This window comes from Pantoea sp. (assembly GCF_028283705.1).
GTDB lineage: Bacteria > Pseudomonadota > Gammaproteobacteria > Enterobacterales > Enterobacteriaceae > Pantoea.
In genome coordinates this window covers 1-115,343 of the sequence record NZ_JAPWKD010000008.1, presented here as the reverse complement: position 1 = coordinate 115,343, position 115,343 = coordinate 1, and the positions used below count along the sequence as shown (strand labels likewise).

At 52.3% G+C, this 115,343-nt stretch carries 103 protein-coding genes, 2 tRNA genes, 3 pseudogenes and 1 other annotated feature (1 of these 109 running past the window's edge); of the genes and pseudogenes, 36 read left to right on the top strand and 72 right to left on the bottom strand.

Annotated elements, in window-relative coordinates:
- From PW844_RS05990 to PW844_RS05960, 7 genes and pseudogenes are all read right to left on the bottom strand, one after another.
- A protein-coding gene (locus PW844_RS05990; RefSeq protein WP_299449487.1) for an aldehyde dehydrogenase family protein crosses the window boundary here: on the bottom strand, positions 1-1,429 show its 5' portion. It extends 41 nt beyond the left edge of the window; only the first 1,429 of its 1,470 coding nucleotides appear in the window; the start codon lies at positions 1,427-1,429; its stop codon lies beyond the left edge, outside the window.
- A gap of 357 nt (positions 1,430-1,786) precedes the next feature.
- The gene (locus PW844_RS05985; RefSeq protein WP_299449486.1) at positions 1,787-3,244 is read right to left on the bottom strand and encodes an NAD-dependent succinate-semialdehyde dehydrogenase; all 1,458 of its coding nucleotides are present in this window, start codon (positions 3,242-3,244) and stop codon (positions 1,787-1,789) included.
- Positions 3,245-3,393: 149 nt separating this feature from the next.
- Positions 3,394-4,353: an HTH-type transcriptional regulator Cbl gene (gene cbl, locus PW844_RS05980; RefSeq protein ID WP_299449485.1), complete on the bottom strand. Its 960-nt coding sequence runs from the start codon at positions 4,351-4,353 to the stop codon at positions 3,394-3,396.
- A 550-nt stretch (positions 4,354-4,903) separates the two neighbouring features.
- The gene (gene nac / locus PW844_RS05975; RefSeq protein WP_084875810.1) at positions 4,904-5,821 is read right to left on the bottom strand and encodes a nitrogen assimilation transcriptional regulator NAC; all 918 of its coding nucleotides are present in this window, start codon (positions 5,819-5,821) and stop codon (positions 4,904-4,906) included.
- Positions 5,822-6,341: 520 nt separating this feature from the next.
- Entirely contained in the window at positions 6,342-7,367 is a 1,026-nt protein-coding gene (locus PW844_RS05970; RefSeq protein WP_299449483.1) for an ABC transporter permease, read from the bottom strand.
- Between the two features lie 23 nt (positions 7,368-7,390).
- Positions 7,391-8,877 (bottom strand): annotated as a pseudogene (locus PW844_RS05965) (sugar ABC transporter ATP-binding protein).
- 33 nt (positions 8,878-8,910) lie between these two features.
- The gene (locus PW844_RS05960) at positions 8,911-9,834 is read right to left on the bottom strand and encodes a sugar ABC transporter substrate-binding protein (RefSeq protein ID WP_299449482.1); all 924 of its coding nucleotides are present in this window, start codon (positions 9,832-9,834) and stop codon (positions 8,911-8,913) included.
- A 507-nt stretch (positions 9,835-10,341) separates the two neighbouring features.
- Here PW844_RS05960 and PW844_RS05955 point away from each other — a divergent pair.
- Positions 10,342-10,417, top strand: a tRNA-Asn gene (locus PW844_RS05955).
- Positions 10,418-10,484: 67 nt separating this feature from the next.
- On the opposite strand, the gene PW844_RS05950 is transcribed toward PW844_RS05955, so the two are convergent.
- The 8 genes from PW844_RS05950 to PW844_RS05915 form a co-directional block, all read right to left on the bottom strand.
- Positions 10,485-11,807 carry a hypothetical protein gene (locus PW844_RS05950; RefSeq protein WP_299449480.1) on the bottom strand — a complete coding sequence of 441 codons (1,323 nt, stop codon included), beginning with the start codon at positions 11,805-11,807 and terminating at the stop codon, positions 10,485-10,487.
- A gap of 463 nt (positions 11,808-12,270) precedes the next feature.
- On the bottom strand, positions 12,271-12,633 hold the full coding sequence (locus PW844_RS05945) for an SMI1/KNR4 family protein (RefSeq protein WP_299449479.1): 363 nt from the start codon (positions 12,631-12,633) through the stop codon (positions 12,271-12,273).
- A 220-nt stretch (positions 12,634-12,853) separates the two neighbouring features.
- Positions 12,854-13,159, bottom strand: coding sequence for a hypothetical protein (locus PW844_RS05940; protein WP_299449478.1), 306 nt, complete (start codon positions 13,157-13,159; stop codon positions 12,854-12,856).
- Positions 13,160-13,269: 110 nt separating this feature from the next.
- Entirely contained in the window at positions 13,270-13,746 is a 477-nt protein-coding gene (locus PW844_RS05935; RefSeq protein ID WP_299449477.1) for a hypothetical protein, read from the bottom strand.
- An 81-nt stretch (positions 13,747-13,827) separates the two neighbouring features.
- On the bottom strand, positions 13,828-14,214 hold the full coding sequence (locus tag PW844_RS05930) for a hypothetical protein (RefSeq protein ID WP_299449476.1): 387 nt from the start codon (positions 14,212-14,214) through the stop codon (positions 13,828-13,830).
- Between the two features lie 65 nt (positions 14,215-14,279).
- Positions 14,280-14,630 carry a hypothetical protein gene (locus PW844_RS05925; RefSeq protein ID WP_299449474.1) on the bottom strand — a complete coding sequence of 117 codons (351 nt, stop codon included), beginning with the start codon at positions 14,628-14,630 and terminating at the stop codon, positions 14,280-14,282.
- Positions 14,631-14,780: 150 nt separating this feature from the next.
- The gene (locus PW844_RS05920; RefSeq protein ID WP_299449471.1) at positions 14,781-15,311 is read right to left on the bottom strand and encodes an SMI1/KNR4 family protein; all 531 of its coding nucleotides are present in this window, start codon (positions 15,309-15,311) and stop codon (positions 14,781-14,783) included.
- Between the two features lie 133 nt (positions 15,312-15,444).
- Positions 15,445-15,759, bottom strand: coding sequence for a DNA/RNA non-specific endonuclease (locus PW844_RS05915; RefSeq protein ID WP_299449469.1), 315 nt, complete (start codon positions 15,757-15,759; stop codon positions 15,445-15,447).
- Between the two features lie 343 nt (positions 15,760-16,102).
- Here PW844_RS05915 and PW844_RS05910 point away from each other — a divergent pair, with 343 nt between their 5' ends.
- A complete protein-coding gene (locus tag PW844_RS05910; RefSeq protein ID WP_299449467.1) occupies positions 16,103-16,207 on the top strand; it encodes a SymE family type I addiction module toxin in 105 nt (34 codons plus the stop codon).
- Positions 16,208-16,257: 50 nt separating this feature from the next.
- On the opposite strand, the gene PW844_RS05905 is transcribed toward PW844_RS05910, so the two are convergent.
- Positions 16,258-16,536 carry a hypothetical protein gene (locus PW844_RS05905; protein WP_299449466.1) on the bottom strand — a complete coding sequence of 93 codons (279 nt, stop codon included), beginning with the start codon at positions 16,534-16,536 and terminating at the stop codon, positions 16,258-16,260.
- Position 16,537: 1 nt separating this feature from the next.
- Positions 16,538-17,662: pseudogene (locus tag PW844_RS05900) on the bottom strand (RHS repeat-associated core domain-containing protein); the annotation flags it as partial.
- 28 nt (positions 17,663-17,690) lie between these two features.
- Here PW844_RS05900 and PW844_RS05895 point away from each other — a divergent pair.
- Positions 17,691-17,882: pseudogene (locus PW844_RS05895) on the top strand (SymE family type I addiction module toxin); the annotation flags it as partial.
- Positions 17,883-17,940: 58 nt separating this feature from the next.
- Here the strand turns inward: PW844_RS05895 and PW844_RS05890 are convergent.
- The 32 genes from PW844_RS05890 to PW844_RS05735 form a co-directional block, all read right to left on the bottom strand.
- Positions 17,941-18,348, bottom strand: a complete 408-nt coding sequence (locus PW844_RS05890) for an SMI1/KNR4 family protein (RefSeq protein ID WP_299449464.1) — start codon at positions 18,346-18,348, stop codon at positions 17,941-17,943.
- A 20-nt stretch (positions 18,349-18,368) separates the two neighbouring features.
- Positions 18,369-22,718, bottom strand: a complete 4,350-nt coding sequence (locus PW844_RS05885) for an RHS repeat-associated core domain-containing protein (protein ID WP_299449462.1) — start codon at positions 22,716-22,718, stop codon at positions 18,369-18,371.
- Between the two features lie 3 nt (positions 22,719-22,721).
- On the bottom strand, positions 22,722-23,162 hold the full coding sequence (locus PW844_RS05880; RefSeq protein ID WP_299449460.1) for a DcrB-related protein: 441 nt from the start codon (positions 23,160-23,162) through the stop codon (positions 22,722-22,724).
- A gap of 979 nt (positions 23,163-24,141) precedes the next feature.
- Positions 24,142-24,588 carry a hypothetical protein gene (locus PW844_RS05875; protein WP_299449458.1) on the bottom strand — a complete coding sequence of 149 codons (447 nt, stop codon included), beginning with the start codon at positions 24,586-24,588 and terminating at the stop codon, positions 24,142-24,144.
- 178 nt (positions 24,589-24,766) lie between these two features.
- Entirely contained in the window at positions 24,767-25,390 is a 624-nt protein-coding gene (locus tag PW844_RS05870; RefSeq protein ID WP_299449456.1) for a hypothetical protein, read from the bottom strand.
- A gap of 306 nt (positions 25,391-25,696) precedes the next feature.
- Positions 25,697-26,482 (bottom strand): hypothetical protein, encoded by a 786-nt coding sequence (locus tag PW844_RS05865; RefSeq protein WP_299449454.1) that lies wholly within the window; start codon positions 26,480-26,482, stop codon positions 25,697-25,699.
- 2 nt (positions 26,483-26,484) lie between these two features.
- Positions 26,485-29,046 carry a type VI secretion system Vgr family protein gene (locus PW844_RS05860; RefSeq protein WP_299449452.1) on the bottom strand — a complete coding sequence of 854 codons (2,562 nt, stop codon included), beginning with the start codon at positions 29,044-29,046 and terminating at the stop codon, positions 26,485-26,487.
- A 17-nt stretch (positions 29,047-29,063) separates the two neighbouring features.
- Positions 29,064-30,500 carry a serine/threonine-protein kinase gene (locus PW844_RS05855; protein WP_299449449.1) on the bottom strand — a complete coding sequence of 479 codons (1,437 nt, stop codon included), beginning with the start codon at positions 30,498-30,500 and terminating at the stop codon, positions 29,064-29,066.
- A gap of 29 nt (positions 30,501-30,529) precedes the next feature.
- Entirely contained in the window at positions 30,530-33,133 is a 2,604-nt protein-coding gene (tssH, locus tag PW844_RS05850; RefSeq protein WP_299449447.1) for a type VI secretion system ATPase TssH, read from the bottom strand.
- 54 nt (positions 33,134-33,187) lie between these two features.
- Positions 33,188-34,237, bottom strand: a complete 1,050-nt coding sequence (gene tssG / locus PW844_RS05845; protein WP_299449444.1) for a type VI secretion system baseplate subunit TssG — start codon at positions 34,235-34,237, stop codon at positions 33,188-33,190.
- Entirely contained in the window at positions 34,234-36,108 is a 1,875-nt protein-coding gene (gene tssF, locus PW844_RS05840; RefSeq protein WP_299449442.1) for a type VI secretion system baseplate subunit TssF, read from the bottom strand. The genes tssG and tssF overlap by 4 nt, the downstream gene beginning before the upstream one ends.
- 2 nt (positions 36,109-36,110) lie before the next feature.
- Entirely contained in the window at positions 36,111-36,686 is a 576-nt protein-coding gene (gene tssE, locus PW844_RS05835; protein ID WP_299449439.1) for a type VI secretion system baseplate subunit TssE, read from the bottom strand.
- A complete protein-coding gene (locus tag PW844_RS05830; protein ID WP_299449437.1) occupies positions 36,676-37,503 on the bottom strand; it encodes a type VI secretion system accessory protein TagJ in 828 nt (275 codons plus the stop codon). The genes tssE and PW844_RS05830 overlap by 11 nt, the downstream gene beginning before the upstream one ends.
- 15 nt (positions 37,504-37,518) lie before the next feature.
- Positions 37,519-38,478: a hypothetical protein gene (locus PW844_RS05825; RefSeq protein ID WP_299449434.1), complete on the bottom strand. Its 960-nt coding sequence runs from the start codon at positions 38,476-38,478 to the stop codon at positions 37,519-37,521.
- A 10-nt stretch (positions 38,479-38,488) separates the two neighbouring features.
- Positions 38,489-39,280: a protein phosphatase 2C domain-containing protein gene (locus PW844_RS05820; RefSeq protein ID WP_299449432.1), complete on the bottom strand. Its 792-nt coding sequence runs from the start codon at positions 39,278-39,280 to the stop codon at positions 38,489-38,491.
- Positions 39,277-41,064 (bottom strand): type VI secretion system-associated FHA domain protein TagH, encoded by a 1,788-nt coding sequence (gene tagH, locus PW844_RS05815; RefSeq protein ID WP_299449430.1) that lies wholly within the window; start codon positions 41,062-41,064, stop codon positions 39,277-39,279. Before tagH ends, PW844_RS05820 begins: the two co-directional genes overlap by 4 nt.
- A 134-nt stretch (positions 41,065-41,198) precedes the next feature.
- A complete protein-coding gene (locus tag PW844_RS05810; RefSeq protein ID WP_299449428.1) occupies positions 41,199-41,594 on the bottom strand; it encodes a lysozyme inhibitor LprI family protein in 396 nt (131 codons plus the stop codon).
- 490 nt (positions 41,595-42,084) lie between these two features.
- Complete coding sequence (locus PW844_RS05805) at positions 42,085-42,510, bottom strand: hypothetical protein (protein WP_299449426.1); 426 nt, start codon at positions 42,508-42,510, stop codon at positions 42,085-42,087.
- Between the two features lie 27 nt (positions 42,511-42,537).
- Positions 42,538-42,951 (bottom strand): hypothetical protein, encoded by a 414-nt coding sequence (locus tag PW844_RS05800; protein ID WP_299449424.1) that lies wholly within the window; start codon positions 42,949-42,951, stop codon positions 42,538-42,540.
- Positions 42,948-43,940 carry a hypothetical protein gene (locus PW844_RS05795; RefSeq protein ID WP_299449422.1) on the bottom strand — a complete coding sequence of 331 codons (993 nt, stop codon included), beginning with the start codon at positions 43,938-43,940 and terminating at the stop codon, positions 42,948-42,950. The genes PW844_RS05800 and PW844_RS05795 overlap by 4 nt, the downstream gene beginning before the upstream one ends.
- 80 nt (positions 43,941-44,020) lie before the next feature.
- Positions 44,021-44,503: a type VI secretion system tube protein Hcp gene (locus tag PW844_RS05790; protein WP_084875884.1), complete on the bottom strand. Its 483-nt coding sequence runs from the start codon at positions 44,501-44,503 to the stop codon at positions 44,021-44,023.
- A 222-nt stretch (positions 44,504-44,725) separates the two neighbouring features.
- Positions 44,726-46,225, bottom strand: coding sequence for a type VI secretion system contractile sheath large subunit (gene tssC, locus PW844_RS05785; protein WP_299449414.1), 1,500 nt, complete (start codon positions 46,223-46,225; stop codon positions 44,726-44,728).
- 2 nt (positions 46,226-46,227) lie between these two features.
- Positions 46,228-46,755, bottom strand: coding sequence for a type VI secretion system contractile sheath small subunit (tssB, locus tag PW844_RS05780; RefSeq protein ID WP_299449411.1), 528 nt, complete (start codon positions 46,753-46,755; stop codon positions 46,228-46,230).
- Positions 46,756-46,824: 69 nt separating this feature from the next.
- Positions 46,825-47,847, bottom strand: coding sequence for a type VI secretion system protein TssA (gene tssA / locus PW844_RS05775; RefSeq protein ID WP_299449409.1), 1,023 nt, complete (start codon positions 47,845-47,847; stop codon positions 46,825-46,827).
- Between the two features lie 11 nt (positions 47,848-47,858).
- Entirely contained in the window at positions 47,859-48,572 is a 714-nt protein-coding gene (tagF, locus tag PW844_RS05770) for a type VI secretion system-associated protein TagF (protein ID WP_299449407.1), read from the bottom strand.
- A gap of 14 nt (positions 48,573-48,586) precedes the next feature.
- Positions 48,587-52,213, bottom strand: a complete 3,627-nt coding sequence (gene tssM / locus PW844_RS05765) for a type VI secretion system membrane subunit TssM (protein WP_299449404.1) — start codon at positions 52,211-52,213, stop codon at positions 48,587-48,589.
- Positions 52,214-52,216: 3 nt separating this feature from the next.
- Positions 52,217-53,455 (bottom strand): DotU family type VI secretion system protein, encoded by a 1,239-nt coding sequence (locus PW844_RS05760; RefSeq protein WP_299449612.1) that lies wholly within the window; start codon positions 53,453-53,455, stop codon positions 52,217-52,219.
- 19 nt (positions 53,456-53,474) lie between these two features.
- Complete coding sequence (gene tssK / locus PW844_RS05755; RefSeq protein ID WP_299449401.1) at positions 53,475-54,815, bottom strand: type VI secretion system baseplate subunit TssK; 1,341 nt, start codon at positions 54,813-54,815, stop codon at positions 53,475-53,477.
- A 9-nt stretch (positions 54,816-54,824) separates the two neighbouring features.
- Positions 54,825-55,328: a type VI secretion system lipoprotein TssJ gene (gene tssJ / locus PW844_RS05750; RefSeq protein WP_299449398.1), complete on the bottom strand. Its 504-nt coding sequence runs from the start codon at positions 55,326-55,328 to the stop codon at positions 54,825-54,827.
- Between the two features lie 26 nt (positions 55,329-55,354).
- Entirely contained in the window at positions 55,355-55,945 is a 591-nt protein-coding gene (locus tag PW844_RS05745) for an SH3 domain-containing protein (RefSeq protein WP_299449395.1), read from the bottom strand.
- A 938-nt stretch (positions 55,946-56,883) separates the two neighbouring features.
- On the bottom strand, positions 56,884-57,540 hold the full coding sequence (locus tag PW844_RS05740; RefSeq protein WP_299449392.1) for a methionine ABC transporter permease: 657 nt from the start codon (positions 57,538-57,540) through the stop codon (positions 56,884-56,886).
- A complete protein-coding gene (locus PW844_RS05735; RefSeq protein ID WP_299449389.1) occupies positions 57,521-58,621 on the bottom strand; it encodes a methionine ABC transporter ATP-binding protein in 1,101 nt (366 codons plus the stop codon). The genes PW844_RS05740 and PW844_RS05735 overlap by 20 nt, the downstream gene beginning before the upstream one ends.
- Before the next feature lie 194 nt (positions 58,622-58,815).
- Between PW844_RS05735 and PW844_RS05730 the strand changes: the two genes are divergently transcribed.
- The 3 genes from PW844_RS05730 (at position 58,816) to PW844_RS05720 (ending at position 61,755) form a co-directional block, all read left to right on the top strand.
- On the top strand, positions 58,816-59,454 hold the full coding sequence (locus PW844_RS05730; protein ID WP_299449386.1) for a TetR family transcriptional regulator: 639 nt from the start codon (positions 58,816-58,818) through the stop codon (positions 59,452-59,454).
- A 75-nt stretch (positions 59,455-59,529) separates the two neighbouring features.
- Positions 59,530-60,909, top strand: a complete 1,380-nt coding sequence (locus PW844_RS05725; protein ID WP_299449383.1) for a D-arabinono-1,4-lactone oxidase — start codon at positions 59,530-59,532, stop codon at positions 60,907-60,909.
- 18 nt (positions 60,910-60,927) lie between these two features.
- Complete coding sequence (locus PW844_RS05720; protein ID WP_299449381.1) at positions 60,928-61,755, top strand: glycosyltransferase family 8 protein; 828 nt, start codon at positions 60,928-60,930, stop codon at positions 61,753-61,755.
- Between the two features lie 63 nt (positions 61,756-61,818).
- On the opposite strand, the gene PW844_RS05715 is transcribed toward PW844_RS05720, so the two are convergent.
- A complete protein-coding gene (locus PW844_RS05715; protein ID WP_299449378.1) occupies positions 61,819-62,940 on the bottom strand; it encodes a Gfo/Idh/MocA family oxidoreductase in 1,122 nt (373 codons plus the stop codon).
- Between the two features lie 344 nt (positions 62,941-63,284).
- Between PW844_RS05715 and PW844_RS05710 the strand changes: the two genes are divergently transcribed.
- A tRNA-Asn gene (locus PW844_RS05710) sits at positions 63,285-63,360 on the top strand.
- A 79-nt stretch (positions 63,361-63,439) separates the two neighbouring features.
- Here the strand turns inward: PW844_RS05710 and gcvA are convergent.
- Positions 63,440-64,330 (bottom strand): transcriptional regulator GcvA, encoded by an 891-nt coding sequence (gene gcvA, locus PW844_RS05705; RefSeq protein WP_299449376.1) that lies wholly within the window; start codon positions 64,328-64,330, stop codon positions 63,440-63,442.
- 146 nt (positions 64,331-64,476) lie between these two features.
- On the opposite strand from gcvA, the gene PW844_RS05700 reads away from it, so the two are divergent.
- Complete coding sequence (locus PW844_RS05700; RefSeq protein WP_299449611.1) at positions 64,477-65,085, top strand: glutathione S-transferase; 609 nt, start codon at positions 64,477-64,479, stop codon at positions 65,083-65,085.
- A 60-nt stretch (positions 65,086-65,145) separates the two neighbouring features.
- Here the strand turns inward: PW844_RS05700 and PW844_RS05695 are convergent, their stop codons facing one another.
- The gene (locus PW844_RS05695; protein WP_084875917.1) at positions 65,146-66,168 is read right to left on the bottom strand and encodes an LLM class flavin-dependent oxidoreductase; all 1,023 of its coding nucleotides are present in this window, start codon (positions 66,166-66,168) and stop codon (positions 65,146-65,148) included.
- Between the two features lie 217 nt (positions 66,169-66,385).
- Here PW844_RS05695 and PW844_RS05690 point away from each other — a divergent pair, with 217 nt between their 5' ends.
- Both PW844_RS05690 and PW844_RS05685 read left to right on the top strand, forming a co-directional pair.
- Positions 66,386-67,357 carry a fatty acid desaturase gene (locus PW844_RS05690; RefSeq protein WP_299449369.1) on the top strand — a complete coding sequence of 324 codons (972 nt, stop codon included), beginning with the start codon at positions 66,386-66,388 and terminating at the stop codon, positions 67,355-67,357.
- Entirely contained in the window at positions 67,350-68,138 is a 789-nt protein-coding gene (locus tag PW844_RS05685) for a PhnD/SsuA/transferrin family substrate-binding protein (protein WP_299449367.1), read from the top strand. Before PW844_RS05690 ends, PW844_RS05685 begins: the two co-directional genes overlap by 8 nt.
- A 2-nt stretch (positions 68,139-68,140) precedes the next feature.
- Here the strand turns inward: PW844_RS05685 and fusA are convergent, their stop codons facing one another.
- On the bottom strand, positions 68,141-70,237 hold the full coding sequence (gene fusA, locus PW844_RS05680) for an elongation factor G (protein ID WP_299449364.1): 2,097 nt from the start codon (positions 70,235-70,237) through the stop codon (positions 68,141-68,143).
- Between the two features lie 204 nt (positions 70,238-70,441).
- On the opposite strand from fusA, the gene PW844_RS05675 reads away from it, so the two are divergent.
- Positions 70,442-71,353 (top strand): ketopantoate reductase family protein, encoded by a 912-nt coding sequence (locus PW844_RS05675; protein WP_299449362.1) that lies wholly within the window; start codon positions 70,442-70,444, stop codon positions 71,351-71,353.
- A gap of 78 nt (positions 71,354-71,431) precedes the next feature.
- On the opposite strand, the gene PW844_RS05670 is transcribed toward PW844_RS05675, so the two are convergent.
- Complete coding sequence (locus tag PW844_RS05670; protein WP_299449359.1) at positions 71,432-72,358, bottom strand: LysR family transcriptional regulator; 927 nt, start codon at positions 72,356-72,358, stop codon at positions 71,432-71,434.
- A 115-nt stretch (positions 72,359-72,473) separates the two neighbouring features.
- Between PW844_RS05670 and PW844_RS05665 the strand changes: the two genes are divergently transcribed.
- Genes PW844_RS05665 through PW844_RS05655 form a run of 3 tightly spaced genes read left to right on the top strand, consistent with a single transcriptional unit; the run spans position 72,474 to position 75,254 of the window.
- Positions 72,474-73,913 carry an NAD-dependent succinate-semialdehyde dehydrogenase gene (locus PW844_RS05665; RefSeq protein WP_299449356.1) on the top strand — a complete coding sequence of 480 codons (1,440 nt, stop codon included), beginning with the start codon at positions 72,474-72,476 and terminating at the stop codon, positions 73,911-73,913.
- Positions 73,914-73,923: 10 nt separating this feature from the next.
- Entirely contained in the window at positions 73,924-74,256 is a 333-nt protein-coding gene (locus tag PW844_RS05660) for a carboxymuconolactone decarboxylase family protein (protein ID WP_299449354.1), read from the top strand.
- 17 nt (positions 74,257-74,273) lie between these two features.
- Positions 74,274-75,254, top strand: coding sequence for an NAD(P)H-quinone oxidoreductase (locus PW844_RS05655; RefSeq protein ID WP_299449352.1), 981 nt, complete (start codon positions 74,274-74,276; stop codon positions 75,252-75,254).
- A 46-nt stretch (positions 75,255-75,300) separates the two neighbouring features.
- On the opposite strand, the gene PW844_RS05650 is transcribed toward PW844_RS05655, so the two are convergent.
- Complete coding sequence (locus tag PW844_RS05650; protein WP_299449349.1) at positions 75,301-76,074, bottom strand: YdcF family protein; 774 nt, start codon at positions 76,072-76,074, stop codon at positions 75,301-75,303.
- A gap of 99 nt (positions 76,075-76,173) precedes the next feature.
- On the opposite strand from PW844_RS05650, the gene PW844_RS05645 reads away from it, so the two are divergent.
- Positions 76,174-77,232: a LacI family DNA-binding transcriptional regulator gene (locus PW844_RS05645; protein ID WP_299449346.1), complete on the top strand. Its 1,059-nt coding sequence runs from the start codon at positions 76,174-76,176 to the stop codon at positions 77,230-77,232.
- Between the two features lie 43 nt (positions 77,233-77,275).
- Here PW844_RS05645 and tmaR read toward each other — a convergent pair whose 3' ends face one another.
- The 4 genes from tmaR to dacD all read right to left on the bottom strand — a co-directional run bounded on the left by tmaR (position 77,276) and on the right by dacD (position 80,790).
- Positions 77,276-77,596 (bottom strand): PTS system regulator TmaR, encoded by a 321-nt coding sequence (gene tmaR, locus PW844_RS05640; RefSeq protein ID WP_013509702.1) that lies wholly within the window; start codon positions 77,594-77,596, stop codon positions 77,276-77,278.
- Positions 77,597-77,878: 282 nt separating this feature from the next.
- Positions 77,879-78,937 (bottom strand): FUSC family protein, encoded by a 1,059-nt coding sequence (locus tag PW844_RS05635; RefSeq protein ID WP_299449343.1) that lies wholly within the window; start codon positions 78,935-78,937, stop codon positions 77,879-77,881.
- Positions 78,938-79,108: 171 nt separating this feature from the next.
- The gene (locus tag PW844_RS05630) at positions 79,109-79,570 is read right to left on the bottom strand and encodes a GyrI-like domain-containing protein (RefSeq protein ID WP_299449341.1); all 462 of its coding nucleotides are present in this window, start codon (positions 79,568-79,570) and stop codon (positions 79,109-79,111) included.
- Between the two features lie 53 nt (positions 79,571-79,623).
- Positions 79,624-80,790 (bottom strand): serine-type D-Ala-D-Ala carboxypeptidase DacD, encoded by a 1,167-nt coding sequence (gene dacD / locus PW844_RS05625; protein ID WP_208617286.1) that lies wholly within the window; start codon positions 80,788-80,790, stop codon positions 79,624-79,626.
- 196 nt (positions 80,791-80,986) lie between these two features.
- Here dacD and sbcB point away from each other — a divergent pair, with 196 nt between their 5' ends.
- Positions 80,987-82,408, top strand: coding sequence for an exodeoxyribonuclease I (gene sbcB / locus PW844_RS05620; protein ID WP_299449339.1), 1,422 nt, complete (start codon positions 80,987-80,989; stop codon positions 82,406-82,408).
- Between the two features lie 51 nt (positions 82,409-82,459).
- Here sbcB and PW844_RS05615 read toward each other — a convergent pair whose 3' ends face one another.
- Both PW844_RS05615 and PW844_RS05610 read right to left on the bottom strand, forming a co-directional pair.
- Positions 82,460-83,818 carry an APC family permease gene (locus PW844_RS05615; protein WP_299449336.1) on the bottom strand — a complete coding sequence of 453 codons (1,359 nt, stop codon included), beginning with the start codon at positions 83,816-83,818 and terminating at the stop codon, positions 82,460-82,462.
- A gap of 370 nt (positions 83,819-84,188) precedes the next feature.
- The gene (locus PW844_RS05610) at positions 84,189-85,604 is read right to left on the bottom strand and encodes a glutamine synthetase family protein (protein ID WP_299449333.1); all 1,416 of its coding nucleotides are present in this window, start codon (positions 85,602-85,604) and stop codon (positions 84,189-84,191) included.
- Positions 85,605-85,814: 210 nt separating this feature from the next.
- Between PW844_RS05610 and puuD the strand changes: the two genes are divergently transcribed.
- The 3 genes from puuD to PW844_RS05595 are packed head-to-tail and all read left to right on the top strand — an operon-like array spanning position 85,815 to position 88,435.
- Positions 85,815-86,579, top strand: a complete 765-nt coding sequence (puuD, locus tag PW844_RS05605) for a gamma-glutamyl-gamma-aminobutyrate hydrolase (protein WP_299449330.1) — start codon at positions 85,815-85,817, stop codon at positions 86,577-86,579.
- The gene (puuR, locus tag PW844_RS05600) at positions 86,576-87,133 is read left to right on the top strand and encodes an HTH-type transcriptional regulator PuuR (RefSeq protein WP_299449327.1); all 558 of its coding nucleotides are present in this window, start codon (positions 86,576-86,578) and stop codon (positions 87,131-87,133) included. The genes puuD and puuR overlap by 4 nt, the downstream gene beginning before the upstream one ends.
- Before the next feature lie 24 nt (positions 87,134-87,157).
- Positions 87,158-88,435 (top strand): FAD-binding oxidoreductase, encoded by a 1,278-nt coding sequence (locus PW844_RS05595; RefSeq protein ID WP_299449324.1) that lies wholly within the window; start codon positions 87,158-87,160, stop codon positions 88,433-88,435.
- Positions 88,436-88,521: 86 nt separating this feature from the next.
- Here the strand turns inward: PW844_RS05595 and PW844_RS05590 are convergent, their stop codons facing one another.
- Positions 88,522-88,644, bottom strand: coding sequence for a hypothetical protein (locus PW844_RS05590; protein WP_299449321.1), 123 nt, complete (start codon positions 88,642-88,644; stop codon positions 88,522-88,524).
- A gap of 477 nt (positions 88,645-89,121) precedes the next feature.
- Between PW844_RS05590 and PW844_RS05585 the strand changes: the two genes are divergently transcribed.
- Positions 89,122-90,471, top strand: a complete 1,350-nt coding sequence (locus PW844_RS05585) for a hypothetical protein (protein WP_299449318.1) — start codon at positions 89,122-89,124, stop codon at positions 90,469-90,471.
- 115 nt (positions 90,472-90,586) lie between these two features.
- Positions 90,587-92,293, top strand: a complete 1,707-nt coding sequence (locus tag PW844_RS05580; RefSeq protein ID WP_299449315.1) for a hypothetical protein — start codon at positions 90,587-90,589, stop codon at positions 92,291-92,293.
- 371 nt (positions 92,294-92,664) lie between these two features.
- Here PW844_RS05580 and PW844_RS05575 read toward each other — a convergent pair whose 3' ends face one another.
- From PW844_RS05575 to PW844_RS05545, 7 genes are read right to left on the bottom strand one after another with little or no spacing between them, the layout of a single operon-like run.
- Positions 92,665-94,986, bottom strand: coding sequence for a hypothetical protein (locus tag PW844_RS05575; RefSeq protein WP_299449313.1), 2,322 nt, complete (start codon positions 94,984-94,986; stop codon positions 92,665-92,667).
- Positions 94,987-95,022: 36 nt separating this feature from the next.
- On the bottom strand, positions 95,023-95,826 hold the full coding sequence (locus tag PW844_RS05570) for a glycosyltransferase family 2 protein (RefSeq protein WP_299449311.1): 804 nt from the start codon (positions 95,824-95,826) through the stop codon (positions 95,023-95,025).
- A gap of 12 nt (positions 95,827-95,838) precedes the next feature.
- Positions 95,839-96,195 (bottom strand): EamA family transporter, encoded by a 357-nt coding sequence (locus PW844_RS05565; RefSeq protein WP_299449309.1) that lies wholly within the window; start codon positions 96,193-96,195, stop codon positions 95,839-95,841.
- Positions 96,192-97,025: a TIM barrel protein gene (locus PW844_RS05560; protein WP_299449306.1), complete on the bottom strand. Its 834-nt coding sequence runs from the start codon at positions 97,023-97,025 to the stop codon at positions 96,192-96,194. Before PW844_RS05560 ends, PW844_RS05565 begins: the two co-directional genes overlap by 4 nt.
- Positions 97,022-97,795 carry a pyridine nucleotide transhydrogenase gene (locus PW844_RS05555; RefSeq protein ID WP_299449304.1) on the bottom strand — a complete coding sequence of 258 codons (774 nt, stop codon included), beginning with the start codon at positions 97,793-97,795 and terminating at the stop codon, positions 97,022-97,024. The genes PW844_RS05560 and PW844_RS05555 overlap by 4 nt, the downstream gene beginning before the upstream one ends.
- A 17-nt stretch (positions 97,796-97,812) precedes the next feature.
- A complete protein-coding gene (locus PW844_RS05550; RefSeq protein ID WP_299449302.1) occupies positions 97,813-98,817 on the bottom strand; it encodes a glycosyl transferase family 2 in 1,005 nt (334 codons plus the stop codon).
- A gap of 2 nt (positions 98,818-98,819) precedes the next feature.
- Entirely contained in the window at positions 98,820-99,962 is a 1,143-nt protein-coding gene (locus PW844_RS05545) for an FAD-binding oxidoreductase (protein ID WP_299449299.1), read from the bottom strand.
- A gap of 630 nt (positions 99,963-100,592) precedes the next feature.
- Between PW844_RS05545 and PW844_RS05540 the strand changes: the two genes are divergently transcribed.
- Positions 100,593-100,952, top strand: coding sequence for a GtrA family protein (locus PW844_RS05540; RefSeq protein WP_167379248.1), 360 nt, complete (start codon positions 100,593-100,595; stop codon positions 100,950-100,952).
- A complete protein-coding gene (locus PW844_RS05535; RefSeq protein ID WP_299449296.1) occupies positions 100,949-101,875 on the top strand; it encodes a glycosyltransferase family 2 protein in 927 nt (308 codons plus the stop codon). The genes PW844_RS05540 and PW844_RS05535 overlap by 4 nt, the downstream gene beginning before the upstream one ends.
- 71 nt (positions 101,876-101,946) lie before the next feature.
- On the opposite strand, the gene PW844_RS05530 is transcribed toward PW844_RS05535, so the two are convergent.
- Entirely contained in the window at positions 101,947-102,774 is an 828-nt protein-coding gene (locus PW844_RS05530) for an SDR family oxidoreductase (protein WP_299449294.1), read from the bottom strand.
- Positions 102,775-102,956: 182 nt separating this feature from the next.
- Between PW844_RS05530 and hisL the strand changes: the two genes are divergently transcribed.
- The 12 genes from hisL to PW844_RS05470 all read left to right on the top strand — a co-directional run bounded on the left by hisL (position 102,957) and on the right by PW844_RS05470 (position 112,424).
- Positions 102,957-103,004 carry a his operon leader peptide gene (gene hisL, locus PW844_RS05525; RefSeq protein WP_100396937.1) on the top strand — a complete coding sequence of 16 codons (48 nt, stop codon included), beginning with the start codon at positions 102,957-102,959 and terminating at the stop codon, positions 103,002-103,004.
- Positions 102,980-103,101, top strand: a sequence feature (His leader region). It overlaps the preceding gene by 25 nt.
- 54 nt (positions 103,102-103,155) lie before the next feature.
- Positions 103,156-104,055, top strand: a complete 900-nt coding sequence (gene hisG, locus PW844_RS05520) for an ATP phosphoribosyltransferase (RefSeq protein ID WP_299449292.1) — start codon at positions 103,156-103,158, stop codon at positions 104,053-104,055.
- 4 nt (positions 104,056-104,059) lie between these two features.
- On the top strand, positions 104,060-105,367 hold the full coding sequence (hisD, locus tag PW844_RS05515) for a histidinol dehydrogenase (RefSeq protein ID WP_299449290.1): 1,308 nt from the start codon (positions 104,060-104,062) through the stop codon (positions 105,365-105,367).
- The gene (gene hisC / locus PW844_RS05510; RefSeq protein ID WP_299449288.1) at positions 105,364-106,440 is read left to right on the top strand and encodes a histidinol-phosphate transaminase; all 1,077 of its coding nucleotides are present in this window, start codon (positions 105,364-105,366) and stop codon (positions 106,438-106,440) included. The genes hisD and hisC overlap by 4 nt, the downstream gene beginning before the upstream one ends.
- Complete coding sequence (gene hisB, locus PW844_RS05505) at positions 106,437-107,504, top strand: bifunctional histidinol-phosphatase/imidazoleglycerol-phosphate dehydratase HisB (RefSeq protein WP_084875973.1); 1,068 nt, start codon at positions 106,437-106,439, stop codon at positions 107,502-107,504. Before hisC ends, hisB begins: the two co-directional genes overlap by 4 nt.
- Complete coding sequence (gene hisH, locus PW844_RS05500) at positions 107,504-108,094, top strand: imidazole glycerol phosphate synthase subunit HisH (protein WP_299449281.1); 591 nt, start codon at positions 107,504-107,506, stop codon at positions 108,092-108,094. Before hisB ends, hisH begins: the two co-directional genes overlap by 1 nt.
- Positions 108,094-108,831 (top strand): 1-(5-phosphoribosyl)-5-[(5-phosphoribosylamino)methylideneamino]imidazole-4-carboxamide isomerase, encoded by a 738-nt coding sequence (gene hisA / locus PW844_RS05495; protein ID WP_299449279.1) that lies wholly within the window; start codon positions 108,094-108,096, stop codon positions 108,829-108,831. Before hisH ends, hisA begins: the two co-directional genes overlap by 1 nt.
- A complete protein-coding gene (gene hisF / locus PW844_RS05490) occupies positions 108,813-109,589 on the top strand; it encodes an imidazole glycerol phosphate synthase subunit HisF (protein WP_208715762.1) in 777 nt (258 codons plus the stop codon). The genes hisA and hisF overlap by 19 nt, the downstream gene beginning before the upstream one ends.
- Positions 109,583-110,194 (top strand): bifunctional phosphoribosyl-AMP cyclohydrolase/phosphoribosyl-ATP diphosphatase HisIE, encoded by a 612-nt coding sequence (gene hisIE / locus PW844_RS05485; RefSeq protein ID WP_299449273.1) that lies wholly within the window; start codon positions 109,583-109,585, stop codon positions 110,192-110,194. The genes hisF and hisIE overlap by 7 nt, the downstream gene beginning before the upstream one ends.
- Before the next feature lie 118 nt (positions 110,195-110,312).
- Positions 110,313-111,629, top strand: coding sequence for a HipA domain-containing protein (locus tag PW844_RS05480; RefSeq protein ID WP_299449271.1), 1,317 nt, complete (start codon positions 110,313-110,315; stop codon positions 111,627-111,629).
- Complete coding sequence (locus PW844_RS05475) at positions 111,626-111,961, top strand: helix-turn-helix domain-containing protein (RefSeq protein ID WP_084875979.1); 336 nt, start codon at positions 111,626-111,628, stop codon at positions 111,959-111,961. Before PW844_RS05480 ends, PW844_RS05475 begins: the two co-directional genes overlap by 4 nt.
- The gene (locus PW844_RS05470) at positions 111,948-112,424 is read left to right on the top strand and encodes a YbaK/EbsC family protein (RefSeq protein ID WP_299449267.1); all 477 of its coding nucleotides are present in this window, start codon (positions 111,948-111,950) and stop codon (positions 112,422-112,424) included. Before PW844_RS05475 ends, PW844_RS05470 begins: the two co-directional genes overlap by 14 nt.
- A 19-nt stretch (positions 112,425-112,443) precedes the next feature.
- Here the strand turns inward: PW844_RS05470 and PW844_RS05465 are convergent, their stop codons facing one another.
- The gene (locus PW844_RS05465; protein ID WP_299449265.1) at positions 112,444-113,709 is read right to left on the bottom strand and encodes an O-antigen ligase; all 1,266 of its coding nucleotides are present in this window, start codon (positions 113,707-113,709) and stop codon (positions 112,444-112,446) included.
- Positions 113,702-114,793, bottom strand: a complete 1,092-nt coding sequence (locus tag PW844_RS05460; RefSeq protein ID WP_299449263.1) for a glycosyltransferase — start codon at positions 114,791-114,793, stop codon at positions 113,702-113,704. Before PW844_RS05460 ends, PW844_RS05465 begins: the two co-directional genes overlap by 8 nt.
- Before the next feature lie 317 nt (positions 114,794-115,110).
- Between PW844_RS05460 and PW844_RS05455 the strand changes: the two genes are divergently transcribed.
- Positions 115,111-115,343: transporter substrate-binding domain-containing protein (locus PW844_RS05455; RefSeq protein ID WP_299449261.1), on the top strand; the 233-nt coding region annotated here is incomplete at its 3' end.

Below are 115,343 nucleotides of genomic sequence, written 5' to 3'. Positions count from 1 at the left end.
GAAAAGCCTGACGCCCCAGATCTTTGCCAATACCGGAGCCAAGGAAGCCGCCGGTGGGGATAATAAAATCGCCGGAACGGCCATAGCGGTTGATCCACACGGTGCCGGATTCCAGTGCACGCATTGCCCGCATCGCCCGTGGCAGGCTCAGGGTGTGCACTCCGGCGCACAAACCATAGGTTTCATGCGTTGCCAGCTGTAGGCCTTCCTCTTCGTCGTCAAACGCCTGCACGGTAAGTACCGGGCCAAAAATTTCCTGCTGCACCGCCGGATTATCAGGTGCCACGCCGCATAACAGCGTTGGCTGCCAGAACCAGCCTTCGGCGGTGTCGGCAAAACGCTCGCCACCTACCAGCACCTCCGCCCCCTGCGCTTTCGCGGCCGCGATCACCGACGCCACTTTGTGGCCCTGGCGTTCGTCTATCAGCGGTGCATAACGGCTGTCATCCTGCCAGGTGACACCCGGACGCGGTTGCTGGCACAGCGTCACCAGACGATCCAGCAACGGCTGTGCGATACCACGTTGCACAATCAGACGCGTACCGGCCACGCAGGCCTGGCCGCCATTGGCGGTAAAGCCGCGCAGGATGCGCTGCGCCAGCACCTCAATATCGCCTGCATCATCGAACACCAGCTGTGGACTTTTGCCACCCAGTTCCAGCGTGACCGGCTTCATGCCGTGCTGCGCTGCATCACTCATGATGCGTGCACCGGTCACGGTAGAACCGGTAAAGGAGACTTTGCGCACCAGCGGGTGCGTGACCAGTGCATGGCCGGTCACCGCCCCGCTACCCTGCACAATATTCAGGATGCCCGCCGGTAAACCGGCCTGCACAGCCAGCTCAGCCATGCGTACGGTGGAGAACGGTGTCAGCTCGGAGGGTTTCAGCACCACGGCATTGCCCGCCGCCAGCGCCGGGCCGCATTTCCATGACGCCATCGATAACGGGAAATTCCACGGGGTGATGGCGCCGATGACGCCATAAGGTTCAGAGATCAGCATGCCAAGGCTGCTTTCTTTGGTCGGGAACAGGTCGCCGCTGTATTTGTCGGCGCACTCGGCGTAGAAACGAATCGCTTCAGCGGTGAACGGAATTTCATGCTGCACCACGTCGCTGATCGGGCGGGTGGAACCGAGCGCTTCCAGCTGCGCCAGCAACAGGTCGCTCTCAATCAGATCCGCCCAGCGACGCAGCACTTTGCCGCGTTCACGCGGTGGGCAGCTGCACCAGCCGCTGGCAGTTAATGCGTGGTGAGCGATAGTGACCGCACTATCCACATCCTCTGCGGTGGCTTCATTCAGGCTGGCGTAGACTTTGCCATCGGAGGGGCGTTTAACCGCAAAAGACTCGCCCTGCGTATGTTGATGCTGACCATTAATATAATGTCCAGCGGGTAAAGAAACTTTTTCAGGGTCGAAACTTAACATGGAAAAATCCTTATTTGTTACACCCGTCATTAGCGTGCTAATTAAAACTTCTTGCCACAGTTATCTGCGCTGTTAATAAGCTAATGCAGAAAGTATGCCAGCCCACCAAAAAATAATAATGCGTAAAAAACAGCCCAAAAAAATTTTCTGCCGTATTGGCGAGCTAAATTTTGCGGAATTGCCGAAGCAATAAACAGATGATTTACTTCACAAAATACGTGCATCCCTTTGGTGCACCTCGCATGAAACTTGCACTAAAACAGCGAATGCCGGGAAAAACATGACATTGCGCACAAAATAAAAAGCGCCTGTTACCAAAGGCAACAGGCGCTGAGCTATTCGTTTGTTAATTTTTAATCAGAGGCTGCCAAGATGAAAAGTTTTCTGCTCCAGATACTCTTCAATTCCGTAGCGTGATCCTTCACGTCCTAAGCCGGATAATTTAATTCCTCCGAATGGCGCGGCATCTAATGAAATGGCACCGGTATTAAATCCCACCATGCCAAATTCCAGCGCTTCTGCTACGCGCCACGCCCGCCGAATATTTTCGGTGAAGAAATAAGCACCGAGACCATAAGGCGTATCATTCGCCATAGCGATGGCTTCTTCTTCTTCATCAAAAATAAACAACGGTGCAACCGGGCCAAAGGTTTCTTCATGGGCGATACGCATGCGGCTGGTGACATTACCGAGCACCGTTGGCTGAACAAAAGTGCCGTTGGGCTGGCTGATACCCCCCGTCAGCAGGGTTGCCCCCTGGCTCAGCGCATCATCAATATGGCTATTCACCTTTTCAACCGCGCGATCGTTAATCAACGGACCGATGGTGCTTTGCGCATCAAAGCCGTCGCCGACTTTTAACGTCGCCACCGCTGCCAGCAACCGGGCGCTGAAAAGTTCATAAATACCACGCTGCACCAGGATGCGGTTGGCGCAGACGCAGGTTTGTCCGGCATTACGAAACTTGCTCGCCATCACGCCAGCAATCGCAATCTCCAGGTCGGCATCGTCAAAGACGATCAAGGGTGCATTGCCGCCCAGTTCCAGGCTCAAACGTTTCACGCTGTCGGCACTTTGCTGCATCAGCAACTGCCCAATGCGCGTGGAACCGGTGAAGGAGATTTTGCGCACCGTGCGGCTGGCAGTGAGCGTGCTGCCGATATCGGCAGGCAGACCGGTCAATACCTGAAGCACGCCGCTCGGGAAGCCTGCGCGTTCGGCCAGCACCGCCAGCGCCAGTGCGGATAACGGCGTCAGTTCGGAAGGTTTCACAATGATGGGGCACCCAGCTGCCAGCGCCGGAGCAACTTTGCGGGTGATCATCGCAATCGGGAAGTTCCACGGCGTGATGGCAGCAGCCACCCCCACCGGTTGTTTCAACACCAGTATGCGGCGATCTTCGCTCGGTGCCGGGATGGTATCGCCATAGATACGGCGCGCCTCTTCCGCGAACCATTTAACGAAACTGGCACCGTACAGCACTTCGCCTTTGGCTTCCGCCAGCGGTTTGCCCTGTTCGGCGGTCATGATGATCGCCAGGTCATCCGCATTCTCCAGGATCAGCTGATGCCACTTTTCCAGCAACGCCGCGCGGGCGGCATTCGGCGTCTTACCCCAGCTGATGCGTACCGATTCGGCATAATCTATTGCCTGTTCGGTTTCTACCGCACCCAGTGCCGGGATGGTCGCCAGCGTTTCCTGAGTGGAAGGATCGACAACCGGCAACGTCGCGCCGCTGTGCGCATCCTGCCAGCGCCCGCCAAATAACGCCTGCTGGCGCAGTAATTCCGTATCTTTCAGTTGAATTCGCGACATGCTTTTCCCCTGTGTCTATGTCATTTCACTGTAACGCGGCGGCACAGCGCAGGATGTTTTTCTGCGAGAACGAAATGACACAGCTACGCGTTTTGTGGCGGGAAAAGAAATTTTATGCTGCGCGGCCCGAACGAGCCGCACGCGGGAAGTTAGATCTGGAAGTCGATGGCGGGTTCTTCGCCGGTTTCGTAGGAGAGCGCCTGACGCTTGATCTCTTCCAGCGACAGGTTGGCGTTACAGAGTTCGAGGAATTGCCAGACATAGTTACGTTGCAGCTGGCCGCGTTTCAGGCCCAGCCAGACGGTGTTGGCATCGAATAAATGACGGGCATCGATTTTTACCAGATCTTCACCATCATAGATATCGCAAGCCTGGTCGGCGAGGATGCCGACGCCGAGACCCAGCTCGACATAGGTTTTTACCACATCAGAATCCTGGGCGCTGAGCACGATATCCGGCTTCAACCCGGCAGCCTGGAAGGCGCGGTCAACACGTGAACGACCAGTGATACCCTGGCGGTAGGTGATCAGCGGATAGCGACTCAACTGACCCAGCGATACCTGCTCCGTCTGCAACAGTTCATGATCGTGCGGCACCAGCAGCGAGTGATGCCAGCTAAACCACGGGAAGGCGGCCAGGCTGGCGTTATTCACCAGTTGTTCACTGGCGATACCGACATCCGCCTCCCCCGCCAGCAGCATCGCCACAATTTCCTGCGGCGATCCCTGATTCAGCTCCAGCCGTACATTGGGGTAGAGCTGGCGAAAAGCTTTGATCACCCGCGGCAGGCTATAACGCGCCTGGGTATGGGTGGTGGCGATGGTCAGCACCCCGCTGGTTTCATTGGTAAACACATCGGCGAGGCGGCGGACTTTGCCCGCTTCATCAAGGATGCGTTCAGCAATGGTCAGCAACGCTTTACCTGGCTCGGTCATCCCTAGCAGACGCTTACCACGACGGATAAAAATTTCGACGCCAAGTTCATCTTCCAGATCGCGAATATGGCGACTGACCCCGGATTGCGAGGTAAAGAGCGTGTTAGCGACTTCAGTCAGGTTGAACTCGCAACGGGCTGCTTCACGTATAATTTTAAGTTGCTGGAAATTCACACCTTTTCTCCTTGTTCCTGCCCCTGTTTCATCCATGTTATGAAGTTGGTGGCAGTACAACAAATAATAAAAAACGGTTTGTTATGCGGAATGGTAATAAGGGGGGGAGGAGCCAGACCGGGCTGGGGCGGTGGCGATCTTGTTCGCCGGCCGCTGGCGGCAGCGGTTCTGCTCTGAGAAGGTTCCGCCCGCCAGGCTTCGGGCAGTTTCAGGGTCGCCCGTGCAGGCGGACGGGCATGGCTGGGGCAGCCATGGGGTGAGCACCATCCGGACTCGCTGAGCGCGGGAACGATTCCAGGATGAGCCGCATGGATGCGGCGGAAGGTGGTGTGTAGCGGCGCGATTTATCGCGCGAAAAAGCCGCGAAGCGGCGAGGCAGGCGGCGCAAGGCCGGAGAATGCAAAGGGGACGACCAGGTCCCCTTTTCTCGGTCGCCGCACCGGCGAACTGAAACTGCCAGTGCCTGTAGCGAACGAAACCACGCCATAGCGAACGAAATCACCTCGTAGTAGGTGTCGGGCGCAGCCTGACCGGTCGCCCCCGACCGCAATCAACCCACCAGCATTAATTCACGATCTTCCACCATCGGCTTATTCAGCAGCGACAGCAGAATATTTTTCACCGCCTGCGCTGATGGCGACAGTGGCAGACGCGCAGACACGTTCAGTGACAGCGGCAGATTCAGCGATGGGCTGTTGATACGCGCCATCCAGGCATGAGTAGAACTGACCAGCGCACGCGCAGCCGATTCCGGCAGTACGGTCACGCCCATACCGCTTGATACTGCCGCAGTCAGCGTAGAAATCGATTCAATCTCACCAATGATACGTGCACTCAGGCGACGCAGGGAGAAGGCTTCATCCACACGCTTACGTACTGCGCTGTAATCGCGTGGCAGGAACAGGTTCATCTGTGCCACATCGGCCAGATCCACCGTGGCTCCTGGACAGTCGGTCGCACCGACCAGATACAGTTCTTCTTTCATCAGCGGAATGCTGTTGATGCCAGCCGTCGGTGCGCGGTCGTACAGCACCGCCATATCCAGTTGGCCGTTCATCACTTTCTCGTTCAGAGAGGTACCGCTGTTTTCATGCAGATACACCAGCACATCCGGATACTGTTCGCGCACGGTTTGCAGCAACGGCATGGTCAGCGATGATGCTGCGGTACCCGGTGCCAGACCAATCGAAACCTGGCCATTCAGCGCCTGGCCCGCATTGATCACCGCCGTCTGCGCCTGTTCGCACTGACGCAGGATGGTGCGTGCATGGGCATAAAGAATTTTACCGGCTTCCGTCGGCGTTACGCCGCGTTTGGTACGAATCAGCAATTGCTGATCCAGCTCGTTCTCCAGCGTCGCCACCTGCTGGCTAAGCGCGGGCTGCGCAATATGCAACACTTCTGCTGCCTGAGTCAGGCTGCCGATATCGACGATTTTTACAAAGTATTTCAGTCGTCTTAAGTTCATTTTGCCTCCGTCACGGATCCCCGAATGCCCAATAATTATTGGTGCTCTTAGCCTGCTGGCTTGTGGTGATATAGGTTGCAATATGCAGGCCAGGTTTTATCAAAACACGTAAAAGCTTTACCAGATTTTTCCTAACGACGCGGAAAATAAGCGTTTCTGATTACCACTTTAGAGTTAATAAGCGCAGCACATGGCACGGATTGTTGAAAGATTACGCGCAACGCACCAAATAAGTGCAGAAAATGCGAGGCAGGTGTGCAAAAAAGTGATGACCCGGCGACTCTTTTTAGTGCACTGAATGGCGTCAGCATGGGTAAAGACAGGGAAAATCAGGGGGTTAAATGAAGGTTATATGACAAAGCCAGTAGTAAAACTTATCACCTGCCATCCAAAGCGATACGCGAAATAATTCGTACTGAAGCAAGGCGGCAAGCGACCTCAGCCCCGGGAGCATAGATTACTATGTGACCGGGGTGAGGGAGCGCAGACCACGCAGCTAAAGTGCGAAGTATGAAGCGTATCAGCGTTTTTTGCGGTTGCGGTGCATATCGATGGACACTGCCGCGACGATGATGATGCCTTTAATGATGTCCTGCACGTAGGCATCCACACCAATAAAGGTGAATCCACTCTTAATCAGACCAAGGATCACCGCACCGATCAACGTGCCGGTAATACGACCCACGCCGCCCATCAGGCTGCTGCCGCCGATAACTGCTGCGGCGATAGCATCCAGCTCATAGGCGAGGCCCATACTTGACTGTCCGCTACTGACGCGCGCCGCCAGTACCACACCGGCCAGGCCCGAGAGCGCACCGGCGATGGTGTAGACGATAATCAGGTATTTATTGACGTTGATGCCCGAGACTTTAGCGGAGGTCATGTTGCCGCCAATGGCGTAGACATATTTGCCGTAGCGGGTGTGCTTCAGTGCGATATGGAAAAGGAACGCCACCACCAGGAAGATCACCACGGGCATCGCACCCTGACCGATCGAGGTGAAGCCATCAGACAGGAAGCTAATCGGGTTGCCCTGGGTGTAGTACTGCGCCAGACCGCGTGCGGATACCATCATACCGAGGGTGGCGATAAACGGCGGGATACCCGTTTTGGTGATCAATACCCCGTTGACCAGCCCACAGACCAGCCCCACCCCAATACCCGCAACAATCGGAATGGCAGCTGGCAGGTTAACCAGCGAAGGATACATCGGCGTCAGGCTGTCAGAGGTTTGTGCCAGACTGGCCGCGACCACCGCCGTCAGCGCAATGACCGAACCGGATGAGAGGTCGATGCCGGTGGTAATAATGACCTGAGTCACCCCCACCGCGATAATACCGATAATCGCCACCTGCAACACAATCAGCACCAGACGATTGGTGTTCATCAGGAAGGATTGATCGCGGACATACCAACCCGCAATTTCAAAGATCAGGGCAATACCCAGCATCACCACAAAAATACCGGTATCTTTCGGCATCTTGTGGCGCAAATTGCTGAAAAAGGATGTCTGTTGTTCCGTTGCCTGGGGGGCTGTAACTTTCATGTTGCTCATAGTTGCCTCGCGCCTTACTCAGATGCCAGCGACAAAATGGTTTCCTGGTCGGCCTCTTCTTTATTGAGGATGCCGGTTATACGTCCTGCATGCATCACCATCACGCGGTCACTCATGCCGAGAATTTCCGGCAACTCCGAGGACACCATAATGATGGCGACGCCACGGTTCGCCAGTTCGCTGATCAAACGATAGATCTCTGCTTTGGCACCCACGTCGATACCACGCGTCGGTTCATCAAGAATGAGAATCTTCGGCTGAGCCAGCAGCCAGCGGGCAATCAGCACCTTCTGCTGGTTACCGCCGCTGAGGTTATTGATGATTTGGTCCATGGTCGGCGTTTTGATGTTCAGCTTGCGGATTTGCTCCATGCAGTCCTGCGCCATCTTCATATGGCTGACAAAACCGCTTTTGCCGATGTAATCCGGCATGTTGACGATGCTCATGTTCTCCAGCACCGACAGCACCAGAAACAGCCCCGATTTTTTACGGTCTTCGGTCAGGAACGCCATGCCCTTCTCAATTGCCGTGGAGGGTGAGTCGATTTTCACCGGCACGCCGTCGATCAGCACTTCACCACTGTCGAAACTTTCCATGCCAAACAGGCTTTCCATCACTTCACTGCGGCCGGCACCCACCAGCCCGGCAACACCAAGAATTTCTCCTTTGCGCAGCGTGAAGCTGACATCTTTAAAGCGACCTTTGCTGTTGAGGTTGCGCACAGTCAGCACGTCTTCGCCAATCGCATTGTTAAATTTCGGGAACAGCTGAGTCAGTTCACGTCCCACCATCTGGGTAATCAGCGACTGACGGGTAAACTGCGTAGTGCTGTTGCTGCCCACCCAGGCACCGTCACGGAAAATGCTGATTTCATCAGTGATGGAAAAGATTTCATCCATTTTGTGGCTGATATAGATGATGGCTTTGCCCTGTTCACGCAGGTCACGAATAATAGTGCAAACAGGTGGGAAACTTCTGTTTCGGTTAACGCAGAGGTCGGTTCGTCCATAATCACGATGTCGGAGTTCCACGACACGGCTTTGGCAATTTCCACCATCTGCTGGGCTGCGATACTCAGCTCACCAACCATACGATCGGCTTTCAGGCGGATATTCAGTTTGTTCAACAATTCCTGTGTCTGCCTGTTGAGCAAGGCATGATCGACAAAGCCGTATTTCATCGGTTCGCGACCGAGCCAGATGTTTTCAGCTACGGTCATATGAGGCACCAGATTCAGTTCCTGGTGAATCATGGAGATCCCGGAACGCAGAGCATCCATGGTGTCCTGAAACTGCACTGGCTCCCCTTTAATGCGAATGGTGCCCTTATCGGGACGATACATCCCGATAAGGCATTTCATTAAAGTGGATTTGCCCGCGCCATTTTCGCCCATCAGGGCATGTACCGACCCCGGTTTAACGCGCAGTGAGACATTGTCGAGTGCCTTCACTCCAGGGAAGAACTTGCTGATGCCTTCGGCTTCAAGCGCAAAAGCGGTCATACATCACCTCCGTACGGCTTTGTCGGGATCGGTTTATTTCTGATTACGGTTTTCGAACTGTGCCATGTTGTCTTTGGTGATCAGCTGATACGGGATGTTGATGACCTTCTCAACTTTCTCGCCATTAACCAGCTTGATGGCTGCCTGCACCGCGCCTTCACCCTGGCCTTTCGCATCCTGGAATACAGTGGCGACCATCTTGCCGTTCTTCAGCATTTGCAACGCGTCAGGCGTGCCATCAACGCCAGCAATCAGGATGTGGTTCGGGTTTTTACCCAGTGCCTGCAGAGCACCAATCGCCATTTCGTCGTTGTTAGAAGCAATCGCCTGGATATCATCACCTGCGGTCAGCCAGTTGCTCACCACATCGACTGCATCATTACGCATAAATTTGGCTGTCTGTTTCTGTACCACTTTGATACCCGGGTATTTGGCGACTACCGCCTCCACCCCTTTGGTGCGGTCACGGGTTGATTCGTTCGCCAGGTCACCCATCAGGATCGCGACGTTGCCCTTGCCGTTCATCGCTTTGGCCAGCGCTTCCATTTGCAGACGCCCTGCCAGCTCGGAGTCAGAACCGACGTAGGCCATTTTGTCCGTCAGTTCTCCGGCCGGTTTACGGTTAACGAAGATTAACGGGATGCCCGCTTTGGTGGCCGCATCCATGACCGGTTTCACCGCGTTGGTATCTACCGGGTTAACGATGATGGCGTCCACACCCTGACCGATAAAGTTCTGCACCTGTTGCAGCTGCTGAGATACGTCGCCTTTTGCGTCTTCGACCTGGCCTTTGACGTTGTCTTTAGTCATCTCTTTCTGCATCGCGGTGCGCAGGATGGTCAGAAAGTTGTCATCAAACAACGCCATAGAGACACCGACCTGGATATCTTTTGCCATTACAGCGGCAGGTAACATGCAAGCTAACAGGGAAGTCACTAACGCTTTTTTAATGTTCATAGGTAACCCTTCTTTATCGTTAACATGCTCAGGTTGGCTGATACCGCGAATGAAAAAATTCTTTTACATTCATTCAACGTCGCTGGCGTTTTTTATCTGGTTGTAGAGGTAAGGCTTCTGGTTTAACGTTATCGGTTTTCAACAACTCATCATTGCAACATGTTCCTTATCAACAAGTTATTTTCAAAACGGCGTTTCGGGTTATAAAAGTTGTTCCACCCGTGATGATAAGCAGTTCATTTATTCCATCTTAACGCCATTTGAAATTTTCATCATAAAAGCACTGAAACAGTTGTTTTAAAATCGGCAAATAACAAAACTTTGACACGCATCTAACATCTGCGAGGAATTGCGTTTAAAGTGAGATCTTGCTGGCAGTTTGAATTGTGATCATTCAAGGCAGAAAAACAGCAATCCGCTGCTTTTCCGCGCACTTAAACCAGAAGTGTGCAGGAGGGCTTTGACAACGGGGATCGGCATCGCTAATATGCGCCTCGTTCCAACGATTCCTCTGTAGTTCAGTCGGTAGAACGGCGGACTGTTAATCCGTATGTCACTGGTTCGAGTCCAGTCAGAGGAGCCAAATTCGAAGAAAAGCAGCCTGAAAAGGCTGCTTTTTTTTTGCTTGCCACGACCGCACGAAGCTGCGATTACAGATCATAGAAGAAAAACAACGTGCCATATTGCGGGAGAATGCCTCCCGGAGTGAGAAGACCGTGTACATCTTTATCATCGGTATCCATGCGCTCACTGTTTATTGTCGGGGCTTGTTGCTGGTTTTTGAACGGATCAAGCGGGCTCCAGCCCACATTTGTAATACGTAATTTGAGTGGACCGCTCTCTTTAATCGCCTCATTAATGGCCTGATAAGACTCCGCCGTTATCCGGCGATGTTTATAGATGTTGCTCAGCGTTAGCCAGCCATCGTCAGCCAGGTAAGGTATCGGTGCAGGACGGTTTTCATCGCCCCAGCCTAGTGTGCAAGGGTGCCTGTCATCAAGAGGGTCCTGCGAGCATTGTACAAGGAAGATAAAAGGTGCGGTGGAATCGTCTTTAAGCGGCGTGACCAGCTGTGTCCGGTTTAACTCTTCATTCTGCGCGATGACCACCGCCGTCAGGCTGAAGGTAAAGGGATTGCTCGGAATAGGCAGCTCAGCGCTAAAACAGCTGGCATCTTTGACATCGCATTCGGGCTGTAACGTCATCGGCCAGGTTTGCGTGCCGTCCGTCAGACTGAGTTTGTCCGTCGATTCCATCCCCTCGGCAACGACATGCGCGCTAAAGATCTTCGCATTGATAATCTTCTGCGCCGCCGCCTTCAGTGCATGAATCGTCACCCGCGTTTCAACCTTCACGGCTTTTTTCACGCTAATCACGCTGTTCGGTGCAACTATCCGGTCCGTGGAATCCTCTTTTACACTCGCTGACTGCCCGATAGTCGCTTCGACAGACGCAAGATCGGCGGGAAGTGTTTTCTCCAGCGTCACTGGCATGGTCACGCTGTAGCTTTCACCTGGTTGCAAATCCATCCCACGGATAAGCAGCTGATGTCCTCCTTTACCTGTCCAGCTATTATCGAACTCAGGCTTGCAATCCGCATGCTGTGAACAACGCACCTCAATATCGCCCTGCGTTGAGCGCACAACGCCTTCAGGCAGAATAATCTTCAGTTCGGTGCTTTTGACGGCTTTATCTAACTGCGACTGAGTTTTGAAGTTCACCGTCAGGCTTTGCACCGGTTGCCCTTTGCTAAAGGTCAGCAGATGTTCAGGATCCATGTCGATGGTGTAGACCTTTTCGGCTTTCAGCAGCAGATCACTGAATAAAGCCCGCTGCTGTAGCCGAATATCTGCCGGAGTACCCGACAAATTAACACTGAATGGAACATCGTTCACTTCAATATCAGCCTGTACAGATATCGAAACCGCAGCAATGAATAGTACGCTCACAACACGATATTTATTTAATATCATCTGATCATCCTTGGATATGATTAATTAACCTTGCTATCTTTTTGAGGAGCTAATTTTCTTGTAAGACTTCCTGTTTCCGAGGGAGTGAAATAAACTACGAACAGATATGATGTTATGGTTGTCTGGTTGATGATTTTTACGTATCAGACCCTGTAAAAGTACCATTCTGAACACGGTAAAAACTACGTTTATTCACGGAGGATTTCCTGAGAAAATCAGGTAAAAGAAAATACCTTCTCACCATTTGTGGTTAATTATATCTATTGTGAAATATCAGAATATGCTTACTGCATCAGCAGGTAAGCATCGCGGGTAATTGGCTGAATGAGGGGGGGGGGGGTAGAGAGAGGTCGCTCAAGGTGGAGGCGGGCTGCCTTACCCTGACGGCGGGCGGTTAAAATAAAAAGCCGAAAGGATCTTTAAGATCACTTCCGGCTTATTTATAAACATTGGCTAATAATGACTATGCTCGTAATTCATATAGATCTTTTGTTTCTTCATCCATATCCAGACTACCAAGTGCTCCGAGATCTAAGCTGTAAATTTTATCACTGTTATTCTTTAAGCAGATAAAATACCCAAGATCACCGTCTTGGCCAATTAAAAAATAATCAGGCTCAGCATCCTGAATAGTATATGTTTCATTTCTCTCAACGACATCCATGAAGTTAAATATATAAATAGGATCACCTTGCTTATTTTCTATCTCATAGGTTCCTACATCTTGTACTTCTTCAGATAAAAATTTCTTATAAGCAACTGGAAGGATTATACTTCGCTTTTCCTCTATCGATTTTAACTCTTCTAAGACTTTATATTTATCCACAGAAGACGACTCCCACGTAAGGGTGATGGTAATTTCATATGATTTTCTATCATTTAATCAATGTTGTAATAGTCAGTAAGATGGCTTCTTACCCAATAAATTCTGATTAGGTTGTAGCTTTTAAATAGAAAAATGGCATCCAGAATATTATATGCCGTGAGCATACGGAAGCAGATAATTAAACCAGAAATAACCTTATAATCCATATTTATTTTATTTATCAATCTAAGAAATCATCTTTCTCAAGATAATAAACAACTGCATCCAATAGATCATCTTTGGATGATCCAGGGTTATGATTTAATTTATTTTCGATAACATCCTTAAAAATTGGTGCTTCTAAAAAAGTGCCAAAGCTTTCCTCAAAGCCCATCTCTTCGTCTTCATTCTCAGCTAAGTAGTATTTTCCACTTTTTATATCATCTCTTGACTCTAAGTCAAAAGACGCCTCAACATATATCCAACCAACATCTGGTAATTCATGACATTTCTCTAGTAACTCATCAAAACCATGAAGAATAAGCATATGTTATCTCGTTTTAAAAATTAAATCGATAACTCGATAAAATTCACCCGGTGAATTAGGAAGTTACTTCCCGATCAAAGTTACTAAAAAATCATCCTCCAGTCAAAAGATCAATAGATTATCAATTTCCCTGAAGGCCACTTGCCATTCCAACCACAGGGTAGATGACCGGACTCATATACAGAAACAAGCCTGTTAAAGAATAAATCACCACGCAAACACTCTTTGTAATAATCCTCAATAAAATAATGCGTAATATCCCAACTGACACAGTGAATCAGCAGATTATTATCAATACCATTTATGGAAGGAATAGATGAGGTAATTTTAGCATCAAAAAATAACCTTGCTTCTTGCGCTACTATGTTCCAGTCATCAAATAGCTTTGGAAAATTAACTGAAACGAAAGCAGAAATGCTGTTTGATGCTTCAAGTGTTGTATCTTCCCACTGAGACTCAGATAGTTTTAAAGCTGCCTCTGAAAGGCTATTTTCAACGATTATATCAGGGATATTTTGCATTACCCCAACATTTGCAAACCAGTTAATATTACTGATTCTATTAATTGATTTTTGAGATAATCTCATTGATTAAATTTTTTAACCACTACAAATAATATATACAATTAAAAAAATGATAAGATCAGTCAGATCATTCCCGGCTTTAAATCATGGGTGCCTAATACCTAATCCTTCCTTTTCCCATATTAATTCCTCTTCACTTTTAATTCTAATCTTTACTATTGAAACACCTAAAACATTAGTTTTTGATTCATCAAGGTATAAATCAAATCCATATTTATCATCGTAGCCACTTAATATATAGATATCCTTATTGACACTTGCTTTAAGACTATTAATGAGCGATGAATAGCCTATAATATAGCCTCCATTCTTTCTAACATTTTCAATATGAATATCTATTTCTTCAAATGCCCTTTGTCTATCCTTTTTTGTCAAAAATAAATTTCTAACATTATTAAAATCAACGTATTGCCGTAACACCTTTGGTGCTAAGGAATCTAAAATTAATTGTTCGTGACTATATTCTGTCATGGCCAAAACACCTCAGTGGATGACTAAAATAGAAAGCCGGAAGGATCGTCAAGATCGCCTCCGACTTATTTATATATACCTTTATTTTCAGCTTTTTCTATAAATATATCTTGCAGACTTCCCTGAATTTCATCATCTTTATAGGTCACAATAAAATCACCATCAATATTATCAGAGTAATGAGACCCATCCAGAGTACCTAATATTACCGAAGCGCTATCAGCGATCGCGAGATCAATAAATTTAAATATATATTTCCTTTCTGCCAGACTTAAATTAGCCAGAGCATTTCTTGCTTTACCATAGGTATCAGTATCATTATTTACTGGTTTGCTTAGAGACTGCTTATAACGCTCTGAGTTATCTTCAAATAACTCTTTGAAGATAGCATTAACTACTTGTTCATCAAGATTCATATATGCATTTTTATCTTATTTCAGAGTGCATTATTCTATTCAATCACCTGAGTAGCTTTCTCTCGATTGGATGATTGCCACCTAACCTTAAAAAAAACATTAAATAAAACCAGAAATGCATCGAATCTATTTCTGATTTTATTAATTAAATTATATTTTATCAAATGTGATTTTCTTATAAGGAAATGCATCAGGAAAAGAAGCTGGCTTTATTTTTTTATCTAAAACCCCTAATAATAACGATGTAATTTTTTCATTGAAATATTCAACATCAGGTGATCTTGACGCAATTATGGCCGTCCCCCACTCATCACTTTTTTCAGCGTCAAATACTACCCAAAACAAGTAATCACCATTATCAGTAATACCTACTGGTAAAAGCCCTCCCTTATTCGGATATAAGTTATACTTATAATAACTTGAATCTTCATTAATTAGATAATTAAAATCTTCTAATATTAATTTTTTTTGCTCAAAAAAGTTAATGTCTTCGTTTTTTGTAAACGGATTTAGAATCGCAATGAAATCAGCTATTCTTCCAGTACCGTAGGACTCAATGAATTCAATATAATCCGTGGGGAATGTGATTTGACCATCAATCAAAGGCCATGTTTCTCCTGCACCATTTTCGTTTTGTGAATGAGGAGGAATTAGAATATTTTTCAAATGAGATATTGTCATACTATTACATTCCAGGAGGGTTAAGAAGAGTCAAGCTTTCAAAGAAGCCACCACTACCTTCAGCATTAATCGTAATCCCTGCCGGGATTCTTGAAGGGCCTTTATAAATTGGCGTTACAGCCACATCAACTGTCTATCCACGTTCCAATGCCTTCCTTATACGTCCTATAACACTACTCATATCAGGAGTATTTACTGGGCGATGCTGGATGGTAACAAGATTTCGTACATCATCACCAGATCCCCCTAATTGCCTTCCCAGCAAATGTCCACGCGCGCGGTTGGAACCTGCTCCAGTTATAAACCTTGGTGGCTGAATGGCCGGATTTGCATGAGTGCCTTTATTTATATCACTTGCATTCAATCTTGCGCTGACACCCGTTGGGCGTCCCAAGTGGTCCAACTCGCCATAGTGGATATTACATCTACTCAATCCCCACGGATCCACCCACCCCAGCGCATTCGGCGTATACGCATACAGGTTCAGCCCCCCCGCCAGCCCTATCGGGTCATAGGGACGATTCCGGTGCCGTCATACTCTTTAGCGGGGTTAACCTGCTGATGTCATTATCTTTTCATGGGCGGCCTTTTCCGCATTCAGCCGCCCGTTAACACGCAGACCCCGACGCGCACTTTTGCCCCGCGTACGCTGCATCCCCGCTTTAACCGCTAACCACAGGCAACTACGGAGGAGTTGATTATGGCTGAGCACGATCTAAGTCAGTACGGGGAATATCCAAAAAGCAGTGGCGCATTATCGTTGACTAGCGCCCGATGGTGATATGCCGCAGATGAGCATCGCGGAAAAATGGCTGGTTGAGGCGGGGTTTGAGACCGGCCAGCCGGTCACCGTCAGGGTGGAGGCGGGTTGTCTCACCCTGACGGCGGGCGGCTGAAGTAAAAAAGCCGGAAGGATCATTCAGATCGCTTCCGGCTTATTTAGGCATCAGGCATCATTTTCAGCATATTTGATCAAGCGCAGACACTGATCTTTAACTGACGGTTCCTGATCCAGATTTGATAACCAACCTTCTAAAAACTCATTAGCCAAGAATATCTCTAAAAAATATTCTGCATTTATTTTTGCTGCTTCATCCGGCACGCCCCCCTCATCAGGTTCTGTTGCAACAATGGCCTCTGAGTCAGGACTCCATGGCTTCTTCACATAGATAGTATTTTCATCGTCTAAGCTATCCAGCTGTTTTATAACATCATTCAAGGTCATCTCATTTCCCCCATAGGGCATATCCGCCGTAACCATCAGGATGTAATACTTTCCAGAACTCACTTCCTGGAGTGTGCTGAGAACGAGGAACTAATCGCATAGATCCTTCATCAAGTTCGTGGTGCCAAGTCCAGCCTTCCGGTGGTTTTCTCGGAGCCAGCCCTGTAGGTGTGCGTTCCAGATTAATACCCAACTCTTTCATATTATTAGCAAAGGTCTTATCTGACTCCATTGCTTTTAATAAAGATTCGTTTGCTTCCTGGAAATGTCGGCCGCGTGAGACGCCAGGATAAGATGTTTTAGCAAGTTTCATTTCATAGGCTGTGGAATAAGCATTAGCCTCTTTGCTACTACATCTATTCAACCCCAGCGGATCTATCCAGCTGAACGCATTCGGCGCATACGCATGCAGGTTCAGCCCCCCTGCCAGTCCTATCGGGTCCTGCTGCGTAAACCGTCCGCTGTCCGGATCGTAATACCGGAACAGATTGTAGTGCAGTCCTGTTTCCCGGTCCAGGTACTGGCCCTGCATCCGCAGGTTCTGCGCGAAACCGGGGGTCTGGAGGGACGACTCACGCAGCAGTTTGCCCCACGCACCGTTCACCCCTTCCCAGCTGATGCGCCCTTCACGGTCCGTCAGCCGCTCCGGCATGCCGTTTGCTGCACAGTGGAACCAGAATATTTCCGGGTTCTCCGTGCCGTCGATACGCGCCAGCGGTTCAAAGCTCTGCGCCCCGCTGTATACATAAGTCAGCGGCACGTCATCCTGAATCTCCTGCAACAGGCGGAACCCTTCCCAGACGAAGCGCGTGGTCACCGCCTTCCCGACCGGCCTCCCCTGCACCAGCGGCTGCCGCGTTTTGCTGATGCGGCGGCCCAGCGGGTCATACTGAAAACTCACCCGCACTGGTGGCCGGTTGCGGTCGTACGGTTCGCTCAGTACCTCCGTCAGACGATGTTCACCGTCGTAACGGTAGCGCCAGCGCACCTGCCCGTTGTCCTTCTCCGTGGTGCGGCCATGCACGTCATACTGCCAGCGGATGCCGTTCAGCTGCGTCACCCGGTTGTGCGACACCGCACCGGCATGGCGCTCCAGCGGGTTTCCCGCTGCGTCCCACCGCCACTGACCATAACAACCAGGTAAGGTAGTTATCATGGCTGGCCACGATGGTAAGGCAGAACAGAAGAGTTCCAAAACGGAACGGCGCTGCATTGTGGGCTATCGCCCAAAGGGCGGTGACCGCAGCACGCCGCAGGTCAGTATCGCGGGCAAGTGGCTGGCTGAAGCGGGGTTTGAGACCGGTCAGGCGGTTACCGTCCGGGTGGAGGCGGGTTGTCTTACCCTGACGGTAGGCGGCTAAAATAAAAAGCCGGAGGAATCACTGATTCGCCTCCGGCTTTTTATCAAAGATAAGCTTTTATTCTTTTCTCTATATATTCAATAAAATTTTGTGCATACAGTTCATTTTTATTACCCAATTCAAGGTAGACTTGATTACTACCATCTATTTTAAAATAAAACTCCTCACCGAAATCCGTATTAGATAAAACAATCTTCCCCAATGAGATATTATTTGTGGAGATGATATTCTGATAGGTAATATCGCCACCAATGGCCTCATCAAAAGGCACGCAATAAATACTATAGATCTCTTCACCACTAATTTCACCACCACCATAAGTATTCAGAAACCATTTGTAATCATCTGGTAACTGAACACCCAAAGCTTTCTCGGTTTTCTGGATCCACTCCACAGATGGAGCATCTTCTGAGGTTCCGAAGTTACAAACATCTTCATGATTATCGATCAATTTAATTAGTTCATTCCTGTTCATTGATATTCGCTCGCTCTGAAAGCCCAGTAATCTTCACGCCAGGCATTAAATACGGTTCTATTTATTCCTGAAGGAATCGTATTTGGATTAATATGAATAATTCCATGATTAACTTTATGGAATGTCTGACTCATTTCTGCAATTGGCCCATCCTGAGACTGAAGCATATGATGCAAGTTAACTGCTTTACCATCATATCCAACAGGAGCACGACCAGTTGCCATCCGTTCAATATTTGTCCCTTTGAATACTTTTCCTTTGTCACGCCAAGTTGTCATGAGGTTTGGATCAAACAAATCATCGCGTTGATAAACCTTATTACCTTTAAAATCAATAGGGTTATCTTTCCAAAATTCTCTATCTGGTGAGCATTTGCTAAGCCCTAATGGATCCACCCACCCCAGCGCATTCGGTGCATACTGATAGAGGTTAATCCCCCCCGCCAGCCCTATCGGGTCCTGCTGCGTAAACCGTCCGCTGTCCGGATCGTAATACCGGAACAGATTGTAGTGCAGTCCTGTTTCCCGGTCCAGGTACTGGCCCTGCATCCGCAGGTTCTGTGCGAAACCGGGGGTCTGGAGGGACGACTCACGCAGCAGTTTGCCCCACGCACCGTTCACCCCTTCCCAGCTGATGCGCCCTTCACGGTCCGTCAGCCGCTCCGGCATGCCGTTTGCTGCACAGTGGAACCAGAATATTTCCGGGTTCTCCGTGCCGTCGATACGCGCCAGCGGCTCAAAGCTCTGCGCCCCGCTGTACACATACGTCAGCGGCACGTCATCCTGAATCTCCTGCAACAGGCGGAACCCTTCCCAGACGAAGCGCGTGGTCACCGCCTTCCCGACCGGCCTGCCCTGCACCAGCGGCTGCCGCGTTTTGCTGATACGGCGGCCCAGCGGGTCATACTGAAAACTCACCCGCACTGGTGGCCGGTTGCGGTCGTACGGTTCGCTCAGTACCTCCGTCAGACGATGTTCACCGTCGTAACGGTAGCGCCAGCGCACCTGCCCGTTGTCCTTCTCCGTGGTGCGGCCATGCACGTCATACTGCCAGCGGATGCCGTTCAGCTGCGTCACCCGGTTATGCGGCACCGCACCGGCATGGCGCTCCAGCGGATTCCCCGCCGCGTCCCAGCGCCACTGACCATTCCCCGGCTGCACACCCTCCTGCCCCAGCAGGCGGCCCGCGCTGTCATACTGCCACAGCGTCTGGCTGAACGGGTTGTCGTCCCGTTCTTCGCGGATAAGGTTGTTGCGGTAGTCAAAATCGCGACGGCGTGACCAGCAGCGCGGGGCCGGACGCTGCGCATCGCCGTTAAACACATCCTTTTTCACCAGACGGCCCAGGCGGTCATACTCAGTACGCGTCGTCAGCCCGCCCTGGCTGCGGCTCAGCTCCCGGTGCAGCGTGTCGCGGGTGAATTCGCTCACCGTCAGGCTGTCCAGCGCGATGCTCAGCAGATGCCCGCTGCCGTAGTACAGCTGCTTCAGCTGACGTCCGTCCGGCAGCGTCAGCGCGGTGCAGTTGCCCAGCGCATCATACTGCCATGTCAGACGCCCCTGTCCGCCCTGTTCCTCCGTCACCCGCCCCAGCGCATCGTAGCGGAAGGTGATTTCCTGCTCCGCCTCGCGGCTCCAGGCCGTGTCCGACAGCGGCAGATGCCGGGTGATGCGGGCCAGCAGCCCCTCCGGCGTGTAGCGGTAGCGCGTCTGGCCTTCCGGGGTGGTACGGTCCACCAGCTGCCCCGCCGGACTCCAGCTGAACCGGTGCGTGATGGCAGCCGGGTGCCCGGCGGCAAAAGTACGCGAGCGCGTCTGCCCCGCCGCATCGTACTCATAACGCGTCGCCACGCCATCCAGGCCAATCTCAGCCAGCAGCAGCGAGTCCGCCCCCCACTCAAAGTGATAACTTTCGCCGTTTTCATTGGTCAGCGCCGTCATGCGGCTGCGGCTGTCCCAGCTGCGCTGCACTTCCTCGCCCTGCGCGTTGCGCGTGGCGATCAGGCGTCCCTGGTCATCATAGCGAAACAGGCTACGCTGGCCGTCGGCGGCGTGCCAGGCAACAGGTAATCCTTCTTCGTTCCAGCTCAGGTTTTCTTCCCAGCCTTCCGCGCGCTCCAGTCGTTGCGGGCGACCGGCGGCATCGTATTCATAGTGCGTCTCTTCACCGTCCGGGGTGATGACACAGCTAAGCCAGCCCCGCGCATGGTAGCGGTAACGCGTGGTCCGCCCCGAACAGTCCGTCTCGCGGATCACCTGCCCGGCATCGTTATAACCCCGGTGGTAAATATTACCCGCCGCGTCCTGCTCCTCCGTCACCAGCCCGTATTCATCACGCCGGTAAAACGTGCTCTGACCCAGCGCATCCACCACCCGTTCCAGCCCGTGATGGCTGTCGTAAAAATACTGCGTCACGCTGCCGCCCGGCGCGGTGACCGCCACCGGCAATGCGCGATGTGGCAGCCACTGCACCGCCTGTGCGCCGCCGTCCGCATCCTGTTCCTCCACGCGGTTACCGTAGTCATCATAGGTAAAGCTCACCGCATAGCCGAGCGGGTCAATACGCCGCGTCAGTAGCTCGTGTTCATTCCACTCATAGCGCCATTTTTCGCCGCGCTCATCGATAAAACAGGTTATCAGGCCCTGTGCATTCCAGTGGTGTTCCCGCTGCTGTCCATCATAGGTTGAGACACGAGTGATCCCGGCGGACAGATCGTAATGCATGCGGCAGCCGTCACCGCTGCTGCTGCGGGTTTCCACCACGCGCCAGTGGTCGAACTTTTCCCAGCGATATTCATTTTCCGCACCGCCCGCCAGCTGATGCCAGACCATCAACCCGTCTGCGTTGTAGCGGAACCGACGGGTGACCACGCCCGCCGCATCGGTGACGTCAGCCAGCTGCCCCTGTGCATCATATGTCCAGCGCATCAGCGGCCAGTGCCGTTCACCATCAAAGTGATGTGCCGAGGTGACCCGCTGCGGATGACGTGGATCGTCATAATGCAGCGCCACATCAATCGCCAGCGGCTCATCGTGGATGCGCACCAGACGCCCCTGCGCATCCCACCCCGTTTCCAGCGCGTTACCATACTCATCGCTCAGTGAAGCCAGCCGCAGCTGCTGCGGGTCTGCCGCCGTCGGTTTGTACAACCGCCAGACGGCACCATCATCGTCGGCAATGGCGATATCACCCTGCGCATTCCGGCGGATCATCAGCCCTTCGCTGATGCTGTAAAGCACCGCCTGATCTCCGGGCAGAGTAAACGTCAGCTCGCGGCCGGAGTCATCGAACCAGGTAGCCTGTTCCCCTTCCAGCATCAGGTAGCTGTCAAACACCGTGGCCCAGCCGGTGCCAAACAGTCCGGCGCGCTGCGTCAGGCTGTTGTAGCTGCGCTGCCAGCGCAGTGGGAAGTGTCCCGGCAGGACGAAGTCGCGCTCGGCGTCGTCGTTCAGGACTTTAACGCCCGTGGCGGCGTGCACCGGATGAAGTGAAGAGAACACGGCGTTGATCGCCATGTCCGCCAGCATACCGCCGCCGGCCATCGCCAGCGCACAGGGCATATTTTTCAGGATCTGCGACGGACGACCACGGATCAGCGAAAGCCCGATCATTGCCAGCGCCAGACCGGGTTGTTTGCCGCTTTTGATATCGCGTACCGTCAGCGTCTCACCGCCGATGATGACATCAGGCGAGACGTCATCGCTGATGGTGGCTTCGCAGGTGGTGCGGTCTTTGGCCCGCACGGCAGGCTGGCCGTTGATAAAGACGCTTTTGGAGCCTTCCGCCAGAAACTGTGGGCCGCTGTGCTTTTCACACAGCACTTTGTCCTGCATCAGCGGCGAGGTACCCGCAGCGGCAGACGCCACACCGGGCTGCCACATGGCGCTGCCGAACTGCTCTGCCGCCGCCAGCAGCATACCGCCGTAATCGGCAAAGCTGGCGGGGGACTGCGGTTCCGGCGCGGGGGTATCGCCGGACGTCAGGGTCCCGGCAGCACGTGCAGCGGCGAGGCCGTTGATGATCACATCGTCTGAGCCACTGATGATCACCCCGGACGGGGATGGCGGGAACAGAAAGTTGCCGATTTCGTCCGCGCCTGCGCTGATTTTGCTGCTCAGTCCGGTGGCATTGGCGGCCACACCCGCCACAATCCCGCTCAGCAGGCAGCTGCTGCCAAGCGCAGTCAGTGCCCCGATACCAAGGACCGGACCGGCAAAGGTGGCCGCCCCCGCGACCATTGCCCCCATTGCCGCATAGGTCACGCCCTCCGCGACGATGCTGGTGATATCCGCCAGGATGCTGGAATGAATGATCTCATCGCCCTGCCGGGCTGCGCGGTTATCCATGCCTTATGCTTTCCGTGGGTTATGTAACGCCAGGCTCTGCCGGAATGCGTTCCAGCGTCCAGTATCCTCTTCGCTGAAGGGCCGAAGGGCGGAGAGGGTAAAAACCATCAGGGTACGGGTTCCGGGTACTTCGGCGGCCAGTTGCTTTTGCCATAGTGCCTGACCATTGCGTTCATAAGCGGTTTCCACTTCAATGGCGTGCAGGGCATGGTCTGCGCCAGCGGTGACATGCGCAAAGGTACTCTGATGGATTTCCCCCATCTGCTGACGCAGCGCGTCCCATTGATGCTGAAACTCCTGTTCAAAGTCGCTGCCTTCCGGGATAGGACCACGGCTGACAATCAGCGCAAGGCCACTGGCCTCATCACGCAGGATATTCATGGTGGTATCCTGCCAGGCAGCCGGAAACAGGGAAAACGCGCCCTCATTGAATTGGTAGTGCATGTTGGTTATCCGTTCTGGGGGTTTAAATCGGGGTGTAGAGGCGAGAGGTTTCGCCATATTTTCGCTGCGAGTTGCTAAAAGTGGTTGGATTAATTCTTAGCCTGTACGATTCAGCGTTTCGAAAGATTGCGGAGTGGGGAGAAATAAAAACACATACCCCAATCATAGATACGTATCAAATCTCATTTACTCATCCTTGTGTGAATTGCAGATAACATTTTATTTTTTAATAATGTAAAAATTACCACTATTCGAATCCGCATCCGTCATTAGCGAATGATCTTTTCGATTAACTTTGAAGGTAAAAAGATGGACAGATGTTTCTGGATCACCACCGCAAATGGCATAGCGCTTATCTTCTCTTACATCTACGATAAAAAATCTTTATCTGAGGTTTCATCATGGTTATACGCCAGGCATTGGTCACGTAACGGTGATAACTGATGGTCTCTGATTGCCTGATGCACCACTAAAATAGCGAAATCTTCATTGCTTTTTATTGTTTCGTCCGACACTGCTGTGTGAGGGTAAATATAAAAACACATCATTACACTAGCAAGGATGCCGGGATGCCGGGATGTCTTTGCATATCAGATACCGTTTTCATCAGGATTCAATACCAACATGATACGACTCACTTTATCGTTGCTGATCTGAAAAGAAAGGCGTATTCCATCACCATCGTAGTAAAGCCAGTGCCGATTATCACTATTATCCACTTTACCCTGGTCATACTTTTCAATCACCATCCGCTGAGAATCACCAACCGAGATGCCTCGGGATGTCAGAAAACCTGGCTTATCAAGCACGATCTGGGAGATGATATAACTATCGATATCACGATGCTCTTTCTGCCAAAAAATATTTGCCGTGTAAACTTCAAAACCATCATAATTATGTTGGTAGTATTTGTAATAGTTTTCACCAGTTGGTATATCTCCAATGAAAGTCTCGCTAATTTGAGTGCCAGCTCTTTTTCTTACTTGTTCATCCCATTTTTCAGTGAAATGCGTTGCTTATTAAGAATAACGGTAACATCTGAAGCTTTCGCTACCGGTTTGATTTTTGTTGGATATGGGAAGTCATAATCAGGTGCAATTCCCTGATGCGTTTCTCTCAACCGATTCTTTTCTACCCACCCACTTATCTGTTCATTGTTCCGGGCAAAATACATAACCCGGTAGAAATCTTCATATTCAATATAAGCGATGAGTGAGTCACCCGGGATGACAAAAACATGGTCAATTAAACATTTTCTGTCAGGTGCAGAATAAAATTGCAACCGACCTTCGCCGCCTACTCTGTAGATGTTTTGAGTGTTGCTAAAGCGAGCACCCTGAGAAATCGCATTCTTATCTAAATTCTGGCAAGAATCATTAGCGGACACGATAAACGGAATGAAAAGAAAAAATATTAACAATCTCATTTCTCACTCCCTGAAATGAAAATATAAAAACACCCATCATCATAATTAGAACCACTTACATCTGAATTTAATGACTGGTGATTCCCTGTAAGCATCTTTTTACTTCTGTTGAAATCAGGGCAGCATTGCATATTGAATAACAGCCCAACTCTGACTGCACAGATCGGAAGTGAAAAAATCACTCCCAATGTCCATCCTGCTCAACCAGTACTTTAGCTCCCTGAGAGACTTTTAACTTTAGCGGTTCAAAATTAATTGAATATTCAATATTATCATTTTTAAATAACATACCGTCAATTTTACCTGACGCAGAATTATCAATAGTATGTCCAGCGAGAACAATTTGTCTTTGGTCACTATTTCTCATTCCGTAGTATTTCACATCAGAACATGAAGCAAAAAAATCCCCACAATTGTTAACAAGGATGATAATAAAAGATTGAGTTTTAAAACTCCTTGCTTTCTGCATCGCTATCTTTTTAACATCCTGCCTATCTAACTCATAATTTTCAGGAGCATAAAAATCACCATTTTGTGGTTCTTTGATAAGATGCCACAAAAGTTTTTCACCATTTAATGTTAATTCAGCCTTGCCATTCCTCCCTCCAAAGCTTGAATCAAACTCTATTATTGCTTTACTATTTCCTACATCACCTCTAAGATTATTCTCACCTTCATCCGGACAGTCAATTCTATTCCCACCTCTCGTAACATAACAATAAACCCCGGTCAACCTATCACCTGACTGTCTTATTTTAAGAGTCAATACTGAATAAGAAGAACCGTCTTCATTATTAATCACGCCACTCCACTGACCTGATAGATTTCCCGAAGATGAAACAGATACAGGCTGAACCGAGAGCATTACAAATAAAAAAATTAAAAACCTCCTTGCTAAAGACTGCCTCACTATTAGCATATCTTAATTAACACCTCAGGAAGAATAGTTAATTGTGAAATATTACAACCCCCATATAAAACAATTAAGTCATAGATTAAAAATCGATTCTCTTAGTGAATTTATATATGATACCCTCCAGTACAATACATACATCAAAATTTTCTATTCAAGGCAGATAGCATTTTAACTAACCACCTTGAAACCATTTCATTTTAGCAATGGCTTGTCCATCCATATCCCATCTTCACTTAACACCATTTTATTGTTTACAATCACTGATAGATTATTAATGAGAGCATTGACAATATAAATAGCATCATGGTTATGAAATTTATAGCTCAAGATTGGGCATACTTTTTCCCTACATTCACTCCGAGTCGCCTTTCCAGTTAATCTGAGCACGGCTCCATCCGATTTTCTGATTCCTTCATAGGCGACATCATTACAGTTCTCATTATCGGGAGGACATAATGCAGTAAGTTTCACCCGAAATCTCTTAGTTTCAAAGTATCTATCTGTCGTGTTAACTCGACCCACTACTGAATAATCATCAGTAATAGCCGTGTTTTTAAAACGTACTGACCATACTTTGATATCTTTTTGCATATCCGTGGTGGCATCATCATTACTACGATAATTTACCTTACTATCATTTGGAACTATCCAGCCAACATAAATCTTACCATTAGGCTGTATAACAAATGCCGACGCCTGCTCAAGGTATAAGTCCTTCAACCAGCCTTCGACAAAAATGCCCCCCTCATCTGTCTTATGTGGTTGCCCAAACACATCAAAATTTTCACTAAATATGGCATAATCTGTCCCTAATAATAATTTCAAGCCAGAAACTACCTTTGCATCGCTAAAGATATTTGAAACTGTTTCAAGAGTTTCATAACTGGAAAAATCTTGCTCTGCTTTTGCGCGACTGACAACACCAAAAAAAATTAATAAAGAAATTAAAAAAACAAAAAACCTAACAGTTAACTTCATTTTTATTCACCTGAAAACTTCGAGAATTCCGCTGCTTCTCTAACATAACGCTTACTCAGCCCATTAGAATAGTATTCCCACCAGTTATATTTAACACCATTTTTCGTAGTTGTACCCGAACCATATATAACTTTATCATAATTGAGGCGAGCTTTAACGAGGTCAGACTGAAAATCAGATGGAGTCATATTTTCAATATAATCAATGGATTGTTTAGTAAGCTTAGAAGATTTGACAATATTGCCACTGCTCATTGAATTAAGTATAGCCTGCGCCCCCCCACGTCCTCTCATATGAGTTAGTGAAATTATAGCGGCCCTCTTTCCAGGATCGGTAAAGTTCAGAGCCCCAGCATGTTTGGCTTCTTGATTCATGTGTTTTGCAACCACCTTAAACTCCTCATCACTCCCCAAACCATATTTTTTTCTAGCAGCTACCACTTCATCATAAGCCGGCCCAAAACCTCTACGAAACCCGTATACTTCAGGGATTCCTCCCTGCTCGCCTGAGACTCCTTCAGATTTCATGATTGAACGAATCATATTATCTGAAAGTTTATTACTTTTTGCCACCTGAGCTTTTTGTATAACAGCAGCCGATGGTTGGCTTAAGACCACGTTTGATTTTACTTCCCCCTTACCCCCCTTTTTTGCCGGGAATAGATTCGTCACCGCCTCCGTAATATTCTGCTTATGGCTACTTCCCGGCGCACCTGTTCCGGGCTGTGCACCTGCGGTATTCAGGTTAAGTTTGCCGCCCGATGTGGTGATATTTCCGTCACCCTGCACGAAGAGATTAAACCCTTTGCCGACGATATTGATCTGCCCATTGGCGTTCAGTTCTATCGCACTTTCACCGCATTCCAGCCGCAATTTTGTGCCTGACCCCAGCACATAAGTTTCTACCGCCGCATCGATTTTTCCTTTGCCGGTCAGCAGTTCTTCACCACCTTTCACGCCGTGTACACGGTTGGTTTCAACCCGATATAACTCATTAACGCCGACGTAGTGGCTGTGGTTTTTGGCGACAGTATGGGTGGCGTCATTTTTGACGTTGGTATCCATATTCTTTTGCGCCTGAATCCACAGCTGTTCCTCGCCTGCCTTGTCCTCAAAGCGCAGCGCATTGGCGGTATCTGCGGTGCCGTCTTTGGTCCGGCTGAGGAAGCCCATCTGGGTTGCCGCCGCTGGCAGCGCCCACGGTGGCATGCTCGCCTCGTTATAAACACGACCAATGATCAGTGGGCGGTCCGGATCGCCGTTGATGAAATCCACCACTACTTCATCACCCACGCGCGGGATTTGTACCCCGCCGAATCCCTGTCCTGCCCAGGCGCTGGAAACGCGCACCCAGCACGAGCTGGTGTCGTCCCCTTTTGCCAGCCGGTCCCAGTGGAACTTCACCTTGACGCGACCATAGCGATCGGTCCAGATCGATTCGCCTTTTGGTCCCACCACCTTCGCCGTCTGCGGACCGTGCGTTTTCGGCCATGCCGTGAGCGGCGGCGTGCGGTAAGTGATGGATGCCGGAAGCACAGTAAAACGAATGTTGTGCGTGGTGGTCACATCCCCGCTGGCGTAGCTGTTTTCCTCGAAAGAATATTCGGCTGTTACTGTCAGATATTTGCCGTTGTCGCTGAAGTGCGGCGCATTGAGCAGACCGAAGGTGTAGCCCGGTGCAATACCCGTCGCCGTCCCCACCCCGCTTATGCTGTGGTGCTCCACCTCCCATACTTCCTGGCGGATGCGGGTGTAAAACTCGCCGTGGCTGTGATCCACAAAGTGCCCCGGCCAATCATAAACATCCACGGAGCCGGGACTCGGTGCTACCGGATTCTGGCGCGCCTGCAACATCCAGGCGTTTGGTTTGCGGAAGTCATAATCGTCGGTGCTGTACATCCCCGGCGTCACGCTCTCCTCAAGGGACCACTGGCTGATGCCCTCTTCCGTTACGCTGCCGCCCGACGGCGCAACGTGATAAGGGATGGTTTCATAACCACTGAACGGCTGATGCTGATCCGCTGCATCGCACAGTACCAGGGTGTGCTTATCAGCCTCATGGCGGAACCAGTAGTAAATACCTTCCAGTTCCATCAAACGGCTGATGAAGTCATAGCTGCTTTCCTGGTACTGCACACAATAGTCCCAGACCCGATAGCTGCTGCTGAGTCGCGATTCCACGTTGACGCTGTACTCCTTCAACAGCGTCTGCACAATTTGCGGCACCGTCTGACTCTGGAAGATACGCAGGTTACGATCGCGCCTCATTGGCCACAGGTCCGGCTCCACTTTCAACACATAGACCGCGTAGCGAGTGCCGTTCAGCTCTTCATTGCGTACCGCTACGCGGGTGATTTTGCCGTTGATATAGCGCGTACTCAACAGATGCTCTGTCGGTAGCGTAAAGGTGACCGGTTTTCCCAGCAGAGACTGACGATCGATGCGCGCATCGGTGGAAAGCAGCTCCGCGTCAAGAACAAATGATTCCGAGAGGGCTTCAGACCCGTTGAGTTTCCAGAACAGCAAGCCCTCCATGGGCAGCTGAACGGTTATGCGTGAAAACATAAGCAAATCCCTTGTAGTTAGCTATGAGGATCGAGCAGCCAGACGCCTTCATCACCGATGGTCAGCGTCTGTTCACGTGCGCCATGCTGGCTGTGAATGGAGAATGTGTAATGACCCGGTGCAAGTTGCAATGCGGCGAAGCCATTGGCAGCCGGTACCAGCGCCTGTTGTTTACCATTCACCTGCACCTGTTCACCCGGCTGTAACCTGATATATACCTGCGCGACCGGCGCAGGCGGCGGTGCCGGTTGTGGTTCTGCTGGAGCAGAGGATTGTTGCTGGACCGCAGGTGCCGCGCTGGCAACAGCAACCGGGGCAGACTCCGGCTGAGGCTGTGACTGAGCCTGCACATCATCATCCCCACCACCCGCCACCAGCAGGCCAACACATAGCCCCAGCACCACACCTGCCGCCACCAATCCCGGTAGCGCGAAACGATGACGCAGCAAGGCTTTAACCGGCGAAAGAGGTACCGCGTCTTCCTCTACTTCCTCAACCGGTACCAGCATGGTCCCTGGCCCACTGACGTTGGCGGCGAGCGGGATCTCTGTGGTGCTTTCCGGCAATGCCATCAGTTCAGCGAAGGCATCGATACTTTGCGGACGGTCTTCCGCTTTCAGCGCCAGAGCCGCATCGACAGCGTTGAGCAGCGCCGGGGAGAATCCTGCCGGACGACGCTGGGCCAGCGGTTGGTAGTTATCTTCGATGCTACGCACCACGCTTACCGGCGGTGGCGCGCCAGTGATCAGCGTATGCAGCACTGCGCCCAGCGCGTAGATATCTGTCCAGGCCCCCTGCTCGCTTTCATCGTTGTCGCTGTACTGCTCAATCGGCGCATAACCTGGACGCAGCATTGTTTCGCTTTCGTCAGACAGGTTACTGATGGTCTTACGTGCCGAACCGAAATCCAGCAGCACCGGTTCGCCGTTACTCTGGATCTGGATGTTATCGAGCGAAATATCACGATGCAGATAGCCCGCATCATGAATGGTTTTAATTGCCCCCAGCAGGGGTGGCAGCAGACGACGGATCCATGCTTCATCAATCTGTTGTGGATTGCGCGCACGCACGATGGAGAGCGTGGTACCGCTGTAAAACACAGTGCCCATATAGGCCGTGTCGTTTTGTACCCAGAAGCGCAGCACATGCAGCAGGTTAGGATGGTTGAAACGCGCCAGCAACCTGGCTTCCTGGATAAAACTGTTCAAACCCGCAGCGAACGTTTTGCTAAAACGCTCGCTGCGCAGTACCAGATTCAGCCCTTCGCTGCGCACCGCCAGCGAGGCAGGCATAAATTCTTTAATCGCGATGTCACGTTCCAGCTGATGATCCCAGGCGCGATAGACAATGCCAAAGCCGCCACCGCCGATGACTTCCTTAATTTCAAACTCATTGAATCGGTAACCCAGCGGTAATGCGTTGGGTACATTGAGGTGATTATCGTGTTCCGACATAGACGAAAACTCTCTGATAACGAACGGCTTTAGACATCAAACTGGCAAACAAACTCGCCCTGCTCACAGCGCACCTGTACCCGGCGATAACGTTCATCACGGGCATGGGCGCTGAGCAACATCTGGCTCATTTGCGGCAACAGGGTATTGGTGAGAATGGCATCGACCATGCGGCCACCGGATTCCACTTCGGTGCAACGCTGCACGATCTGGCTGACGACCGAGTCTTCGATATCCGCCTCAATGCCATGATTCTCTGCCAGACGACGCACAATGCGCGTCAGCTGCAAGCGAACGATCTCCGCCAGCATCGCATCACTCAGCGGGTAATAAGGCACCACCAGCAGGCGTCCCAGCAATGCCGGAGGGAAAACCTCCAGCAACGGTTTGCGCAGTGCGGTACTCAGCGTGTCAGGTTCGGGCAACAGCTCCGGATCGGCACAGAGCGCGCTGATCAGCTGCGTACCGACATTGGAAGTCAGAATGATGATGGTGTTACGAAAATCGATATGGCGTCCTTCGCCATCCTCCATCCAGCCTTTATCGAACACCTGGAAAAATAATTCGTGTACATCGGGATGGGCCTTCTCGATTTCATCCAGCAGCACCACGCTGTAAGGACGGCGGCGCACTGCTTCGGTCAGGACTCCACCTTCGCCGTAACCGACATACCCCGGTGGCGCACCTTTTAACGTGGAGACGGTGTGCGCTTCCTGGAATTCGCTCATATTGATGGTGATGACGTTTTGTTCACCGCCATACAGGGATTCCGCCAGCGCCAAGGCGGTTTCGGTTTTCCCTACCCCCGACGGACCACACAGCATAAACACGCCCACCGGTTTATTCGGGTTATCCAGCCGGGCGCGCGCGGTACGTACCCGTCTGGCAATCAGATCCAGACCATGGCGCTGTCCAATCACCCGCTGATTCAGAGTATCTGCAAGATTCAGTACCGCATCGATTTCGTTCTTCACCATGCGTCCCAGTGGGATACCTGTCCAGTCCGAGACCACGGCGGCAACCACGCTGGCATCCACTGCGGCAAACAGCAGCGGTTCTTCCCCCTGAAGCGCGCGCAGTTGTTGCTGTGTGGCGTCCAGTTCACTGCGCAGCATTGCCTCCCCCTCGCTGACACAACGTGCCCGCAAGGCGATCAATTGATTAACAAGCTCCCGCTCCTGCTGCCAGCGAGCCGTAAGCGCATCGCGGGTGGCAGACAGCTCAGCATACAACACCGCAATTTCCTGCTGACGCTCGGGTGCACCCAGCCCAACTTTTGCCTCACGATCCGCGATTTCCGCTTCGATATCGAGCGCCGCCAGCCGGTGCAGGCAATCCTCCAGCGCGGCGGGCTGCGCCCCCTGGCTGACCGCCACACGTGCGCAGGCGGTATCCAGCAGTGCGACAGCTTTATCCGGCAGCTGGCGTGCCGGGATATAGCGATGGGACAGCTTAACCGCCGCACTCACCGCCTCATCCAGCAACAACACCTGATGATGTTTTTCCAGCGCACTCACGGTACTGCGCAGCATCTGGATGGCTTTCGCCTCATCCGGCTCCTGTACCTGCACCGTCTGGAAACGGCGGGTCAGCGCCGGGTCTTTCTCAATATATTTTTTGTATTCGGCCCAGGTGGTAGCACCGATGGTTCGTAGTTGCCCGCGAGCCAGCGCCGGTTTCAGCAGGTTTGCTGCGTCGCCGGTGCCCTGCTGACCGCCCGCACCGACCAGCGTATGGATCTCATCCACAAACAGCACAATCGGCGTCGGGCTGGATTGCACCTCGTTGATCAGCGCCTGGAGCCGCGCCTCAAACTCGCCTTTCATCCCGGCACCGGCCTGTAGCATGCCAATGTCCAGTAGCCATAGCGGCACATCGCGCAGCGGTGCAGGGACATCGCCTGCCGCAATACGCAACGCCAGCCCCTCAACTACCGCCGTTTTCCCGACACCGGCTTCACCGGTCAGCAGCGGATTGTTCTGGCGGCGACGCATCAGGATATCCACCATCTGGCGGATTTCTTCATCACGCCCCGTCACCGGATCGATCGCGCCACTGCGCGCCCGGGCGGTGAGGTCCTGCGCATACTGCGCCAGGGTGCTGGTACCGGCCGCCGCGGGTGCGGAGACATCTGGCTGCGTCAGCGCCTGCTGCACTTCCTTACTGTTGCTAAGTAAGGTGTCAAACTGCTCCAGCAGCATGTCGGCATTAATACGCGCAAACTGCGATGAAATGCCTTTCAGCACGCTGGCGAGGTTGAAGGTTTTCAGCATGCCGATCAGCAGATGACCGCCACGGATGCGTGTTGCACCGTATTTTAGCGAGGCGTAAACCCAGGCGCGTTCTACCGCGCTGTCGATGTGTTCGGCAAGATCGGAGACGGCACTGGCACCGCGCGGCAGGCGATCCAGCGCCGCCACGATATCCCGCGTCAGCGCGTTTTCATCCAGTGAAAAATGGCTGATGACTTGCTGTAAATCCCCCTCCTGTTGCTGCATCAGCTGGTGCAGCCAGTGCACCAGTTCAACATAGGGATTGCCACGCAGCTTACAAAAGGCGGTGGCGCTTTCCAGCGAGGAAAATAACAGCGTGTCCAGTTTACCGAATAACACGGCTCGGCTGATTTCAGACATATCGGGTCCTGTAATATGAAGAAGCTGGCTATGTGGCAGGGAAAAGGGGTTGGGCTAGAGCGAAGCGGCCTCAACCTCAAAAACGAAATCTTCGCGATCGACAGGCTGGTCGGGCTGTCCCAGCCAGCTGGTATAACCCAGACGGGCATTACCCCCTAAAGTCACGCCGTTGACATCTTCAGCCGCAAGAATCAGGCTGAGATCCCATTGCATTTCGATGCCGAGATAATGGCGCACCCAGTCGCGCACCTCGCATGCCCCTTTCCCGTCGGGCAGGAAATGCGCATATTGCTCAGCACTAAGTGGGCCAAAACGCAGACGGAAGCGATGCTGCACATCACGCACCGCGATCCCAAGAAAGGCGGACTCTCCCAGACGGGGCATCTGCCTTCCGGCACCGAGTCGGGCCTGGTCGCGGTGATCCAGCGTCAGCCATTGCGGTACGTTTTGCTCCATCGTCACTGGCACACCAAAATAGAGGCGCAGAATGCGTTCTAAACCTTCTGCATCGTGTCCGTGGCGGCTGAGATGGCCCACCAGCATCAGTCGGGCATGCAGGCTGAGCGAACTGGCCTGCTGTTGCGCCGGAAAACCAATGCCCGCCAGACACGCCAGATAATCCTGAAAGCGTTTATCGTCACCACGATCCAGCGAGGCGGTCGGCTGCGCATCAGCCCAGGCGCGATAAAACAGCAGCGTGGCACGATGGTGGAACAGGTCGGCAAAAGCTGAAAGGCTGTGGTCCTGATGATGGCTGATGCGCTCGCGCACGTATTCAGTCAGATGCGTCGGGAGCGGACCATTTGGACCAAACAGGCCAAAACTGTAGATCGAGACATCATGACGTCCATCCTCTTCGCGCTCGCTGACTTTAGCCAGCGTCGCCGGAGCAAACGCCAGTGAAGGCGTCTGGCCGAGACGGACGGCTTCGAACTTCGGCAGTGGCGCACGCCCCAGGCTATAACGCTGACCACTCTGCGCATTCAGCCTGCGCAACAGCTGGAAAAGATCGTAGCGCCAGGGCGCAGCCATCACCGCCTGCCAGAAATCATCAGGCAGACGACTGGCGCGTTGCAGCGGAATAACCTGTGCGACATCACTCATAGCAGTGCCTTCTGGCCCATACGTGGCGGCCAGTAACCAATTTCGCCCCGTTGCTGGCTGCTCAGGGTCAATTCGGTAAAGCTGTTGAGCGCCACCAGCCGCGAGAAGACTCGCTCCAGCACGCTGCCAAACAACCATGGGCTGGCACCGGAGAACACCTGCTCATCCACCTCCAGCGCAATACTCACGCCGCGAGCAAACACCACCGGCCCTGGCTCAGGGACACGACGATGCACTGCTTTCAGCTGGCAATGGCGGATACCTTCAATCTGGCGGGCCACCGGTGCCTCAGCCAGATTCGCATACAGGCTGAGTAACTGACGCAATGCAGCAGCACCTTCGCCGTCAGCGCTGTCCATCAGGCTGAGGTAGTTCATTTGCAGATGGCTAATCAGCCGCCAGGAGGATAACCCTTCAGCCAGCGCCGGACGCGGCGGTGTTGGCCCTTTGCAGAGCGTCAGCTGGCTTACCGGGATAGAGTCCGGCATGACGAAGTTGCCCTGCTCCTGTTGCAGCAACATCAGCGGTAAATCACGGCTGGTGCACATCACTTCAGCGGAGAAGAAACGCATGTCATCCCGCCACGGCGAATGATGTTCATCAACCAGTGAGAGAAAAACTTCAGAACCGATATAGCCGGTGCGGGTGCCGTAACGTTGCGCATGTTCCGAGAGGGTGCGCTGTTCACGACGCAAAGAAAAATACGCGCCGTAGTCGCCGCTATCCGGGCTGAAAGTGCTCCAGAACGGGCGGAAAACCTGTTCCTCGCGTTGCCCGTCTACCATCGCAAACAGCCGCTGCACCGAGTACACCTCGTAATCCAGCGGGCGGATATTGTCCACCACCAGATGATATTCATGCTGACTGTCGCTGACCTTCAGGCGCTCAGCCGTTTTCGGAAACAGATTAATCACCGGTGTGCAGTGCAGCGCCAGATGGCTGCGATCCACCACGCTTTCCAGCTCAGGGTCGGCCTTATCGAGCAAAATGATGATGTCGAATGCCTGTGCTTTGTGGCATCCCGCCAGATACGACGCCAGCTGGTGCAGGCTGATAAACTGAAAACGCGCCGGGAAGGCAAAATACTCCTGCAACAGCCGATAGCCATCGAAATTGCGCAAATCGTCCGGCAACAATGCCTGCTCCGGTGCAAAGCCCTGCTGTTGCAGCGCACTATCTGCCAGCACCTGGCGCTGCGGTTGGGCCTCCACCGATTGCAGCAGGATGCCAACCCGATGCTGCATCAGCAGTTCCAGTAACTTCAGCGCCTGAATATCCGGCCCGCTGAGGTATAGCATTAAATCATCGAGATTCAGCTGACTGAGAGAGGAAACCCCCTCGCACTCGATACGCACCCGTAACGCGCTACTGGCACCACGTCCGCTGAGTTTCAGTTCACCCAACGGGATATCACCCGGGACGCCACCCAGTGACACCTCACTGATGCGTAAGGGATGGAGCATCACGTCGTGTGCCGTGGTGTAGCTGCAGGTGACGCCGGATTTTTTCAGGCTCTGGCTTTCCATCATGGTGCCGCGTGGCACCAGAAAGCCGTTGCTGATATCCCCTTTACGGCTGTCCGGCGTTAACTGAGCTATCGCCATCGAAGGTGTGGGTGCCAGATAACCCGGTGCAATCATTTCCAGCAGCCGCTGCGAGAAGCGTGGGAACTCTGCATCCATTTTCAGCTGCACGCGGGAGGTGAGAAACGCGAACCCCTCCATCAACCGTTCAACATAAGGATCAGCGACATCAATGCCGCGCATCCCCAATCGCCCCGCCACTTTGGGGTAATGGGCAGCAAACTCCGCTCCCATTTCGCGCAGATAGGCAAGCTCACGGTTGTAGTAGTCGAGCAGTTTACTGTCCATGATTACCCCGCATCCTGTAGTTCGAAATGGCCGCTTTCAAGATCCACCTCGGTACGGAACAGAAACTCCAGCGGATAAGGTACGCACCACAGGCGACCTTTGATCTCCAGTGACAACACGTTGTGCAGATCGAGGGAAGCCAGGTCGCTAACGCAACGCACCTGCAAACCCTGCGGCAGGATACGGGGTTCAAAATGCAGGATGGCATCGGTCATTTTTCGCTGGACATCCTGCCATTCGATATCGGACATATTTTGCCCGGCCAGCGGTGCGACGCCGAAATTCCACACCGAGCGCTGCACATGGGTAAAGCAGTCGAGATCCTGCTGCGCTTCGTTGTTGATGGTGTTAAACAGCCACTGCAAATCACGCAGCACATGGCGACGCAAAGTACTGTGGCTGATCAGGATACTGTTGCCAGGCTCCGTGCGTTTGTCGGGGGCATCATCGGTCAGACGATCCAGCAGCGATGATTGCAACTTGTCACGCGAAGTGAGGGTGTCGCGATTTTTACGCGCACGATAGCCGCCATGCAGCTGGGCATAGCCGTCCTGTTGCGCAGGATAATCACGGCTCATAAGACGACTCGACGAGATCGAACGTGAGGCGCTGCAGCGCCAGCAGCGGATATTCAGCTCTGTCGCTCAGCCAGACTTTCTGACCGTGACCAATAAACTGGCTGTCGTCATTGCCGAGCGGTTGCCATTCGGTGACGCTGCTACGCAGCCAGCGCTCTTCAGGCGTTGCCGTGAGAGGATAACGCACCGGAAGCTGACAGACCTGCTCGCTGCCATCCACCAGTTGTACCCGCGTGTGACGCCATACCAGATCCGTCACGCTGGTCGGTGCCTGAAACTGCATTTCACGAATGGCGGCAAACGGAATCCAGTAATAACGCCCGTTAACCAGAGCCTCACAAACCGGACCAAAACGGCTGTCACCATCCATCAACCAGGGGAAATCCATCTGCTGGTCCTGCTGCTCCAGCAAACCCGGATTCGCGGCAGCGTTTTCCAGTGCCTGCTGACGCAGTTCGGTGCCATGTGCAACATCTCCGGCAATGTCAGCCTGCAACGCAGCCAGCAAGGTTTCACACCACATCCAGGCACTGCCCGGCAGGTGTGGCTGAGCTTCACCCTGCAATACCGCAGCGCGCTGTTGTTCACCGGCAATCGCCTGTTGCAGCAGCGTGACTGTCGGTTGCGCCTGCGGGGTCAATGCCAGCCAGGATTGCAGCTGGATTTGCGCTCGCGTCCAGTTGCCAGCCAGACACAGCAGTTGAACAAAAGCAGCGCGCAAATCGGCATCAGCCGGATTCGCCTGGATCTGCGCCGTAATGCTGGCAAGATTTTCCGCCAGTGATGCGGTAGCCAGACGCTGTTGTAACCTGTCCATGCATGCTCCTTTGCGTTAGTTAACGGTGCGATAAACGGCAGCAGCCGGATCTTTCAGTTCCGGATGCAATTGTTCCACCAGCAGAATTTTCAGCGGTGATGCATTGTTCAGCCACGGCGACCAGACTTTGCGTACTTCCTGCAGCCGGGCGCGTAATGCGCTTTCATCCGTAGCATCGCTGGCTGGCATTTGTACCACCACCTGATCAGGTGCCTGCCAGCCGTTAAACTGTGGGCTAAACGGCAATACCAGCCAGCTTTCTGGTGATTTCTCGTTACTCAGCACCATGCGCTCACGGTTGACCGTGGTAATCGTCAGTTCACGGGGTGAGGGTTTGCTATTCAGCCCGGCAACCGGAAATCCCTGCAGGAACGTGACTTCCACCGATTTTGCTGCGCCATTCCCCATCTGTGTCAGGGTGCTGTGACCACTCAGCCAGCCATCCTGAGCGCAGATCAGTCCCTGTTTCGACGGGACAAAAATCGCGCTGGAATGTGCCGGTTGAGTCCACCAGGTACGGAAATGGCACCCATCCAGCAGACTGAATTGCTGCCAGGGCGTGGTATCCGCAGGGGGTGAATTGAGCACCGGCGCCGCCGGTGCTGGGGCAGCGACGGGTGGCGGTGGCGTGATGACGGGCTGCCAGTTCTTCGTCTGTTCGGCACTGCCCTCTGCCAGTGCGTTACCTTGCTCATCCTCCAGCTGCCAATGCAGCTGTTGCAGCGACTTACACTGGGAAGCCATCAGCCCCGCCACGCGCGGCAGGAATCCATCCAGTACCGCTGCATTTTTTTCACCTTTGGTGACGATGCGCAGATCCACACTCTTCTGGCACCAGCTTGCCAGCTGGTTATCTTTTACGTCATCAATCCAGACATCCAGTTTCTGTGCCGGGGACTGAACAATGCGATAGTTCTCTGCAAAAGCGTGTGTGCTCAGCAGCAACGCAGCCAGACCCAGTAATCCATATTTCATGTTGGCGTTCTCAATCGCGAAGAGGGAAAAACTGCGCCGCATCTGACAGCGAGTGCAGTAAGGTGGTGTCCTGAGGTGAACCAACCCAGACAGCCAGCGCACTGAAATTATCCTGCTGACCTTTTTCCGGTTGGTCGTTTCTGATGATTTGTTGCATCAGCGTCAGCCACTCCTGTGGCGTATTGACCATATGCAACGATTGCTGCATCTGCTCCAGCGTGACGCCGTGCCAGAATCCATCGGTGCACAATAAAAAGGCGTCACCATCTTCAATCTCCACCACATCGCTATAGCTGGCATCACGCTGTTCATCCCCCATACCAAGGGCAAAATAAAGCAAGTTGGTATTGATCCCTTCCGTCTGATGACCAGCATCTTTCATTTGCTGGACCAGGCTGTGATCGGTCGTGACGTGATACAGATAACCACGCCGAAATAAATAAAGACGACTATCTCCGGCATGTGCCCAGTAGGCCAGCTCGTAATCACGATCGATAAACAGGCTGACCAGCGTCGTACCCATACGACTGTGCTCGCTGCTGGCTTTCTGCTGCTGGCGAATCGCGTGATTGGCGTGATTAACATAATTGCGGATGGACTGTGCATTCAGGTGGCTATCACCGTTGAAAGCATCCATCAGGCTGCTGCGGGCGATGGTGGCCGCCACCTCACCGCCGGGAAAGCCCGCTACGCCGTCACAAACGACAAAGCAGGCTGAACGTTCACCGATGATTTCACCGGTCTGATCCTGATTGCTGGCGCGGTCGCCCTGATTCGACGTGGAAGCAATGGTGATATTCATGCGTCATCCGTGTGGGTTTGTGAGTCTTTGTACTGATTAACTTCCATGTCATAGGCGTGCAGGAAGGCTTCGCCGAACAGGGTGTGGAAGTCGTCTTCGATTTCTCCGGCTGTTTCACCGTAACGCTCAACAAAATGTTCCCACAATGCCGCCTTGCGACTACCGGGCAGCCCCAGACGCGATACCGATCCCGCCTGACGCGCCTCTTCTTCCAGCTGATCCGGATTAAAGGATTGCAGCATCGAAGCGATAATGGCGCGAATTCCGGCGATCATTCCCAACTGATGTGCCTGCAAATCGATCAGTGCATCACGCACCGCCTGACGGGGTGGCATAAAGCCCGGCATGCGGCTGCCAAACATCTGCATCAGGACAGTTTTACCCGAAGGCAGCAATTTGAAGGGATTGTTGGCGTCGTCGAGAATCACCGTCATATCCGCTTTTACGCCACGCTTCAGAATCGAACGTGAAGAGAGCAGCGCCACCGTCCCCTGTGAGAACATGCTGAGCATCTGACCAAACTGGCGCATCTGTTCACGATCAAACTGCGGCGTGGGCTGTAAATCCTGCAACCCCATGCCTTCCAGCAAGGCATCCAGCAATTCGCCTTTTAACGCGTCGCCACTGCTCTGGGCTGAAGCACCGTTCTGGCTGCTGGAGGCCACCGGGTCAATACGCAGACGACCTTTCGGTATCGGTGATGGCGTGCGTTGTACCGCCTGCGGTGTAGGCAGGGTGATGCCGCCGTATTCAACCTGGCTTGCCGGGCTGGCTTCCACGGCCTCATCAATCAATGGCACAGATTCAGCGGCTGGTTGAGTTTCGGTGTCGTCAAACAGCGGTGAACTGCTCAGATCAGCCAAGTTGACGTCTGAGGCTTCTTCTTCAGGCTCAGGTTGGGTGATGCTGATGACTTGCGCTGGCTGTGGCTCCGGCTGTGCCAGCGGAACCGCCCCTCCCATCATCAGGCCGAGCGGATCGTCATGAATACGAGGATCGGGAGCGCTCTGGCTGCCAAACAGGCTGAGCGGGTCCAGTTCCGCGGGCTTCGCTTCGGGCGGTGCCGCTGCAACGACGCTTTTCTGCCCTGCCAGCGCGCTCGGCGTTGCATCGTCGAAAATACTGTCCTGGGCGAACAGGGCGTCACCGGCATCAAACAGGCTGTTATTTTGAGGCTGCTGACCAATATCCAGCGGGGCATCATTAATCAGTGAGGCTAGCGGATCTTCCGGGTTACGATCGGGCGATGCGGGGGCCGTCAACGGGTTCACTTCTGGCGCTGCGGGTGTCACTTTGTTTGGCTTCGAGAGATCATCGGAGATGGAGAACTCCTTCGCCAGGCTATCCCAGATCTCACTCGGGATCGCAGCGGTACCGCTGGCCACTGCTGCGGGTGGTTCATCAGCAATCACAGCAGGTTCGGTCACCGACTGGGATGGGGCCTTCGGCGGCTGAGCGGGTTGCTGTGCGTTAATATCATTAACCAGCAGCTGATAGTCATCAATGCCGAGAATATCGCCGTCCTGTAATTCCACCTGTCGCCCACGTTCCAGCGGAATATCGTTCAGCATCACACGCGTGACGTTGCCGCGATTCGTCAGGCGACATTCACCGTCAACGGTAATATGGACAATCGCCTGTAAACGGGAGATGGTCCGGTCGTCATCGGGTAACACCAGGTTGTTATCAACACCACGACCAATGGTGCCACCAGGTGGTAAGAAGTCAAAAAGGGCTTGCGGCGGCTGATGGCCGGGTTTAGTCGTTATTATCGTAAAGCGCATAACGGATTCCTGCGGTTAGCTGTTCGGCATCTATATTGCGCACCTCTCGGAGGAAAGGGGCGGGATATAGGGAGCTGATTTTTTGAGTGGGGAAGTTTAATTTATAAAGCCAGAATGGTTTGATACCGGTAAAGTCAGTTATAAGGTATGATTTTAAGTTGTTCGACACGTCCCATATCTATTCGGGAGATACATGTATCATTAAGGGTATTGTGAACAATGGTGCCTTTCTCGGCGATAAAGGATTCAAGATTACATTGACCATTACGATAGACAAGCCATCCTCTCTGGGACTTGATGAGAATATCGAGGTAATTTTTCAGATCTACAGGTGAAGATTTGTATTCATCTTCTATTCTTTTTTTCGCCGCAAGGTATTCCGTATTTAAGGCTTGTTCAGACTTAAGTTTCTCTTCTTTACGGCAGGCATACTTTTCACTATCACTTACCGCATGGCTACATACATTCTGAGCATTGGCATAACATTGATACAGAGCCAGTAATGATGCTATTGCTACTCTTTTATCCATAAGCTTCCCTCTCCTTTTGAGGAAACCAACTCGACTACAGGCGGGTTAAATCTACAAGTCACTTACACACATGAATAAAAATCACCATAAAAGAAAAAAATAAAGCCGTTATAAAATAAATCACCCTATACAAACTCAACAACCCTTTCATCCAACCTATTTTATCATTTGGTTGTTTCTGAACAAACTCATACGCTTCCCTCCTGACAAACTCATTACGCGAAAATCGTATTTTCTCCCAACGATACAATCGCATAAAAAAGCCAATTTCTGATAATTAGCATAGAAACCCATATGACTAGAGACTTTGGTGGTAAGATCTAACTGCAGCCCTGCTTGTTCATACTCATCTAAAAAATCATCATATTTGTTTTTGTTTCTTTTAAAAACAAAGTTCGCATATATATGCAAAAATCCAATCAAAAAGAACAAAAATACGCTTCCGTACATAAAAAAATCACACATATTAACCTGACTCATCCTTGATAATTCAAAAATACAAAAATCTCCAGATCAAAGCGACTACAACGAACAACCCAGCCATACCGAAAGCAAACATATTTACTCGATGAAGTTTAATAATCCAGCCAATTTTATCCTTTGGGAGCTCCTGAACAAACTGATATGTTTCCGCACTCACCACCTCATTTTTCTTGTAATACCAAGTCTTCCCATAGTAGAGGCGGGTAAAATACATGATTTTAAGCTCATTAAAGAAACTTCCAAAATGAGTGGAGATGCTGGTTATTATATCCAATTGCAAGCCTTTACTACCAAAATCCTTTAATAGAGAATCATAGATTCTGGCATTAATTTTGAACAGGAAGACTCCATACATATGAATACTGAAAGTAAGAAGTAATAAAAAAACTTGTAAGAAAAGCAGGAAATCATAAAAGGCATCGTATTTATCCACGATAGTACCTACCACACCACCATTGAGCTACTTCAGAAAAGAATTGGATATAAAACTTAATGCAACAGCAAGAAACAGCACCGTAAAACTGGCAACATTTAACTTATGCAAACTCAATATCCAGGAAATTCTGCTCAGCGGCTGATTTTTAACAAACAAGTTCGCTTCTTCACTCACGGATTTATTTCTATCCAGATAAATTTTCTTTCCGTGATAAACATCAACAAAATAAGCTATTTTATGCGCATTAAATATTGGACCAAGAAAAGATGCAAAATTCGTGATGATATCCAACTGAATACCGTGCTGTCTGAAGTCACTCAATAAAGACTCGTACTTACTTTGATTTTTTTTGAAAACAAAATAAGCGACTAACTGTGAAGAGAATGCGATAAAATATAACACCAGAGATAAATATAGGAAATAATCAGCCAATGTCATAATAACTTATCCATTAAAGAACCCACACTCACTTCTGCACCTTTTGCTGCAATTATTCCACCAGCAGCAGAGCTGACTATAGTACACGTTAGCAATCCGACAGGTCCAGTAACTGCTCCAACCGCAAGACATGCCCCTCTCAGGGCAAGGGCCGCACCGATGCCACCATAAATGCCTGCCGCAGTGCTGGCAGCAAACTGGGTGTATTTACTTACCGCAACCTTAGCACATTCATCCCTGCGGTCTACGGTGCAGGCATCATAAACATCATTTGTCGTATTCAACGCACTAAATCCAATCGATACCCAGCCACCCATTTTCATAAACTTTGCGGCCTTCGCGGCACCATCAACGTAGGTGGAGTAACCACGAATTGCACCAACCCCTGCACTCTCCCAGTCGTGTACGATCGATGAACTTGACAGGTTTAAAGCGTGTTTTAACTTCTGATAAGGCTGTAATTTCAGTACCAGACGGGAAAATTTATTTAACAGCACATCCAGTTCGCCAAACAAACGACGACGCTCAACAAAGAACTGCTCGCCGATAAGCGTACCCGCAGTCAGGTATTGGTTGCGGTAAGCGACCTCAATGGCGGTCAGTTTTTTACCAATCTCCGCGAAATATTTCTCTCCGGCATCCCCGATAACACCCGATGATTTGTCCATAAAGTTGGTGATTGCTGCAATCGAAGCGTAATGCTGATGAAAAAAGCTGGCTTCATCTGCAGAGAGATGATCCAGGCTGTTATTGGTCGCAGTTTTTGCTGCTCTCAACGCATTCATGGCTGCCAGGCTGTTATGACCGTAGGGATCAGCCACTATCAGTATCTGCCCTGGTTTCGCCCAGGCGACATCCGCATTTAATTGCAAAAAGTAATTGGCCGCCGCAATATTGCGGTTTCCGAACAGAAACATCGCCTGCTCTGTCAGTCTGCCGGGACGTTGCACCACACAAAAACCCGGTTCAACCATGCTATTTCCGCTCATCACAATATCCTTTTGCTATTAAATACAGTTATTTTTTAATATCACATAAAGCGGCCCCGTAAGGCCGCCTTATAAAACAATTACGACTCTTTGTTTTCTTTAATATTCCAGCCAGCGCTGCTCTCAGCACCTTTACCACCAGAAGAACTTTGCTCCCAGTATTGCTGTTTCACTTTCGCTGCCTGGAAACCGTAGGTCACAGCCAGAGTGTCGCCATTGGCAGCACCTGTGTAATCCAGACGAGAAACCAGCACGTCTTCCAGCGTGATACGCGCATATTCAACCTGAGAACCACCGGCTTTGCACACGGACAGTTCCACTTTAGTCACGTGTTTACCGTTCGCACAGTACTTCAGAATAGCGGAGGTGGATTTGTCGATCAGGGCATTCACGCTCAGATCATTAAAGTTCACTTTACCGGCACCGCCGCCGCCACCTACTGCCATATTGCCAGGCTGAGTCGCCCCCCAGCTAAAGGAGGTAATATCCGTCCAGCCGGTGTGATTAGAGTCCTTTGACTCACCCGTCACACCATCAACTTTTAAAAACATATCTATAGCCATAATTCTCTTCTCTTGTTTGATTTACGCTTTGCTTTTAACAAGCATCGTTATGGCAAACAGGAAAGCATGGGGCTGAATAAAACAGTCCATATTTTACCTCTGCCTCGTGTTCTGAATAGCGCTACATGTGTTATTCAGAGGGGATTCTTATTACGCATTAACGCAATAAGAAAAGGGTGCAGAGAACCTGAAAATTCAGATTCTCTGAATCATTCGCAACGATTAATTATCTTTCGATTTCAGCGACGGCAGTTTTGATACCAGTCGCAGTGATACCGTCAGACCTTCAAGCTGATAATGCGGACGCAGGAAGAATTTCGCCGCGTAATAACCCGGATTATCTTCCTGTTCTTCAACATTGACTTCGGCTGCCGCCAGCGGCTTGCGTGATTTAGTTTCCTGAGATGAGTTAGCCGGATCACCGTCTACGTAGTTCATCACCCAGTCGTTCAGCCAGCGCTCCATCTCATCACGCTCACGGAAAGAACCAATTTTGTCACGCACGATGCATTTCAGATAATGAGCAAAGCGGCAGCAGGCAAACAGATACGGCAGACGAGCTGCCAGACGCGCATTGGCCGTCGCGTCAGGATCGTGATATTCCGCCGGTTTCTGTAACGACTGCGCACCAATAAAGGCGGCGAAGTCAGAGTTTTTACGGTGCACCAGCGGCATAAACCCATTTTTCGCCAGCTCGGCTTCACGGCGATCGCTGATGGCAATTTCGGTTGGACATTTCATATCCACGCCGCCATCGTCGCTCGGGAAGGTATGGCAAGGCAGATTTTCTACCGCCCCGCCCGATTCCACACCGCGAATGGAGGTACACCAGCCGTACTCTTTAAACGAACGGTTAATATTGGCCGCCATCGCATAAGCCGCGTTGCTCCAGGCGTAATTGTTATGATCGGAACCGTCGGTCTTTTCTTCGAAATCAAAGCTGTCGACCGGATTGGTACGAATACCATACGGCAGACGCGCCAGGAAACGTGGCATCACCAGGCCGAGGTAACGTGAATCTTCCGATTCACGCAGGCTGCGCCAGGCCGCATATTCCGTGTTCTGGAAGATCTTGGTCAGATCGCGTGGATTGGCCAGTTCCTGCCAGGACTCCATCTGCATCACTTCCGGTGCTGCACCGGTAATAAATGGACAGTGCGCGGCAGCGCCAATACGCGCCATTTCACCCAGCAGCTCCACATCCTGCGGGCCGTGGTCGAAGTAGTAATCGCCCACCAGGCAACCAAAGGGTTCACCACCAAACTGACCATATTCCTGCTCATAGACTTTCTTGAACAGCGGGCTACGATCCCAGCCAACGCCTTTGTAACGCTTCAGCGTGCGTCCCAATTCCTGCTTGGAGATGCTCATAAAACGGATTTTCAGCATCTCATCCGTTTCGGTGTTATTCACCAGATAACTCAAGCCACGCCAGGCGCTTTCCAGTTTCTGAAACTCATCGTGATGAATAATCTGGTTAATCTGCTGCGATAATTTCTCGTCAATTTCCGCGATCAGTGACTGGATGGTGCGATAGGAATCGTTCGAGATAGTCACGGTATTTTCCAGCGCCTGATGCGCCAGAGTTTTTACCGCGCTTTCTACCGCTTCTCGTGCCTGATCGTTCTTCGGGCGGAACTCTTTACTGAGTAACGCACTAAACTCATCCTGGCTGAAGCTGGTGCCACCCTGTACTGGCTGCTGTTCGGTGCTCTGGCTCATGATTACTCCTCCTTCCCTTCTGCCGCGTCAGTCTGTTTTGGCAGATGCGTCAGCGCCTGCAACAGCGTGGGATCATGCAGAATCTTGCCAATCAACTCTTCCGCACCGTTTTTGCCATCCATATAGGTCAGCAGGTTGGCGAGTTGAGTGCGCGCTTCCAGCAGTTTGTTGAGCGGCTCAACATGACGGGCAATCGCATCGGGCGAGAAATCATCCATGCTTTCGAAAGTCAGTTCGATATTGAGTTTGCCTTCGCCGTTCAGAGTGTTGTCCACCTGGAACGCCGCACGAGGCTTCATCGCTTTCATGCGCTCGTCAAAATTATCAATATCGATCTCAAGGAATTTACGATCATCAACGGCTGCCTGCGGTTCCAGCGGCTTGCCTGCGAGGTCTGCCAGCACGCCCATGACGAACGGCAGCTGGATTTTGCGCTCCGCGCCATAGATCTCCACGTCATATTCGATCTGAACGCGAGGCGCGCGATTGCGGGCGATAAATTTCTGCCCACTGGATTTCATTGTGGCCATGGTTTTCTCCATAAATGATGCGCGGGTAAAGGCGCAGGTCTCACTGCGTGATGAAGAGGTAAACGCGCGTTAGTTACGGCGTCCGAAAATATTTTCCAGCTGGTGAACCCCGTCCGGGGCCAGATCACGGATGATGTCCATAAAGTCGAGCTCGATCAGCCGTTGCACACGATCAATCATCAGCGGTGCCGGATGGCTAGGTTCGTGCTGGCTGAAGTATTGCTTCACCTTTTCCAGCATCAGTTGCGCATCGGCGCGGGTGCTGAGTTGCGCGCTGCGCCAGTCAGGTGTATTGCGTGTGGTCCCAGGGACAGCGGTAGGGGAAGATTCATCTGCGGCCTGCTCACTGGCAGTGTCAGGTTGCATCGTTCCCGGATCACCGGGCTGAGCCAGCCCCGCCAGCAGCGCAAAACTTTTCTGCAACTGCGCCATATCTGGCGCTGCGGTTTCATCCAGACGTTCCACCAGGATTTCGCGGATAGCTTGCAGACGCACATGAATACTCAGCACGGCTTCAGCCGCAGGTTGCCCTGGCTGTGCCAGTTCATCCCGCAAGCGCGCCATGCCGCCGGGGTAATCAGCAATTTCCGCTTTGCTGCCGTCGCACAGGGCGGCGGCATCGCGCAAGATGATGCCATCGGAAGCATGGCGTAAAAGCCAGGCCTGACGTACCGCCGCTGTCAGAGAAGATTGATCACCCAGCAGCGCCAGCGCGTTTATTCGGTAGAAAGGATCCTGCTCGCCATCCTCTTCCAGACGGGGCCAGAGCGGTTCCCAATACAACAGCAGGGCCTGTTCAATTAGTGTCAGCCCCCGGGCATACCCCGGCAGACCCTGGAGATTGGCCCACGCCTGCGTCAGTGCCAGCATCACGCGCAAGTCTTTGCTGCGACTAAGCAACTCAGTCGCCAGTTTTTCTACCCGGTTCCAGTCAGCCGGTTCCGCCGGGATGATGGTGTCACCAAATTGCTGTTCCGCCTTACCGGCACTGGCCTGCTCCATCGCCTGATAATCTGCGTGGTATTCCAGGTTTTCACCGCAGGGATGGTCATTGCTGACCGGTGCCAGCAACTCCTGAATATTGATCGTCATGCGGGTACACCTCAGGATTCAAACATAGGGGGATAAAGTCCGTTTCGTCCTGGCTTCGCGCCGCCAGCGGGATCAAACAGTAGCGAAAACAGCTGCGCAGTGAAGTTGCCACTATGCACATGGGTGTACAGCGGGAATCCGTCGCTCTGATTTGTCCACCAGAAACTGGTGTAAAACTGTGGGTCAAAGCTGTCGGCAGGCAGTTGCCAGCTCAGGGTCGAGACACTTCCCCCCTCCCCGATAATCGCCAGAATGTCCGAGGGCTCGCCACTCGCCTGCTGCTGTGGCTGCGGAATACTGAGCAGCGCCTGATCCAGTTGCTCCACTGTGCTGCCATCCCTCACCACCCGCAACAAGGTGTTGCCGACCTGCTGATACCAGTCACCGGAATGGGCCAGCAAAGCAGGTGACCATTCCGCAGGACTGAAGTGGCGCAAGGCGCACAGCGGGTAGTGACGGCCCACGCTGTCGCGCGAGGCGGTCAGGCTGCCCATCTGGATGAGCTGGCTCCCCAGCATCGGGGGGACCACAAAATTCCAGACCGGTGCGCTCAGAAAGTCACGCGAAGGGGCGCTCTCCCCTTCAGTGCTGGTTTGCCAGTGGTGCAAACCCACCTGAAACCAGTTTGACCATTGCCGAAGCAAGGTGTCGGGAAAGCGTCGCTTCACAAAATCACCCGCATCGGGCAGTTTGCCGTACCAGCCGGGTGCTGCGTATTGCGTCATTGTCAGGCTCCAATTCAGGGGCAGCTAAAAGCGGGAAGCTGGAACGGGTTACGAATACTGCCGGGCGTGAACGACAGCGTGACCTGATGGCCCTCAACATTAAAGCTGGCTTCGCGTGTCAGACCACCTGCGTCCGTCAGTCGGGCTCGGTCAAAAAAGCGGTTAAGTGCCCAGGGGCCGCTGGTCACCAGCGTTGATGTCGTACCGTTGGTTAAACCGAGCTGCATACGCACCTGGCTGGTCCCACCGGTTCCTGGCCAGCTCACCATTTGCACTGCCTGCGGACCGTGGCTGTAGCGCAGAATCTGCCCGTCCACATCGAGCGTCAGGTTGAGGATGTCGTTATCCATTCTCACCGTGCGCAGCGTGACGCGGAATGACGGCGTGGTGGCACCGTTGGTGAAGAAGGCATCGCGGATTGACTGGGCCTGCTGGAACGGGCGTAACAGCGCTTCACCACCAGGCAGGGTTTTGCCATCAATGCCCGGGGTAAACCGCCAGGCCGCATGAGTGGTATCCACTTTGTTCGCCAGATTGTCACGGAAGAAGCTATCCATCAGGCCACTGCCAGGCGCAAACATTCTCGCTAAATCATCCGGCGTCACTTCATTACGGCCATTACGTACCAGCGGGTACCGTCCGGCAATGGCCTGCTGACAGAAGCTGCCTACCTCCATGCGGATACGCTTACGCACATTTTCCATGTCACGCTGCTGTGCATCACTGCTGGCCCCGACAGCCATACTTGAAACCATATTTTGCAGCGAACCCGGTAAGCGTCCGGCACTGGCTTGCACACGACTGATCGCATCACCTGAAGGCGGCGGCATGCCGCTGTTAGCCGCATCCTGTACTGCGGTGAGATAACGATAAAGATCGTCAATCTGGCGCAGAAAATCGTCCACTGCCAGCACCTTGCTGCCCTGCTGCAACGGCTGCGCCAGTTCGATAATGGCCGCAAAGTGCGCGCCAACCACCTGCTCCGGCGCAGGGCTGCCCTGGCTTTGTGCCGCATTGGCTTTCGGCGTACTAAACAACGCCTGCAAGGTACGTGTTGCGCTGTTATCTGAGGAAGACGGCTGCTTTTGCGCCGTTTTGTCATCCGTCGGCGCGCGCGTAAGGGTCAATATTTTGCTGAGATTCACCACCAGCTGACGCAGCGGTGAATGGTTGCCGGAAAGCAGACGCGCGGTGTTAATGCGTTGCGCGAGATCAGCGCTGCTATTGAGCTGGATATCGCTAAGGAATTGCTCCCACTGGCGGATGTAATCCTGCATATACAGCTGACGCACCGCCAGATCGGTCTGCTGGCTGTTTTCCTGTTGGCTGGTGCCGCCCAGTACCCACATATCATCCTGAAACAGCGCCTGGGTTACCGGCGCTATTTGTTTATCCACGTGCTGCCAGTATCCCTCCGGCGTATACAGGCCGGACACACCATCATTCACCGATTTGCCACTTTTACGGGAAAAGACCAGTTCACTTTGCGGACCGCCCAGCGCTGCCAGCGTCACCGGGGGTAAGGTGCCATCACGTTGCAGCAGACGCTTCAGGCGTCCGTAAACGCGCTGGGATAGCGGCATCTGATTAATCAGCGCCTGCTCGCGCTTTACCAGCGCATCATCCTTCGCATAGGGCGAGGATTGAATTTGCGTTTCCAGCAGTTGTTGCAGATGCCATGCCAGCTGTTTCACTTCCTGCTGCGTCACGTTCTGCGGCAGTTCACGCGAGATGTTCAGCATCAGCCACGCCTGTAGGAACTTGCCGTCGTAGTGCTTCGGCTGATACAGCATCTGATACGCCTTCAGCGCTTCGTAGCTGTAGTCAGCATCGCTGCCGTTGTCATTACGTAACCAGCGAGTGATATGCTGCGCCACCTGTGGCATCAGCAGTTGCTTCAGAGCCTTGTTGTACAGCGCCTGGGTGGCGTCACTGACTTCAGTACCCCGGTACAACCACATGCGGCGTGTCAGCGGCGGATCCTGCAACGAAAAGTCATTGCTTTCTGGCAGGTGCAGAATGGTATTGAGATAAGGCACCAGCGCAAACAGATCGCCCGTTCCTTCCCGTTGCAGCAGCGCCCCGAGTTTTTCCACTTCAGGCGTTTTTGCCGCCATTTCCTGTAGGTAAGCCTTATTTTTACTGTAGCTGGTCAGCCACAGCGCACCGGCGATCAACACGATGACCAGTAATGCCAGATAGCCAGACCACAGACCGGCACGGTTGCGCAGTTCCCACCAGCGATTGCTGGCCGCCAATCCTGACTCCTGGAACACCACGTCTTCGAGCATGTCTTTGAGAAAGAAGCTTTGTCCCTTCGGCGGCGGAATTGGTGCATCTTTTCCGACCTGGTCCCAATTGCCTGACTCGCCGTCCCGTTGTCCGGGCAGGTGCAACGCACGGGTCAGCTCCCCCATCACGCGGTCAAATGGCAAACCTTCCTGGGTGCCGCTGGCAAAATAAATGCCACGCGGCGCAAACTGGGTCTCGAAATCCGAACGGGCAAATAACGTATCCAACGCTTCCGCCAGATGGGGACGCAAGGCGGCAAACTCCTGCGGGAACAGGTAACTTTCAGCACGTCCCTGCGCATCACTGACCAACGGCAGGGTATCCGCCAGGCCTGCATCAAGACGTTGCTGCAGCAGTGAGTATTCCTGCTGGAACTGGCTACTCAGTTCAAATTCAGCCGTTGAGGCCTGCGCCCAGGGAAAGGTGAAGCCCCAGATTTGTTCCCGCTGTGCTTTATCCAGCCCACCAAAGTAGCTGCGAAATCCCTTAAGCAAATCCGCCTTAGTGACCAGCACATACACCGGGAAACGAATACCAAGACGATCGTGCAATTCCATCAGTCGCTGACGTAAAGCCAGCGACTGATTACGCAACGCTTCCGGCGTCTGACTCAACAGATCTGCCACGCTGAGGGTGACGATTACGCCATTGATCGGCTGACGACCACGGTACTTACACAGCAGCCCAAGAAAATGATGCCACTCGCTGGCATCGCGCTCCTGCTGGCTTTCCTGGGTGGTATAACGTCCGGCGGTATCCAACAGCACCGCTTCGTTGGTAAACCACCAGTCACAATTACGTGTCCCGCCAATGCCACGCAGCGCCGCCTTACCAAACTTGTCCGCCAGCGGGAATTGCAGACCGGAGTTCACCAGCGCCGTGGTTTTTCCGGCACCCGGTGCGCCGATGATCATGTACCAGGGCAGCTGATAGAGATACTGACGGCTGAAACGCTGCGCCCAGAATGGTGTGCCTTTGCTGTTATGGCGCTGAAAATGCGCCTTTTTGAGCATGTCGGTCGCTTCGCTAAAACGGCTCGCCAGCACCTGTTCTTCGTTGGTCAGGCGTTTGCGATCCTGCTCTGGAACATCCGCCGGTGACGTTTCGAGACTCGACATCAGTTTACGGTTGAGCCACATATTGTAGATGCGGGGAATCGCCTGACTCAGGCCCCACACCAGATAGAGCAAAGCGATGCTGATAACACGATTCTGTTCCGGCTCCAGTGGCCGGGAGTCAACAATAGAGAATACCGGGCCAATGACCCAGATAATGAAAGAAAGTGCAGTGATCCCGACAAACCCCCAGGCAAGGCGGCTGGTCAGCACGGCAAAAAGCATATTCAGCATGGATTAGTTCCCTCTCGCCAGGCCGTTGAGTTCAGCTTGAGTCGCATCCGGTGCCACCAGCAGCGTAATTTCTACGCGGCGGTTACGGGAGCGATTTGCGGCGCTGGAGTTCGGCACCAGCGGATTGCTTTCGCCCCGCCCTTCGGCCTTCACCCGATTCGGCTGCGCCAGCTGCTGTTGCAGCAGGGTCTGGACTGACTGCGCACGCGCCAGGGAGAGTTCATAATTGGAGGCAAAGCGGGCGCTGCGGATCGGGACGTTATCGGTATATCCCACCACCAGAATCTTGCCGCTGACATTGTTCATGGCCGCCGCAATACGCTGAATAACCGCTTCATAGCGGCCACGTACCGTCGTTGCACCGGAGGTAAACAAACCATCACCTTTCAGCGTCACCACACTTTGATCGGCTTCATCACGTACCGCTACCAGACCCGCATCAATTTCCGGTTTGAGGAAGGTTTTCAGGTTAAGTGCCGCAGGGGGTGGCGGTGCCGGATTACGAATCTGGATTTCTGGCAGCGATGTCTGATAGATGTTGGCCAGCACCGGGGTGGTGTAGTCCCCCAGCCGCCAGTTCAGAATGATGTAAAACAGACAGGCCCCCAACGCCGCCACTGCCGCGCAGGCCCACAGAGGGATCATGGGACGCCACAGCTTGCGCAGCACCGGTTGATCGGTAGGATGCACCGACAGTGCAGACGCATAGCTGCCACGAACGCCTCTGATCATCTGCAACAGACGCTGTTTGATGGTTTCAAGTTGCGAGCGCCCGTTATCCAGCACCCGATAGCGCCCTTCAAAACCGAGCAGCAGGCAGAAATAAATTAACTCCAGCAACAAAATATGCTGACGTGGATTCTGTGAAAGTTTTGCCAGCAGCTGGAAAAACTTCTCACCGCCCCAGGTTTCGTTATGAAAGGTCACCAGCAGACCGTTGCTGGTCCAGACTCCCCGGCTGCCCCACGGCGTGAGCGCTGCGGCCTCATCCAGTGCGGTACACAGACAGTAACGCGCACCAATGATCACTTCATAGCTCAGACCCGATTGCTGACAACTCAGCTCGAAACGACGAATCTGATCAATCAATTGCTGACGCAGACGCGCAGGGTCGTCGTGAGATACAGAATGGCGGATTTGAGGGATGGCGTTAATCAGCGGATTCGCCGCTGCCACCAGGATATTCTGGTGGCTCAGGTCTGGCGTCGCGGCATCGCTATTCGATTTTGGTTGTGGCTGCATCATGCGTGCTCAGTTTTGATTATTCTGACTGACTGCGAATGGCCCAGAACTCCATATTCAGGCCCGGAAATTCACCGGCAAGGTGTAGTGCAAAGGCTCCTGAGCGCTCCATCTCCTTCCACAGCTCACTGTTTTTATCCAGTTCAAAGTAGCTGTAACCCGCATGCCACGGGATTTGCGGCGGTGCACCAGGCATGGCAATCAGCGCCAGACCGGGGAGTTGCAGCTGCACCAGATCGCGGATTTTGGTGACTGGTGCGACTTTCATCTGCGCCGGGAAATGGGTTTTTAAGGCATCGGCCGGGACGCTGGCTTTCACCGCCAGTACAAAACCAAACTCGCGCACCATACTGCTATCCGGCACGGTCGCGACATTGAGGCCATGTGAACGCTGCGTCAGAGGCAACTGGATCGCGCTCTCCTCCATTACCTGCGATAGCCCCTGGCGTAACAACAGCGCCAGGCGGGTAAAACACCCGCGCAAATCGTCATGGTCATAGCGGGGAAAAATATCCGGCGTGCGGGCCGGTAGCCAGGTGCAAAGCTCGGCCGCCAGTTGCAGCCAATGGCAGTACAGCGATTCGGGGTGGAGCAACGGCAAATGTTGCAGATGGGCATGCAAACCGAGTTGGCGATTCAGGAGCGCCAGCAGCATGAAATCAACCATGTCGGCACTATTAAAACGGCCCGTGTTAGGTGCACGCTGGCTCAGTTGCTGGCTACGCTGCTGTATCAGCCCGTGCAGATCGTTCATCATGCTTTGTAAAGCATGACTACCGGTGAGGGTCAGCATCGGCGGGATGTAGTCACTGTCGAGGCGGATATGGTTATCGCTACGCTTTTCCACCACCCGTGCAACACCCATCGCGGTCCATTCGGCGGTAAGATCCTGCTCCAGCATCAGGCGCAGGCGTAATTTGCCAAACTGCACCGTTGCCGCACCAACAGCCAGCGCATTGTCATCTTCCACCTCGGTTTCCCAGGCAAGGTAGCGCGCCAGCGAGTCCTGTGAATCCTGAAAGGCCACCGCTTCACGCCCATTGCGCCGTGTCGGAATCGCCAGCACCACTTTGGCACGATCAATATTTTCTGGCAGGTCGAGTGGTGCCGGGCCCTGCTGTGGCTGACTGAAGGAGAAGAAGGTGCCATCTGGCAGACAACCACTGGCAGCACTCAACGCCAGTTTGCCCTGACGCAGCAAGGCTTCATCAAATTCGACGTCAAAAAAACCCCAGGTATAGACGCGCTGGGATTGCCCCCATTCGCGCAGCGTACTGTGCAGAAAGTTTTCCGACTGCTGGAAATGATGCGGGCGCAGGAACATACCTTCTGTCCACACCACCTTTTCGGCTCTGTTCATAATCATCCTTTACTGCTTAACCGGGCGCAGACCGTTGATATCAGCAACAATGCGGGCGTTAAGCTCACCATCATTACTTTTCCAGAATTGCCAGAAAGAACTGTTGTCACCATCCGGGAAGGGCAATGCCAGACGCCATACCTTGCCATCCAGCGTCTGATATTCAGCCATAACGCCAATAAAACGCGCTTCCGGCAGGCTCTTGCCGGTGAGAGTTTTGCTGAGTTGTCCTGATCGCAGGAAGAATTCCTGCGTATTAAGAAGTGAGTTGCCCAGGGCAGTGGCCGGCTGGTTTTGCAGGGAATAGAAATCCGCAGACATAAATGCCGCATCAGAGGTTAATAGCATCACCCGCACCTTGAGCGGCGCACCGGCATTGATTTGCGGGTGCGCCTGAAAGTTCAGGTTGTAACGCGCCACCAGGGTCTGGCTACTGCTGCAGGCAGTCAGCAGCAGGACCAGCAGCGGCCACAGCCACTGCCTCAGTCGGAATGTTGTTAGCGTCAATGCCATCTTCTGTCCCTCCATGTTCATCGTGTTTAGTTGATGATCCAGGTCCCGCTATTGCCGTTCTGACAGGCTTTGCTGTCACCATCGACCGACACGCAGGTTTTCTTCTTCGCACTGGTACGGGCACGGCGTTTAGGTTGGTCAGCCTTCAGGGTTTGATCATACAAATCGCTTTTCACCAGCGCGCGGAACGGCACATAGCCGGTTAGCTGAGCTGGATGCGACGTCGTCTGAGGTACTGAATCTGCGGTTTTCTTCGCATCGGCATCCGGCGCTGCAGCCTGCTGAGGTTGTTCGCCCACAGCCAGCCAGTTGTTCTCTACCATGCCAAGCACGGTATAGCTTCCGCCGGTTTGTAACGTCGTGACGACTTTGCCGCCGAAGTCAGGGCGGGTCATGACCGACGCCGGATAAAGCGCACGATATTCTTCATTGATGGGGCTTAACTGCGCAGGGGGGGTTACGGCATGACGATGGATCAGGGTCACACCATCGACGGTGCTGGTGACCATAGTGTCATCAGTGATTTTCGGTGGCGCTTTACAACCTGCAACAGCAAAGACAAACAGCAGGCTTAACGCAATGCGGAGATTCACCATTTTCTTCATGTTTAGTTCCATTAATCTCTAAAAAATGGCCATTGGCCGGTTGTTGGCAAAACAAATCACTGGTTGCAGTTATGCATACTGCAATACAGGACCATTTAAAAAAATTAACCACAAGATTCCTGTGGCAGAAATAAGCAAAAAGATGCTCACAACTGATCAGTTATAATTAAGTATTTAAGATGCAATAAAAGGAAACGAGAGACCAGGCGGGAGTTTCTGAGTGGCGGACAAATCATTCATCAAAATGATCAATATTTGCAACTCAAAGGAGGTTAATCAGCGATCACAAGATTTTCTTATGACATTCCCGGTCTGAAAATCACCCTGTTCAATGAGACTGGTTAAACAGTATTGAATCAGGGGGTAATAGCAATGACGAATTTTAACTGTTAATTACGCTAAAATAATCGATCTAAATCAATATGTTAAAAACATTCGCGCCAGCATGGCTACCGCACGAGCCAGGTAACACCCGCCCGTGAGCACAAAATCACAATCGAATTGTTAACAATTGCCAAAGGTTTACATAACCCTGACGAAATATCAACGCGATGTTATCCTGGAAATATACTTAAATAAAAGTTAACAAATAAAACTAATGCAAATTCAGCCAAATTTACCGGGTTTAAATAAGAATGCTCCCAAAAAATGATTAGAAACATAAGAAAATAATCACTTATGATGAGATTTCGTACATAGAAAATTCATAAAATTTCATACAAATAATGGATCTGATTCAGGGAAGAATGAGTGAAAACTGCAGTGACGGGCGACATGAAGGTTAAAAAACTTACAAAACCGTACAAATGAGACGTTTATCCCATCAGATAATGGATTTCACCTGATTATTGAAAATAAACGCCCATCTGAAATGTGAAGAGAAAGAAATGAATTCGAGTTTTTCCGATGCTTACCAGCCAGTTCCGGTGGGTTGGACAGAAAACGGGCGCTTAACGCCGCTTGTCCACGCGCGCAACCAGACGATCGCCCAGCCACTGAATGCCACATACCAGGATAATCAGTACCGCGATCACCGCCAGCATGACATTGGTTTCGAAGCGTTGATAACCGTAGCGAATCGCCAGGTCCCCTAACCCACCGGCCCCAATGGCACCCGCCATCGCCGACGCGCCCACCAGCGCCACCAGGGTGACAACAAACCCCGCCAGGATACCCGGAAGAGCTTCGGGTACCAGAACCTCCCAGACGATGCGTAATCTGCTGGCTCCCATCGCGCGTACTGCATCGATCAGGCCACGATCCACCTCACGCAATGACACCTCCGCCACCCGGGCAAAATACGGTGTCGCGGTGATTGAAAGCGGAACAATTGCGGCCCAGGTTCCAAGCGAGGTGCCAACCAGAAAACGGGTAAAAGGAATCAACGCCACCAGCAGAATAATAAACGGCAGCGAACGAAAGCCATTAATGATCACCCCAAGTACCCGATTGATGAATCGATGTTCGGCAATTCCACCCGGACTGGTGACCACCAGAATTAAGCCTAAGGGTAAGCCTGCTACCAAAGAGAACAATCCAGAAACCAGCGTCATTAGTAACGTTTCGCCAATGGCGTTAAGCAATAAATCAATCATGACTGGCGACATAACCTATTAACTCCACTTGCGCCTGCTGCTGTTGCAGCCAGCTGATTAACGGTTGCTGCTGCGCGTGTGGCAGTGCAATAAAGAAACGGACGACCGCGTAGTGCTGAATATGATCCACCCCGCCCTGTAACAGACGAAATGCGCCAGGCCATTGACTGGCGAGCCGCGTCAGCAGGTCCCCCTGAGCATCATCACCGGCAAAATTGACGCGAAAAATCGCTTCTCCGTCAGGTTGCGGCTGGATACGTGCCGCCAGACTTTCCGGCAGCTGCGGCAGCAAACCACGTAATAATGTTTGTGTTAATGAGGTTTGTGGATGGGCAAATACCTGCCACACCGGGCCACTTTCAATAATTTCGCCGCCGTCAATCACCGCCACCCGATGAGCAACCGTTTTAATTACCTCCATCTCGTGGGTGATCAGCAGGATAGTGATGCCGAGCTGCTGATTAAGTGATTTCAGCAGCGCGAGAATCGAGCGTGTGGTTTCAGGGTCGAGTGCCGATGTGGCTTCATCACACAGCAGCAGTGCTGGTTCTGCCGCCAGTGCACGAGCAATCCCCACGCGTTGCTTCTGCCCCCCTGACAGGGCTGCCGGGTAGTGATCCGCTTTGTCAGCCAATCCCACGAGTTGTAATAATTCATCAACACGTTGCTGCCGCTGTGCTTTGGCCACCCCGGCGATTTTTAGCGGCAGCGCCACGTTCTGTGCCACCGTTTTTGCTGACAATAAATTGAAGTGCTGGAACACCATCCCTACCCGGCTACGCACCGCCTGTAAGGCTTTCTCTGATAAATCACTGATAGCGCGCCCTTCAATCTCAATCACACCTTCATCAGGTTGTTCCAGGCCGTTCAGACAGCGAATCAGCGTGGATTTCCCGGCACCACTGCGGCCAATGATGCCGAGGATTTCTCCCTGGTTTACCATGAGTGAAACCTTGCGTAGCGCATGTGTGGCACCAAACCGGCGTGAAATATCGCGTACGCTTACTACCACGGGTGAGGGGTGCAAGCGATCCTGCGTATCGCTGACCGCACGGCGCGATATTGAAATGTCATGGGGAAAGAGTAGTGTCATGGGTCATCCTGCATCGGCTGAGCACTGCCCGGTTAACGGGCCGGGAATCAGCGCAGTATACGCAGCGCGTTATTATCACTTAATCTCGATTTCAGCATTGTTATTCACAAAATGCATATAAAGCGCACAGCCACTGCGTGATCACGCGTTATGCTGTGCTAACATCCTCTTTTTGTACCTTGTTACTGAGCACTATGTCGGATACCACCAAACGTAAGAATGACCCTGAAGGGCTAAAAAAACGCATCCTCGCTGGCGCACTGAAAACCTTTGCCGAGTTCGGTATGCAGGGTGCACGGCTGGAGCAGATTGCCGAGCACGCTCAGACCACCAAACGTATGGTGGTGTACCACTTTGGTAATAAAGAAAAGCTATATATCGAAGTGCTGGAGCAGGTTTATCAGGCAATTCGTCAGCATGAAACCGGGCTGAATCTGGCGGCGATGGCTCCGGAAGAAGCGATGATCAAACTGGTCGAAGCCAGCTTTGATTACCACGTCTCCCACCCCGATTTTATGCGACTGGTCTGCACCGAAAACCTGTTACGTGGTCGCTACATCACCCAGTCGGAACGGATAAAAGCGCTGAACAAGAGCGCCCTTGATTTGCTCGATGATATTTTGTTGCGCGGGCAACAGCAGGGCATCTTTATCACCGATGTGAATACCATCGATGTGCATCGCCTGATCAGCAGTATCTGCGTACATCATGTCTCGAACCGCTACACCTTTAACGCGCTGTTTAGCCCGGATAAGAGTGAAGAGGAGAGTATCCACCGCAACCGGCAGCTGGCCGTCACCGCCACGCTGCGCTATATCCGTAAAGCCCCTTAGTCTGCGGCTGCGCTGTGATGGTCTACGCTTTAGTGAAATGGGACCGTCACAGACCTCAGACTAAGGAACGCCGTAGTGAAAGATTCCCACCTTTATCCATTACGTCACACCGCCAGCATCGATCATGCCACTGCCCTATGGAACTGGGCGCAAAATGCCGTCGTCGGCCAGCGCAGCCAGTTACTGCGACCACAGAATGAAGCCGAACTGCAGCATATTTTGCGCCATTCGCAGGGCAAAGTGCGCGTACTGGGGAGCCGTCTGTCACCCGGACGAATGCTGCGGGTCGGTGAGCAGGATGTGTTGCTGGATCTCAGCGCGTTACAAGGGGTGATCGCCAGCGATGAGGTCAGCGTCACCTTTGGGGCGGGCACCCGGCTGGAGCAGGTCTATGCCACGCTCACTGCCATGAACCTGATGCTGGCTTCATCTCCGGGCGTGATTGCGGTACAAACACTGGCTGGCGCCATGTCCACCGGTACCCACGGCCAGGGATTGGATCAGAGTTCACTGGCAGACGAAGCGCTCCGGATCCGTATGGTGCTGGCCGATGGCAGCCTGCGGGAATTTACCCGCGACGATGCCGATTTCCCTGCCGCCCAGGTCGCGCTCGGGTCACTGGGCATTGTTACCGCCGTCACGCTGCGTACCCAGCCTTTTCGCCTGTTTACCTGCCACAAGAATGCCGTGTCCGCAGATAACCTTGAACAGGATTTGCTGAACTGGAACCAGCAATACGAATTGAGCAAAGCCTGGTGGTTTGTTGATGACAATCTGATACATGTCTGGAATGCCGAAGAGGCCAGTGAGCAGGACAAGCAACGTTATTACGCCAGTCAGCGTGAAGTGATTGAGCATGGCGAAGAAACCAACAGCAGCCTGAATGACACTATCGATCAAACGCTGGCGCAGATGCATCGGGATACGCAGATCCAGGGCAAAGGCGGCAAACAATTCCGCACGGTCACGCGTTTTCGTGACTTCACCGATATTAGCGGCGATATTTACCAGCTATTTTGTCGCGGCATTGCGGTGCCACAAATTAATGTTGAGATTGGTGTCCCGCTGGACAAGACTCCGCAAATAATCAGCAAAATCAAAGCCTGGTATGCGGCCAATCATCCCCATATGCATTACCCGATCATTCTGCGCTGCACCGGCCCCTCTTCAGCCTGGCTGAGTCCGGCCTGGCAGCAAGCCACCTGTTTTTTCGGCTTTGTGGTGTATTACGCCGATGATGGTTCGTTATCGCAGGATGGGCTGCACTTTCTCACTGAAGTGGAAAAATTGCTGGCAGCCGAGGGGGGACGCCCACACTGGGGCAAATATTACGATGCCCGACGCTATCACTGGCGTGATATTTATCCGCAGTGGGATGCTTTTCGCGCCGTGCGCCAGCAGCTCGATCCGTATCGCCGTTTCAGCAATGACTACGTTACCGCCCTTTTCGATTAAGCCTGACGAGAGGAAAGTATGTTTGCCTGGGTCACTTTATTAACACAACCCGATTACCTGGTCGGGGTGAGAGCTTTGCATCGTTCGCTACAAAAAAGCGCAACCCAATGGCCACTGATTGTAATGGTGACCAATGCCATTGATGTCGCCACGCGTGAAGCGTTGCAGACTGATGGTTGCGTGCTCCACCCCGTGACGCCGCTGACACCCCGTGCCGATTTGGATCAACACTACGCTTCAGCGCAGTTTGGTGAGGTGTGGAGCAAACTGCGCGCCTGGGAGCTCACCGGCTGTGAACGCGTGGTTTTTCTCGACGCCGATATGCTGGTACTTCGCAATATGGACGAGCTTTTCACCCTTGATCTGGGTGATTACGCCCTCGCCGCCTGCCATGCCTGCCGCTGTAACCCGAATCAGATTGCCAGTTACCCTGCCAGCTGGCAGCCGGAGAATTGTCACTATACCTGGCAGGAGCGCCACCAGCAGCCCCCGCCAGAGCTGGATCGTTATCTCAACGGCGGATTTCTGGTACTGAAGCCCGATATGGCAGTTTTTCAGCAGTTGCAGGATAAAATCGCCGCGATTGACGATCTGCGCCGTTATCCTTTCTCCGAGCAGGATTTACTCAATGAGGTTTTTGCCGGGCGCTGGCTGCCACTGTCCTATATCTACAATGCGCTGAAAACCTTACCTTTTCAGCATCCGCAGATGTGGCAGTCTGAAGAGGTGAAAAACCTGCACTACATTCTGACGAAACCCTGGAAGCGTGATTTGTATCAGCCTGAGATGGAACGCGACCGGTATTATGCACTGGATAAGTTGTGGTGGCAGATGTCAGCAGAGTGACCACAGAACTGCTCAGATCGTAGCGGCGCGATAAATCGCGCCGCTACGATTAACGTTCCAGGGTTACACCGTCATCCAGCGTCGTTCCACTGCCGACAGCGCCACTGCTTCCAGCACCTTTTGCACCTGTAATCCTTCGGCAAAATCAGGCCACATGCGATCGTCTGCCGCGATGCCATTAATCAGGTCACGAATTTCCACGGTTTTCTGATCGTTGAAACCAATGCCATGTCCGGCAGAAACGCAGAAGTTGGCGTAATCCGGGTGAGCGGGCCCGGTGAGAATGGTTTTAAATCCCTGCCGACCTGCCGGGTCATCGTGGAGATAAAGTTCCAGCTCCGCCATACGCTCCTGGGTATAACGCAGCGTGCCTTTGGTGCCGGTTACCACGTAGGTCAGTCCCATTTTGCTACCGCAGGCGATGCGCGAGGTTTCAAACACCCCATGCGCGCCGTTTTTGAATCGCAGCAACGCACTGGCCTGGTCTTCATTTTCTACTGGCAACAGACGAGTCAGGTCTTTCGGATCGGGACGCTGTTTGATGACCGTCATCATGTCGCCACTGACTTCGGCAATATCGCCCACCAGATAGTGCGCCATATTGACGATATGCGCTGCAAGGTCACCCAGCGCGCCCAGTCCGGCCAGCGCTTTCTGGCAGTGCCAGTCCAGTGGCGTTTCCGGCTTCGCCAGATAATCTTCATTGTGGGTGCCATAAAAATGCACCACCTCACCAATTTCCCCCCGGGTAATGATTTCACGCGCCAGCTGGCTGGTCGGATTTTTCATGTAGTTGAAGCCCACCAGGGTTTTGACACCTGCCTGCCGGGCGGCCTGCACCATCTCTTCCGCATCGGCAACCGAGAGAGATAACGGTTTTTCTGAATAAACATGTTTACCATGGCGAATCGCTTCCAGCGCCATCTCCTTATGCAGGAAATTGGGGGCGCAGATATCAACCACATCAATGGCGGGATCGCGCACCAGCTCACGCCAGTCGCCGGTGGAACGGGCAAAACCAAAGGTTGCCGCCTGTTTTGCTGCCAGCTCCGGATTGACCTCCGCCAGCATCTCTCGCACGATTTCACCTTTCAGCGCAAAAACCGTGGGTGCCTGTGCATAGGCAATTGCATGGCAACGTCCAATGTAGCCACTGCCAATCATACCGATTCTGACTTTGTTCATAGCGCACATCCTGGGTTCACAGAAGAAGTGATCCGGAATATAAATTTCACCTTGTGCATCTACAATGGTGAAATGAAATATCTGTGATCATGCATGCGATCGGCCTGACAAAATCGACAAAATAGAATGTAATTTTTCATATGGTTAGTGATAAGCATCACAATCTATTGTTCCCATTTAGTATTGGGATGAATTTTACATTTCATTATTTTCCCAGGTCATTTTGTTGATATCTGGTTTCACGCTGTTCAGCCTGATGCTTTATTCAGCAGTCAGAACAATTTGTGAAAAAGGGCTTTGACAAGCCGCTGCCTGCTCGTTACTATGCGCCCCGTTCAAACGATTCCTCTGTAGTTCAGTCGGTAGAACGGCGGACTGTTAATCCGTATGTCACTGGTTCGAGTCCAGTCAGAGGAGCCAAATTCGAAGAAGAGCAGCCTGAAAAGGCTGCTTTTTTTTTTGCCTGTAGCAACGCCAGCAATCTGCCAACGTCAAAACATCAGTTCTGCATGGCCTGCCACTGCATCGCTTCCTCCGTTAACCACGTAATAAACGCCGCCTCTTCCTGGCGCTTGTCACTTTCCCTGCGCGTCACCAGCCAGTACGGCCACGGGTATTCCACGCTAAACGAGGTTAGCTGCACCAGTTCCCCGCGATCCAGTGCATCCTGCACCAGTGAACGCCGCTCAAGTGCAATGCCCTGTCCGAGGCGTACCGCCTGTAAAATCAGGTTGGAATCGTTGATCACCAGGCCATCCGGCACAATCGGCTGACTCAGTCCTGCCGCCTGGCACCAGTTATCCCAGGATTCCAGCGTAAACAGCAATTCGCTGGCGGCGATTTGTTGCGGCGTTTGCGGCAAATCGCCGCCATTAAAATTCGGGGCCGCCACCACAACCAGACTGTCGGCAAACAGCAACTGACTGTTAACCCCCGCCCAATCCCCTTTCCCCATACGAATGGCAATATCGGTGGTCGCCTGCTGCATATCGTTCACACTCAGGCTGGCCTGTAAACGCAAATGGATATGGGGATAACGTTGGCGAAAACGCGGCAGGCGCGGCATCAGCCAGTGGCTTGCGAAAGAAGGCACCGCGGCTAGCGTCAGTTCTGCCCGACGGGGTTTTACCTGTACCTGGCGCGTAGCATCAGCGATACATGCCAGCGCTTCACGGATCTGCATCGCATAGAGCCGTCCTTCCTCGTTAATCTGTACGCCTCGTACCTGGCGGGTAAATAATCGTACCCCTAACAGATCTTCTAACGCTTTAATCTGCTGACTGATCGCCGAATGGGTAACGTGCAACTCTTTAGCTGCCAGGGTGACACTGCCGAGCCTCGCTACCGCCTCAAAACTGCGCAGACCGGCAACCGGGGGAAAATCAGCCATACAAACTCCGCCATAGAAGAAAGCCTTAGCCTGCCATATTAAGCGTTAGTTTTACTAACAGAAATCCTTAGAAAGCGTCGCTGGCTGAGCAGCGGTAGCTGGGTTACTGTCTGAGCAAAGAAACCGTGGATTAACAAGGAGTCATGATGAAACTGATTGGTATGCTGGATTCCCCTTATGTGCGTCGTGTGGCGATATCGCTCGCCCACTACGGTATGGCGTTTGAACATCAGTCATTATCGGTGTTTCGCCATTTTGATCAGTTTGCCCAACTGAATGGGGTGGTGAAAGCCCCCACCCTCCTGCTGGAAGACGGCAGCACGCTGATGGATTCATCGCTGATTCTGAATTATCTCGAAGCGCTTGCTGATGCGTCACGTAAGCTACTGCCCACTGACGCGGCAGCACTGGCAAAAGATACGCAGATTCTTGGTCTGGCGCTGGCTGCCAGCGATAAAGCAGTGCAGTACCATTACGAACGTAGCCTGCGCCCTGAGGAGAAACAACATCAGCCCTGGATTGACCGTGTGACACAGCAGTTACTGGCGGCGTGTGAAGGCTGGGAGTGCTTGCTGGCGGATCGTGATATCAACCCGCAACAACCGGATCAGGTGGCGATCAGCAGCGCAGTGATATGGGGATTTATTCAGTCGATCATTCCGCAGGTGGTACCCGCGGAGGAATACCCGCAGCTGCAACAGGTGGTGCAGCAAATGGAAGAGACAGCGTTGTTTGCACAATTTCCGCCAGAATAAAAAATGGGAGGCACAGGGGCCTCCCTACAGGGTGCGCGATAAATCGCGCTGTTACCTGAATTAACGCCAGCCCAGCTCCGGTGCAACGTGGGTCAGAATCGCTTCCATCACATGGGCACAGTAATCCACACCCAGCTGGTTCGGAATGGTCAGCAGCAGGGTATCGGCTTCAGCAATCGCCTCATCCTGCGCCAGCTGTTTGATCAGCTGTTCCGGTTCCGCCGCATAGCTGCGACCGAAGATGGCACGGGTTTTCTCATCGAGGAAACCGACTGAATCCTGTTCCTGACCGCTGCGACCGAAATAAGCACGATCAATATCGTTGGTCAGCGCAAAAATGCTGCGGCTGACGGAAACGCGTGGCGTATGCTGATGCCCCGCCGCCTGCCAGGCTTCACGGTAAGCACGAATCTGTTTGGCCTGCTGGATGTGGAACGGCTCGCCGGTTTCATCATCTTTCAATGTAGAACTTTGCAGGTTCATCCCCTGCTGCGCCGCCCAGATGGCCGTCGCATTGGAGCCAGAACCCCACCAGATACGCTCACGTAGCCCTTCTGAGAACGGCTCCAGACGCAGCAGGCCCGGTGGATTCGGGAACATCGGTTGCGGATTAGGTTTGGCAAAACCTTCTCCACGCAACACCTCAAGAAACTCCTCGGTGTGGCGACGGCCCATATCCGCATCGCTTTCGCCTTCCTTCGGGTTATAACCAAAGTAGCGATAACCTTCGACCACCTGCTCCGGCGAACCACGGCTGATACCCAATTGCAGACGACCATTAGAAATCAGGTCCGCTGCACCGGCGTCTTCCGCCATATACATCGGGTTTTCATAACGCATATCAATCACGCCAGTACCAATCTCGATCTTTTTGGTACGCGCCCCCACCGCAGCCAGCAGCGGGAATGGCGAACTCAGCTGACGGGCAAAGTGGTGCACACGGTAATAAGCGCCGTCGGCTCCTAACTCTTCAGCAGCCACGGCCAGATCAATGGATTGCAGCAGTACATCCTGCGCGGAACGGGTGGCGGACTGCGATGATGGGGTCCAGTGACCAAAGGATAAGAAGCCAATCTTTTTCATGGAAATATTCTCCTCGTGGGCGGGTTACGCCCCGGCTAAGTCAAGTCAGTTTCGATGCTGAAAGGTTACGTCAGACCGGTGCGTACTGATAGCCAATAGTTTTCATCCGCTTCATCAAGTTTTTCGACATAAGTAAGAAAATTAAGGTCTTTGTCTTTTTTTTGACCTTGCCGCATCGTCTGGCGGAGAGATTACACAGCAGGACTACGCCGCCATCATGACTCAGGGTTCCTCCGCCTATATCAGCGCGCAACAGCGTGAACAGATTTATCAATTGAAGCGCAGCTGGCTGTGGCGCAGTGAGTTGCCAACCTGGCTGCTGATCCTGGTGGTCTATAGCGGCTGGTTTGGCACCTTGTGGTATGGACAACGGCTGGGGCTGTTACCCACCACCCTGCTGCTGATTATCTTCACCACCTGGTATATGTCGTTGCAGCATGAGCTGATCCATGGCCACCCCACGCGCTGGCCACGCCTTAACCAGCTGTTTGGTACCCTGCCGCTGGCGGTGTGGTATCCGTATGGGTTATATCGTGATTCGCATCTGGCACATCATCACAACCATACCCTGACCGATCCACAGGATGACCCTGAAAGCTATTACCTGACACCACAACATTGGGCGCGGCTCCAGCCGTGGCAGCGCCGGATCATTCATCTGCGTAATACCTTCCCCGGGCGTCTGCTGCTCGGGCCGCTGCTGGATATTCTGGCCACCCTGCATGCCATGCTGAACGCTTTCCACCAGCGCGATGGGCGAGCTATCACCATGTGGATCATTCACCTTGGCCTGCTGGCTGGGCTGTTTACCTGGCTGGCACAGCAGGGCTTTTCGCCGCTGTGGTTTGTGCTGGCTGTCAGCTACCCGGCGCTGGCACTGACCAAAGTCCGATCCTTTTATGAACATCGGGCTGAAGAGGAACCGCTGGCCCGCTCGGTAAATAACGAAGCTGCACTGCCGTGGCGTTTGCTGTTTCTTAACCTCAACTATCATTCAGTACATCACGATCTGCCTGGCCTGCCGTGGTATGGCCTGCGTCGGGTTTACCTGCTGCACCGGGATGGCTACTTCCAGCGTAACCAGGGTTTCCGTGCGGCAGGTTATGCCGAGTGGCTGCGACGCTTCTGGGCCAGGCCGGTCAATGTTAACGCCCATCCGGGCCGCAACCAGGATGCACAGGATGACTAAACGCTTGTCGTTGCCGATGTACGATATCAATCATGCCGTGACCGCAGCACTGACCGGGGCACTGGCGCAGCTGCTGGCAGCACGTGGCATCACAGCAAACGTGGAGTGGCACAGCGACCTGCTGCCGCACTGGCGTGACAGCGATTTATTGCTGAGCCAGACCTGTGGTTATCCACTGGTGAAATTGCTGCCGGAGGTGCAACTGGTCGGCGCGTTTCAGTCCAGTGCGCCGGGTTGTGAGGGGCTGCGCTATCGCAGCTGGCTGGTGGTCCGCGATGAAGATCAGGCGCTGTCGCTGGCTGACTTTCGTGGTCGCCGCGCGGTGTGCAACAGCGAGGATTCGCACTCCGGCTACAACTCGCTGCGTTATGTGGTGGCACCGCTGGCACAGCAGGGGCGTTTCTTTGCTGAGACTCACTTCAGCGGCAGCCATCGTCAGTCACTGGCCGCACTGCGTCAGACCCTGGCCGATATCGCCGCCATAGACTGTATCACCTGGGCGCTGGTGCAGCGCAATTTCCCCGGGGAACTGGCCGGGCTGACGAGGATTGGCGAGACGCCACTGTGCGCCGCGTTGCCGCTGATCACCGCAGCACAGACCGACCCGGATACGCTGGCACAATTACGCGCCGTGCTAACGCAGTTGACGGAGGATGAGAAGTATCGGGAACTGTGCGCTGCCAGCTTGATTGGCGGTTTCTCCACGCCAGATCGCGCCTTTTATGATGAGGTGTTGCAGTGGGAACAACAGGCCGCCACGCTGGACGTGACGGCGCTGTAAGTTTAATGACGTGAAGCGATAATCGCATCGGCCACGTTTTTCGGTGCTTCGGCGTAGTGATTAAACTCCATGCTGTAGGTGGCACGCCCCTGCGACATCGAACGCAGCGTGGTGGAGTAACCAAACATCTCCGCCAGCGGCACTTCAGCGCGGATTATGCGTGCGCCAAAACGTTCGTCCATCCCCTGCAATGTGCCACGGCGTGAGGAGAGATCCCCCATCACGTTACCGGCGTACTCTTCCGGGGTTTCCACTTCAACCTGCATCACCGGTTCGAGGATCACCGGATCGGCCAGTTTTGCTGCCGCCTTAAAGCCAAAAATAGCCGCCATGCGGAACGCCATTTCTGACGAGTCAACATCATGGTAGGAACCAAATGTCAGGGTGGCTTTAATGTCCACCACCGGATAGCCCGCCAGCACGCCGCTATTGAGCGCTTCGCGAATCCCCTTCTCTACCGAAGGAATAAACTCGCGTGGTACAACCCCGCCTTTAGTGGCATCTTCAAACGTAAAACCGGCTCCCGCCTGCTGCGGTTCCAGCGTCAGAACCACATGGCCATACTGCCCTTTACCGCCTGACTGACGCACAAACTTCCCTTCCACATCACGCACCGTTTTGCGGATGGTTTCACGGTAGGTCACCTGCGGTCGGCCAATGTTGGCTTCGACGCCAAACTCACGCTTCATGCGATCAACAATGATCTCCAGATGCAGCTCGCCCATGCCGGAAATAATCGTCTGACCTGACTCTTCATCGGTATGCAGGCGGAATGAGGGATCCTCCGCCGCCAGCCGCTGCAATGCCAGCCCCATTTTTTCCTGGTCGCTCTTGGTTTTCGGCTCGATGGAGAGCGAAATCACCGGTTCCGGGAATTCCATGCGCTCCAGCGTGATCACCGCGTTGGGATCACACAGGGTTTCGCCAGTGGTCACCTCTTTCAGGCCGACGCAGGCAGCGATATCACCCGCCCGAATCTCTTCGATTTCAATACGATCGTTAGCCTGCATCTGTACAATGCGCCCGATACGCTCTTTGCGCCCTTTCACCGCGTTCCACACGCTGTCGCCTTTACGCAACACGCCAGAATAAACGCGGACAAAGGTCAGCTGGCCGACATACGGATCGCTCATCAGTTTAAAGGCCAGCGCTGAGAAGGGTTCGTCATCATCGGCATGCCGTTCAGCATGTTCGCCACGCTCATCCACACCGGCGACCGGCGGCACATCCACTGGCGACGGCATCAGCTCGATCACCGCGTCCAGCATGCGTTGCACCCCTTTGTTTTTAAAGGCGCTGCCGCACAGCATCGGCTGGATCTCGTTCTGCAAAGTACGCTGACGCAGACCAGCAATCACCTGCTCCTCGCTCAGGTCTCCCTGCTCAAGATACGCATCCATCAGCGCTTCACTGGCTTCCGCCGCAGCGGCGATCATGTTTTCGCGCCACTCCGCCGCCAGGGCCTGCAAATCATCCGGGATGGGTGCGTAACTGAAGGTCATCCCCTGAGTCGCGTCATCCCAGGAAATGGCGCGCATTTTGATCAGATCCACCACGCCGGTAAAGTGTTCCTCGGCACCAATCGGGATCACAATCGGCACCGGATTGGCGTGCAGACGATCCTTCATCATCTGCACCACATGGAAGAAATCCGCACCCTGCCGGTCCATTTTGTTGACGAAGGCAATACGCGGCACATGATATTTGTTGGCCTGACGCCAGACGGTTTCTGACTGCGGTTGCACGCCGCCAACGGCGTCATACACCATCACCGCCCCATCCAGCACACGCATGGAACGTTCCACCTCGATAGTAAAATCGACATGTCCGGGGGTATCAATGATGTTGATACGGTGTGGCGCAAAGCTGCCATCCATACCCGGCCAGTAGCAGCTCACGGCAGCTGAGGTGATGGTGATACCACGCTCCTGCTCCTGCGCCATCCAGTCGGTGGTTGCCGCGCCATCGTGCACTTCACCCAGCTTATGGCTCATCCCGGTGTAAAACAGGATGCGCTCGGTGGTGGTGGTTTTACCGGCATCGATGTGCGCGGAAATGCCGATATTGCGATAACGTTCGATGGGTAGCGGTCGGGGCATGATGCGTCCTTAGTCTGTTTGACGGAAAAAAGCGGGCACCATTGCCCGCTGTTGCTATATAGCGTAGACCCATTGTACGAATGAATACGAACAGTTTGAGCTGTTTTTCACCAACCGCGCTGACATCAATACACATTTCACCACTGGCATCCCTTGCCGCTGCGTTTTATGGTAGGGGTCTCATTCTCAACGGGAAACACAACCATGCGCATTCTGGTAGTCGGCGCCGGCGCAACCGGCGGGTATTTCGGTGCGCGTCTGGCGCAAGCAGGACGTGATGTGACTTTTCTGGTGCGCGAGCGCCGTTTTCAGCAGTTAAAAAACGGCGGGCTGGTACTGAAAACCCCCACCAGCAGCGAGACCCTTCATCCACAGCTGGTGCAGGCCGGTGCGCTGCACGGCACTTATGATCTGATTATCCTGACGGTGAAAAGCTTTGGTCTGACACAGGCGATTGAAGATATCGCCCCTGCGGTTGGCCCGGAGACGCTGATTATGCCGATCCTGAACGGCATGCGGCATATCGATACGCTACGCAGCCGCTTTGGCGATAAGGTGATTGGCGGTCTGTGCAAAATCAACGCGACTTTGGGTGAAAACGGCGAAGTGGTACAGATGACCCCGCTGCACATCCTGTTTTATGGCGCGCTGGATGGTCACAACGATGCACGTCTGCAACGGGTGAATGAGGCCCTGAGTGGTGCGCAGTTCGACAGCGTTTTTGCCGATAACATCGGCAGCGAACTGTGGGAAAAGTGGCTGCTGCTCAGCACGCTCGGTGCCGTCTGCTGTATCGCTCGTGGCAATACCCAGCAGATCCTCACCTCACCGGGCGGTGAAGCGTTATTGCGGGGAGTTTTCGGCGAAGTGCTGTCCGTCATCAGCGCAGAAGGCTATCAGGAGCGCCCGGCCGTGACGGCGAAGATTTTTGAGACGCTGAATAACCCGGCGGCAGCGATGACATCATCGATGTATCGCGATCTGACCCAAGGCTATGACATCGAAGCTGACCAAATCATCGGCGATTTGCTGGTGCGTGGCACGCGCAACGGCGTGGTAACGCCGCTGCTGAATGCGGTGTATGTCAATTTGCAGGTGTATCTGAAGAATCGATAGCACATAAGCGTAGCGGCGCGATTTATCGCGCATTTTGCCCGCTGCATCAAGGTCAAAGGCACGCGTTAAATCGCGCCGCTACGTATCCGTTACTGACCAGATGGCCGGATTGCCGATATACGCACGCAGCGCATCGAGAAACACCGTCACCCTCGCCGGAGGGTGCCGTAGCGCGCGCAACGCATAGATCCCGGTGACCGCCTGCGGTTGTGCCGACCACGCAGGAAAGAGCAGCTGTAATTTACCCGCTTTGATATCTTCCCCCACTACCCAGTCGGGCAGATAAGCAATCCCCATGCCCTCAACCGCCGCCAGCCTCATCCCTTCGAAATCATCACAGCCAAACAGCGGCGCAGTGCTACCCGCCCGTGTCGGATGCCCCAGCACATCGGCCCAGCCCAGCAAATCAGAACCATGTAATTTGTCGATCAACGGATGCGCCGCCAGCCCGGCCAGTGAATCAGGCGTCCCCTGCTGCGCCAGATACGCTGGACTGGCGCACAATACCCGGGTCTGTGAGGCAATGCGGCTGCCAATCAGGGTGCTGTCGGACATATCTCCAATGCGGATCACCAAATCCAGCCGTTCTGCGACCGGGTCCGCCAGCCTTTCCGTCAAATCCAGTTCCAGTCGCAGTTCAGGATGCTGACGCGACAGTTCACCCATCACCGGCAGGACATAACGTTTACCAAAGGTCGGGTAGCAGGCCACACGCAGGATCCCGGTGACCTCGCCTTTCATCGATGCCAGCTCCTGCTGCACATCCACCAGTGAGTCCAGAATCTGTCTGGCGCGGATCAGCAACGCCTCGCCCGCATCGGTCAGGGTCAGATGGCGGGTAGAGCGCAGAAACAACGGCGTATCAAGATGTGCTTCCAGCGCATCAATCTGGCGGCCAATTGATGATGGCGTGCGGCCACGGCGACGTCCGGCGGCGGAAAAACTACTCTCGCGTGCCACGTCTACGAAGACACCGAGGAACTCGGCAAATTTCTCTGATTGCATCTGTGCATTTCTTGCATAGCTGTTGTGGGGAGAAGCCATCTTATCAGCGAAGCCTCCCCGGCTTAACCTTCTTCTCAACGCAAATCGAAACATCATCAATCTGAGGAAGAAGACCATGCAAACACAAACTTATGATCCACTTTACCTGTTCATCAACGGTACCTGGCTGGCCGCAGACCATCGCGATACTGCGCCGGTCGTCAATCCGGCCAATGGTGCCGTGCTTGGCCGCCTGCCGCTGGCGACCGCCGCCGACCTGGCGCTGGCGCTGGATGTCGCACAGGACAGCTTCAATGTCTGGCGTCATACCGTCCCGGCTGAGCGCGCCCGCATTATGAAACGTGCAGCGGACCTGATGCGTGAACGGGCGGAGCATATCGCCACACAAATGACGCTGGAAGAAGGCAAGCCGCTGACTGAGAGCCGCGATGAAGTCCAGCGCGCCGCTGAATATTTCGAGTGGTTCGCCGAAGAAGCCCGTCGCATCGATGGCCGTGTCGTCCCGGCCAATCGTCCGGGCGTACAACAGCTGGTGAAACGCCAGGCGATAGGTCCGGTTGCCGCCTTCACTCCGTGGAACTTCCCGGCTATCACCCCGGCGCGCAAACTTTCCGCCGCACTGGCCGCAGGATGCAGCGTGATTCTCAAGCCCGGAGAAGAAAGCCCGTCCACCGCGCTGGCCCTCGCCCGCTGCCTCGACGATGCCGGTTTACCGAAAGGGGTCCTGCAAATCGTCTTTGGCGTCCCGGACCAGGTCTCTTCCCAGCTGATTGCATCACCGATCATTCGTAAAGTCGCCTTTACCGGTTCGGTGCCGATTGGTCGTCTGCTGTCCGAACGGGCCGCCGTAGGGGTGAAACCCATTACGCTGGAGCTGGGTGGACATGGTCCGGTGCTGGTGTTTGCCGATGCCGATATCGATGCCGCCGCCACCGGTGGCGCAGCCAACCGCTTCCGCGGTACCGGTCAGATCTGCATCTCCTCAACCCGTTTCCTGATCCAACGCCCGGCCTATGAACGCTTTGTCGCCACCTTTGTCGCCGCCACGGAGCAGCTGGTAATTGGCGATGGCATGGCCGCCGAAACTCAGGTGGGACCGCTGGCGAATCAACGTCAGCTGGAAAAGATGGAATCACTGGTGGCTGATGCGGTTGCCCAGGGCGCCAAAGTGCTGACCGGCGGTAAACGTATCCCCGGCCCCGGCTATTTCTTCGCCCCTACCGTGCTGGCGGATGTGCCGATGAGCGCCCGCATCATGCATGAAGAACCCTTTGGTCCGATTGCGGTGATGCTCCCCTTTGACACGCTGGAAGATGGCCTGGCCGAAGCCAATCGCCTGCCCTATGCGCTCTCCGCCTATGCATTTACCCGTGATGCACGCACCGCTATCGATGTGGGTGACGGGCTGGAAGCTGGCATGATCGGTATCAACCAGTACCGCATCATCGCCACCGAACTGCCCTTCGGCGGCATGAAAGAAAGCGGGCACGGTTCTGAGGGCGGTAGCGAAGGCATCGGGCATTATTTAACCAATAAATTTATCAGCCAGATTTAAGGAGAAAACCATGAAACCGATTGATTTCACCAGCCCGCGTGCGGCCGCCCGTCCCTTTACACCCAAACTGGCGGATTTCGTTGAGCAACCGCTGTATTCAGAAGTCTGGAAGGATGCCGATCTGGCCCCGCGTGACCGCAGTCTGATCACCATCGCCTGTTTGATCGCCCTGAATCATGCTAATGAGCTGCCCGCGCACTTACGTCGCGGTATCGAAAATGGCCTGACGAAAACCGAGTTGAGCGCAGTGATTACCCATCTGGCGTTTTACGCCGGGTTCCCCGCCGCGATTACCGCGTCGGCTTATGCCAACGCCACGTTTGCTGACGACCAGGCTAATTGATATTTAAGGATAACGCGATGAAAGCCATTACTTTTGAACAGTTTGGACCGGCGGAGGTATTAAAACCTGGCGAGGTGCCGGAACCCACACTTCGCCCTCATGACCTGCTGGTCCGTACCCGCGCCGCAGGCGTTAACCGCGCCGATCTCACCCATCGCCGTGGTGGCTATGGTCGGCCCGATTTTGGTGATTCTACCCTTATGGGGCTGGAAATCGCCGGGGATGTCATTGCGGTTGGTGCTGAAGTTACCGGCTTTAGCATAGGTGACCGGGTGATGGGGATTGTCGGCGGGGGGGCTTACGCCGAGGTTGCACGCATTGATTACCGCATGGCGATGCCCATCCCTGACAGCCTCAACTATGTTCAGGCCGCCGCCATCACCGAAGTGTTTGTCACGGCGAATGAAGCGCTGCTCCACCTGGGCAAATTACAGGCGGGGGAAACGGTGCTGATCCATGCCGGTGCCGGTGGCGTGGGTGGTGCGGCGGTCCAGCTGGCGCACGCCCTGGGCGCAACGGTCATTACCACGGCCCAGGACAGCGCCCATCAATTGGTACGCCGTATGGGGGCGGATTATGCCATCGATTATGTGCATGAAGACTTTGCCGAGGTGGTCGCCAGCCTGACGGAGAATCGCGGTGTGGACCTGATCCTCGACTTCATTGGCGCGCCCTACTTCGAACGCAACGTCAATGCGCTCAACTTCGGTGGCCGTCTGGTGCAGATTGGTATTATGGGCGGCATCGAAAACGCGAAAATTCCGCTGGATCGGCTGCTGTATCGCCACCTGCAAATTATCGGCACCGTGATGAAATCGCGCAGCCAGGCGGTTAAACACGCCATGTCACAGCGCTTCCGTGAGCGCTGGCTGGCAGAGTTTGGTCACGACGGACTGATGCCCATCATTGACAGTGTCTATCCCCTTGCCGAAGCCGCCGCAGCACACCAGCGGATGGAAGAAGGCCTTAACGTCGGGAAAATAGTGCTGACAACATAGCCTCATGCCGTAGCGGCGCGATAAATCGCGCCGCTACGAGAAATCATTAGTTCGTTATGCGCGACTGCACCCCTGGCAGGCGCATCAGCCGTTGCCAGCCTGCTTCCACCGCTTCCGGCACATCAACATGACCAAAGAATCCTTTGCCACGTGGCCCATAACCGTTCTCATCATCACGCAGCCGCTGCACCTCACCCATCAGCAGCGACAAGAACCGCTCCATGGACCACAGCCCCTGTGGCGGCGCGCCGGTGATACGTAACATCCCTGAATCAATAATCACCTGCGGGATAAACACTGGCCAGCTGATAAATTCCGGCGCATCCGTGCGATCGCGCCATTGCCAGCGAAAGGTTTCCCAGGTACGACGTTGCATCAGCGGATCCTGCACCAGAATCACCCGTTGCGGCTGCCACTGCTCGGTATCCAGCAATTGCTGGCTGAACGCAGCATTTTCTCCGCAGTTGCGTGATTGTTCTTCCAGCAGCAGCTGATCGTCAGGCAATGCCGCAAAGACGCGCGCAATGTCACCCAGCATTGCGGCCTCGCTTTTGCCCCGGGTATCAATCTGTCGATACAGCGGATGCACAGCCATCATCTGCGCCAGTAGCGGCGTGGAATGACCAATCCCGCCACTAATTAATAACGGCAGCTGGTATTTCTTTGCCAGCGCCACCACACCTTCAATATTAGGCAGCACCGCATGCCCGGCCAGAATGGCCAGGTCAGCCTCCAGCGTGCCCTGATGCGGCATATGATCCAGCGCCAGCCACTGCGCCAGTGTGTTGATATCGTGAATGTGTTCCTTATTGAGTTGCATGTTGTTCTCCTCAGGTTATCTCTTGCAGTGTACGCCTTAAGACCACGCCGACAGGGAAAAATTTGCTACACTCGCCGCTATCATCTTCAGGAGAGTTCAATGACTTCGCGCTCCGTAACCCTCGATGACGTCGCTCAACTGGCGGGGGTTTCCTACCAAACCGTTTCCCGCGTGCTTAACCGCTCCGCACAGGTCTCCCCGCGTACCCGGGAAAAAGTTGAAGCCGCGATGCAGCAGCTAAACTATGTGCCGAACCGCGTGGCGCAGCAGCTGGCCGGCAAAGCCACCCGCACGCTGGGGCTGGCAACCAGTGACCTGGCGCTGATGGCACCGGCGCAGATCGCCTCAGCCATCCAGCAACGTGCCGCAGCACTTGGCTACCATCTGGTGATTGCCATGGCTTCAGGCAGCGCTCAGGACACGGTCAATGAACTGCTGGCGCAGCGGGTTGATGCACTGCTGATCAATCTGCCGCTGGACGCCAGCGCAGCAGAACAGATTCAACAGCAATGTGGTGATAAACCTGCCCTGTTTCTTGATGTTGAGCGTAGTGCCAGGGTCATGCAATGTCAGTATCGCAGTGAATCTGGCGCACGCCAGGCGGTGGATCATCTGGTGGCGCTCGGCCACCGCCAGATTGGGGTGCTGAACGGTCCGGCAAGTTCAGCCTCTGCGCGCGCACGCTTTCAGGCGTGGCAGCAGGCGCTGGCAGCCCATAGACTGACAACCTGTTGCGTGCTGGAAGGCGACTGGAGCGCGGCGTCAGGTTATCAGGCATTGCTCAGCCAGTTACCGCATCACCTGCCGCAGGCGCTGCTGGTGGCGAACGATCAGATGGCGCTCGGAGCAATGCGCGCGCTGCATCAGCATGGCGTGCAGATTCCCGCTGAGATAGCCGTGATTGGTTATGATGACACGGTGGAGAGCGCCTGGTACCAGCCCCCACTGACTACGGTGCGTCAGGATTTGCAGCAGCTCGGTGCAATCAGTGTTGATCGGCTGTTGGCGCGCCTGGACGGTGCGAGCCACGACGAGCAGCCATTGGAAACTACGCTGGTGGTGCGGGAAACCACGGCAGCGCCGCAACAGGAAAAGTCAGATATCGCCGAGGTGGCGCAACAGTTGCAGGTGCTGGCAAGACGGCTGCTGCGCGAATAGTCGCGACGGAAAAACATTCAGAGGCCTTACGGCCCCTGAATACTTATTGCGGCTTGGGTTCACCCATCGCCTTGAGCTTTTTCGACAGCTCACGGCGTTCTTTGGAGAGATCCGCGTTTTTAATGATGTACTCGTCCACGCGGTCTTCATAGTCTACGCGCATGCTGGCGATAATTTCCTGAATCGCCTCAACGCTCATGCCCGGTTTGATGTATTCGCTCAGGTTATCCAGCAGCAACACACGTTTCTGGTTATCACGGATTTTCTTCTCGTTGTCCGTAATTTCGCGCTGTAGTTTGTTTTTACGACGAAACATACGCACAAACTCCAGAACGTCCTGAAATGATTGCTTGGCATTTTCCATGTTGGCACCTTTCTTTAGGCCTGCCTGAGCAGGCGGAATAGTCATATACCCTAAATACTTCGAGGTGCAGGAAGGCGGCAAGAGAATGAAGCCCCAGGAGCTTACTGAAGTAAGTGACTGGGGTGAATGAGCGCAGCCAACGCACCTGCAACTTGAAGTATGACGGGTATCTTTAGCTTAGCGGCTTGCCAGCCTCGTAAGCAATTTTCACAGCTAAAATCGGACAGGGACTTATCTTAGCGCAAAGAAAGGGCGATTCACATTAAGTCATTGCCGCGAAAACTATTTACGTAACGCCAGACGTACCAGATCGGTCATTCGCTCCAGCTGGCGCGCCTGTTCAAGGCTCAGCCAGACATAGCCATAAATCGAGGTGGTCTCCAGCTGCTTGCTGCCATTAGCAATCAGTTGCTCCAGTTCCTGCATGATGTTGCCCAGTTCATGGCTGTTGGCCGTGACCTGTTCCGTCTCCCCTTTAACCATCAGCACCGCCAGTGCCTTCAGGGTGTTTTCCGTCATCTGCTGGGTACGGCGTAACGCGGGTGCATTCAGTAACAGATAATGGCTCTCGCGTGACGCCCACCACGCATCAATTTGCATCTGCATAGTGTTAACCATATTACGGTTTATGGTCTGAATCGCTTCAAACACCGATTTTGGAATGCGGGTCTCTTTGCTGGCGGGTTCCAGTAGCGCGCGCATTTTGATCACGCTGGTGAGCAGTTTTTGAAACGGTTTATTCAGCCGGGGTTTATCCACCAGGTTGGCAGAAAACCCGGTGTGATGAATTTTCGCCATATTGATAAAGGCATCGGAGAGCTGGATACGCCAGTGAATGTAGGCACGCTGCGCCCAGATGGCGGTGAACATCAGTGCCATCAGCGAGCCCAGAATCACATCCCCGCCGCGCCACATCGCCACGGTGAAGTCCCCGGCCGGTGCGCCAACCACCACACTCAGGGTGATGCCTATCAGCAGTGCCATATACGGATGTTTGCCAAGGGTGAGATAACCGCACACCACCATCACCGCAAAACACCAGACCAGCATCACCGGCAGTGAGATCAGTTCCAGCTTCAGGGCGATCAGCCCCGAGACCGCACCCGCAAAGGTGCCAATGATACGCTGGACCACACGAGGAAAGACATTTCCCCAGGTCGAGATCGGCCCCATCACTACCACCAGCGTAATCAGTGGCCAGGTTCCTTCCGGGATCTCTGTCAGACGGACAAACAAAAAGCTCAGGACAAAAGCGATGGCGATACGCACGCCATGCACGGCGCGATAATGACGGTAGAGCCAGAACTCAATGGATGAAATAGGCTTATCAGCGCGTAACATGATGGTCCGGGAACGGGAAAATTTTGCGCGCTATGTTACCCTGGCAAAACAGGATCGCTTAAGCCCTGACGCGCATTTTTACTGACTTTTTGACGACTGCTTACAAAAACCAACATGCGCGCTACATCCATTTTTCCCAATCGAAACATAGATGTAACGACATACTCTTTTTTAGCAGGGCCGCACCGGAATATACATGTTGAGCAGCCAGTTGCCGCTTTGCGAACCGTCGGAAAGATAATGCTCATAGCAGGGGCGTTCATCGATTTGCCAGTCACTGCGTTGCTGCAACAGCACGAACAACTCATTCCAGGCAGCGAAGAAGTCGTTATTGGTCACTTCCCGGCAGGTATGGAAGTAGTACCCTCCCGCCAGCGTACCGTGCTGAATATTGTCCCCCGCCGCGAGGGCAAAATCCGCAGGAACCGTAAGCACGGTTTCCACTTCTAACTCCTCAGGCGGTAACTGCTGGGGATTTCCATAGTAAATGGCCATCCACTCCCCGGAGAAGCCATGACGCGCCGCCCACACCTTCAGCTGCCCAAAACCCTGCGGCACAGTTTCCTGCCAGGGTCCCTTCAGGCGATAACCGACCCAGCTTTGCGCCGGACGATCAACGACAGATGTTTTCATGATTCACCTCGGTATCAGCAAATGGGGATGCTGATACCGAAGTTAGACCATGCTTACAGTTTTTGCTTCAGGTAATCTTCAATACGCGTCACGATCCCGGCTTTATTTACCGCTGTCAGCGCATAGAGCGGATAGCTCGCCAGCTGCTTATCTTTGTCCATCACCTGAATCTCACCCACCTGCTCGTTGGCCTTCAAAGGCGCTTCCAGATCTTTGCGGTCGATGACGTATTTCGCTTTCACGTTTTGTACTTCGCCACGCGGTAGCGACAGATAGATGTCCTGTGTGGTGCCGACATCCACCTGATGCGGATTACCGTACCAGACGTTTTCGGTGCCAATTTTCTTGCCTGCATGGAACAGCTGAACGGTATCGAAATTATTCTGACCCCAGATCAGAAGCTTACGCGCCTGATCCTCACGTCCTTTAGAGCTTTTACCCCCCATAATCACCGCAATCAGACGATGCTGGCCGATGATATTTGAAGCGATAATGTTAAAACCGGCGGTTTCGGTATGGCCGGTTTTCAGGCCGTCAACATGCAGATTGTTATCCCACAGCAGACCGTTACGGTTGTTCTGGGTGATGCCGTTCCAGGTGAGGGTTTTCTCGCTGTACATGGCATAGAAATCGGGTTCGCCACTGATAATGGCGCGAGACAGCACCGCCAGGTCGCGGGCGGTAGTGTGCTGACCCGGCGCATCCAGGCCGTGAACGGTTTCGAAGTGGGTATGCGTCAGGCCCAGTTTCTGCACGTAACTGTTCATCATGGTGACGAAGTTTTGCTGGCTGCCCGCAACATAATCAGCCAGTGCCACACAGGCATCGTTGCCTGAATCGATGATCACCCCACGGCTCAGGTCACGCACCGTCACTTTATCGCCAGGCTTAAGGAACATCAGTGAGGAGCCTTTAAACACCGGGTTGCCGGCAGCCCAGGCATCTTTGCCAACGGTAACCACATCGTCGCGCGTGATTTTGTGCTGATCGATAGCCCGATCCACCACGTAGCCGGTCATCAGTTTGGTGAGACTGGCCGGGTTGCGCTCCTCATCGGGATTCCCGGATGTGAGAATCTGCCCGGTAGTCGCGTCCATCAGGACCCAGGAAGCCGCATCAATCGACGGAGGCGTCAGGGGGAATGGCATGCTGTCGTCAGCCTGCGCCAGCGATGCCCAAAAAATCATTCCAGATACAGTTACCAGCAGACGCCTTTTCAACACTTCTTCCTCAAAAAATGAATTTACCGCCGCACTTTGTACGGCAAATGCCTCTTAATAGGTTTGAATAAATTGAAAAAAAGTATGAACTGAGGACAAATTCTGCGCGCAGACGCGCAGAGCGGTGGAGGAAGGTTGTACTGTGCCAGCCGGACGACTATTCTGTGCGTTGATTTTACATTGCCAGGATAACGCCGTGCCCGCCTCCGAATTCACCTTTTTAGTCCACGATTACGAAACCTTCGGCAAGAGCCCCTCGCTGGATCGACCGGCGCAGTTTGCCGGGTTGCGTACTGATAAAGATTTCAATGCCATAGGTGAACCGCAGGTGTTTTATTGCCAGCCGGCAGATGATTATCTGCCGCAACCTGAAGCCGTGATGATCACCGGTATTACCCCGCAAACGGCGCAGGCACGCGGCGTAACGGAAGCGGCCTTTGCCGAACGTATCCATGGCCTGTTTACCGAGCCGCACACCTGCGTGCTGGGATACAACAATGTCCGCTTCGATGACGAAGTCACCCGCAACATTTTCTATCGAAATTTCTTCGATCCTTACGGCTGGAGCTGGCAGAACGGTAACTCGCGCTGGGATTTGCTGGATGTGATGCGCGCCTGCTATGCGTTGCGCCCGGAAGGCATTATCTGGCCGGAAAATGATGACGGCTTCCCCAGCTTTAAACTGGAACATCTGACCAAAGCGAACGGCGTGGCGCACGAGCAGGCGCATGATGCGATGTCGGATGTCTATGCCACGCTGGCAATGGCAAAGCTGGTCAAAGAGAAGCAACCGAAACTGTTTGAGTTCCTGTTTACCCATCGCAATAAACAGAAACTGATGACGCTTGTCGACATCCCGCAAATGAAGCCGCTGGTGCATGTTTCAGGGATGTTTGGCGCAGCGCGGGGTAACACCAGCTGGATTGTGCCGCTGGCATGGCACCCGGATAACCGTAACGCGCTGATCGTGGCCGATTTGGCCGGGGACATGACGCCACTGCTTGAGCTGTCTCCTGATGAACTGCGCGAACGCTTGTACACCCGCCATAGCGAACTGGGCGATCGTGCGGCAGTCCCCATCAAACTGGTACATATCAATAAATGCCCGGTGCTGGCTCCGGCCAACACCCTGCGCCCGGAAGATGCTGAGCGGCTGAATATCGATCGCCAGGCCTGCCTGGCAAACCTTGCGCTGTTGCGTCAGCATGCGGAAGTGCGGGAAAAAGCAGTGACGTTGTTTGCAGAAGCCGAGCCGTTTACCCCATCAGATGATGTGGATGCGCAGTTGTATAACGGTTTCTTCAGTGATGCCGACCGGGCGGCAATGAATATCGTGCGTCAGACACCGGCACAGAATCTGCCCGCGCTGGATTTAACCTTTGATGATAAGCGCATTGCAAAGCTGTTGTTCCGCTACCGGGCGCGCAACTTTCCGGGCACGCTGGATGATGCCGAGCAGCAGCGCTGGTTACAGCATCGCCGCGAAGCGCTGAACGCCGAGCGTGTGCAGGCATTCCTGCTGGAGCTGGAGTCACTGGCGAGTTTGCATGAAGGGAATAACGAAAAGCTGGGATTGCTAAAATCGCTGTATTTATATGCGCAGGAACTGGTTTCGTAATTACATTCAGAACATAACGTAGTGGTGCGCGTTACCGCGCACCACTTTGATTTATACTTCTTCGCTGTACTGCGGCACCGGGTTACGGAAGGTGCGGGTCACAAACGCCAGGTAGATAATCCCTACCGCTGCCCACACCAGACCTAACACCATCGAGGTCTCTTCCAGGTTAATCCACAGCGCGCCGACTGTCATCGCACCGAGTACCGGCAACACCAGATAGTGGAAGTGATCTTTCAGCGTTTTGTTACGCTTTTCACGGATCCAGAACTGCGCAATCACCGACAGGTTAACAAAGGTAAACGCTACCAGCGCACCGAAGTTAATCAGTGCCGTTGCGGTCACCAGGTCGAAGTTAATCGCCAGCAATGCAATCGCGCCCACCAGCAGCACGTTCAGTGACGGGGTACGCCATTTCGGGTGTACATAGCCAAAGAAACGCTCCGGGAAAACACCATCACGCCCCATCACATACATCAGACGGGAAACGCCCGCGTGTGCCGCCATGCCAGATGCCAGCACCGTGACCACCGAGAAGATCAGGATGCCAACCTGCAGCGCTTTACCCGCCACAAACAGCATAATTTCCGGCTGAGAGGAATCCGGATTCTGGAAACGCGAGATATCCGGGAAGTACAGTTGCAGGAAGTAAGACACCGCAATAAAGATCACGCCACCGATCAGCGCGGTAAGGAAAATCGCGCGCGGAATGGTGCGTTCAGCGTCTTTGGTCTCTTCCGACAGCGAACTGATGCCATCAAAGCCAAGGAATGAGAAACACAAGATAGTCGCACCGGTGATCATCGGCACCACATGGGCGTCAGATGACCAGAACGGTTTCGAGCTGGTCAGCGTACCTGCACCTACACCGTGCGCCACACCGTAGATCACCATCGCGGTAATCCCGATCATCACCAGAACCTGCAACACCACAATCAGGCTGTTGAAGTTAGCAACGGTTTTGATACCACGCAGGTTGGAGAGCGTCATAAAGCCCACCAGCAACACCACGAAAATCCACGACGGAATGCCCGGCACCAGCGTTTCAAAATAGCTTTTTGCCAGCAGGATGTTGATCATCGGCATGAACAGATAGTCCAGCAGTGATGACCAGCCCACCATAAAGCCAACATGTGGGCTGATGGCCTTCTGTGCATAGGTATAAGCGGAGCCCGCAGATGGGAAGCGGCGTACCAGCTTACCGTAGCTAATAGCAGTGAACAGAATGGCAATCAGCGCAAACGCATACGCTGTGGCGACGTGGCCGTCAGTCAGACCTGAAACAATGCCAAAGGTATCAAACAGGGTCATTGGCTGCATATATGCCAGGCCCATCATGACCACCGGGATCAAGGTCAGGGATTTTTTCAGATGTGCACGCTGTGGTGCGCTAGAGGTATTAAGCGACATTGTTCAGGCCCCCTACAGCAACAACCGGACTGGGTTGTACCACAGGGAAACTGCGCAAATTGCGACAGGAGGTGGGTTGATAAGCATTTGTGCTTACCGCAGCGCCGTAGTCATCACGAAAGCGAGAACCAGCCTGCGCTGGTGCAGTTGTAAACAGCCCCATCTTTGTATCCTCAAAATCTCACGCGCAACGCGTGTTTCAGTGTCTATCTATCCGGATGCGTGTCCGGCCTCGGTTAAATTATGGTGAAATCACTCTGCAAAAAATAACCGACGCGATAAGCGTCGGTTATATTGGTATTTTGCAGGGCGCATATTTTGCCTTAATTACTGGCTTCAATACAAGATGTTGCCGCTATTCTTCCTGCGATCAGGCATTCTTCAGCATCCAGTCAATCTCGGTTGCGGTGATCAGCCGCTCAAACTGCATCAGTTCGTACTGTTTGCAGCTATGCCAGACGGCACTGAAACGTTCCCCCAATATTTTTTGCAGCGGATAGCTGTTCTCAAATTCATACAGCGCATCACTCTGCCGAATCGGCAGCGCCAGCCCCTCCGCCTCATGACCATTGCCTTTCACCGGATGCGGTAGCGGCAATGCGTTGTCCAGACCGTGCAGAATACCGGCAAGAATGGTTGACACTACGAGGTAAGGATTTGCATCGGCTCCGGCAACACGATATTCCACACGATGATTTTCCACATCGCCGCAGGGAATACGTAACGCGACCGTGCGATTGTTATGTCCCCAGGAAGCCTGCAACGGTACAAAAGCATCCGGCAGAAAGCGACGATACGCATTCACATTTGGTGCCAGCAACGCCATGGAAGCCGGCATCAAATCGATCATCCCAGCCAGCGCACGCTTCAACAGTGGTGAATCGCTACCATCATCCAGTGAGAAGGCGTTGTGATCGGCCGCATCGAGCATACTGATATGTACGTGCATCCCGCTGCCCGCATACTCCTCGTAGGGCTTCGCCATGAACGTTGCGGTCATGCCATGATTTTCCGCCACCTGACGCACCAGGCGTTTCAGCTGGATGGCGTGATCGCAGGCTTTCAGCACATCACGCGTGTGATGCAGGTTGATTTCAAATTGTCCTGGTGAGGCTTCGGCCAGCGCACCATCCGCCGGAATGCCCTGCTGTTTTGCCAGGTCGTCAATATCACGCAGCACGTCGGCGAAGTGATCGAGGTTATCCACCGAATAGACCTGGCTTTGCATGTTGCGTTCATCACTGCCAGGCGCACAAGGCGGCTGGATATACCCTTCTGCATCACGCTTTTTATCGACCAGATAGAACTCCAGCTCTACCGCTACCACCGGAAATAATCCGCGATTGCGCAACTGTTGCCACAGCTGATTGAGGACATTTCGGGGTTCAACGTCAAAGGGAGTGCCATCTTGGTTGCACATGGTCAGCAGCAGTTGTGCAACGCGTTGGGGGTCGGCAGCGGAGGGCATTAAAGAACCCAGGACAGGAAAGCAAATATTGTCTGGCTCGCCGAGCGCCTGTCCCAGTCCGGCTTCTTCGACGGTGTTACCCAGAATATCCATGGCAAAGACCGAAGCCGGGAAGTAACAGCCCTTTTCCAGTTTTGCTAACGCTGAGACGGGAATACGCTTACCGCGAAATACCCCATTCAGATCATTTAAAAGTATATCGACATACTGCGTTTCAGGATGGCGTTCCAGCCAGGTTTTCACCTCCAGCTGGAACGCGCTGGTTCGCTTCTCTTCACTATGTCGCGTGAAGTCTTCTACTTCCACGAGGTTCGTCATGATCCCACCCGCCCTTTACCGTTTGTCAGGTTTGCGCAATGCTCAAAATAACAGCCACCCATCTAACATAGCTCCAACACAAAAAGTGTGCAAATGTAACAAATCTGTTTGAAGATTAGCCAGGCGGTTGCTAGATTGACAATATATTGCACACTTTTACCTCAGGTGCGCATTATCGGCGAAAATATTGAACAGCGACGCGGAGACGTAATGGGCATTATTTTTGACAAACCCTTGATTGGCGTAGTGATGTGCCAGAACAACATTGGCAGCCATCCGGGTCAGACCGTTCATAACAAGTATCTTGATGCCATCGTGCTCGCTGATGGCCTGCCCCTCCCTTTGCCACATCAATTGATGCAAGCTCCTCATCTATTAGAAAACAGTATGACGCTGCTGGACGGTATTTTGCTCACCGGCAGCCCGAGTAACATTGAACCCTGGCATTATGGTGAGGAAGGGGTGGAATCCCATGCCGACCCGGCGCGCGATCGTCTCGCTTTTGGTCTTATCACCCACGCGATGGGTAAAAAGATGCCGATACTGGGTATTTGTCGCGGTTTACAGGAACTGGTGGTGGCGAACGGCGGTGCGCTGCATCGCTACCTGCACCTGACGCATCAGTTCCAGGAACATCGTGAAGATGAGTCGTTACCACTGGAACAGCAGTACGCCCCGGTACATGAGGTGAAACCGGAAGCGGATGGCCTGCTCAGCCAGTTGCTTGGTAGCGATGCCGCTTTTGCGGTGAATTCTCTCCATCAACAGGGGATACGCGAACCCGGTCCCCAGGTGCGCATCGAGGCGCGCGCGGCCGATGGCCTGATAGAAGCGGTGAGTTTACGTCAGCACCCGTTTGCCCTGGCAGTGCAGTGGCATCCGGAGTGGCATTCGACCGACGATCCGGTTTCGCGCCGGTTGTTCGAAGCATTTATTCATGCTGCTGCTCGTTATCACAAGGAAAAACGACCATGAACGACGCCACTCTGGCGCCCGGACGACGTTTATCACAAATCCGCCAGGAGCTGGGATTGTCTCAGCGCCGCGTTGCCGAATTATCCGGTTTAACTCACAGCGCCATCAGCACCATCGAGCAGGATAAAGTCAGCCCGGCGGTGAGCACCCTACAAAAACTGCTCAAGGTTTATGGCTTGTCCCTGTCGGAATTTTTTTCCGAACCCAAACAGGATAATACCCCACGGGTGATTATCCGCCCTGACGATCGTGTCGAGATCGGTAGCCTTGGGGTGTCGTTACAATTGATTGATAACGGCGTGCCACAGCGCGCACTGGCGATGTTGCTGGAAAATTATGCTCCTGGCTCCAGCACCGGTGAAAAACTGCGCCATCCTGGCGAAGAGACCGGGACAGTGCTGGAAGGCGAGATCACCCTGGTGGTGAACGGCCAGAGTTATCACCTGTATGCCGGTGAAAGTTACGTGATCGATACCGGCTTGCCACACAGTTTTACCAATATGTCCGATCAGCCATGCCGGATTGTCAGCGCCCACTCTCCGGCAAATTTCTGACGTTTCGCGCATAAGGAGGTTGTGATGCAACATGTGGAGAGTTATTACGCCGCAACTGCGAATGCGCACCAGCCCTGGCCAGCACTGCAGGAAAGCATTCAGTGTGACGTGTGCATTATTGGTGGCGGCTTTACCGGGCTGTCATCGGCGCTGTTTCTCACCGAGGCTGGCTATGATGTGGTGGTGCTGGAAGCGGCGAAAATCGGCTTTGGTGCCAGCGGCCGTAACGGCGGTCAGGTGGTGAACTCCTATAGCCGCGATGTTGATGTGATTGAACAGCGTTATGGCAAAGATACCGCGAAGATGCTGGGCAGCATGATGTTCGAAGGGGCGGACATTATTCGCGATCGCATCGATCGCTATGCCATCGCCTGTGATTATCGACCCGGAGGCATTTTCGCTGCGCTCAACAACCGCCAGATGGGACATCTGCGCAGTCAGAAAGCCAGCTGGGCACGTTATGGCAACCATGATTTAGAACTGCTTGATGAACGTGCTATCCGCCGGGAAGTGGCGACCGATCGCTATGTTGGCGGTCTGCTGGATAAACGCGGTGGACATTTGCATCCGCTGAATCTGGCGCTGGGTGAAGCCGAAGCGATTCGCCGGCATGGTGGGCGTATTTATGAGCAGTCCGCCGCACTGAAAGTGGCATATGGCACGCCGAATCGGGTGAAGACCGCGCAGGGGGATGTCAGCGCCACTTTTGTGATTTTCGCCGGAAACGCCTATCTGCCTTCACAGCTGGAACCGCGTCTGAGCCGCAAAAGCATGCCCTGTGGTTCGCAAATCGTCACCACTGAACCGCTCAGCCGCGACCAGGCGCTCGGGTTGTTGCCAAACAATCATTGCGTCGAAGATTGTAATTATCTGCTGGATTACTTCCGCCTGACTGCCGATAACCGCCTGCTCTACGGTGGCGGCGTGGTGTACGGTGCGCGTGAACCCGATGATATTGAGACGCTGATTCGACCAAAGCTGTTGCGTACCTTCCCGCAACTGCGCGATGTACGGCTGAATTATCGCTGGAGCGGTAATTTTCTGCTCACGCTGTCTCGCATGCCGCAATTCGGCCAGCTGGAGAAAAATGTCTATTTTATGCAGGGCGATAGCGGGCATGGTGTAACCTGCACCCATCTGTCCGGCAAGCTGATTGCGGAAGTGCTGCGTGGTCAGGCGGAACGTTTTGATGCCTTCGCCAGATTGCCGCACCTGCCCTTCCCGGGCGGCAGACGTTTTAAAATCCCCCTGACGGCGATGGGCGCGGCCTGGTATGCGTTAAGGGATAGGCTGGGGGTGTAAAAAAGGGAGCTTTCGCTCCCTTCAGACTTTGATCTAATAAGGTCAGTGCATTTAACGGACTGACTGCCATGCTTAAAGAACCCTTTCTACAGCAATACCCGTTTGAAATGGTTAACTACCCATGCCACCACAACGACCACCGTCACCTTTTCCACTGGCTTACCCTTTATCGCATCGCCCTGTTTGGACCTGATTAGATTGTCAACCATAATGCTTCAGTGTCCAGCAATGGTTCCGGCGCTCCAGTTCGACAACGAAATCACCAGTGGTAACTGTTTTATGGCCTCTGATATCCATCTTGCTGCTCTGTCGGAAGCATTCTGAATGTCGCGATAGCATGGCATGGTGATTGCCTATTACTTATATCTGTATGCGTACACAGCATTATCGATTGATATGAGCGAACAAGCCGACTGTGAGAGCTTGCTGAGTAGGGACTGAGGATAAAGAGAATTTAGTTGCTGGCTGGCTCTCGTGATGGATCTTTAAGGATATTCCTATTATTATTGATGACAATTCTTGGCTAATTATTTACAGTCTGAGGTATTTTCCATGCCGGAGTTCTTTAACTCACATCTTCCTGGTATCAAAACAACCCTATTCGTTGTTAATTTTGCGGCTGGCGTTTTCGCCCTCTTCTCTTTCGCTCTCTCCATGGTGCTGCAATCGTACGGTGCTTAACCGTCTTGCTCACACTAACAGGTACGGCAAAATCGGCCACGGAGGTTGGTATCAAAAGTTATTCCAACGCAAAGGTCATTGCGATCACCTTTGCATTAGGCGTTCTTGTATTCTTTGCAAGATTCCCTCAGCCAGTAATCACTCCAACAATTTATGCAGAAGATGGTGTATGGATTGGAAGGGCTTTATCTAACGGCTGGTTAGATACTTTCATTCATGCAAGACCAGATTATTTTGTTTTCTTCAATATATTCCTTTTATGGTGTGCTTCATCATTAAGTCACATATTTAGCGGAAGCCCTCTTTTACTGCTCCCACTGTTTATCTCTTTTCTGTCCTACTCGTTCTATTCATTATCTTCAGTCATTATATTTCTGACCGTAAAGAGATATGCAGGAACGATGCTGGCATTCCTTGCCTATAGCATGTCAATCCTTATACCGCTTGGTGTTTCTCAGGCAGAATCAATTGGAACACTGGTTCAGGTAGGGTTTTATATGCCGGTTCTGTCTATCTGCGCTCATCTTTACCGAGATGATGATGGTTCAGCTAAGAGAAAGATTGCTTGTGACATTCTTATTTTCCTGATGGCAGCAACCAACCCTGTTAACTTTGCAGTAACCGGGATTTATTTTGTCATCAGCTTCTTAAGCACTGAACACAAGAAACGATTAATCATTAGCTTTCTTCCACTGCTTATCGCTCTCCTGGTATTGTTCCTGATGATTGTTCCGAGAATGAATGGGAGCGGAGGAATCATTGGCGCATACAACAGTAGCCATCTGATGGAAATGGTGACAGCCAGATCATTGCTTTACTCATTCACATTCCCGTTTTACAACAAACTGAGTAACGTTACATCCATCATTCTGACGCTGGTATACGCGGCTTTTGTTGTAGTAGCTTTTACTAAAGCGGAAAAAAGAAGCAGAATCGCGATACTTATGTTTGCAGCTATGCTCGTGATTTATGACTCCGCAACAGCTGCCGGGCGTTCTGGCATCACTGGCCTTCTTACCGGTTATGGTGCAACGTATCCAGATCGATACTTCATGGGGATAAATATTATCTCCTCGGCATTGATGGCAATTTGCGCCGGACAATTCAAAAACTCAATAGTTGGGTACGTGTGGGTGCTGGTGATGGCAATCGTCTATGTATCTGGCATTCATATGATGTTTGAAAACTCTCAGGACAAGCGCAGAGTTGCATTAGATTATATCTATACTAATGCTCTTTGTAGCGCAAAGGATGAAGGGAATGGATTTAGCAGGATCCAGATACTTCCATCTCCAGACTGGTACATAAGGGTACCGTCTGACCATGTAAAAAACATTGGATGCGTAAGAAATTAAAAAAAGCCCCGAAAGGGGCTTTGAAGAAAATATTGCATACTGAGCAACATCTGCTTACACCTTAGCTATGTAAGATAATAATATGATTTTACTGTCGCAACAAATGGAGGATGCGGTGGAACGTAGTAATTTTATTCGAGGGAGTTTCCTCAAAGAATCATTCCTTGTCACTTCAATTTTCAGTCTTACGCTATTTTTATACTGGGCGATTACAATTACCAGCCATGGAAATAATTTCCTGGGTTCCGATTCTTACATAATTGTAAACAAGATATTGCATTCCAACGACTCAAGATGGTTTGAGCAAACATACACATCCCAGTTTGGGCTTCAAGGAATATTGCTATCTATCCTTCATAATCATCAGAATGGGATGAGCGTTATTGATATAAGCGTATCTGCTGCACATTTATTCTCACTCCTTACTGCTATTGTGTTTGCAATGCCAGCTAATAAAATAAATCGTGTTGCTGGGTTTCCTGCACTCGCCCTCTATTGGCTATCACTGGCATTATCTCCCTGGGTTCTGCCGTTTTCATATTCTCTTTATTGGGTTCCATTTACTACCATTCTCCCTGGTATTATCACCTTCCTTTTGGGTGAGAGAATTCGCTCAGGAAGAAAATATTTACCACTAACCCTTATTGCTATAGCTATGGTGATTAGGTGTCTGTGTGGCTATGAATATATAACTACAATCACATTATTTGCGTGTGCTGGTTATGTTTTTTCCCTTATCCGTACTGGCTTAAGCTTCAGATTTTATGATTTAGCTTTAATCTTTTCGGCATGTATAGTCGGCTTTATAGTTGCGGTATGTATTCACGTTGTTCAGTTGCATAGCATCAATGAAAATTATGGATTTTCTACGATTCTCAATAGGGCAGAGGCACACACAGGAACTGATGGTGGTGGTGATTATCCTGAACTCCTTATTGCTCACCTCAAATCCAGACCGGGTAACGAAGCTATTATTGACACTCTATCTGAAGGGGTAAGTAAACACGTAGTCATTTTCGCCTGGATAGCATTTAAAGAGTATCTCCATTTCCCTGCGATTGTTGTTAGAGGGAAAGTAATCCCATTCGGTTGGTTTGTGTTAATATCCACAATTATGACTCTGCCATGCCTGACGCATTTAATACCCTCAATACGGTCCAGATTTAGCAGTGACACTAAGCTGTTCTCATTTGGGATAATGCTGATTATTTCTGCTGTATTTTCATGGCAAATACTTGCATGGCATCACATGACAATACACTACCACTTAAACGGCCAGTTATTTGCATATGGTATTGTCCCTGTAGCAATGGTATCTATAGGCTCAATATTAAACATCGCATTCAGAAAGTTGCCGAGAATGGCTCGTTACATCGTTACAATATGCACAACGTCCATTATTTCATTCGCATTAATTGTTGTTTTCTTTTTCACTTCCAACACTGAAACGTCAATTAATTCTGATTTTCAGTATTACCGACATAGTAATTCAGAAGTTATTGCTCACATCGAAGACCTCACTATTAACGAGACAGTTAGCGAATTATATAGGGGGCTGGATAAAGAATCCTATCACATTTCCGTTGCTGGATGGGCTTTCTCTAAAGGCCCCGAAAATGCGAGAGTTTTCGTCATTGTGAATGGTGGGTTAGTTGGTGAGATTAAACCTAAATTTAAACGCAACGATGTTTATCGTGCGTTTAATGAGGCAGGTAAAAGAAGTGGATTTTCTTTTGATTACACTGGCATTGGGAAGATTAAAAAGGAAGATATAAAACTCCTTGCCCCTGATGGTAAAGGCGATTACATTGAAGTTAAATAAAACTAAGCATCTTCCGGACTAATGAAGCCCGAATAATGATTGGGTCAAGAAGATAGGCATAGAAATACGTGATCTACTGATTGTGTTGACAAATTCAATCAAATCACCTCTATGCCTGCTCGAATATTATGCCAGACGTATTTTAATGGCGCGTGAACACCATGTCATCAGTACCAAAAGAATGCACTACCTTATGCCACCGTTGCGTTAACTCGCGGTGCATTACTCTCGCTTACCAGCATCGGACATTATCTACAGGGTTCTATTCAGGCTAAAACAAAACGCGTTGCTACAAAAGAAGAACCCCACGTGAAAAAGTGGGGTTTGTCAGCAGTCTGAAGGGAGCTTTCGCTCCCCTTTTGGGTTCTGGCTTATTGGAGAGTGATGGGTTTAACGAAGTTGCTGCATTGCAACAGTTTTCCATCACCGGCAATCGATAGGCCGACCTGATAATTTCCTTTAAAATCCGTGACGTCTGCCACAACTTTATAACCAGAATTGATTAAACCTGGCTTATGGAAATAACTTGCCACATCACCACGTGGAACCGATGCCATAGGCGCGTAAAAGCGTTGTCCCTGAACATTGGTCAATGTTAACCACGCCCGTTCGGCAGGCTGATTATGCTCGATGGAAAGCGCTGTCCACCCCGTACTCCTCAGCCTTGTTTTCGTCTGCCCATCAAGAATAAAGCTTGACGATTCAAGAGCATCAATACTGGCATCACAGGCGGTCATTATCTCAGGCAATCCTGCGGGTTTTTCAGCCGTAAATGTCTGTAATGATGAGTTTGCGACTTTAATATTATCAAAAGGATAGTTTTCCCAGCTTGCCTGGAAATCATCCGTGAAGTAATGCTGGCTAGGTGTCTCAAGCATCACCTCTATGACACGTTCACCCTGCTGAGGGAAGGTATCAAGCCAGGGAGAAACCCAGACCCCGCTCTGTGCGTTGATAATATTCAGACGATAACGCTTAACCTCTCCGTTGGTCAGTTTATAATTTACGTAGAGAACACCGCCACGATATAGCGCATTTTGTATTTTTGCCAGTAGCGTGAAACTTAACTCTGGTTTTAATTTTATGGCACCAGACGTAAACTTAGGTACAGGAATCCATTCACCAAAATGCAATTTTACTTTACCGAGCACCTGTGATGTTAATGGCACGCTCTGTGTTTTTTTCTTAAATAGCATAACAGGTGTCCCTTTTTCCCCAGGGAAAGTACGGATCATCTGGTAATGGCTTAATATAGCAGTCGACGTTAGAGGATCTTCATTGAGGACATATTTGTAGTCAAAATCGTCATAGGCCGGGCAATGGCTATTGAGGCACGCCGTAGTAGTCGTCCACAAAACATATTCAGGGGCATCATCACCGGCAAAAAAGGTCGCATTAAGATTATCCAGCACCGGTGTCAATGTCATATAGTTTTGAAATGACGGACGATGATGGTAAGTCAACTTATTTGCCAACAAATACTCATTGCTATTGGGATAGACGTCAATTGTCTGACGGCCGATTTTTGCAACAATATCAGCTGGCAATACGTATTGAGGATATTTTGCGGCGGCACGCTCGGTGTAATTCCGTGAAAAATCTTCATGCGTCATCAAGTCAGTAAGTTTTCGTACACCGGGAAAAATTGACATATGTCCCATCATTAACATCAACGCCAGCATAAAAAATGCCAATACGAACCATCTGCGCTTTGAACTTACCACAAAGATTAATGACATCAGTGAAACAGGGTAAATAAAATAATTAATATAATGGTCGGCACGCGAAAAGCCGATTTTAAAAAAAATCAAAAGCAGACCATTAATGGTCAGCAACAACACCGGTTTATTTCTAGCGAGAAAAACATTAAAGCAAATAAAAACAAAGAAGATGATGATGTAAGTGACATTTTTTAAACGCACATCATACGTCATGTCTACAGAGTTGCCAAAATTAAGCTGTGAGTTAATAACTGTGTAATCAATCACACTACTGGCATGATGAAAGATAAGAAGACCAAGCAGAATGTAGAAAATGACTGCTGTAATTGTAAAAAACACTACAACCGAGAAATGGCGTTTTATCACACCTGTCGAAAAAAAATAACTGCCAAAGGTGAGCAGTGCAATCATGCCATAAAAAAAACGCACATAAAATAAAAAGGCGACGCAAAACCCAAGGGAAAACAACATTCTTTTATTTTCTAACCAGCGCTCCTTACCAATTGAGTGGCAATAAATTATGATTAAAAGAGGAAGAATAAAATAAATAGTTGCCGAGTCAAAAACTTTTATCACACTAATATAAATTATCGCTAACAGAATAACAGCTCTATGCCTGATAGCAAGGCGCAACATGATTGCCCAGCTAAATGCAGCATACAAACTGATGAAAATAGCAGTTAACCAATATGAAAGCAGGGAGTACTGTGCAACAACATTGCCACTCAGCCAATATAATGGTCCATAGCTAAAAAGAAAGTCCTGTGGGCCAGTAAAAAAAACCGGCAGCGCATTTAGCCATTGTTCATTTACCCATTTTACAGGACCACCCACTGTTTCGACACTAAGCGGCTGCTGACATGTGGCAGTAAAAACAATTGCAAATATAAAAACGAACAACTGAGCGAGATTAAATAATTCCGCTCTCGTGTTGTCAGTTGTTACAAGATTAGCACGAGAGAATCCAAACATACGCCACCCTGGTTCTGGTTATAGCAGAATCAATCTTCAGTTATACTTACCAAAGCAGGCAGCAAACAGAATCGACAAAACTGACCAGTTACCACGGATAGCGCTAATTTTAGTGGGAACTTCACCTTTCGGGTAACGACGGACTGTCGCAATTTCAAGGCAACGAAAACCCAGCTTTGGTGCGCGGTAAGAAAGATAAGCAAGGAGTTCATAAGTCGAAAAAATGTCGCGGAACGGTGCAATACGCGCGTCCAGCAACATTTTACGGCTGTAAGCCCGGAATCCCTGAGTCGTATCCGTCCATTTAAAACCTGAAAATACACTCAGCATCGGCGCATGAATAAAACGGATTGCGAAGTCGCGTGAAGCAGGGGTATTTTCAGCCACGCCACCTTTGACAAAACGTGATGCCTGCACAAAATCCACACCGTCTTTCAATGCAGCAATAAACTGCGGGATGGCATCAGGATCGTCTTTATCGTTACCATCGATAGTAACAATACCTTCATATCCCTGGTCCAGCGCAAATGCATAACCACAGCGCAGCTGTGAACTGAGTTTGCCCGGCCCGGTTTTTAATAATAATCCGCTGACCTGCAACGCTTTCAGCGCTTCCAGCTCCAGAGAGCCATCGCGACTGCCACCATCGACAATAATGATGTCGGCATACGACGCAACATTAATCGCCGCCATACGGGCCAGTAGATTACGAATACGTTCACCTTCATTGATTACCGGAATCACTACACAATAATCATGTGTTTTGCCCTGCCACATCTGGCGCTCAAATGCAGGAACTTCCCAACCGGCACGAAGGTTTTGAGGTATTGATTCAGTCATAATATTTTCTGCTTACTTAACTTTTAGAGTAATCAAGGCGACGCCCGCCATCACCATAAAAATCCCGGCAATGGTTGACCAGTAAATTGGCTCACGAAACACTAATACCGAGAGTAGCGCCACACAAGCAATAGCACCTGAGGTCAGCACCGGGTGAGCAACATTTAATGGCAGGAAGGCCAGTGCGGCGGCATAAAGAAGGAAAGCCATACCATAAAGAAAAATACCCAGCCACAATGGCCAGTTAGACAATACGGCCAAAGGCTCTGCCAGGCTCGGCAACTTGCGAGGCGGTGTCATCGCCATCTTTATCAGTACGCTTGCGGAAGCATTGGATGCGATACCAAAAATCAGGATCAACCATTTCATACCGCGGCTCCTGTTGAGTCACGATAGTGCCGGGTCACAAATCCTATGGCTTCATCAATGGCAGACAAGGGGGATTCGTTCTGTGTCATCAGCATTTCAATGGTAGCAACCCGCTGTGGCAGAGCATGATTTATCGCTGCGGCAACGGCGACATGATCCACCGCGCTACGACCGAGTGGAATAAGGTTTGCCTCGCTCAGATGAATATGACCGATGATGTCAGCATCTCGTTGCATGATCTCGCTGATGCTTTCCTGATTGATCGCAATAGCGCCGGTATCCAGCTGCATTTTAATTCCAGAATGATTAACCTGACGCACCATGGCTGCGGCTTCAGCCGTTCCGGTCATGAAATTAGCGCCATAGCATTCAGGATTCGGCTCCAGGCAAATCACCACACCTTCGCGTTGAGCGATATCGCCCAGGCGACGAAAAAAATCACTGGCAATTTCACAGGTGGCTTCATCGCTTAACCCCTGGCGATCACGATTTTTGGGTGAACCAAATACCAGTGCAGGAATCCCCAGTCCAGCAGCGATACGGCTGACAGCCTGTAAATGGTTCAGCATCTTTGTCTGGACGGCTGTGTCAGCAAAAAGATTGAGCCCCTGGGTACCGAAAAGCAGCGATTGCATCCCGACCAGCGTAATCCCCTGCTGCTCCCAGCGCTGTCGTACTATGGCGATATCATTATCGCTAGCCTGCAATGGATCGGGAAAATATTTACCGGGCGCAATATCGATAGCATCAACCTGCCAGCGATGTAACAAGCGGCAGACCGCCTCGTCATCGGCCGGGTCCCAGGCAATGTTTGAGATTGAAATTCTCATCCAGCTTTCCCGCCGTTTTCAGATTGTGCATAGGCACGAATAGCCATCAGTGATTCACGACGATTGTATTGATAATCTGCATCGCTGGTGAACAGATGGCTATAACGGCTCTTCATACTGTAATTACCCGGTTTATCCTGCACGTGATTAGTAAATTCGAAGCCAAAACCGTATTTTGCCACATCAGCCACACTTACCGGTGCCGCAGTCAAATGCAGCAGCTTTAGTTTATGCTGCAAGGCAATCTCGATGTCATACCACAGGTTGATCATTGGATAGAACTGGAACACACCGCGACTTTCGATTTGCGCGACGTTATTTTCATGTAAAAAATCATAAATGATATTTTTTTTCAGGCCCGGTCCAACGAGCCCTGGTAGACGCACAATCAGTGCATCAGGGAAGTGCTGGCAGACAAACTGCTCAAGATAGTAGCGATGTAAACCATACGCGTGTAACCCAGTCGTATCGATCGGGGTCGCCTCATCCACATTTACCGGATCTTTAAATACATCAACAGTGCTTATCAGAATAAACTGACGGCAGGTCACCGTTTTTAATTTTTCGATCAGCGCTTCGATTTTCTGTAAATCGTCAGCGGGATCTTTATTCGCCAGCCATTTTTGTGCCGGTGCGCCAGCACAAACGACAGTATCGAAAGTCTGGCCGACAATCTCATCAATGTTAGTGGAGCGATAGAGCGAGTCGAAATGACGCTGCTTCAACAGCGTGGTGCCAACAAAACCAGAAAATCCAATTAGTGCGTCCATGTTAACCTCTGAGTAAATTAATTGTCGCGGCCAGTCTGTACGTGATTGGCTTCCGGCGCCAGCGATGTATCCATGACATTTACCCGGTTGGTATTCACCATAATTTCGCTGTTACGCTCATAGACCACCGCATACTCAGCCTGGGCGCTACTTTCGTCCAGTAGTCGGCCTAAATATTCGCCAAAAAACGCCATCATCACGAATTGAACGATAAATAATGAGGTCATAAACAGTATGGTGGTCGTCCATCCTTCCGCGACATTGCCATTCAGCAGATGAATAAACACGCTATAACAGGCAAAAACAAAACCCGCCACACTCCCACACATTCCCAGCACGGACATCCAGCGCAACGGGCGAGAGGAGTTGAACACCATTAAACGTAATAAACGTCGCAGAGACTCCACCACGTTAGCGCCTTCAGACTCTTTAAACGGGGTATATTTCAACTCGCCCGCTGGATAGCCTGTTTTTTGAATGCGCAGGTAAAACTGATGGTGAAAACGACCAATTCGCGTTACAGCATTTACCGCCCGACGACTTAAACAACGTAAGCCGGTAGCATTACGGGGAATATCATAATCGATAGTGCGCAGCGCGACATTCATCAAACGACGGATAATACGGTAACGTAGTGTGCGTACATGGCTCGACACCCCAACCACCACATCAGTACCACTACGGCATTGATTCACAATTTCCGGCACGATATGGATCGGATCGGATAATGGATTCCACAGAACGACAAAATCCCCGATAGCACTTTCCAGACCCGCCGCCAGCGCAACATCGTAAAACACCGCGCTGGAAAGTTGAATAATACGCACGCAGGGAATGTGTTTCAGCACACGGTCTTCAACTTCAGCATGTGTTGTGTTTAATCCGGGGGCGATAACAACTAATTCATAATCGCTGTAGTTCTCATCTAACAGCGATCCAAGTTTTGATAATGGCTCATAAATGTTTTCCAGATGGTTTTGGATAACAATCACCACAGAGACAAATGATTCACTTTTTATCATTATTAATTCAGCTCAATCAGGCGCTCAATTTCATGCAACGCGTCATAAATATTGTCAATTTTGCCACCCATCACGCAGTGCAATCCTCTTAAACCGTGGTTGGCACGGAAAAGGATAGGACGGGAATCGTCGCTGTCACTGCGGGGTAAAATTGTTTTTACCTCCCAGATTGAACGCTGGTACTGGCATTCGCTCAAACCGGGAACATAACGTTGTGCATCCCGCAGCATATGACCCCATGCCGACTGACGCGGGCTCTGATCATATTTAATGTGGGGATCTTCATAAGATTTACTGGCGACATCACTCCATTGGTTATGCGGGGTGTAGCGCACATGACTAAACGAATGGAGCTGTGCCGAAGGGAATGGCATGACCGAAAAAAACGGACCGCACATTAGTGTCAGACCCATTTTTTTAAATTCATCAGGAACATCGACCAGACACATTTCCGTCATTTCATGACGTAAAGGAATCAATGCCAGCCCTGAACCATCCAGCAGGTAATTGATACGTGAATAGGTGCAGTTAAACACATGATCGGCATAAACCGTTTCGGGCTGACCGGAGATTGAGGTGAATACCTCAAGCCCATCGCCATACTGCCGGACTTTTTCCACCGTCGCATCTGTAACAATGCGCACATTAGCCGCTGACAGTCGCTCAATCATGAGGTCGCGCAGCTTGTGGGAATCAAATGCATATTCGCGAGTGGTGAACACGGAATCAATCAACGCCGGGTTCATCAGACGTTTGACTGAAGCTGGCGCTTCGTCACATTCAGCACCAATTCGCTGGCAGAAACGCAGGAATTGATCGCCAGTGACTTTGCTTAGTGACCCGGCAACCAGGTAATACTTAGCAAAATCATCATCTATACAGTCACGAAATTCATTAACGAAACGCGGAAAAGAGAGGCGCGATCGTAAAGCAGTAAGAATACTTCGAGGGTAATGATAGCCATTGTGTACACGCGCCTGATTAACATATGACGCGCGTGACATTAGCTGTTGGCTTTTCTCAAAAATAGTGACCTGACAACCCTTTAACGCTAGCTGTTCCGCCAGATATAAGCCGAAAAAGCCACCGCCAGCGATAACAATATTTTTCGCCGGGCCAGCCTTATTTTTTGAGACCTGTTGCATATGTGATCCCCAAACCTGACAAACCATTCTTAGGCAATGTCTGATACTTTTTTTGTGTCAGGAATGATACTGACTTTGCAATTAAAAGGAAACGAAAAGGAAAAGTTAAGATTGCGTAAGATCAGGTTCCAGGAGGAAAAAGATGTTTCTCGTGCCACATACTGAAGATTAGTCGGTGAAAGGCAGATAAAGGCAGTGGAAAAAAGTGACTTAACCCAAAGACATAGTCATCGGTTCACTCCGGTTATACTCAAAACCTAACTCTCATATATCGCACTGCCGTCGATGATTTTTCCGACATTTCCCAGGGGGTCGGCAACGAATGTCGGCGGTGTCAGGTCAAGCTGATTGCGGAAGCACTGCGTGGCAGGCGGAACGTTTGATGCCTTCGCCAGATTGCCTCACCTGCCCTTTCCGGGCGGCAGACGTTTTAAAATGCCCCTGACGGCGATGGGCGCAGCCTGGTATGCATTAAGGGACCGGCTGGGGGTGTAAAAAAGGGAGCGAAAGCTTCCTCAGGATCAAGTAACCCCACTCATCATGATGAAATGATATCCTGTTTGAACAATCCCTTGCTTCAGTGGCAGGCAAGTGTAAGGATCTGCACCTCACTTGCTACAGAACATTGCCATGCTGAAACTCTTTGCAAGATACACATCGGTGGGTGTGATCAACACGTTAATCCACTGGATCACCTTCGCCATCTGCGTCGAACGAGGTCTCCAGCAATCTTTGTCCAACTTCATTGCATTTCTCGTTGCTGTAACCTTCTCATTTTTCGCTAATGCCAAATGGACGTTCGGCTCAAATGCGACCACCATTCGCTACATCATGTATGTGTTCTTCATGGGAATGGTCGCCGTGATGATAGGTTCATATGCTGACAGAATGAAAATCAACCCGGTGGTGACGCTGGTCGTCTTCTCCGCAACAAGCCTGGTATGTGGATTTATCTATTCTAAATATATTATTTTCAGAGAACATAAATGAAAATATCTCTTGTTGTTCCTGTTCTTAATGAAGAGGAAGCACTGCCAGTTTTTTACCATGCCATCCGCAATTTTCAGGGATTTGGCCATGATGATGTTGAAATAATTTTTGTCAATGATGGCAGCACCGACAATACTGAGACGTTACTTCAGCAAATTGAAGAGACCGATCCCCTCGTTAAACATATCTGCTTTACACGTAATTTTGGTAAAGAACCTGCATTATTTGCCGGACTTGAATCATCAACGGGTGACGTAGTTATTCCTATCGATGTGGATCTACAGGATCCGATCGATGTCATACCTCGTCTGATCGCAAAGTGGCAAGAAGGAGCTGACGTTGTTCTGGCAAAACGTGTTGATCGTTCGTCCGATAGTCACCTGAAGCGCAAAAGTGCTGAATACTTTTATAAATTGCACAACATGATCAGCAAGCCGCAGATTGAAGAGAATGTGGGTGACTTCCGCCTTATGTCTCGTGAAATTGTTGATAATATAAAACTGCTGCCTGAGAAGAATTTGTTCATGAAGGGCATTCTTTCATGGGTCGGTGGCCGTACTACAGTCGTGGAATATACCCGTGCCGAGCGGATTGCCGGTTTGACAAAGTTTAATGGCTGGAAGCTATGGAATCTGGCGCTTGAAGGGATTACCTCATTCTCCACCTTCCCTTTACGTATGTGGACATATATTGGCTTTTTCGTCGCCGGATTATCATTCCTTTATGGCATCTGGATGATTATCGACAAGCTGGTTTGGGGGAACCCTGTGGCGGGTTATCCATCAATCCTCGTGTCGATTTTGTTTCTTGGTGGCGTTCAGTTAATTGGTATTGGGGTACTTGGTGAGTACATCGGAAGAATTTATGTCGAGGCTAAGCAAAGACCGAGATATATTGTTAGAAATAAAGATAACAACTCATGAAAATATGTTCACGTGTCACACGTTGAAAAATCGGCGGTGACACGTGAAGGAAGACCGTGAAATAAAGTGACTTAACCCAAAGGCATCGTCATGGGGTCACTCCAGCTATATTCGAAACCCAGCTCATCGCAAATCGCCCTGCCGTCGATGCTTTTTCCGACATTCCCCTGGGTCTCGGCCACAAATGTCGGCGGTGTCAGGCCAAGCTGACGTGCCACCGTGGGGTAAAACTCACTGCGTGTCGGATGTTTTGGCGCGCACAGGTTATAAACACGCCCGCCTTTCGGCGTCTGCAACAGCAAGACGATGGCTTCCACTACATCATCCAGATGCACCAGATTCACCACATGTGAACCGTCACTTAAATCAGTTTTCCCGGCAAGAAAGCGTCCGGGGTGACGATTTGGCCCCACCAGCCCGGCGAGGCGCACGATATCCACGCTGGTGCCCGGCAAATCATGCAACCAGTTCTCCAGCGCCACCAGCGTTTTACCGGCCACGGTTTCTGGCCGTAACGGGCTGCGTTCTTTCATCACCCCAGGACCGGGACCATACACCGATGTCGAACTGGTGAAGATAATCCGCGGGACTTTGTAAGCCAGTGCCGTGTCCACCACGTTTTGCACCGCCTGCATATAGTCTTCACCGCCCTGTACCGTACGGCTGGCGGGTAAGGTCACGACCAATGCATCCACCGACAGAAGCGTATTCAGATCGTCGGCTTCACACTCCAGCTCCGGCGTCAACACCAGCTGACACGCCTCAATACCGCAGCGGCGTGCCGCATCTACCCCATCCGGCGAGGTTTTGCTGCCCGTCACCTGCCAGCCGCGTGCCGTTAGCGCCATCGCCAGCGGCATGCCCAGCCATCCCAGCCCTACAATCGCGACCTTTTTCATATCGACTCCTGGCTTCGCTGCTCAAAGACATTTCATCTTAGTGCTGTCGTCTGTGTCAGACCAGCGCTAACTGTTTCGGGGAATTCCTGAAACTGACGTTAAAAAATTCTTGCCAGCCGGCGTTATCTTCGTTAGGTTAATCAGCACGCAAATGAATACCCATTCAGCAACGGAATTTTTTTATGACACGCGTTCAGTTCAACCACCATCATCACCATCATCCTGACTAGTCTTTCAGGCGATGTGTGCTGGAAGACGTTTAGGATCTTCCAGTGGTGTGAGCGCAAAGAGAGCCCCCGGAAGATCATCTTCCGGGGGTTTTTTTATGGGCTGACGCGACCCAACTGAGTTCAGACAGGATTGAATAAGAGGACAGGAACCATGTTAGATAACACCCGTTTACGCATAGCTATGCAGAAATCAGGCCGTTTAAGTGATGAATCACGCGAACTGCTGGCACGCTGCGGCATCAAAATTAACCTTCAGCAGCAGCGTTTGATTGCGTTTGCGGAGAACATGGCCATCGACATTCTGCGTGTGCGCGATGACGATATCCCGGGCCTGGTGATGGATGGTGTGGTGGATCTCGGTATCGTGGGCGAAAACGTGCTGGAAGAAGAGTTGCTGACACGCCGCGCCCAGGGGGAAGACCCGCGTTACTTTACTCTGCGCCGCCTCGATTTCGGTGGCTGCCGCCTGTCGCTGGCGATGCCGGTTGATGCCGAGTACACCGGTCCGCAATGCCTCGATAAGTCGCGTATCGCGACCTCCTACCCTCACCTGCTGAAAAAGTACCTCGATAAACAAGGCGTCGCGTTCAAATCCTGTCTGCTGAATGGCTCTGTCGAAGTGGCACCTCGTGCCGGTCTGGCTGATGCGATCTGTGACCTGGTGTCTACCGGTGCCACGCTGGAAGCGAATGGCCTGCGCGAAGTTGAAGTGATTTATCGTTCCAAAGCGGTGCTGATTCAGCGCGATGGCGAACTGACTGGAGCCAAGCAGGAGCTGGTCGATAAACTGATGACACGTATTCAGGGTGTGATCAAAGCACGCGAATCTAAGTACATCATGCTGCACGCGCCAAGTGAGCGTCTGGAAGAAGTGATTGCCCTGCTGCCGGGCGCAGAACGTCCTACCGTGCTGCCGCTGGCTGGTGAAGTGAGCCGTGTGGCGATGCACATGGTGAGCAGCGAAACGCTGTTCTGGGAAACCATGGAAAAACTGAAATCCCTGGGTGCCAGCTCAATTCTGGTGCTGCCAATTGAAAAAATGCTGGAGTGACCGAATGAGCACCCTGATGACCCCCATTGAATGGCAGCAATGCAGCAGTGAACAGCAAAAGGCGCTGTTGATGCGTCCGGCGATTTCCGCCTCCGATAGCATCAGCCAGGTCGTACGTGATGTGCTGGCGCAGGTAAGGGAAAACGGTGATGACGCATTGCGTGAATTCAGCGTGCGCTTCGATAAAACGCAGGTGGAGAACCTGCGTGTCACCGCAGAACAAATGCAGGCAGCCAGCGCGCGTCTCAGCGACACTCTGAAGCAGGCAATGGCCGTGGCAGTGGGCAATATCGAAACCTTTCACAACGCGCAGCAGTTGCCAGCAGTTGATGTGGAAACGCAACCCGGCGTGCGCTGTCAGCAAATCACGCGCCCGGTGCAATCGGTTGGCCTGTATATTCCAGGCGGTTCCGCACCGTTGTTCTCCACGGTATTAATGCTGGCAACCCCGGCGCGCATCGCCGGTTGTGGCCGCGTGGTGTTGTGTTCTCCACCGCCGATTGCCGATGAAATCCTGTATGCCGCACAGCTGTGTGGCGTGAAAGAAGTGTTCCAGGTCGGCGGCGCACAAGCCATCGCCGCCCTCGCCTTCGGTACCGCCACCGTGCCGAAGGTGGACAAAATTTTTGGTCCTGGCAACGCGTATGTTACCGAAGCCAAACGCCAGGTGAGCCAGCGTCTCGATGGCGCTGCCATTGATATGCCTGCGGGTCCCTCTGAGGTGCTGGTGATTGCCGATGCGGGCGCAACCCCGGCATTTGTCGCTTCCGATTTGTTGTCTCAGGCAGAGCACGGCCCGGATTCCCAGGTCATTCTGCTGACGCCCTCGCTGGAACTGGCCAATGGTGTTGCTGCTGCGGTGGAAGAACAACTGGCACGCTTACCTCGTGCGGTCACGGCGCGCCAGGCACTGGCGAGCAGCCGCCTGATTGTGGCTCGCGACCTGGCACAGTGTATTGAAATCTCCAACCAGTACGGCCCGGAGCACCTGATTATTCAGACCCGTACTCCACGCGACCTGGTGGATAGTATCACCAGCGCGGGTTCGGTGTTCCTTGGTGACTGGTCGCCGGAATCAGCAGGCGACTATGCCTCTGGTACTAACCATGTGCTGCCGACCTATGGCTACACCGCCACCTGCTCCAGCCTTGGGCTGGCCGATTTCCAGAAGCGTATGACGGTGCAGGAACTGACACCGCAGGGCTTCCTTGGTCTGGCAGCCACCATCGAAACCCTGGCCGCCGCTGAACAGCTGGAAGCCCACAAAAATGCCGTTACCCTGCGAGTTGCAGCCCTGAAGGAGCAAGCATGAGCCTGAATGTTGAAGATCTGGCCCGCGCCAATGTGCGCGCGCTGACGCCGTATCAATCAGCCCGTCGTCTGGGTGGCAATGGTGATGTGTGGCTGAATGCCAATGAATTTCCGTTGCCGGTGCCGTTCGAGCTCTCGCAGCAAACGCTGAACCGTTACCCGGAATGCCAGCCAAAGCTGGTTATCGGGCGCTATGCCGCGTACGCCGGTGTGACGCCGGAGCAGGTGCTGGTCAGCCGTGGCGCGGATGAAGGCATTGAACTGGTGATGCGCGCTTTCTGTGAACCGGGTAAAGACGCGATTCTGTTCTGCCCGCCGACCTATGGCATGTATAGCGTCAGCGCGGAAACTATCGGTATCGAATATCGTACTGTTGCGGCGCTGGATAACTGGCAGCTGAATCTGCCAGCGATTGCTGATCAGCTGGACGGGGTGAAAGTGGTGTATATGTGCAGCCCGAATAACCCCACCGGCAACCTGATCAATCCGGACGATATTCGCGCCCTGCTGGATATGACGGCCGGAAAAGCGCTGGTGGTTGCCGATGAAGCCTATATTGAATTCTGCCCACAGGCGACGCTGGCTGGCTGGCTGAAAGATTACCCGCACCTGGTGATCCTGCGCACCCTGTCTAAAGCCTTTGCGCTGGCTGGTCTGCGCTGCGGCTTTACCCTGGCGAACAAGCCGGTGATTGATCTGCTGATGAAAGTGATTGCACCTTACCCGCTCGCCACCCCGGTGGCCGACGTGGCCGCCCAGGCACTGAGCGACCAGGGTCTGGCACTGATGCGTGAACACGCACTGCAACTGAATGACAACCGCAGCTGGCTGCTGGAACAGCTGCCACAGATTGCCTGCGTCGAAGCGGTGTTTCCGAGCGAAACCAACTACATTCTGGCGCGCTTTACCGATTCACCGAAAGTATTTAAAGCCCTGTGGGATGAAGGCATTATCCTGCGTGACCAAAACAAAAACCCAGGCCTGGCGGGATGTCTGCGCATCTCCATTGGCACCCGTGAAGAATGCGAGCGTCTGATCGCCGCACTGCAAGCCTTACCCGTGGAGCAAGCATGAGTCAGAAGACCCTTTTTATCGACCGCGACGGCACCATCATCTCTGAACCCCCGGTGGATTTTCAGGTGGACCGCATGGAAAAACTGGCTTTTGAGCCGAACGTGATTCCTGCCCTGCTGGCGCTGCAAAGCGCTGGTTACCAGCTGGTGATGATCACCAATCAGGATGGCCTGGGTACCGAGAGCTTCCCGCAGGCCGATTTTGACGGGCCGCATAATCTGATGATGCAAATCCTGACATCGCAGGGAATCCGCTTTAGCGACATTCTGATTTGCCCACACAAGCCGGAAGATAACTGCGACTGCCGCAAACCGAAAACCAAGATGGTGGAAGCCTGGCTGGCAGAGGGTGCGCTCGATATCGCCAACAGCTATGTGATCGGCGATCGCCACACCGACATTCAGCTGGCGCAGAATATGGGTATCCAGGGTTTGCGCTACGGAGCCGAAGGCGAAGACTGGAATGCTATCCAGCAGCGTCTGACCAAACGTGACCGATACGCGCTGGTAAATCGCAACACCAAAGAAACGCAGATTAAAGTTGAAGTGTGGCTGGATCGCGAAGGTGGCAGCAAAATCAACACCGGTGTCGGCTTCTTTGACCACATGCTCGACCAGATTGCGGTGCACGGTGGCTTCCGTATGAATATCGATGTCAAAGGCGATTTGTATATCGACGATCACCACACGGTGGAAGATACCGGCCTGGCGCTGGGCGAAGCCTTGCTGAAGGCGCTGGGTGACAAACGCGGCATTGGCCGTTTCGGCTTTGTCCTGCCGATGGATGAATGCCTGGCGCGTTGTGCTCTGGACATCTCAGGCCGCCCGCACCTCGAATATAAAGCCGAATTCAGCTATCAGCGCGTGGGCGATCTCAGCACTGAGATGGTCGAACACTTCTTCGGTTCGCTCTCCTACGCCATGATGAGCACGCTGCACCTGAAAACCAAAGGCCGCAACGATCACCACCGTGTGGAAAGTTTGTTTAAAGCCTTTGGTCGCACGCTGCGCCAGGCGATCCGCGTGGACGGTAATACCCTGCCGAGCTCGAAAGGAGTGCTGTGATGAACGTGGTGATTCTCGACACCGGATGCGCCAATCTGTCGTCGGTAAAGTGGGCGGTTGAACGCCTCGGCTATACCCCGGAAGTCAGCCGTGACCCTGACGTGGTACTGCGCGCCGATAAACTCTTTCTGCCGGGCGTTGGTACCGCGCAGGCGGCAATGAACCAGCTGGAAGAACGCGATCTTATCGATCTGATTAAAGCCTGTACCCAGCCGGTACTGGGCATTTGCCTCGGTATGCAGCTGCTGGGACGCGGCAGCGATGAGAATGGCGGCATCACCACACTTGGCATTCTCGATCAGCCGGTTTCCCTGATGGATACCAAAGGCTTACCGCTGCCGCATATGGGCTGGAACCAGATCACCTCGCAGGCCGGCAATCACCTGTTCCGCGGCATCGATGATGGTAGCTATTTCTATTTTGTGCACAGCTACGCCATGCCGGTAAATGCTAATACCATCGCCCAGTGCGAATATGGCCTGCCATTCACCGCGGCATTGCAGAAAGATAACTTCTTTGGTGTGCAGTTCCACCCGGAGCGTTCCGGCAAAGCAGGCGCACAGCTGCTGAAAAATTTCCTGGAGATGTGATGATTATTCCGGCTTTAGATTTAATCGACGGCAAAGTGGTGCGCCTGCATCAGGGGGACTACGGGCAGCAACGTGATTACGGTAGCGACCCGTTACCACGCCTGCAGGACTACGAGCATCAGGGCGCGCAGGTGCTGCACCTGGTGGATTTGACCGGCGCGAAAGACCCGGCCAAACGCCAGATCCCGCTGTTGCAAACTCTGCTGCGTGGCGTGAGCGTGCCGGTGCAGGTCGGTGGCGGTATCCGCAACCGTGAAGATGTTGCAGCGTTGCTTGCGGCGGGTGCCAGCCGTGTGGTGGTGGGTTCCACCGCAGTGAAGCAACCGGAAGAGGTAAAAAGCTGGTTCCGCGAATTTGGTGCCGATGCCATTGTGCTGGCGCTGGATGTGCGTATCGATGCCGATAATCGCAAAGAAGTGGCGATCAGCGGCTGGCAGGAAGCGGCTGGCGTCACACTGGAAGAAGTGATTGGCTGGTTCCTGCCGGTGGGGCTGAAACACGTACTGTGCACCGATATTTCGCGCGATGGCACGCTGAGCGGCTCCAATGTCGCCCTGTATCAGGAAGTGTCTGCGGCATTCCCGGACATTGCATTTCAGTCTTCCGGCGGTATCGGTTCGCTGGATGATATCGCTGCGCTGCGCGGCAGCGGTGCACAAGGCGTGATCGTCGGTCGTGCACTGCTGGAAGATAAATTTACGGTTTCGGAGGCTATTGCATGCTGGCAAAACGGATAATTCCCTGTCTCGATGTGCGTGATGGACAGGTGGTGAAAGGGGTTCAGTTCCGTAACCATGAAATCATCGGCGACATCGTACCGCTGGCGCAACGTTATGCGCAGGAAGGTGCTGATGAGCTGGTGTTCTACGATATCACCGCCTCTTCGGACGGACGCGTGGTGGACAAAAGCTGGGTGTCACGCGTGGCGGAAGTGATTGATATTCCGTTCTGCGTGGCTGGTGGGATCAAAAGTGCCGAAGATGCCGCGCGCATTTTGCAGTTTGGTGCCGATAAAATCTCCATCAACTCACCGGCGCTGGCCGACCCTTCACTGATTACCCGTCTGGCCGATCGCTTTGGCGTACAATGTATTGTGGTCGGCATTGACACCTGGTTCGATGAGGCTACCGGCAAATATCACGTCAATCAGTATACTGGCGATGAGTCCCGTACCCGTGTGACCCAGTGGGAAACGCTGGACTGGGTGCAGGAAGTGCAGAAGCTGGGTGCTGGCGAAATCGTCCTGAATATGATGAACCAGGACGGCGTGCGTAACGGTTACGATTTGGTGCAGCTGAAGAAAGTCCGGGATGTCTGTAAGGTACCGTTGATTGCTTCCGGTGGCGCAGGCACCATGGCACACTTCCTCGAAGCCTTTGAACAAGCCAATGTCGATGGCGCGCTGGCGGCTTCGGTGTTTCATAAACAGATTATTAATATTGGTGAGCTGAAAAGCTTCCTGATTGACAACGGTGTGGAGATTCGCGCGTGTTAACTGCAGAACAACTGGCCAACCTGGATTGGGTCAAAACCGCGGGCATGATGCCCGCTATCGTCCAGCATAGCGTCTCTGGCGAAGTGCTGATGCACGGTTATATGAATGAGGAAGCATTGCAGAAAACCCTCACGGACGGCAATGTCACCTTTTTCTCGCGCACCAAAAACCGTCTGTGGACCAAAGGCGAAACCTCGGGCCATTTCCTGAAAGTGGTCAGCATTACGCCGGACTGCGACAACGACACCTTGCTGGTACTGGTCAACCCGATTGGCCCCACCTGCCATCTCGGCACATCGAGCTGCTTCTCCCCGGCAGCACCAGACTGGACTTTCCTGTATCAGCTGGAGCAACTGCTGGCCGAGCGTAAAAGCGCCGATCCGGCCAGTTCGTATACTGCGAAGCTGTATGCCAGCGGTACCAAGCGCATCGCACAGAAAGTGGGTGAAGAAGGCGTTGAAACCGCTCTTGCCGCCACCGTTAACGATCGCTTTGAACTGACCAATGAAGCGTCAGATTTGATCTACCATCTGCTGGTATTGTTGCAGGATCAGGACCTTGATCTGAGCGCCATTATCAATAACCTGCGTGCACGCCATAAATAACCGATTGTGCACTATGCTGCTCAAAATCGTCACTGATGGCGAATTTTGAGCAGTATGCTTCTCAAAAAAAACAAATCCAGCTAAAATTGAGCAATATACTGCTCAAGAAAGGTCTGGTATGTTAACTCTCCAATTATACATTGATGGTCTCTGGCAGGATGCCGCTCTGCTGGACGTAAAAGAGCCGCGCAAGGGCCGGGAGAGTGCCGCTTTGCTCGCTTATGACTTCGACTACGCTTCAAAGTATCTTGATCGTAATGACCTCGCCAGCTGCAGTCTGAATAATACAGTGATGCTGATTGGTAGCCACTTTTCCCAGCCATGGTTCAGTTTTATTGACGATATCATGCCAGCGGGTGCCAGCCGACGTTACTGGGTAGCTCAGCTGGGTTTGCAATCTAAATCTCCTGCAGAGCAAGACTACGCCTTACTGAAAGCGGGCACCATTGCGCCAATTGGTAATTTGAGAGTCAAAGAATCTTTGCCTCAACTCCCGGAGGAAAGTCAGTTGAAAACCCGCCGCTTTCCAGCGGAATGGGCAATTGAACGTGATACGGATTTCCTCGAATACGCTCAGCAGATGGGAGCCGCCAGTGGTGGTGCAACCGGGGCGGGAGGTGAAGCACCAAAATTACTGTTGCGGCGGACAGAAAACAGCGAAGTCTGGATCGACACCTGGCAAGATGATTTACACATTCAGGATACGCATTATCTGGTGAAGTATCCGCGCGGTTCACGCAGTGAGATAGATTGCGATATTCTGCGCGCTGAATACCATTTCTATCATGAGATACATTCCCTCGGTATAAACACTATCAGCACCCGCAAAATGCTGTTGTGTGAAGGTGAACGCTATCCATCCTTGTGGCTTCCACGCTTTGACGTGGACTTTGTTGCAGGAAAAAAAGTGTTGTTCGGCCTTGAGTCAGTCTATTCCATTATGGAAAAGTCCCCTGGCAGCTATCTGAATCATTTTGACGTGATTCGCACATTGATTGAAAAGCTGCAGCTTACTGATGGAGAACGTAAGCGTCTGGTCATTGAATGGGTGCAACGCGACATGCTCAATATTGCTTTCGGAAATTCTGATAATCATGGGCGTAACAGCGCGATTATAAAAAAACCAGGCGGCATGTGGCTGGCCCCGGTATATGATTTTGCGCCGATGAAAGCCGATCCGGAAGGTGTGGTCCGTACTACCCAATGGGGATCGCCTTATGAAGAAGGGGGGCACTTTCAATGGCATTTGATTGCCGCACAGCTGGATGAATTAATACCGCAACATGAACTTCTGCAGGCAATGAAAATGCTGGCTGAGAGTTTATGCGGACTGAAAACACGGCTGGCTGCACGCGGTGTGCCTGCTTCAATCCTGGAAATGCCGGGGATTGGTTTTAATTTTCTTGATCAACGCATTGCTGGATGGCAACTATGAAAAAAAACATTTCACCATTCGAACGTGAAGCCATGCTACTTGATCTATTGCAAAAATTTATTGAGGAGCAGATGACGCAGGGAGAATTACTGATGCAACTGCGCAAGAAAGTCCTTGGTTTCTCGCAGGAACGCTATGCCGCTTTGGCTGGCATCAGTCGCCGTACACTTTCAGATGTTGAGCTGAATAAAGAGAGCATCACTCTCACCACATTAAGCCGCGCATTTAAGCCATTAGGGTTAAAGGTAGGTGTTTTGCCGCGCCAGCCTCATATGATGCAGACCCTTCTCACCCACCTTGTTCGTCACGGAGACAACCATGACCACCCATGAAAAATTGCTGGCCCTGCTCGAACAACACCATGCGCGCTATAACGTGATGACGCATGAAGCCACCGGCAAATGTGAGGCTGTGGCGGCGATTCGCGGAACAGAAGTCGGCCAGGGCGCGAAAGCGCTGGTGTGTCATGTGAAAGGTAACGGCATCAAACAGCATGTCCTGGCGGTGCTGCCCGCCGATCAACAGGCGGATTTATGCAAAGTGGCAGAAGCTGTAGGCGGACGACGCGCCTCACTCGCCAGCCCGGCCGAGGTCGATGCGCTAACGGGTTGCGTATTTGGTGCCATTCCCCCGTTCAGTTTCCATCCGGATTTGCTGCTGGTGGTTGATCCGCTGCTGTTCGAACGTTATGACGAGATCGCCTTCAATGCTGGCCTGCTGGAAAAATCCGTGGTGTTAAAAACCGCCGACTATCGTGCTATTTGCGGTGGGAATGTGGCGCGTTTAACGGCTTAAGTCGCACGCGCCACGGATATCAGAGGTGGTGAAGCTTTGGCCGTATGGCACACAATGCCAGGGCGCTGACAAACATCATCGATGTCGGTGAGTAGATCAGCACCGAGTCCGTCATTCCCATGATGAAAAGTGTCACAACTGGCATGGATACCCCCATCAAGGCACTGCGTTTAAACCACACCCATAGAGCAACCGCGTAGAAAAAGACCAGCGCCGCCAGTCCGGCAATGCCCTGCAAAGTGGCAATTTCGAGAAATTCATTGTGCATGTTGTACTGCACGTTCTTGTAACCTTCGGTATTGCCGGGATGAACACGCGCAATAAAGGCTCTGGCTGTCACGGTTCGCTCATCAGGAGATGAATAACCCAGATGCTGCGGCAGGAAGTGCAGACCGCTGTCCCAGATAGCAACGCGCGCACCGAGCGACGTCGAGCTATCGGAATCGTAGTTCTCAAGATTATTGATGCCCTGGAGCCAGCGCTCACCCGTCAGTGCCGCCAGTGCAACCACAATAACTAACGCGATTAAGCGATTCCGTTTTGGCTGCAATATCTTTAATAAGCCGTAAAACCGGCTGATCTGGCACAACGTTATAAAGAAAAAGGCCAGTTGCGTGACCCGCGTTCCGGTGAGAAGCACCAGGCTCAGCGTGATAGCAATCAAAGCAATATCCAGTACCTGCCACCTGAGGCCCGCCTCTTTAACCGACAGCCACAGGTAAGTGCAATAAAGAAACATCACCATGTAGGAGGAGCTGGACGCCACATTTGCGGTAAGCCTGATACGATCGCCCGTTAGCAGATGCTCATGCACCCCCATCACCAGCGCCACAGCGGCACCAACCCACAAAATCGCTTTACACCAGTTAATACTGACTTCAGCAATTTCCTTGTTATAGATGCTGAGCACCAAAACAATAAAAGCACCAAGTATCAACCGCTTACCGCCAAGCTGATAGTTACTTATGGTGTTTATCGTGGTGAGAGTAAAATCACCATAGTGTTTGTTGATATAAAACGCCCAGCTGATTTGGACCAAACCCAGGGCAAATACCGCGATAAAAAGCAGCAAGGCGTACTTATTGAGCCTTTTACGATTGACCGGAGTGGCCAGGGTATAAACAACCAGAAACAGCGCCAGGTAGGAGGCAAAATAGAATATTTTTTGCGCATAGCCGTAAGTGGAAAGGCTGCTCGCCAGTGAACCGCATAATAAAAGTGTGATGAAAGTCACAACCATCGCAACCCATTTGGCAGGTGCGACGAAGGGAAGAGAGTTATTCAATGTACGTGTCCTGAACAATGATACGTTCCAGTCTTTCCATGTAATTTGCCTCGTAAAATACCGCGAGGCTTTGTTTGATTTCCTGCGCATCGGGCAACACCCTGCCATCCGCAATTCCCTGCAATATTTCAGCCAGTTGCCCAACCTGATTCACCGGATAAAGCAACCCATTGACGTCTGGGTAAATTATCTCCGATGGACCACTGACGCAATCGGAAGAGACGCAAAAAATGCCGCGCGCCATCGCCTCCAGCAGTATCAGCGGAAAACCTTCATGATTCGAGGTCAGCACCAGGGCAGTCACTTCTTTGATATGCGTTTCAATATACTTCCAGGCGTTAGGTTGCCAGCCATGCCATTGCAGGTTATCAGCAATCCCCAACTGCTGCGCATAGTCTTCACAACGCTCCCGATCGTAGCCATCACCCACGATATCCAGTGTCCAGTTACCCTGTACCTGCTGCAATGCATCGAACAGATCTTTCAGCTGTTTCTGATCTTCAAAGTGCACCCGTCCAACATACAAAAAGCGCGTGTGAGCAGGACGCGCGATCACCAATGGCACCGCTTTTACCGGGTTGAATACCACATGGATATTGTCAGGTTTAGCACCCAGCTCAATCAGCTGCGATTTGATTTCCGCGCTGATGGCCAGATGGGCATCAGCCATTAACAAATAATGGGGACGATAGCGATTTTTCGGCGGCAGGTGCATCCAGGAATACAGCGTCGCCTTACATCCTGAAAGATTCAGCGCTTTACGCGCCAGCATACAAGGGATGGTGTTGAGGGCAATAACCACGTCTGGTTTATGCTGACGAATAAAGCGCGCCAGACGGAGAATATGTACAAATCGGGCAATTTTAGGATTACGGGTCACGCTGCTGCTCTGGCCCCAGACCAGCCCGTCTAACCAACTTTCTGAAGCGATTTCCAGCCGGGAGTCCAGCAGGAACAAGCCCGCACTGAACGCGTTATCACTATTGATTAAATTTATGACCTGCCGGGTGACGTTTTCCATTCCGCCATGACCATGCAGCGTTTCGCTTACGAAGAGAATTTTTTTATGGTTTGCGTCATGCATTTTTTATCTCATTGAAGTAGGTCACTAGCGCCCTAGCCCGAAATTCCGCGCATTTCTGACCGCTTTCTTCGCACTATCCCTGGTCATCACAATGAGCATAGATAAAGACTCACTGGAGAGGTGGCCTTTCTACCATTTTTGTACTACCCAGGCAACCTGCCTGACTCCAGGAATTAACTGGATTGATATCCGTCAAATTCTGGCAGACACATTTCCTGCAAAATTATAACGATATTAAGGTGTTGCCTCATTTGATTTGCCGCGCACAGCAGAGTAATCTGCTGGGTTCCACATCACGACAAAAGAAGACCGATTTTATGGCAAGTACACGTTTTTCCGTCCGTTTGCGTCAGACGCTGGCGCTGGCATTACTGGCAGGTTGTGCGTTTGGCGCTCAGGCAAAAATTGATCAGGTGCGTTTCGCCGTTGATCCAACCTACCCTCCTTTCGAATCTAAAACGCCGCAGGGCAAACTGGTCGGTTTTGATATCGATCTGGGTAACGCTCTGTGTGAGCAAATGAAAACCAAATGTGTCTGGGTAGAAAGCGA

Excerpts from the sequence above, each read along its gene's own strand:
- puuD (WP_299449330.1), top strand. The coding sequence starts at position 85,815 with ATGGGCATTATTTTTGACAAACCCTTGATTGGCGTAGTGATGTGCCAG.
- hisH (WP_299449281.1), top strand. The coding sequence starts at position 107,504 with ATGAACGTGGTGATTCTCGACACCGGATGCGCCAATCTGTCGTCGGTA.
- tssE (WP_299449439.1), bottom strand. The coding sequence starts at position 36,686 with ATGAGCCGTGATTATCCTGCGCAACAGGACGGCTATGCCCAGCTGCAT.
- PW844_RS05645 (WP_299449346.1), top strand. The coding sequence starts at position 76,174 with ATGACTTCGCGCTCCGTAACCCTCGATGACGTCGCTCAACTGGCGGGG.
- PW844_RS05940 (WP_299449478.1), bottom strand. The coding sequence starts at position 13,159 with ATGCTTATTCTTCATGGTTTTGATGAGTTACTAGAGAAATGTCATGAA.
- PW844_RS05535 (WP_299449296.1), top strand. The coding sequence starts at position 100,949 with ATGAAAATATCTCTTGTTGTTCCTGTTCTTAATGAAGAGGAAGCACTG.
- PW844_RS05460 (WP_299449263.1), bottom strand. The coding sequence starts at position 114,793 with ATGCATGACGCAAACCATAAAAAAATTCTCTTCGTAAGCGAAACGCTG.
- PW844_RS05635 (WP_299449343.1), bottom strand. The coding sequence starts at position 78,937 with ATGTTACGCGCTGATAAGCCTATTTCATCCATTGAGTTCTGGCTCTAC.
- PW844_RS05690 (WP_299449369.1), top strand. The coding sequence starts at position 66,386 with ATGACTCAGGGTTCCTCCGCCTATATCAGCGCGCAACAGCGTGAACAG.
- PW844_RS05880 (WP_299449460.1), bottom strand. The coding sequence starts at position 23,162 with ATGCACTACCAATTCAATGAGGGCGCGTTTTCCCTGTTTCCGGCTGCC.
- fusA (WP_299449364.1), bottom strand. The coding sequence starts at position 70,237 with ATGCCCCGACCGCTACCCATCGAACGTTATCGCAATATCGGCATTTCC.
- PW844_RS05565 (WP_299449309.1), bottom strand. The coding sequence starts at position 96,195 with ATGAAATGGTTGATCCTGATTTTTGGTATCGCATCCAATGCTTCCGCA.
- PW844_RS05730 (WP_299449386.1), top strand. The coding sequence starts at position 58,816 with ATGTCGGATACCACCAAACGTAAGAATGACCCTGAAGGGCTAAAAAAA.
- PW844_RS05475 (WP_084875979.1), top strand. The coding sequence starts at position 111,626 with ATGAAAAAAAACATTTCACCATTCGAACGTGAAGCCATGCTACTTGAT.
- PW844_RS05865 (WP_299449454.1), bottom strand. The coding sequence starts at position 26,482 with ATGAAGTTAACTGTTAGGTTTTTTGTTTTTTTAATTTCTTTATTAATT.
- PW844_RS05830 (WP_299449437.1), bottom strand. The coding sequence starts at position 37,503 with ATGGACAGGTTACAACAGCGTCTGGCTACCGCATCACTGGCGGAAAAT.
- PW844_RS05745 (WP_299449395.1), bottom strand. The coding sequence starts at position 55,945 with ATGGAACTAAACATGAAGAAAATGGTGAATCTCCGCATTGCGTTAAGC.
- PW844_RS05665 (WP_299449356.1), top strand. The coding sequence starts at position 72,474 with ATGCAAACACAAACTTATGATCCACTTTACCTGTTCATCAACGGTACC.
- PW844_RS05570 (WP_299449311.1), bottom strand. The coding sequence starts at position 95,826 with ATGACTGAATCAATACCTCAAAACCTTCGTGCCGGTTGGGAAGTTCCT.
- tssC (WP_299449414.1), bottom strand. The coding sequence starts at position 46,225 with ATGAGCCAGAGCACCGAACAGCAGCCAGTACAGGGTGGCACCAGCTTC.
- tssB (WP_299449411.1), bottom strand. The coding sequence starts at position 46,755 with ATGGCCACAATGAAATCCAGTGGGCAGAAATTTATCGCCCGCAATCGC.
- PW844_RS05700 (WP_299449611.1), top strand. The coding sequence starts at position 64,477 with ATGAAACTGATTGGTATGCTGGATTCCCCTTATGTGCGTCGTGTGGCG.
- tagF (WP_299449407.1), bottom strand. The coding sequence starts at position 48,572 with ATGACGCAATACGCAGCACCCGGCTGGTACGGCAAACTGCCCGATGCG.
- PW844_RS05540 (WP_167379248.1), top strand. The coding sequence starts at position 100,593 with ATGCTGAAACTCTTTGCAAGATACACATCGGTGGGTGTGATCAACACG.
- PW844_RS05855 (WP_299449449.1), bottom strand. The coding sequence starts at position 30,500 with ATGTCGGAACACGATAATCACCTCAATGTACCCAACGCATTACCGCTG.
- nac (WP_084875810.1), bottom strand. The coding sequence starts at position 5,821 with ATGAACTTAAGACGACTGAAATACTTTGTAAAAATCGTCGATATCGGC.
- PW844_RS05950 (WP_299449480.1), bottom strand. The coding sequence starts at position 11,807 with ATGATATTAAATAAATATCGTGTTGTGAGCGTACTATTCATTGCTGCG.
- PW844_RS05555 (WP_299449304.1), bottom strand. The coding sequence starts at position 97,795 with ATGGACGCACTAATTGGATTTTCTGGTTTTGTTGGCACCACGCTGTTG.
- PW844_RS05650 (WP_299449349.1), bottom strand. The coding sequence starts at position 76,074 with ATGCAACTCAATAAGGAACACATTCACGATATCAACACACTGGCGCAG.
- PW844_RS05795 (WP_299449422.1), bottom strand. The coding sequence starts at position 43,940 with ATGAGCGGAAATAGCATGGTTGAACCGGGTTTTTGTGTGGTGCAACGT.
- PW844_RS05905 (WP_299449466.1), bottom strand. The coding sequence starts at position 16,536 with ATGACCTTGAATGATGTTATAAAACAGCTGGATAGCTTAGACGATGAA.
- PW844_RS05885 (WP_299449462.1), bottom strand. The coding sequence starts at position 22,718 with ATGGATAACCGCGCAGCCCGGCAGGGCGATGAGATCATTCATTCCAGC.
- hisB (WP_084875973.1), top strand. The coding sequence starts at position 106,437 with ATGAGTCAGAAGACCCTTTTTATCGACCGCGACGGCACCATCATCTCT.
- hisD (WP_299449290.1), top strand. The coding sequence starts at position 104,060 with ATGAGCACCCTGATGACCCCCATTGAATGGCAGCAATGCAGCAGTGAA.
- tssA (WP_299449409.1), bottom strand. The coding sequence starts at position 47,847 with ATGACGATCAATATTCAGGAGTTGCTGGCACCGGTCAGCAATGACCAT.
- hisG (WP_299449292.1), top strand. The coding sequence starts at position 103,156 with ATGTTAGATAACACCCGTTTACGCATAGCTATGCAGAAATCAGGCCGT.
- PW844_RS05810 (WP_299449428.1), bottom strand. The coding sequence starts at position 41,594 with ATGGATAAAAGAGTAGCAATAGCATCATTACTGGCTCTGTATCAATGT.
- PW844_RS05560 (WP_299449306.1), bottom strand. The coding sequence starts at position 97,025 with ATGAGAATTTCAATCTCAAACATTGCCTGGGACCCGGCCGATGACGAG.
- PW844_RS05930 (WP_299449476.1), bottom strand. The coding sequence starts at position 14,214 with ATGACAGAATATAGTCACGAACAATTAATTTTAGATTCCTTAGCACCA.
- PW844_RS05820 (WP_299449432.1), bottom strand. The coding sequence starts at position 39,280 with ATGAATATCACCATTGCTTCCACGTCGAATCAGGGCGACCGCGCCAGC.
- PW844_RS05715 (WP_299449378.1), bottom strand. The coding sequence starts at position 62,940 with ATGAACAAAGTCAGAATCGGTATGATTGGCAGTGGCTACATTGGACGT.
- tssM (WP_299449404.1), bottom strand. The coding sequence starts at position 52,213 with ATGCTGAATATGCTTTTTGCCGTGCTGACCAGCCGCCTTGCCTGGGGG.
- PW844_RS05825 (WP_299449434.1), bottom strand. The coding sequence starts at position 38,478 with ATGAAATATGGATTACTGGGTCTGGCTGCGTTGCTGCTGAGCACACAC.
- PW844_RS05760 (WP_299449612.1), bottom strand. The coding sequence starts at position 53,455 with ATGCAGCCACAACCAAAATCGAATAGCGATGCCGCGACGCCAGACCTG.
- PW844_RS05695 (WP_084875917.1), bottom strand. The coding sequence starts at position 66,168 with ATGAAAAAGATTGGCTTCTTATCCTTTGGTCACTGGACCCCATCATCG.
- PW844_RS05935 (WP_299449477.1), bottom strand. The coding sequence starts at position 13,746 with ATGAGATTATCTCAAAAATCAATTAATAGAATCAGTAATATTAACTGG.
- hisF (WP_208715762.1), top strand. The coding sequence starts at position 108,813 with ATGCTGGCAAAACGGATAATTCCCTGTCTCGATGTGCGTGATGGACAG.
- PW844_RS05530 (WP_299449294.1), bottom strand. The coding sequence starts at position 102,774 with ATGAAAAAGGTCGCGATTGTAGGGCTGGGATGGCTGGGCATGCCGCTG.
- PW844_RS05670 (WP_299449359.1), bottom strand. The coding sequence starts at position 72,358 with ATGCAATCAGAGAAATTTGCCGAGTTCCTCGGTGTCTTCGTAGACGTG.
- PW844_RS05615 (WP_299449336.1), bottom strand. The coding sequence starts at position 83,818 with ATGTCGCTTAATACCTCTAGCGCACCACAGCGTGCACATCTGAAAAAA.
- PW844_RS05720 (WP_299449381.1), top strand. The coding sequence starts at position 60,928 with ATGTTTGCCTGGGTCACTTTATTAACACAACCCGATTACCTGGTCGGG.
- tssJ (WP_299449398.1), bottom strand. The coding sequence starts at position 55,328 with ATGGCATTGACGCTAACAACATTCCGACTGAGGCAGTGGCTGTGGCCG.
- PW844_RS05960 (WP_299449482.1), bottom strand. The coding sequence starts at position 9,834 with ATGAACATTAAAAAAGCGTTAGTGACTTCCCTGTTAGCTTGCATGTTA.
- tssF (WP_299449442.1), bottom strand. The coding sequence starts at position 36,108 with ATGGACAGTAAACTGCTCGACTACTACAACCGTGAGCTTGCCTATCTG.
- PW844_RS05790 (WP_084875884.1), bottom strand. The coding sequence starts at position 44,503 with ATGGCTATAGATATGTTTTTAAAAGTTGATGGTGTGACGGGTGAGTCA.
- PW844_RS05575 (WP_299449313.1), bottom strand. The coding sequence starts at position 94,986 with ATGTTTGGATTCTCTCGTGCTAATCTTGTAACAACTGACAACACGAGA.
- PW844_RS05920 (WP_299449471.1), bottom strand. The coding sequence starts at position 15,311 with ATGACAATATCTCATTTGAAAAATATTCTAATTCCTCCTCATTCACAA.
- PW844_RS05550 (WP_299449302.1), bottom strand. The coding sequence starts at position 98,817 with ATGATAAAAAGTGAATCATTTGTCTCTGTGGTGATTGTTATCCAAAAC.
- tssG (WP_299449444.1), bottom strand. The coding sequence starts at position 34,237 with ATGAGTGATGTCGCACAGGTTATTCCGCTGCAACGCGCCAGTCGTCTG.
- puuR (WP_299449327.1), top strand. The coding sequence starts at position 86,576 with ATGAACGACGCCACTCTGGCGCCCGGACGACGTTTATCACAAATCCGC.
- PW844_RS05800 (WP_299449424.1), bottom strand. The coding sequence starts at position 42,951 with ATGACATTGGCTGATTATTTCCTATATTTATCTCTGGTGTTATATTTT.
- PW844_RS05675 (WP_299449362.1), top strand. The coding sequence starts at position 70,442 with ATGCGCATTCTGGTAGTCGGCGCCGGCGCAACCGGCGGGTATTTCGGT.
- PW844_RS05660 (WP_299449354.1), top strand. The coding sequence starts at position 73,924 with ATGAAACCGATTGATTTCACCAGCCCGCGTGCGGCCGCCCGTCCCTTT.
- PW844_RS05470 (WP_299449267.1), top strand. The coding sequence starts at position 111,948 with ATGACCACCCATGAAAAATTGCTGGCCCTGCTCGAACAACACCATGCG.
- PW844_RS05545 (WP_299449299.1), bottom strand. The coding sequence starts at position 99,962 with ATGCAACAGGTCTCAAAAAATAAGGCTGGCCCGGCGAAAAATATTGTT.
- tmaR (WP_013509702.1), bottom strand. The coding sequence starts at position 77,596 with ATGGAAAATGCCAAGCAATCATTTCAGGACGTTCTGGAGTTTGTGCGT.
- tagH (WP_299449430.1), bottom strand. The coding sequence starts at position 41,064 with ATGCGCTTTACGATAATAACGACTAAACCCGGCCATCAGCCGCCGCAA.
- PW844_RS05595 (WP_299449324.1), top strand. The coding sequence starts at position 87,158 with ATGCAACATGTGGAGAGTTATTACGCCGCAACTGCGAATGCGCACCAG.
- PW844_RS05685 (WP_299449367.1), top strand. The coding sequence starts at position 67,350 with ATGACTAAACGCTTGTCGTTGCCGATGTACGATATCAATCATGCCGTG.
- hisA (WP_299449279.1), top strand. The coding sequence starts at position 108,094 with ATGATTATTCCGGCTTTAGATTTAATCGACGGCAAAGTGGTGCGCCTG.
- PW844_RS05610 (WP_299449333.1), bottom strand. The coding sequence starts at position 85,604 with ATGACGAACCTCGTGGAAGTAGAAGACTTCACGCGACATAGTGAAGAG.
- PW844_RS05910 (WP_299449467.1), top strand. The coding sequence starts at position 16,103 with ATGAGCATCGCGGAAAAATGGCTGGTTGAGGCGGGGTTTGAGACCGGC.
- tssK (WP_299449401.1), bottom strand. The coding sequence starts at position 54,815 with ATGAACAGAGCCGAAAAGGTGGTGTGGACAGAAGGTATGTTCCTGCGC.
- PW844_RS05875 (WP_299449458.1), bottom strand. The coding sequence starts at position 24,588 with ATGAGATTGTTAATATTTTTTCTTTTCATTCCGTTTATCGTGTCCGCT.
- PW844_RS05970 (WP_299449483.1), bottom strand. The coding sequence starts at position 7,367 with ATGAAAGTTACAGCCCCCCAGGCAACGGAACAACAGACATCCTTTTTC.
- PW844_RS05985 (WP_299449486.1), bottom strand. The coding sequence starts at position 3,244 with ATGTCGCGAATTCAACTGAAAGATACGGAATTACTGCGCCAGCAGGCG.
- hisC (WP_299449288.1), top strand. The coding sequence starts at position 105,364 with ATGAGCCTGAATGTTGAAGATCTGGCCCGCGCCAATGTGCGCGCGCTG.
- PW844_RS05590 (WP_299449321.1), bottom strand. The coding sequence starts at position 88,644 with ATGGTTGACAATCTAATCAGGTCCAAACAGGGCGATGCGATAAAGGGT.
- gcvA (WP_299449376.1), bottom strand. The coding sequence starts at position 64,330 with ATGGCTGATTTTCCCCCGGTTGCCGGTCTGCGCAGTTTTGAGGCGGTA.
- PW844_RS05655 (WP_299449352.1), top strand. The coding sequence starts at position 74,274 with ATGAAAGCCATTACTTTTGAACAGTTTGGACCGGCGGAGGTATTAAAA.
- PW844_RS05860 (WP_299449452.1), bottom strand. The coding sequence starts at position 29,046 with ATGTTTTCACGCATAACCGTTCAGCTGCCCATGGAGGGCTTGCTGTTC.
- PW844_RS05630 (WP_299449341.1), bottom strand. The coding sequence starts at position 79,570 with ATGAAAACATCTGTCGTTGATCGTCCGGCGCAAAGCTGGGTCGGTTAT.
- tssH (WP_299449447.1), bottom strand. The coding sequence starts at position 33,133 with ATGTCTGAAATCAGCCGAGCCGTGTTATTCGGTAAACTGGACACGCTG.
- PW844_RS05925 (WP_299449474.1), bottom strand. The coding sequence starts at position 14,630 with ATGAATCTTGATGAACAAGTAGTTAATGCTATCTTCAAAGAGTTATTT.
- PW844_RS05740 (WP_299449392.1), bottom strand. The coding sequence starts at position 57,540 with ATGTCGCCAGTCATGATTGATTTATTGCTTAACGCCATTGGCGAAACG.
- PW844_RS05480 (WP_299449271.1), top strand. The coding sequence starts at position 110,313 with ATGTTAACTCTCCAATTATACATTGATGGTCTCTGGCAGGATGCCGCT.
- PW844_RS05735 (WP_299449389.1), bottom strand. The coding sequence starts at position 58,621 with ATGACACTACTCTTTCCCCATGACATTTCAATATCGCGCCGTGCGGTC.